This window comes from Ruegeria sp. SAZA006 (assembly GCF_059613465.1).
Window position 1 is genome coordinate 1 of sequence record NZ_JBXWSO010000002.1, and the last position, 107,212, is coordinate 107,212.

The 107,212-nt window shown below is 62.2% G+C and carries 130 protein-coding genes and 1 tRNA gene (1 of these 131 cut by a window edge); 60 read left to right on the top strand and 71 right to left on the bottom strand.

Annotated features, from left to right (window positions below):
* Positions 1-193 precede the first annotated feature (193 nt).
* Both AC2FNZ_RS00140 and AC2FNZ_RS00145 read right to left on the bottom strand, forming a co-directional pair.
* Positions 194-784 carry a hypothetical protein gene (locus AC2FNZ_RS00140; protein WP_093965311.1) on the bottom strand — a complete coding sequence of 197 codons (591 nt, stop codon included), beginning with the start codon at positions 782-784 and terminating at the stop codon, positions 194-196.
* Between the two features lie 97 nt (positions 785-881).
* The gene (locus AC2FNZ_RS00145) at positions 882-3,230 is read right to left on the bottom strand and encodes a DNA topoisomerase IV subunit A (RefSeq protein ID WP_093965309.1); all 2,349 of its coding nucleotides are present in this window, start codon (positions 3,228-3,230) and stop codon (positions 882-884) included.
* A 199-nt stretch (positions 3,231-3,429) separates the two neighbouring features.
* On the opposite strand from AC2FNZ_RS00145, the gene AC2FNZ_RS00150 reads away from it, so the two are divergent.
* The 6 genes from AC2FNZ_RS00150 (at position 3,430) to AC2FNZ_RS00175 (ending at position 7,800) form a co-directional block, all read left to right on the top strand.
* Positions 3,430-4,053, top strand: coding sequence for an SH3 domain-containing protein (locus AC2FNZ_RS00150; protein ID WP_496839159.1), 624 nt, complete (start codon positions 3,430-3,432; stop codon positions 4,051-4,053).
* A 68-nt stretch (positions 4,054-4,121) separates the two neighbouring features.
* On the top strand, positions 4,122-4,949 hold the full coding sequence (locus AC2FNZ_RS00155) for an SDR family NAD(P)-dependent oxidoreductase (protein ID WP_496839160.1): 828 nt from the start codon (positions 4,122-4,124) through the stop codon (positions 4,947-4,949).
* Between the two features lie 80 nt (positions 4,950-5,029).
* Positions 5,030-5,233, top strand: coding sequence for a twin transmembrane helix small protein (locus AC2FNZ_RS00160; RefSeq protein ID WP_093965306.1), 204 nt, complete (start codon positions 5,030-5,032; stop codon positions 5,231-5,233).
* Complete coding sequence (locus AC2FNZ_RS00165) at positions 5,234-5,806, top strand: cob(I)yrinic acid a,c-diamide adenosyltransferase (RefSeq protein WP_093965304.1); 573 nt, start codon at positions 5,234-5,236, stop codon at positions 5,804-5,806.
* Positions 5,807-6,112: 306 nt separating this feature from the next.
* Positions 6,113-6,871, top strand: a complete 759-nt coding sequence (locus tag AC2FNZ_RS00170; protein WP_496839161.1) for an electron transfer flavoprotein subunit beta/FixA family protein — start codon at positions 6,113-6,115, stop codon at positions 6,869-6,871.
* Positions 6,871-7,800 carry an electron transfer flavoprotein subunit alpha/FixB family protein gene (locus AC2FNZ_RS00175; RefSeq protein ID WP_222458482.1) on the top strand — a complete coding sequence of 310 codons (930 nt, stop codon included), beginning with the start codon at positions 6,871-6,873 and terminating at the stop codon, positions 7,798-7,800. The genes AC2FNZ_RS00170 and AC2FNZ_RS00175 overlap by 1 nt, the downstream gene beginning before the upstream one ends.
* A gap of 49 nt (positions 7,801-7,849) precedes the next feature.
* Here the strand turns inward: AC2FNZ_RS00175 and AC2FNZ_RS00180 are convergent, their stop codons facing one another.
* Entirely contained in the window at positions 7,850-8,677 is an 828-nt protein-coding gene (locus AC2FNZ_RS00180; RefSeq protein ID WP_496839162.1) for a DUF6473 family protein, read from the bottom strand.
* A 165-nt stretch (positions 8,678-8,842) separates the two neighbouring features.
* Between AC2FNZ_RS00180 and AC2FNZ_RS00185 the strand changes: the two genes are divergently transcribed.
* On the top strand, positions 8,843-9,718 hold the full coding sequence (locus tag AC2FNZ_RS00185; protein ID WP_496839163.1) for a 3-hydroxybutyryl-CoA dehydrogenase: 876 nt from the start codon (positions 8,843-8,845) through the stop codon (positions 9,716-9,718).
* Between the two features lie 56 nt (positions 9,719-9,774).
* Here the strand turns inward: AC2FNZ_RS00185 and AC2FNZ_RS00190 are convergent, their stop codons facing one another.
* Genes AC2FNZ_RS00190 through AC2FNZ_RS00220 form a run of 7 tightly spaced genes read right to left on the bottom strand, consistent with a single transcriptional unit; the run spans position 9,775 to position 15,196 of the window.
* Complete coding sequence (locus AC2FNZ_RS00190) at positions 9,775-10,674, bottom strand: lysophospholipid acyltransferase family protein (RefSeq protein ID WP_170342633.1); 900 nt, start codon at positions 10,672-10,674, stop codon at positions 9,775-9,777.
* 41 nt (positions 10,675-10,715) lie between these two features.
* Positions 10,716-10,985, bottom strand: coding sequence for an HPr family phosphocarrier protein (locus AC2FNZ_RS00195; RefSeq protein ID WP_093965295.1), 270 nt, complete (start codon positions 10,983-10,985; stop codon positions 10,716-10,718).
* Positions 10,986-11,002: 17 nt separating this feature from the next.
* Positions 11,003-11,395 carry a PTS sugar transporter subunit IIA gene (locus tag AC2FNZ_RS00200; RefSeq protein ID WP_496839164.1) on the bottom strand — a complete coding sequence of 131 codons (393 nt, stop codon included), beginning with the start codon at positions 11,393-11,395 and terminating at the stop codon, positions 11,003-11,005.
* On the bottom strand, positions 11,392-12,273 hold the full coding sequence (gene rapZ, locus AC2FNZ_RS00205; RefSeq protein WP_170342634.1) for an RNase adapter RapZ: 882 nt from the start codon (positions 12,271-12,273) through the stop codon (positions 11,392-11,394). The genes AC2FNZ_RS00200 and rapZ overlap by 4 nt, the downstream gene beginning before the upstream one ends.
* Positions 12,270-12,740 carry an HPr kinase/phosphorylase gene (locus AC2FNZ_RS00210; RefSeq protein WP_496839165.1) on the bottom strand — a complete coding sequence of 157 codons (471 nt, stop codon included), beginning with the start codon at positions 12,738-12,740 and terminating at the stop codon, positions 12,270-12,272. Before AC2FNZ_RS00210 ends, rapZ begins: the two co-directional genes overlap by 4 nt.
* 3 nt (positions 12,741-12,743) lie before the next feature.
* On the bottom strand, positions 12,744-14,456 hold the full coding sequence (locus tag AC2FNZ_RS00215; protein WP_496839166.1) for a sensor histidine kinase: 1,713 nt from the start codon (positions 14,454-14,456) through the stop codon (positions 12,744-12,746).
* Between the two features lie 35 nt (positions 14,457-14,491).
* Entirely contained in the window at positions 14,492-15,196 is a 705-nt protein-coding gene (locus AC2FNZ_RS00220) for a response regulator transcription factor (protein ID WP_093965290.1), read from the bottom strand.
* A gap of 346 nt (positions 15,197-15,542) precedes the next feature.
* On the opposite strand from AC2FNZ_RS00220, the gene AC2FNZ_RS00225 reads away from it, so the two are divergent.
* The 3 genes from AC2FNZ_RS00225 (at position 15,543) to AC2FNZ_RS00235 (ending at position 18,382) form a co-directional block, all read left to right on the top strand.
* The gene (locus AC2FNZ_RS00225; protein WP_496839167.1) at positions 15,543-17,141 is read left to right on the top strand and encodes a phosphoenolpyruvate carboxykinase; all 1,599 of its coding nucleotides are present in this window, start codon (positions 15,543-15,545) and stop codon (positions 17,139-17,141) included.
* A 348-nt stretch (positions 17,142-17,489) separates the two neighbouring features.
* A complete protein-coding gene (locus tag AC2FNZ_RS00230) occupies positions 17,490-17,807 on the top strand; it encodes a hypothetical protein (protein ID WP_254920234.1) in 318 nt (105 codons plus the stop codon).
* A 32-nt stretch (positions 17,808-17,839) separates the two neighbouring features.
* Positions 17,840-18,382: a hypothetical protein gene (locus tag AC2FNZ_RS00235; protein ID WP_254920233.1), complete on the top strand. Its 543-nt coding sequence runs from the start codon at positions 17,840-17,842 to the stop codon at positions 18,380-18,382.
* 4 nt (positions 18,383-18,386) lie between these two features.
* On the opposite strand, the gene AC2FNZ_RS00240 is transcribed toward AC2FNZ_RS00235, so the two are convergent.
* On the bottom strand, positions 18,387-19,151 hold the full coding sequence (locus AC2FNZ_RS00240) for a sulfite exporter TauE/SafE family protein (RefSeq protein ID WP_093965287.1): 765 nt from the start codon (positions 19,149-19,151) through the stop codon (positions 18,387-18,389).
* A 144-nt stretch (positions 19,152-19,295) separates the two neighbouring features.
* On the opposite strand from AC2FNZ_RS00240, the gene AC2FNZ_RS00245 reads away from it, so the two are divergent.
* The 3 genes from AC2FNZ_RS00245 to AC2FNZ_RS00255 all read left to right on the top strand — a co-directional run bounded on the left by AC2FNZ_RS00245 (position 19,296) and on the right by AC2FNZ_RS00255 (position 22,179).
* Complete coding sequence (locus AC2FNZ_RS00245; protein ID WP_496839168.1) at positions 19,296-20,987, top strand: acyl-CoA dehydrogenase family protein; 1,692 nt, start codon at positions 19,296-19,298, stop codon at positions 20,985-20,987.
* Positions 20,988-21,233: 246 nt separating this feature from the next.
* On the top strand, positions 21,234-21,761 hold the full coding sequence (locus tag AC2FNZ_RS00250; RefSeq protein ID WP_496839169.1) for a hypothetical protein: 528 nt from the start codon (positions 21,234-21,236) through the stop codon (positions 21,759-21,761).
* Between the two features lie 25 nt (positions 21,762-21,786).
* Positions 21,787-22,179, top strand: a complete 393-nt coding sequence (locus AC2FNZ_RS00255; RefSeq protein WP_496839170.1) for an META domain-containing protein — start codon at positions 21,787-21,789, stop codon at positions 22,177-22,179.
* On the opposite strand, the gene recO is transcribed toward AC2FNZ_RS00255, so the two are convergent.
* Positions 22,163-22,888 (bottom strand): DNA repair protein RecO, encoded by a 726-nt coding sequence (gene recO, locus AC2FNZ_RS00260; protein WP_496839171.1) that lies wholly within the window; start codon positions 22,886-22,888, stop codon positions 22,163-22,165. The genes AC2FNZ_RS00255 and recO overlap by 17 nt on opposite strands.
* A 159-nt stretch (positions 22,889-23,047) precedes the next feature.
* Here recO and trhA point away from each other — a divergent pair, with 159 nt between their 5' ends.
* Positions 23,048-23,695: a PAQR family membrane homeostasis protein TrhA gene (gene trhA, locus AC2FNZ_RS00265; protein WP_093965280.1), complete on the top strand. Its 648-nt coding sequence runs from the start codon at positions 23,048-23,050 to the stop codon at positions 23,693-23,695.
* A gap of 7 nt (positions 23,696-23,702) precedes the next feature.
* On the opposite strand, the gene AC2FNZ_RS00270 is transcribed toward trhA, so the two are convergent.
* Positions 23,703-24,032, bottom strand: coding sequence for a DUF1491 family protein (locus AC2FNZ_RS00270; RefSeq protein ID WP_093965279.1), 330 nt, complete (start codon positions 24,030-24,032; stop codon positions 23,703-23,705).
* Positions 24,029-24,937 (bottom strand): GTPase Era, encoded by a 909-nt coding sequence (era, locus tag AC2FNZ_RS00275; protein ID WP_170441975.1) that lies wholly within the window; start codon positions 24,935-24,937, stop codon positions 24,029-24,031. Before era ends, AC2FNZ_RS00270 begins: the two co-directional genes overlap by 4 nt.
* A gap of 200 nt (positions 24,938-25,137) precedes the next feature.
* On the opposite strand from era, the gene AC2FNZ_RS00280 reads away from it, so the two are divergent.
* On the top strand, positions 25,138-26,481 hold the full coding sequence (locus AC2FNZ_RS00280; RefSeq protein WP_496839222.1) for a multicopper oxidase family protein: 1,344 nt from the start codon (positions 25,138-25,140) through the stop codon (positions 26,479-26,481).
* A 102-nt stretch (positions 26,482-26,583) separates the two neighbouring features.
* Here the strand turns inward: AC2FNZ_RS00280 and rnc are convergent, their stop codons facing one another.
* From rnc to folK, 9 genes are all read right to left on the bottom strand, one after another.
* Positions 26,584-27,264, bottom strand: a complete 681-nt coding sequence (gene rnc, locus AC2FNZ_RS00285) for a ribonuclease III (RefSeq protein WP_496839172.1) — start codon at positions 27,262-27,264, stop codon at positions 26,584-26,586.
* Positions 27,261-28,097, bottom strand: coding sequence for a signal peptidase I (lepB, locus tag AC2FNZ_RS00290; protein ID WP_170342658.1), 837 nt, complete (start codon positions 28,095-28,097; stop codon positions 27,261-27,263). The genes rnc and lepB overlap by 4 nt, the downstream gene beginning before the upstream one ends.
* Positions 28,098-28,129: 32 nt before the next feature.
* A complete protein-coding gene (gene acpS, locus AC2FNZ_RS00295; protein WP_093965271.1) occupies positions 28,130-28,576 on the bottom strand; it encodes a holo-ACP synthase in 447 nt (148 codons plus the stop codon).
* Entirely contained in the window at positions 28,573-29,019 is a 447-nt protein-coding gene (locus AC2FNZ_RS00300; protein WP_093965269.1) for an ABZJ_00895 family protein, read from the bottom strand. The genes acpS and AC2FNZ_RS00300 overlap by 4 nt, the downstream gene beginning before the upstream one ends.
* 37 nt (positions 29,020-29,056) lie before the next feature.
* The gene (locus AC2FNZ_RS00305) at positions 29,057-29,803 is read right to left on the bottom strand and encodes a pyridoxine 5'-phosphate synthase (protein WP_093965268.1); all 747 of its coding nucleotides are present in this window, start codon (positions 29,801-29,803) and stop codon (positions 29,057-29,059) included.
* Positions 29,796-30,494, bottom strand: coding sequence for a DUF2062 domain-containing protein (locus AC2FNZ_RS00310; protein ID WP_496839173.1), 699 nt, complete (start codon positions 30,492-30,494; stop codon positions 29,796-29,798). The genes AC2FNZ_RS00305 and AC2FNZ_RS00310 overlap by 8 nt, the downstream gene beginning before the upstream one ends.
* A gap of 16 nt (positions 30,495-30,510) precedes the next feature.
* The gene (locus tag AC2FNZ_RS00315) at positions 30,511-32,643 is read right to left on the bottom strand and encodes a RelA/SpoT family protein (RefSeq protein WP_093965265.1); all 2,133 of its coding nucleotides are present in this window, start codon (positions 32,641-32,643) and stop codon (positions 30,511-30,513) included.
* 26 nt (positions 32,644-32,669) lie between these two features.
* A complete protein-coding gene (gene rpoZ, locus AC2FNZ_RS00320; RefSeq protein WP_093965263.1) occupies positions 32,670-33,023 on the bottom strand; it encodes a DNA-directed RNA polymerase subunit omega in 354 nt (117 codons plus the stop codon).
* A gap of 94 nt (positions 33,024-33,117) precedes the next feature.
* On the bottom strand, positions 33,118-33,687 hold the full coding sequence (gene folK / locus AC2FNZ_RS00325; protein ID WP_496839174.1) for a 2-amino-4-hydroxy-6-hydroxymethyldihydropteridine diphosphokinase: 570 nt from the start codon (positions 33,685-33,687) through the stop codon (positions 33,118-33,120).
* Between the two features lie 135 nt (positions 33,688-33,822).
* Between folK and AC2FNZ_RS00330 the strand changes: the two genes are divergently transcribed.
* The 6 genes from AC2FNZ_RS00330 to AC2FNZ_RS00355 all read left to right on the top strand — a co-directional run bounded on the left by AC2FNZ_RS00330 (position 33,823) and on the right by AC2FNZ_RS00355 (position 37,656).
* Positions 33,823-34,395 (top strand): LabA-like NYN domain-containing protein, encoded by a 573-nt coding sequence (locus tag AC2FNZ_RS00330; RefSeq protein ID WP_093965260.1) that lies wholly within the window; start codon positions 33,823-33,825, stop codon positions 34,393-34,395.
* Between the two features lie 200 nt (positions 34,396-34,595).
* A complete protein-coding gene (ispH, locus tag AC2FNZ_RS00335; RefSeq protein ID WP_496839175.1) occupies positions 34,596-35,546 on the top strand; it encodes a 4-hydroxy-3-methylbut-2-enyl diphosphate reductase in 951 nt (316 codons plus the stop codon).
* Positions 35,543-35,995, top strand: coding sequence for a DUF3429 domain-containing protein (locus AC2FNZ_RS00340; RefSeq protein ID WP_496839176.1), 453 nt, complete (start codon positions 35,543-35,545; stop codon positions 35,993-35,995). The genes ispH and AC2FNZ_RS00340 overlap by 4 nt, the downstream gene beginning before the upstream one ends.
* Positions 35,992-36,576: a class I SAM-dependent methyltransferase gene (locus tag AC2FNZ_RS00345; RefSeq protein WP_496831636.1), complete on the top strand. Its 585-nt coding sequence runs from the start codon at positions 35,992-35,994 to the stop codon at positions 36,574-36,576. Before AC2FNZ_RS00340 ends, AC2FNZ_RS00345 begins: the two co-directional genes overlap by 4 nt.
* Positions 36,569-37,036: a ribonuclease HI gene (rnhA, locus tag AC2FNZ_RS00350; RefSeq protein ID WP_496839177.1), complete on the top strand. Its 468-nt coding sequence runs from the start codon at positions 36,569-36,571 to the stop codon at positions 37,034-37,036. The genes AC2FNZ_RS00345 and rnhA overlap by 8 nt, the downstream gene beginning before the upstream one ends.
* A complete protein-coding gene (locus AC2FNZ_RS00355) occupies positions 37,033-37,656 on the top strand; it encodes a trimeric intracellular cation channel family protein (RefSeq protein WP_093965252.1) in 624 nt (207 codons plus the stop codon). Before rnhA ends, AC2FNZ_RS00355 begins: the two co-directional genes overlap by 4 nt.
* On the opposite strand, the gene AC2FNZ_RS00360 is transcribed toward AC2FNZ_RS00355, so the two are convergent.
* The 6 genes from AC2FNZ_RS00360 to def (AC2FNZ_RS00385) are packed head-to-tail and all read right to left on the bottom strand — an operon-like array spanning position 37,653 to position 40,681.
* On the bottom strand, positions 37,653-38,213 hold the full coding sequence (locus AC2FNZ_RS00360; RefSeq protein WP_496839178.1) for a DinB family protein: 561 nt from the start codon (positions 38,211-38,213) through the stop codon (positions 37,653-37,655). The two genes, AC2FNZ_RS00355 and AC2FNZ_RS00360, sit on opposite strands and share 4 nt — an antisense overlap.
* A 57-nt stretch (positions 38,214-38,270) precedes the next feature.
* Entirely contained in the window at positions 38,271-38,507 is a 237-nt protein-coding gene (locus AC2FNZ_RS00365; RefSeq protein ID WP_496839179.1) for a GlsB/YeaQ/YmgE family stress response membrane protein, read from the bottom strand.
* A 1-nt stretch (position 38,508) separates the two neighbouring features.
* The gene (locus AC2FNZ_RS00370) at positions 38,509-38,745 is read right to left on the bottom strand and encodes a hypothetical protein (protein ID WP_005981317.1); all 237 of its coding nucleotides are present in this window, start codon (positions 38,743-38,745) and stop codon (positions 38,509-38,511) included.
* Positions 38,745-39,665 (bottom strand): methionyl-tRNA formyltransferase, encoded by a 921-nt coding sequence (gene fmt, locus AC2FNZ_RS00375; protein WP_496839180.1) that lies wholly within the window; start codon positions 39,663-39,665, stop codon positions 38,745-38,747. Before fmt ends, AC2FNZ_RS00370 begins: the two co-directional genes overlap by 1 nt.
* A 6-nt stretch (positions 39,666-39,671) precedes the next feature.
* Positions 39,672-40,166, bottom strand: coding sequence for a peptide deformylase (def, locus tag AC2FNZ_RS00380; RefSeq protein WP_170454026.1), 495 nt, complete (start codon positions 40,164-40,166; stop codon positions 39,672-39,674).
* Complete coding sequence (gene def / locus AC2FNZ_RS00385) at positions 40,163-40,681, bottom strand: peptide deformylase (protein ID WP_496831644.1); 519 nt, start codon at positions 40,679-40,681, stop codon at positions 40,163-40,165. Before def (AC2FNZ_RS00385) ends, def (AC2FNZ_RS00380) begins: the two co-directional genes overlap by 4 nt.
* A 94-nt stretch (positions 40,682-40,775) precedes the next feature.
* Here def (AC2FNZ_RS00385) and AC2FNZ_RS00390 point away from each other — a divergent pair, with 94 nt between their 5' ends.
* Entirely contained in the window at positions 40,776-41,948 is a 1,173-nt protein-coding gene (locus tag AC2FNZ_RS00390; RefSeq protein ID WP_496839181.1) for a MalY/PatB family protein, read from the top strand.
* A gap of 20 nt (positions 41,949-41,968) precedes the next feature.
* On the opposite strand, the gene AC2FNZ_RS00395 is transcribed toward AC2FNZ_RS00390, so the two are convergent.
* Positions 41,969-42,322: a hypothetical protein gene (locus AC2FNZ_RS00395; protein WP_093965240.1), complete on the bottom strand. Its 354-nt coding sequence runs from the start codon at positions 42,320-42,322 to the stop codon at positions 41,969-41,971.
* A gap of 214 nt (positions 42,323-42,536) precedes the next feature.
* Here AC2FNZ_RS00395 and AC2FNZ_RS00400 point away from each other — a divergent pair, with 214 nt between their 5' ends.
* Positions 42,537-43,526 (top strand): glutathione S-transferase family protein, encoded by a 990-nt coding sequence (locus AC2FNZ_RS00400; RefSeq protein ID WP_496839182.1) that lies wholly within the window; start codon positions 42,537-42,539, stop codon positions 43,524-43,526.
* Here AC2FNZ_RS00400 and AC2FNZ_RS00405 read toward each other — a convergent pair.
* Complete coding sequence (locus AC2FNZ_RS00405; protein WP_093965237.1) at positions 43,508-43,870, bottom strand: response regulator transcription factor; 363 nt, start codon at positions 43,868-43,870, stop codon at positions 43,508-43,510. The genes AC2FNZ_RS00400 and AC2FNZ_RS00405 overlap by 19 nt on opposite strands.
* A 182-nt stretch (positions 43,871-44,052) precedes the next feature.
* On the opposite strand from AC2FNZ_RS00405, the gene cobD reads away from it, so the two are divergent.
* The 3 genes from cobD to AC2FNZ_RS00420 are packed head-to-tail and all read left to right on the top strand — an operon-like array spanning position 44,053 to position 47,113.
* The gene (gene cobD, locus AC2FNZ_RS00410; RefSeq protein ID WP_496839183.1) at positions 44,053-45,018 is read left to right on the top strand and encodes a threonine-phosphate decarboxylase CobD; all 966 of its coding nucleotides are present in this window, start codon (positions 44,053-44,055) and stop codon (positions 45,016-45,018) included.
* Positions 45,015-45,935 (top strand): adenosylcobinamide-phosphate synthase CbiB, encoded by a 921-nt coding sequence (cbiB, locus tag AC2FNZ_RS00415; protein WP_093965234.1) that lies wholly within the window; start codon positions 45,015-45,017, stop codon positions 45,933-45,935. Before cobD ends, cbiB begins: the two co-directional genes overlap by 4 nt.
* Positions 45,936-45,949: 14 nt before the next feature.
* Positions 45,950-47,113, top strand: coding sequence for a lytic murein transglycosylase (locus AC2FNZ_RS00420; RefSeq protein ID WP_496831655.1), 1,164 nt, complete (start codon positions 45,950-45,952; stop codon positions 47,111-47,113).
* Positions 47,114-47,117: 4 nt separating this feature from the next.
* On the opposite strand, the gene AC2FNZ_RS00425 is transcribed toward AC2FNZ_RS00420, so the two are convergent.
* From AC2FNZ_RS00425 to AC2FNZ_RS00445, 5 genes are all read right to left on the bottom strand, one after another.
* Positions 47,118-47,615, bottom strand: a complete 498-nt coding sequence (locus AC2FNZ_RS00425) for a P-loop nucleotide/nucleoside kinase family protein (RefSeq protein WP_496831657.1) — start codon at positions 47,613-47,615, stop codon at positions 47,118-47,120.
* 45 nt (positions 47,616-47,660) lie between these two features.
* The gene (locus tag AC2FNZ_RS00430) at positions 47,661-48,023 is read right to left on the bottom strand and encodes a hypothetical protein (protein WP_496831659.1); all 363 of its coding nucleotides are present in this window, start codon (positions 48,021-48,023) and stop codon (positions 47,661-47,663) included.
* 54 nt (positions 48,024-48,077) lie between these two features.
* On the bottom strand, positions 48,078-51,533 hold the full coding sequence (locus tag AC2FNZ_RS00435) for a chromosome segregation SMC family protein (protein ID WP_496839184.1): 3,456 nt from the start codon (positions 51,531-51,533) through the stop codon (positions 48,078-48,080).
* Positions 51,534-51,670: 137 nt separating this feature from the next.
* On the bottom strand, positions 51,671-52,075 hold the full coding sequence (locus AC2FNZ_RS00440; protein WP_093965228.1) for a hypothetical protein: 405 nt from the start codon (positions 52,073-52,075) through the stop codon (positions 51,671-51,673).
* Positions 52,076-52,119: 44 nt separating this feature from the next.
* A complete protein-coding gene (locus tag AC2FNZ_RS00445) occupies positions 52,120-53,313 on the bottom strand; it encodes an aminotransferase-like domain-containing protein (RefSeq protein WP_496839186.1) in 1,194 nt (397 codons plus the stop codon).
* 159 nt (positions 53,314-53,472) lie between these two features.
* Between AC2FNZ_RS00445 and AC2FNZ_RS00450 the strand changes: the two genes are divergently transcribed.
* On the top strand, positions 53,473-54,249 hold the full coding sequence (locus AC2FNZ_RS00450; RefSeq protein WP_093965224.1) for an FCD domain-containing protein: 777 nt from the start codon (positions 53,473-53,475) through the stop codon (positions 54,247-54,249).
* Positions 54,250-54,262: 13 nt separating this feature from the next.
* Here the strand turns inward: AC2FNZ_RS00450 and AC2FNZ_RS00455 are convergent, their stop codons facing one another.
* The 8 genes from AC2FNZ_RS00455 to AC2FNZ_RS00490 all read right to left on the bottom strand — a co-directional run bounded on the left by AC2FNZ_RS00455 (position 54,263) and on the right by AC2FNZ_RS00490 (position 60,065).
* Positions 54,263-55,501 carry a glycosyltransferase gene (locus AC2FNZ_RS00455; protein ID WP_496839187.1) on the bottom strand — a complete coding sequence of 413 codons (1,239 nt, stop codon included), beginning with the start codon at positions 55,499-55,501 and terminating at the stop codon, positions 54,263-54,265.
* Positions 55,502-55,603: 102 nt separating this feature from the next.
* Complete coding sequence (locus tag AC2FNZ_RS00460) at positions 55,604-56,404, bottom strand: FkbM family methyltransferase (protein WP_093965221.1); 801 nt, start codon at positions 56,402-56,404, stop codon at positions 55,604-55,606.
* Complete coding sequence (locus tag AC2FNZ_RS00465; RefSeq protein WP_496839188.1) at positions 56,401-57,348, bottom strand: glycosyltransferase family protein; 948 nt, start codon at positions 57,346-57,348, stop codon at positions 56,401-56,403. Before AC2FNZ_RS00465 ends, AC2FNZ_RS00460 begins: the two co-directional genes overlap by 4 nt.
* Positions 57,349-57,476: 128 nt before the next feature.
* A complete protein-coding gene (locus AC2FNZ_RS00470) occupies positions 57,477-58,037 on the bottom strand; it encodes a F0F1 ATP synthase subunit B (protein WP_093965218.1) in 561 nt (186 codons plus the stop codon).
* A gap of 5 nt (positions 58,038-58,042) precedes the next feature.
* Complete coding sequence (locus tag AC2FNZ_RS00475; RefSeq protein ID WP_093965216.1) at positions 58,043-58,594, bottom strand: F0F1 ATP synthase subunit B'; 552 nt, start codon at positions 58,592-58,594, stop codon at positions 58,043-58,045.
* Positions 58,595-58,680: 86 nt separating this feature from the next.
* Positions 58,681-58,905 carry a F0F1 ATP synthase subunit C gene (locus AC2FNZ_RS00480; protein WP_005981269.1) on the bottom strand — a complete coding sequence of 75 codons (225 nt, stop codon included), beginning with the start codon at positions 58,903-58,905 and terminating at the stop codon, positions 58,681-58,683.
* A gap of 69 nt (positions 58,906-58,974) precedes the next feature.
* The gene (locus tag AC2FNZ_RS00485) at positions 58,975-59,730 is read right to left on the bottom strand and encodes a F0F1 ATP synthase subunit A (RefSeq protein WP_093965215.1); all 756 of its coding nucleotides are present in this window, start codon (positions 59,728-59,730) and stop codon (positions 58,975-58,977) included.
* Positions 59,731-59,732: 2 nt separating this feature from the next.
* Positions 59,733-60,065 carry an AtpZ/AtpI family protein gene (locus AC2FNZ_RS00490; RefSeq protein WP_093965213.1) on the bottom strand — a complete coding sequence of 111 codons (333 nt, stop codon included), beginning with the start codon at positions 60,063-60,065 and terminating at the stop codon, positions 59,733-59,735.
* Between the two features lie 231 nt (positions 60,066-60,296).
* Between AC2FNZ_RS00490 and AC2FNZ_RS00495 the strand changes: the two genes are divergently transcribed.
* On the top strand, positions 60,297-60,632 hold the full coding sequence (locus AC2FNZ_RS00495) for an ArsR/SmtB family transcription factor (RefSeq protein WP_480697469.1): 336 nt from the start codon (positions 60,297-60,299) through the stop codon (positions 60,630-60,632).
* Here AC2FNZ_RS00495 and AC2FNZ_RS00500 read toward each other — a convergent pair.
* The 4 genes from AC2FNZ_RS00500 to AC2FNZ_RS00515 form a co-directional block, all read right to left on the bottom strand.
* Positions 60,629-61,042, bottom strand: a complete 414-nt coding sequence (locus tag AC2FNZ_RS00500) for a universal stress protein (protein WP_496839189.1) — start codon at positions 61,040-61,042, stop codon at positions 60,629-60,631. The two genes, AC2FNZ_RS00495 and AC2FNZ_RS00500, sit on opposite strands and share 4 nt — an antisense overlap.
* 74 nt (positions 61,043-61,116) lie before the next feature.
* Complete coding sequence (locus tag AC2FNZ_RS00505; protein WP_170407922.1) at positions 61,117-61,386, bottom strand: hypothetical protein; 270 nt, start codon at positions 61,384-61,386, stop codon at positions 61,117-61,119.
* 58 nt (positions 61,387-61,444) lie between these two features.
* A complete protein-coding gene (locus AC2FNZ_RS00510; protein ID WP_496839190.1) occupies positions 61,445-62,359 on the bottom strand; it encodes a DMT family transporter in 915 nt (304 codons plus the stop codon).
* Entirely contained in the window at positions 62,356-63,234 is an 879-nt protein-coding gene (locus tag AC2FNZ_RS00515; protein ID WP_170342724.1) for a LysR family transcriptional regulator, read from the bottom strand. Before AC2FNZ_RS00515 ends, AC2FNZ_RS00510 begins: the two co-directional genes overlap by 4 nt.
* Positions 63,235-63,355: 121 nt before the next feature.
* On the opposite strand from AC2FNZ_RS00515, the gene AC2FNZ_RS00520 reads away from it, so the two are divergent.
* On the top strand, positions 63,356-63,937 hold the full coding sequence (locus AC2FNZ_RS00520) for an FMN-dependent NADH-azoreductase (protein WP_170366227.1): 582 nt from the start codon (positions 63,356-63,358) through the stop codon (positions 63,935-63,937).
* A gap of 73 nt (positions 63,938-64,010) precedes the next feature.
* Positions 64,011-64,751, top strand: coding sequence for an aspartate/glutamate racemase family protein (locus AC2FNZ_RS00525; protein ID WP_496839191.1), 741 nt, complete (start codon positions 64,011-64,013; stop codon positions 64,749-64,751).
* Here the strand turns inward: AC2FNZ_RS00525 and AC2FNZ_RS00530 are convergent, their stop codons facing one another.
* A complete protein-coding gene (locus AC2FNZ_RS00530; RefSeq protein WP_093965201.1) occupies positions 64,752-65,282 on the bottom strand; it encodes a prolyl-tRNA synthetase associated domain-containing protein in 531 nt (176 codons plus the stop codon). It abuts the gene before it with no gap.
* 258 nt (positions 65,283-65,540) lie between these two features.
* Here AC2FNZ_RS00530 and ffh point away from each other — a divergent pair, with 258 nt between their 5' ends.
* Genes ffh through trmD form a run of 10 tightly spaced genes read left to right on the top strand, consistent with a single transcriptional unit; the run spans position 65,541 to position 71,857 of the window.
* Positions 65,541-67,049: a signal recognition particle protein gene (gene ffh, locus AC2FNZ_RS00535; protein ID WP_496839192.1), complete on the top strand. Its 1,509-nt coding sequence runs from the start codon at positions 65,541-65,543 to the stop codon at positions 67,047-67,049.
* Positions 67,050-67,658, top strand: coding sequence for a GNAT family N-acetyltransferase (locus tag AC2FNZ_RS00540; protein ID WP_170342732.1), 609 nt, complete (start codon positions 67,050-67,052; stop codon positions 67,656-67,658).
* A complete protein-coding gene (locus tag AC2FNZ_RS00545; RefSeq protein WP_170342733.1) occupies positions 67,655-68,206 on the top strand; it encodes a GNAT family N-acetyltransferase in 552 nt (183 codons plus the stop codon). Before AC2FNZ_RS00540 ends, AC2FNZ_RS00545 begins: the two co-directional genes overlap by 4 nt.
* On the top strand, positions 68,203-68,499 hold the full coding sequence (locus AC2FNZ_RS00550) for a chorismate mutase (protein WP_093965195.1): 297 nt from the start codon (positions 68,203-68,205) through the stop codon (positions 68,497-68,499). The genes AC2FNZ_RS00545 and AC2FNZ_RS00550 overlap by 4 nt, the downstream gene beginning before the upstream one ends.
* 41 nt (positions 68,500-68,540) lie before the next feature.
* Positions 68,541-68,936 carry a 30S ribosomal protein S16 gene (gene rpsP, locus AC2FNZ_RS00555; RefSeq protein WP_093965193.1) on the top strand — a complete coding sequence of 132 codons (396 nt, stop codon included), beginning with the start codon at positions 68,541-68,543 and terminating at the stop codon, positions 68,934-68,936.
* Between the two features lie 12 nt (positions 68,937-68,948).
* The gene (gene bluB, locus AC2FNZ_RS00560; RefSeq protein ID WP_496839193.1) at positions 68,949-69,584 is read left to right on the top strand and encodes a 5,6-dimethylbenzimidazole synthase; all 636 of its coding nucleotides are present in this window, start codon (positions 68,949-68,951) and stop codon (positions 69,582-69,584) included.
* 6 nt (positions 69,585-69,590) lie between these two features.
* Positions 69,591-69,740, top strand: a complete 150-nt coding sequence (locus AC2FNZ_RS00565; protein ID WP_170342739.1) for a hypothetical protein — start codon at positions 69,591-69,593, stop codon at positions 69,738-69,740.
* Positions 69,733-70,236: a ribosome maturation factor RimM gene (gene rimM / locus AC2FNZ_RS00570; RefSeq protein WP_093965189.1), complete on the top strand. Its 504-nt coding sequence runs from the start codon at positions 69,733-69,735 to the stop codon at positions 70,234-70,236. The genes AC2FNZ_RS00565 and rimM overlap by 8 nt, the downstream gene beginning before the upstream one ends.
* Positions 70,233-71,051: a hypothetical protein gene (locus AC2FNZ_RS00575; protein ID WP_496839194.1), complete on the top strand. Its 819-nt coding sequence runs from the start codon at positions 70,233-70,235 to the stop codon at positions 71,049-71,051. Before rimM ends, AC2FNZ_RS00575 begins: the two co-directional genes overlap by 4 nt.
* Positions 71,048-71,857 carry a tRNA (guanosine(37)-N1)-methyltransferase TrmD gene (gene trmD, locus AC2FNZ_RS00580; protein WP_170343378.1) on the top strand — a complete coding sequence of 270 codons (810 nt, stop codon included), beginning with the start codon at positions 71,048-71,050 and terminating at the stop codon, positions 71,855-71,857. The genes AC2FNZ_RS00575 and trmD overlap by 4 nt, the downstream gene beginning before the upstream one ends.
* On the opposite strand, the gene AC2FNZ_RS00585 is transcribed toward trmD, so the two are convergent.
* Positions 71,854-72,657, bottom strand: a complete 804-nt coding sequence (locus AC2FNZ_RS00585) for a glycoside hydrolase family 25 protein (RefSeq protein ID WP_170584850.1) — start codon at positions 72,655-72,657, stop codon at positions 71,854-71,856. The two genes, trmD and AC2FNZ_RS00585, sit on opposite strands and share 4 nt — an antisense overlap.
* A 395-nt stretch (positions 72,658-73,052) precedes the next feature.
* On the opposite strand from AC2FNZ_RS00585, the gene rplS reads away from it, so the two are divergent.
* Both rplS and rpmE read left to right on the top strand, forming a co-directional pair.
* Positions 73,053-73,436 (top strand): 50S ribosomal protein L19, encoded by a 384-nt coding sequence (gene rplS / locus AC2FNZ_RS00590; protein ID WP_093965183.1) that lies wholly within the window; start codon positions 73,053-73,055, stop codon positions 73,434-73,436.
* Positions 73,437-73,447: 11 nt separating this feature from the next.
* Positions 73,448-73,669, top strand: a complete 222-nt coding sequence (gene rpmE, locus AC2FNZ_RS00595) for a 50S ribosomal protein L31 (protein ID WP_093965180.1) — start codon at positions 73,448-73,450, stop codon at positions 73,667-73,669.
* A 64-nt stretch (positions 73,670-73,733) separates the two neighbouring features.
* Here rpmE and AC2FNZ_RS00600 read toward each other — a convergent pair whose 3' ends face one another.
* Both AC2FNZ_RS00600 and AC2FNZ_RS00605 read right to left on the bottom strand, forming a co-directional pair.
* Positions 73,734-74,054, bottom strand: a complete 321-nt coding sequence (locus AC2FNZ_RS00600) for a Dabb family protein (protein ID WP_496839195.1) — start codon at positions 74,052-74,054, stop codon at positions 73,734-73,736.
* Positions 74,055-74,079: 25 nt separating this feature from the next.
* Positions 74,080-74,967, bottom strand: a complete 888-nt coding sequence (locus AC2FNZ_RS00605; RefSeq protein ID WP_496839196.1) for an AEC family transporter — start codon at positions 74,965-74,967, stop codon at positions 74,080-74,082.
* Positions 74,968-75,185: 218 nt separating this feature from the next.
* On the opposite strand from AC2FNZ_RS00605, the gene AC2FNZ_RS00610 reads away from it, so the two are divergent.
* On the top strand, positions 75,186-75,995 hold the full coding sequence (locus tag AC2FNZ_RS00610) for a division plane positioning ATPase MipZ (protein ID WP_093965175.1): 810 nt from the start codon (positions 75,186-75,188) through the stop codon (positions 75,993-75,995).
* Here the strand turns inward: AC2FNZ_RS00610 and AC2FNZ_RS00615 are convergent.
* Entirely contained in the window at positions 75,992-77,224 is a 1,233-nt protein-coding gene (locus AC2FNZ_RS00615; protein WP_496839197.1) for an adenylate/guanylate cyclase domain-containing protein, read from the bottom strand. The genes AC2FNZ_RS00610 and AC2FNZ_RS00615 overlap by 4 nt on opposite strands.
* Before the next feature lie 59 nt (positions 77,225-77,283).
* Positions 77,284-77,736, bottom strand: a complete 453-nt coding sequence (locus tag AC2FNZ_RS00620; protein ID WP_093965172.1) for a MarR family winged helix-turn-helix transcriptional regulator — start codon at positions 77,734-77,736, stop codon at positions 77,284-77,286.
* Between the two features lie 56 nt (positions 77,737-77,792).
* Here AC2FNZ_RS00620 and hmgA point away from each other — a divergent pair, with 56 nt between their 5' ends.
* The 7 genes from hmgA to AC2FNZ_RS00655 all read left to right on the top strand — a co-directional run bounded on the left by hmgA (position 77,793) and on the right by AC2FNZ_RS00655 (position 84,416).
* Positions 77,793-79,148, top strand: a complete 1,356-nt coding sequence (hmgA, locus tag AC2FNZ_RS00625) for a homogentisate 1,2-dioxygenase (protein WP_170342752.1) — start codon at positions 77,793-77,795, stop codon at positions 79,146-79,148.
* Between the two features lie 41 nt (positions 79,149-79,189).
* Positions 79,190-80,446, top strand: coding sequence for a fumarylacetoacetase (gene fahA / locus AC2FNZ_RS00630; RefSeq protein WP_496839198.1), 1,257 nt, complete (start codon positions 79,190-79,192; stop codon positions 80,444-80,446).
* A 10-nt stretch (positions 80,447-80,456) separates the two neighbouring features.
* Positions 80,457-81,407: an MBL fold metallo-hydrolase gene (locus AC2FNZ_RS00635; RefSeq protein ID WP_496839199.1), complete on the top strand. Its 951-nt coding sequence runs from the start codon at positions 80,457-80,459 to the stop codon at positions 81,405-81,407.
* A 134-nt stretch (positions 81,408-81,541) separates the two neighbouring features.
* On the top strand, positions 81,542-83,152 hold the full coding sequence (locus tag AC2FNZ_RS00640; RefSeq protein ID WP_496839200.1) for an FAD-dependent oxidoreductase: 1,611 nt from the start codon (positions 81,542-81,544) through the stop codon (positions 83,150-83,152).
* A gap of 5 nt (positions 83,153-83,157) precedes the next feature.
* A complete protein-coding gene (locus AC2FNZ_RS00645) occupies positions 83,158-83,349 on the top strand; it encodes a DUF2783 domain-containing protein (RefSeq protein WP_005981201.1) in 192 nt (63 codons plus the stop codon).
* Positions 83,346-83,984 (top strand): maleylacetoacetate isomerase, encoded by a 639-nt coding sequence (gene maiA, locus AC2FNZ_RS00650; protein ID WP_496839201.1) that lies wholly within the window; start codon positions 83,346-83,348, stop codon positions 83,982-83,984. Before AC2FNZ_RS00645 ends, maiA begins: the two co-directional genes overlap by 4 nt.
* Before the next feature lie 90 nt (positions 83,985-84,074).
* Complete coding sequence (locus AC2FNZ_RS00655) at positions 84,075-84,416, top strand: DOPA 4,5-dioxygenase family protein (protein ID WP_093965161.1); 342 nt, start codon at positions 84,075-84,077, stop codon at positions 84,414-84,416.
* Here the strand turns inward: AC2FNZ_RS00655 and AC2FNZ_RS00660 are convergent.
* The gene (locus AC2FNZ_RS00660; RefSeq protein ID WP_496839203.1) at positions 84,413-86,041 is read right to left on the bottom strand and encodes an acyl-CoA synthetase; all 1,629 of its coding nucleotides are present in this window, start codon (positions 86,039-86,041) and stop codon (positions 84,413-84,415) included. The two genes, AC2FNZ_RS00655 and AC2FNZ_RS00660, sit on opposite strands and share 4 nt — an antisense overlap.
* Before the next feature lie 222 nt (positions 86,042-86,263).
* On the opposite strand from AC2FNZ_RS00660, the gene AC2FNZ_RS00665 reads away from it, so the two are divergent.
* Positions 86,264-87,655: an aminotransferase family protein gene (locus AC2FNZ_RS00665; RefSeq protein WP_170366190.1), complete on the top strand. Its 1,392-nt coding sequence runs from the start codon at positions 86,264-86,266 to the stop codon at positions 87,653-87,655.
* 120 nt (positions 87,656-87,775) lie between these two features.
* On the opposite strand, the gene AC2FNZ_RS00670 is transcribed toward AC2FNZ_RS00665, so the two are convergent.
* From AC2FNZ_RS00670 to AC2FNZ_RS00695, 6 genes are all read right to left on the bottom strand, one after another.
* Positions 87,776-88,579: a methyltransferase domain-containing protein gene (locus tag AC2FNZ_RS00670; RefSeq protein WP_496839205.1), complete on the bottom strand. Its 804-nt coding sequence runs from the start codon at positions 88,577-88,579 to the stop codon at positions 87,776-87,778.
* A 204-nt stretch (positions 88,580-88,783) separates the two neighbouring features.
* On the bottom strand, positions 88,784-89,377 hold the full coding sequence (locus AC2FNZ_RS00675; protein ID WP_496839206.1) for a LamG domain-containing protein: 594 nt from the start codon (positions 89,375-89,377) through the stop codon (positions 88,784-88,786).
* A gap of 279 nt (positions 89,378-89,656) precedes the next feature.
* Positions 89,657-90,022 carry a 50S ribosomal protein L20 gene (gene rplT / locus AC2FNZ_RS00680; protein WP_093965154.1) on the bottom strand — a complete coding sequence of 122 codons (366 nt, stop codon included), beginning with the start codon at positions 90,020-90,022 and terminating at the stop codon, positions 89,657-89,659.
* Between the two features lie 14 nt (positions 90,023-90,036).
* Positions 90,037-90,237 (bottom strand): 50S ribosomal protein L35, encoded by a 201-nt coding sequence (rpmI, locus tag AC2FNZ_RS00685; RefSeq protein ID WP_005981143.1) that lies wholly within the window; start codon positions 90,235-90,237, stop codon positions 90,037-90,039.
* Positions 90,238-90,418: 181 nt separating this feature from the next.
* Positions 90,419-91,972 (bottom strand): alanine/glycine:cation symporter family protein, encoded by a 1,554-nt coding sequence (locus tag AC2FNZ_RS00690; protein ID WP_496839207.1) that lies wholly within the window; start codon positions 91,970-91,972, stop codon positions 90,419-90,421.
* A 14-nt stretch (positions 91,973-91,986) separates the two neighbouring features.
* A complete protein-coding gene (locus AC2FNZ_RS00695) occupies positions 91,987-92,424 on the bottom strand; it encodes a universal stress protein (protein ID WP_093965150.1) in 438 nt (145 codons plus the stop codon).
* A 189-nt stretch (positions 92,425-92,613) separates the two neighbouring features.
* Here AC2FNZ_RS00695 and AC2FNZ_RS00700 point away from each other — a divergent pair, with 189 nt between their 5' ends.
* On the top strand, positions 92,614-93,099 hold the full coding sequence (locus AC2FNZ_RS00700; RefSeq protein WP_093965149.1) for an Lrp/AsnC family transcriptional regulator: 486 nt from the start codon (positions 92,614-92,616) through the stop codon (positions 93,097-93,099).
* A 2-nt stretch (positions 93,100-93,101) separates the two neighbouring features.
* On the opposite strand, the gene pyk is transcribed toward AC2FNZ_RS00700, so the two are convergent.
* Entirely contained in the window at positions 93,102-94,547 is a 1,446-nt protein-coding gene (gene pyk, locus AC2FNZ_RS00705) for a pyruvate kinase (protein ID WP_496839208.1), read from the bottom strand.
* 117 nt (positions 94,548-94,664) lie between these two features.
* On the opposite strand from pyk, the gene AC2FNZ_RS00710 reads away from it, so the two are divergent.
* The 3 genes from AC2FNZ_RS00710 (at position 94,665) to AC2FNZ_RS00720 (ending at position 96,115) form a co-directional block, all read left to right on the top strand.
* Positions 94,665-95,402: an N-formylglutamate amidohydrolase gene (locus AC2FNZ_RS00710; RefSeq protein ID WP_170342771.1), complete on the top strand. Its 738-nt coding sequence runs from the start codon at positions 94,665-94,667 to the stop codon at positions 95,400-95,402.
* 87 nt (positions 95,403-95,489) lie between these two features.
* The gene (locus tag AC2FNZ_RS00715) at positions 95,490-95,729 is read left to right on the top strand and encodes a DUF6868 family protein (RefSeq protein ID WP_093965143.1); all 240 of its coding nucleotides are present in this window, start codon (positions 95,490-95,492) and stop codon (positions 95,727-95,729) included.
* A gap of 71 nt (positions 95,730-95,800) precedes the next feature.
* A complete protein-coding gene (locus tag AC2FNZ_RS00720) occupies positions 95,801-96,115 on the top strand; it encodes a DUF1244 domain-containing protein (protein WP_496839209.1) in 315 nt (104 codons plus the stop codon).
* A 42-nt stretch (positions 96,116-96,157) separates the two neighbouring features.
* Here AC2FNZ_RS00720 and AC2FNZ_RS00725 read toward each other — a convergent pair whose 3' ends face one another.
* The 3 genes from AC2FNZ_RS00725 to dgcN all read right to left on the bottom strand — a co-directional run bounded on the left by AC2FNZ_RS00725 (position 96,158) and on the right by dgcN (position 99,069).
* The gene (locus AC2FNZ_RS00725; RefSeq protein ID WP_496839210.1) at positions 96,158-97,018 is read right to left on the bottom strand and encodes a D-amino-acid transaminase; all 861 of its coding nucleotides are present in this window, start codon (positions 97,016-97,018) and stop codon (positions 96,158-96,160) included.
* Positions 97,019-97,029: 11 nt separating this feature from the next.
* Positions 97,030-97,995 (bottom strand): N-acetyl-D-Glu racemase DgcA, encoded by a 966-nt coding sequence (gene dgcA, locus AC2FNZ_RS00730; protein ID WP_496839211.1) that lies wholly within the window; start codon positions 97,993-97,995, stop codon positions 97,030-97,032.
* 72 nt (positions 97,996-98,067) lie between these two features.
* Positions 98,068-99,069 (bottom strand): N-acetyltransferase DgcN, encoded by a 1,002-nt coding sequence (gene dgcN, locus AC2FNZ_RS00735; protein WP_093965138.1) that lies wholly within the window; start codon positions 99,067-99,069, stop codon positions 98,068-98,070.
* Positions 99,070-99,362: 293 nt separating this feature from the next.
* On the opposite strand from dgcN, the gene AC2FNZ_RS00740 reads away from it, so the two are divergent.
* Positions 99,363-100,325 (top strand): L-malyl-CoA/beta-methylmalyl-CoA lyase, encoded by a 963-nt coding sequence (locus AC2FNZ_RS00740; RefSeq protein ID WP_093965136.1) that lies wholly within the window; start codon positions 99,363-99,365, stop codon positions 100,323-100,325.
* Between the two features lie 56 nt (positions 100,326-100,381).
* Here AC2FNZ_RS00740 and AC2FNZ_RS00745 read toward each other — a convergent pair whose 3' ends face one another.
* Both AC2FNZ_RS00745 and AC2FNZ_RS00750 read right to left on the bottom strand, forming a co-directional pair.
* Positions 100,382-100,957, bottom strand: coding sequence for a PA14 domain-containing protein (locus tag AC2FNZ_RS00745; RefSeq protein WP_093965135.1), 576 nt, complete (start codon positions 100,955-100,957; stop codon positions 100,382-100,384).
* A gap of 119 nt (positions 100,958-101,076) precedes the next feature.
* Positions 101,077-101,529 (bottom strand): Lrp/AsnC family transcriptional regulator, encoded by a 453-nt coding sequence (locus AC2FNZ_RS00750; protein WP_093965133.1) that lies wholly within the window; start codon positions 101,527-101,529, stop codon positions 101,077-101,079.
* Positions 101,530-101,601: 72 nt separating this feature from the next.
* On the opposite strand from AC2FNZ_RS00750, the gene AC2FNZ_RS00755 reads away from it, so the two are divergent.
* Together AC2FNZ_RS00755 and AC2FNZ_RS00760 are read left to right on the top strand one after the other, a co-directional pair.
* Positions 101,602-102,198, top strand: coding sequence for a LysE family translocator (locus AC2FNZ_RS00755; protein WP_093965131.1), 597 nt, complete (start codon positions 101,602-101,604; stop codon positions 102,196-102,198).
* Positions 102,199-102,318: 120 nt separating this feature from the next.
* On the top strand, positions 102,319-103,281 hold the full coding sequence (locus AC2FNZ_RS00760) for an acetyl-CoA carboxylase carboxyltransferase subunit alpha (RefSeq protein WP_093965129.1): 963 nt from the start codon (positions 102,319-102,321) through the stop codon (positions 103,279-103,281).
* 4 nt (positions 103,282-103,285) lie between these two features.
* Here AC2FNZ_RS00760 and AC2FNZ_RS00765 read toward each other — a convergent pair whose 3' ends face one another.
* From AC2FNZ_RS00765 to AC2FNZ_RS00775, 3 genes are all read right to left on the bottom strand, one after another.
* On the bottom strand, positions 103,286-104,425 hold the full coding sequence (locus tag AC2FNZ_RS00765; protein WP_093965323.1) for a lytic murein transglycosylase: 1,140 nt from the start codon (positions 104,423-104,425) through the stop codon (positions 103,286-103,288).
* A gap of 112 nt (positions 104,426-104,537) precedes the next feature.
* Positions 104,538-105,185, bottom strand: coding sequence for a GntR family transcriptional regulator (locus tag AC2FNZ_RS00770; protein WP_093965127.1), 648 nt, complete (start codon positions 105,183-105,185; stop codon positions 104,538-104,540).
* Between the two features lie 30 nt (positions 105,186-105,215).
* Complete coding sequence (locus AC2FNZ_RS00775; RefSeq protein WP_254432995.1) at positions 105,216-105,911, bottom strand: M48 family metallopeptidase; 696 nt, start codon at positions 105,909-105,911, stop codon at positions 105,216-105,218.
* Positions 105,912-106,011: 100 nt separating this feature from the next.
* Here AC2FNZ_RS00775 and AC2FNZ_RS00780 point away from each other — a divergent pair, with 100 nt between their 5' ends.
* Together AC2FNZ_RS00780 and AC2FNZ_RS00785 are read left to right on the top strand one after the other, a co-directional pair.
* Positions 106,012-106,332, top strand: coding sequence for a TIGR02300 family protein (locus AC2FNZ_RS00780; RefSeq protein ID WP_093965124.1), 321 nt, complete (start codon positions 106,012-106,014; stop codon positions 106,330-106,332).
* Between the two features lie 144 nt (positions 106,333-106,476).
* A tRNA-Ala gene (locus tag AC2FNZ_RS00785) sits at positions 106,477-106,552 on the top strand.
* A 38-nt stretch (positions 106,553-106,590) separates the two neighbouring features.
* Here the strand turns inward: AC2FNZ_RS00785 and AC2FNZ_RS00790 are convergent.
* Positions 106,591-107,212 carry the 3' portion of a nuclear transport factor 2 family protein gene (locus AC2FNZ_RS00790; protein WP_093965322.1) on the bottom strand. 386 nt of this gene lie beyond the right edge of the window, so the window shows 622 of its 1,008 coding nt (coding positions 387-1,008); its start codon lies beyond the right edge, outside the window; it ends in the stop codon at positions 106,591-106,593.

The window sequence follows — 107,212 nt, forward strand, 5'->3', positions numbered from 1 at the left end:
GTCTTGCCGTGGTCAACGTGGCCAATCGTGCCAATGTTGACGTGCGGTTTTGTACGCTCAAACTTTTCCTTTGCCATTCCTCAGGCGCCCTTTTGCGATTTGGGGGACCCTTGGTCCCGTGGTTACATCTGCGCGCGCGAGATATTTGGTTCAAAGCGGAAAATCAAGCACATCCTGAGGGAAATCCTCAAAACTATGCCGGGTTTTGTATCGCCTGTCCGGATTCAATCGGTTGGATCAGGCCAGGGCGCAGGTCGAACCAACCGTTTTCCTTGTGCTCTTCAGCCAGCCATTCCTCGACGCGGTCCGCCACTTTCAGTGCCAAACCGCTCATCTGCTCTTCCTTGGTGCGTTCGTTGCCCGAGCCCTTCAGAGCGCTGCCACCGGTCGTATCTTCGAGGACCTGGAACTGCTTGCCCTTGGCCAGAAACTGTTTCTTGCCGACATCGTAAACGTTGACCAGGACGATCGCTGTGCTTTTGGGGTTGTAGATCACCGGAATGCCGGGAGGCGCCAGCATATAGCCTTCGAGGCTGATCCCGATGTCATACTCCTGCGAGCCCTGATAGCGACCAAGGCGGATATCGACGGCCTTCTGGATCGCTTCGGTCCATTCCTGGGGCGTCGCGTCCCGAGACACCGGCCCCTGGACGGCCTTGTCGGCAAACGCATAGTTCACGCGCAACTTGAATTCGCCCAGATCTTCCGGCTCTTCATAGAGTTGCGTCTGCGTGCAGGCGCCCACCAGGGCCAGTCCGGTAATCAGGGTCAAAATGCGCAGCATTGTCTCGTCTCGATAGGCCTGTTTTTCTTTGATCTAGCGCACCGATGCAGCTTGTGCCAAGCCGTATCGGCAGATTTCCACCGTGGTCGGCGCAAGATCACGAGAACTTGTAATCGCGCGGGAACCCATAGGGCGGTTTTTTTCCGACGCTTGCGCGCTTTGCCAGCCATTGAGACATATCTGCCTCATGCCGCGTCTTGTCGCCGCCCATTGACCATTTCAGACCGTCCTCCCAGTTGAACGTCGTCAGGTCGGACAGGCCACCATCCAGCTCCAGCGTGCCCTGGCGCCCGCGCGCCATGTTGTATTTCTGCAGACGCACGCCCTTGCCACGCGTCATCTCGGGCAGTTCGGAGACCGGGAACACCAGAAACTTGCCGTTCTGTGATACCACAGCGACGTGATCGCCCTCGATCGGCTTGCAGATCACCGCGCGCTCGTCATCCTTGACGTTCAGCACCTGTTTACCGTTGCGGGTCTGGGCCAACACCTCGTCTTCGGGCACCATGAACCCGTTGCCAGCATCCGAAGCAACCAGAAGTTTGCGCCCCGGTTTGTGGATCAGGATGTCGACGATCTGTGCCTCGTTGGGCAGATCGACCATCAGGCGCAGCGGCTCACCCATTCCCCGGCCACCGGGAAGGTTCGCGGCGCTGACCGTATAGACCCGCCCGTTCGATGCGAAGACCAGCAGCCGGTCGGTGGTTTCCGCGTGGAAGATAAACCGCGGCCCGTCGCCGTCCTTGAACTTCAGCTCGCGGTTAAGATCGATATGGCCGGTCATGGCGCGGATCCAGCCCATCTGCGAGCAGACGACCGTAATCGGCTCTTTGTCGATCATCGCCTCAAGCGGCACGTCCTCGACCTCGCCTGCTTCGGCAAAGCGGGTGCGACGCGCGCCGCCCTCATACTCCTTGCCGAAGGTCTTCTTGGTCTCTTTCAGCTGTTCAGCGATCTTGGCCCATTGCAGACCCTCATCCGCCAGCAGATCCTCAAGTTCTGCGCGCTCTTCCATCAGCGCGTCACGCTCGCGCACCAGTTCCATCTCTTCGAGACGACGCAGGCTGCGCAGGCGCATGTTCAGGATCGCGTCGACTTGAACTTCGGACAGTTCGCCCTCGCCCGGTTTGGGCGAGACATAGTCGGCCTCGCTGGTGGCGCGGACATGGTCGATGCCCCAATTCTCGCGCATCAGCGCGGCCTTGGGGTCGTCGTCATAGCGGATGATATCAATCACGCGGTCCAGATTCAGGAAGGCAACAATGAAGCCCTCCAATACCTCAAGCCGGTGGTCGATCTTGGCCATCCGGTGACGCGAGCGGCGCAGCAGCACCTCTTGCCGGTGGTCTAGGAAGGCGCGCAGCACTTCCTTCATCGAACAGACCTTGGGCGTCACCCCGTCGATCAGAACGTTCATGTTCAGGCTGAACCGCACCTCGAGATCCGAGTTGCGATACAGCATGTTCATCAACACCTCGGGGTCCACGTTTTTCGAACGCGGTTCGAGGATCAGGCGGATGTCGTCGGCGGATTCGTCGCGCACATCGCCCAGGATCGGGATCTTCTTGGTCTGGATCAGCTCGGCGATCTTTTCGATCAGCTTGGATTTCTGAACCTGATACGGGATCTCGGTGACCACGATCTGCCACTGGCCGCGGCCCAGATCCTCGACCTCGTATTTGCAGCGCAACCGGAACGATCCACGCCCGGTGCGATAGGCCTGCGCGATATTCTCGGCCGGTTCGACGATGACGCCGCCCGTCGGGAAATCGGGCCCCGGCACATAGTTCAGCAGCGTGTCGTCACGCGCGTCGGGCGTCTTGATCAGATGCAGGCAGGCGTCGCACAGCTCGGCAATGTTGTGCGGCGGGATGTTGGTCGCCATGCCCACGGCAATGCCCGAGGCGCCATTGGCCAGAAGGTTCGGGAACTGTGCCGGCAAGACGACCGGTTCGGTCAGCGTGCCGTCATAGTTGTCGCGGAAATCGACGGCGTCCTCGTTCAGCCCCTCCAGCAACGCCTCGGCAACGATGGTCATCCGGGCCTCTGTGTAGCGCGAGGCCGCAGGGTTGTCGCCGTCGATATTGCCGAAGTTGCCTTGCCCGTCGACCAGCGGGTAGCGGACGTTGAAATCCTGCGCCAGACGCGCCATCGCGTCATAGATCGCGGCGTCCCCGTGCGGGTGATAATTACCCATCACGTCACCCGAGATCTTGGCCGACTTACGGAACCCGCCCGAGGAGCTGAGTCGCAGCTCGCGCATGGCGTAGAGGATTCGCCGGTGAACCGGCTTCAGCCCGTCGCGCGCATCCGGCAGCGCGCGGTGCATGATGGTGGACAGCGCATAGGTCAGATAACGCTCGCCAATTGCCCGGCGCAGCGGTTCGGCCACCTCGCCCCCGGCGTCGGGGGCCTCCATGTTGGGGTCGTCGATCGTGTCGTTCATAGATGATGTGATACGACGCCCGGCGCGCGTGGTAAAGCAACCAAGGCATATTTTGCTGGGGACAAGTCGCGGTTTTTGCAACAGGGGGAGCCAACCCGGCGATTTCCCCCGATTTTCGACTCAGGACCCGAACTATGGTAGGATCCCAACAATTGAATGCTGCCTTTTTCTTGTTGTTATGATTACCGGGGGATGCGCCATGACGCGCCTTATGCTTGTTACTTTTGCCATGCTCGGCTGGTTCTTCTACGTCATGAGCGGTGGATCCGAATTCGAACCGCGCGGCACGCGCGCCGAGGCACCACCCGTCGTTGCGGTGGCTGAGAAACCCGAGCCCAGGCCACTGGTCCCCTCCCCGGCAACCGAGCTTGTGACGAAAGTGGCCCTGCGCCCCGCCAAGCCGTCCGAACCCAAGCCGGAACCGATCCCAGCAGCCGATGCCGTCGATACCGAGGCGTTGCTGGCGCAGATCGCCGCCGGTCTGAATTCTGATCTGTCCAGTTTCGACAATACCGGCGGCACCTTCTCGCTGGCGTCGCTGGATGAGAACGCGGCCGTGCAAGTTCTGGACACCGAGTCCGAACCGGAAGCAGCAGCCCCTGCACCGGCAGAGCCGCCGAAAGACATTCGCATCGTGTCTGGCACTCGCGTGAACATGCGCGACGGCCCCGGCACGATCTATCCGATCATCGGCAAAGCGCGGATGGGTCAGCAGGTCGAAGTTCTGAGCGAGTCCGGAACCGGTTGGCTGCGCCTGCGCGTGTTGCCCGAGCAACAGGTTGGTTGGATTTCCTCCTCGTTGATCCGAAAAAGCACAAATTGACGTGATGCCGTCATTGCCGGAGGCCGATCCTCGCAATAGTTTTTGCCGAGGACGACTTTGGGGCAGACATGCAGAAATCCATCCTCATCACCGGATGCTCATCCGGCATTGGTCTGGACGCGGCACACGGAATGCGTGCGCGCGGCTGGCGTGTGTTTGCCGCCTGCAGACATCAGCGCGATTGCGACAGGCTGAGGGCTCAGGGCTTTGACAGCCCAAGAATCGACTATACCGATGCCGAAACGATCACTTCGGGATTGGCCAGTGTTCTCGAGGCAACGGGCGGCACGTTGGACGCGCTGTTCAACAACGGCGCCCATGGCCTGCCCGGCGCGATCGAAGATGTGCCCACCGACGGGTTGCGCCATATCTTCGAGACCAATGTTTTTGGCTGGCACGAACTGACCCGCCAAGTGATACCCGTCATGCGTGCACAGGGCCACGGCCGCATCGTGCAGAACTCGTCGGTACTGGGTCTGGTCGCCTTTCCCTGGCGCGGCGCCTACGTCGCCACGAAATACGCCATCGAAGGCCTGACCGACACGATGAGGCTGGAGCTGCGCGGCACCGGCATCAAAGTGGTGCTGATTGAACCCGGCCCCATCACCTCTAAGCTGCGCGAGAAGGCCATACCGATTTTTGAACGGTTCATAGATTGGGAAAGCTCGGCCCTGCGCGACAAGTATGAGGAGTCGCTGCTCAAACGTCTGTACGAAGACTCGGGCCCCGACCGGTTCGAGCTGCCGGCGTCTGCGGTAACCGACAAACTTGCCCGCGCGCTCGAGGCAAAGTCGCCCAAGGCTCGATACTACGTGACCACACCGACCTATATCGCGGGTTATTTGCGCCGCATTCTGCCAACGGGCGCTATTGACCGCATCCTTTCAGGTATCTGAGACGAAATTACCCGTTCGCTTTCGCCGGTCACCCCGCTAGATGGAGCGGCAAGGATACAACAAATGCGGACGGTGAGTTCATGGACCTTCTAATGGGCGTACTTCTTTTGGCCATGGCGGCGGTCGTCGTTGTTCTGGCCATCGGCATATCCAATTTCGGCAAGGGCGGCATGGCGGCTGCCAAGAAAAGTAACAAGATGATGCGGCTGCGCATCCTGTTTCAATTCATTGCCGTGGTGCTGATCGTGCTCTACGTCTATCTGCGTGGACAGGGAGTGCAGTAGATGGTCGTTCTGAACAAGATTTACACCCGCACCGGCGACGACGGCAAAACCGCGCTTGGCAATGGCGAACGGGTTGCGAAGTATTCGGGCCGCGTGGCGGCCTATGGCACGGTGGACGAACTGAACGCCTTTGTCGGCGTGGCCCGCACCGAGGCCGAGGGCGAGGTCGACGCGGCGCTCGCACGCATCCAGAACGATCTGTTCGACCTGGGCGCTGACCTTTGCCGCCCCGACATGGAAAAAGATGCCGAGGCCGACTACCCACCCCTGCGGATCGCCCCGGCCCAGATCGATCGTCTGGAATCGGAAATCGACGCGATGAATGCGGACCTCGAGCCGTTGCGCAGCTTCATCTTGCCGGGCGGATCAAAGCTGGCGGCGCATCTGCATGTCTGCCGCACGGTCTCGCGGCGCGCCGAGCGACTGTCTGTCGAACTGACCAACATGGAACCGGTGAACGAGGCCGCGGTGAAATACCTCAACCGCCTCAGCGACTGGTTCTTCGTGGCAGCCCGTTGCGCCAACAATGGCGGCCGCGATGACGTCTTGTGGGTTCCGGGCGCGAACCGCTGAAAGCGCCACAACGTCCAGTGTGTGGCGACCGGAAGGGCGAAGCCCCGGCCCGAAGGGCGGCCGCAAACCGCTGAAACCCGAGCCTCTTGAGAGCGATTTCGCACCATCCGGCGCGGCAAAACCGCCCATCGGCCGGGTAACAATCTTTCGTTCCTTCACGTCAAAAAGCGTGAAACGCGACGTCCCCACGACATGACGTGACGATTTTGCCCTGTCCCGACGCCCCGCAAGGCGCTATCTAGGCCGACGAGAGCATTGGTGGAGTCGCATTGCGGCTTGCCGTTTTTGTAAGGAGCGTACGCAAAAATGAAGGTACTTGTGCCTGTCAAACGCGTGATCGACTACAACGTGAAAGTTCGCGTCAAAGCGGACGGCAGCGGTGTTGATCTCGCCAATGTCAAAATGTCGATGAACCCGTTCGACGAGATTGCCGTCGAAGAGGCGATCCGCCTGAAAGAAGCCGGCAAAGCCGAAGAGGTCGTGGCCGTTTCGATCGGCGTAAAGCAGGCGCAGGAAACGCTGCGCACCGCGCTGGCGATGGGTGCAGACCGCGCCATTCTGGTGGTCGCGGCGGATGACGTCCACCAGGACATCGAGCCGCTGGCCGTCGCCAAGATCCTGGCCAAGGTGGTCGAGGAAGAGCAGCCCGGACTGGTTCTGTGCGGCAAGCAGGCGATCGACAACGACATGAACGCCACTGGCCAGATGCTGTCGGCTCTGCTGGGCTGGAGCCAGGGCACCTTCGCGTCCGAGCTGGACATCGAAGGCGACACCGCCAAGGTCACGCGTGAAGTTGACGGCGGCCTGCAGACCATCAGCGTCAAGATGCCGGCCATCATCACCGTCGACCTGCGCCTGAACGAGCCGCGCTATGCGTCGCTGCCGAACATCATGAAGGCCAAGAAAAAGCCGCTGGATGAAAAAACCGCCGTCGATTACGGCGTCGACGTCACGCCGCGCCTCGAAGTCGTCAAGACCGAAGAGCCGCCGGCACGCGCCGCGGGTATCATCGTGGGCTCGGTCGACGAGCTGGTCGGGAAACTCAAAGAAGCGGGGGCTGTGTAATGGCTGTACTTCTGCTTGCCGAAGTCAACAATGGCGAACTGGCGATGGACGCAACCGCCAAGGCGGTCACCGCTGCCAAACAGCTGGGTGACGTGACCGTTCTGGCCGCGGGCGGCTCGGCCGCCGCTGCCGGCGAAGCCGCCGCCAAGATCGACGGCGTGTCCAAGGTTCTGGTCGCTGAAGACCCGTCGCTGGGTCACCGTCTGGCCGAGTCGACCGCCGCGCTGATCGTCAGCCTGGCCGACGGCTATGAGCATATCGTGGCGCCCGCCACCACCGACGCCAAGAACGTCATGCCGCGCGTGGCCGCGCTGCTGGACGTGATGGTGATCTCGGACGCGTCTGGCGTCGTTGACGGCTCGACCTTCGAGCGCCCGATCTACGCGGGCAACGCGATCCAGACCGTCAAGTCGAACGATCCCAAGAAGGTCATCACCTTCCGTACGGCCAGCTTTGATGCGGCCGGCGAAGGCGGATCGGCCCCGGTCGAGACCGTATCGGTCGGTGAAAACCCCGGCCTGTCGGAGTGGGTCGAGGACAAGGTCGCCGAAAGCGACCGTCCAGAACTGACCTCGGCCGGCGTCGTTGTCTCGGGCGGCCGTGGTGTTGGCTCTGAAGAAGACTTCAAACTGATCGAAGCCCTGGCCGACAAGCTGGGCGCGGCGGTTGGTGCCAGCCGTGCGGCAGTCGACTCGGGCTATGCCCCCAACGACTGGCAGGTGGGTCAGACCGGCAAGGTCGTGGCACCGGATCTGTACATTGCGGTTGGCATTTCGGGTGCGATCCAGCACTTGGCCGGCATGAAGGATTCGAAGATCATCGTCGCGATCAACAAAGACGAAGAAGCTCCGATCTTCCAGGTCGCCGATTACGGACTGGTCGCGGACCTGTTCCAGGCCGTGCCGGAGCTTACCGAAAAGCTGGGCTGACGGTCCTTCTTTTCGAGAACTCAAGGCCCGCCAAATTGGCGGGCCTTGGTCATTCGAGGTCTCGGATCGCAGTCAGTAAACGTTCGGCAATGGCCCGGTGCGTGGCTGGCCCGATCATATATTCCGCCATCGGTTGCTGCATCGTGCCGAACAGCATGTCCTCAAGATCATCCGAAGCACCTGAAGGGCGCACCGTCATCTTCACGGTTGCCACCCCTCCATCCGACACCCCATCAATCATGGCCTGTGTAATTGGCACCGGATCAGATACCCCGCGCGCATCCAGCCCGACTGCCGGGCTGTGATCCCAGTCCAGCCACAGCAGCAGAATCCGGCTGGTGACGTTGTCCAACAGGGTGCGAAGCGCCTCTGCCCAAGCCCGCCGCAACTCGGCGGCCACCACTTCGAACCGTGCATCCGAAAAGGCCGACAACCTGGACATAAGGTGCCGCACAAAATGAACGTCGGCGAAGTCAACTTCGGGGTACAAGGCGGAAAGGTCCGAGGTCGCCTCGAGCACCCGATCATTGCGTCGGAGATGAACACGGTAGAACCGGTTGGACTGGTTCAGCGCCGATGGCAGTTGCAGAACGCAAACCTCGGCGCCATTCATCAGGCTCAGAATTTCCGGATCCCGCGCCAACCCCTCGGCACCCGTGAACAGACTGCCCAGATTCAGACACTGCATTTCCAGCCGCTGCTCCAACACGGCAGGAAAGGGACAATCGACGAACCGACCGAATGTCTCGGTGCCGCCGACGCAGGCCACATAGGGCACCCGAAACACTCGCTTTGGCCCGCGAAACCACAGTTTTGACGTCCCATACCGGCAGACGGATTCCTCGACACCGGTCGCGCCCGACTCATGATAACTCATGTCAGCCACCCATTTTCTTCACCCAATCGCCATTCTGCGGCCTTAGGTGTTTAGAAAACTCTAATGTGCGCATTTGAAGCGAATTGGACCGGTCCCAACCCCTTGCCGCGCAACCCGGACTGCCGATAATGTCCCCCTGAACCTTGATGCGGAAGGCAGTTCAATATGGACGTGAAATCAGTCGGAGTAATCGGCGCGGGCCAGATGGGCAACGGAATCGCCCATGTGATGGCGTTGGCAGGGTATAACGTTCTGCTGAACGACATCAGCCAGGATGCGCTGGATGCTGCCATTGAAACGATCAAGGGCAACCTGGCTCGTCAGGTGTCACGCGGCAAGATCGGTGACGACGAGATGCAGGCCGCACTGCAGCGGATCAAGACCACGCTGAACCTTCCGGAGATCGGCCAGACGGACCTCGTGATCGAAGCCGCGACCGAGCGTGAGGCCATCAAGCATGCGATTTTCGAGGATCTGCAGCCGCATTTGCAGGCTCACACGATCCTGACGTCGAACACCTCGTCCATTTCGATCACAAGGCTTGCCAGCCGGACGGATCGGCCGGAGCGGTTCATGGGGTTCCACTTCATGAACCCGGTTCCTGTCATGCAATTGGTCGAGTTGATTCGCGGTATCGCCACCGACGAAGAAACCTTTGCTACCTGCAAGGCCGTGGTGGATCGGTTGGGCAAAACCGCCGCCAGCGCCGAGGATTTTCCGGCCTTCATCGTGAACCGCATCCTGATGCCGATGATCAACGAGGCCGTCTATACTCTGTATGAAGGGGTCGGCAGCGTTCAGTCGATCGACCAATCCATGAAGCTGGGCGCCAATCATCCCATGGGCCCGCTGGAACTGGCCGATTTCATCGGGCTGGACACCTGCCTGGCCATCATGAACGTCCTCCATGAAGGGTTGGCGGATACAAAGTACCGCCCCTGCCCTTTGCTGACGAAATATGTCGAGGCCGGCTGGCTGGGCCGCAAGACCGATCGCGGGTTTTATGACTACCGTGGCGAGGTTCCGGTCCCGACGCGCTAAGCCGTCAAGGGACCGACCCGCTCGCCCGCGATATTTTCGCGCCAATGAACGGTGGATCAGGCTTGCGGTGACTGCCCCAAGGCCAGCGTGTGTTTTCTGAGCCAGGCCATGAATCCGCGCGGGTCGCGTTCGAGCAGTTTCATGTCCTCGTCCGAAATCGGCTCTCCGATTACCGGGCCGATCGGTTTGTTGCAGGACCGGACGATCTCATGCAGCAGAAGTCCCTGACGCAGAATTGCCGATAGTTTGTTGGCAATCTGGTACCAGCGCGAGTTGCTGCCGGGGAAGTAGATGGGCAGGACCTTAGCACCGGATCGCCGGATCATCTTAGCTGTGAACACGTTCCATTCGCGTTCCTGAGCGGGGCCGAACCAGGTGTCGGAAGACATCACCACCCCGGATGGGAACAGCGCGACGACACCACCGTTCTTGAGGTGCTCCATCGCTTTGCCCCGCATCTCGAGCATCTTGCTTTGGGCTTCGGGGTCATGTGGAAACGGGACCGGGATCATGAACGAGGTCGCGGCCTCATCCAGCCCGGTCAGAACCGAGCGGGTCAGGATACGGTAGTCCTGGCGCACCCGTCCGATCAACTCGGCCAGGATCATGCCGTCCACCATCCCATGCGGGTGATTGGCTACCACCACAACGGGCCCCTCTTTCGGAATGCGCGCAATCTGGTGTTCGGGCGTGGTCAGGTCGATTCCCATGATACCAAGGGCACCACCCCAGAATTTCTGGCCGCGATACTTTTCATTCTGCTTTTCGAACTTGTTGACCATGCGCAGAATGGTCAGCTTGCCTGTGCACCATTCGATCGCCTTGATGGCCGTCGAGGTCCAGGCGTCGTCAAACGAATTTGCGTAGGTCAGCGTGCGGCGGTCGTAGATTTCGCCCGCTTCCGCGGTCTCGGCCACCACCGTGTTGGTCTTGGTATCGTGCGTGGTTTCCGCCAATTCCTGGTCTTCCCGTTCTTGTTTCGTGGCAGTGCCCTGCGTCAGAAACCTTCGCCGAACTTGTCGTTCACCAATGCTTCCAGCGCGACTGCCAGCGCCTCAGCATCCGGCCCGGACGTTTCGACGTCAATAGTCGTTCCACGCGAAGCCGCCAACATCAAAAGGCCCATAATGCTGTCACCCGACGCGGACATTCCGTCTTTGGACACTTCGGCGCGGGCGTCAAACCCTTCGACCACCTCGACCAGTTTGGCTGAAGCGCGCGCGTGCAAGCCCTTTTCGTTGATTATTTTCAAGCTTTTGGTGGCCATATTCAATCGATCCGATGTCAGTCCAATGTCACATTTTGCGCATTGATGTACTTTCGTCCAGCCTCCATGGCCCTACGGACGGCGTCCCCGACCGGAAGTTGGCGGCTTTTGGCCAGTTTGATCAGCATCGGAAGGTTGGCGCCGTAAAGAATTCTGCGGTCCTGCGGCGCACAGGCGCGCAGACTGAGATTCGAGGGGCTGCCCCCGAACAGATCGGTCACGACAACAACGCCGTCGCCGACATCCACAGCATCCGCGGCCCGACAGATTTCGGCCTGCTTTTCCTCGCGATCATGATCGGCGTCGATCGAAACTGCCACAAGGCCGGGTTGCTTGCCCACGACGTGCTGCATGGCCGCCAGGTATTCCCGGGCCAATCCGCCATGCGCCACGATTACAATTCCGATCAATCCGGCCTCACATTCAACGATCGACGTTCCATCTCGCGGTGTCTAATTGCCACCGGCTGCCCCTGCTCTGCAAGGGCTTTTGCGACCGCTTCGGCCATCGCGACCGAGCGGTGTTGACCCCCGGTACAGCCAAAGGCGACCGACAGGTGCGTTTTGCCCTCGGCCTTGAAGGCGGGCAGCAGAGACAGCAACAGTTCCACCACCCGTTCGAAAAAGGCGGCATAGTTTGTGTCAGCCTGAACATAGGACGCAACGTCCGGATTGCGACCATCAGCCTCGCGCAGTTCCGGACGCCAATAGGGATTGGCCAGAAATCGGCAATCGAACACCATGTCCAGACCCAGCGGCAGCCCCCGTTTGTAGGAGAAGGACTCGATTGAAACGGCCAGATGCCGGCCCCCTTCCGGCGCGAACCAGCGTTCGACCTCGGATCGCAGCTGGTGCACGTTGAGCACGCTGGTATCGATCAGAGTGTCGGCGATCTCGCGGATCGGCTCCAACAATTCCTTCTCCTGACGGATACCGGTTTCGGGGCTGGCATCGGTTGCAACCGGATGACGGCGCCGGGTTTCCGAAAATCGGCGCAACAGCACTTCGTCGCTGCAATCCAGATAAAGCGTGGATAGGTCCACCTGGCTCATCCGACCCAGTTTGGCGACCAATTCGATAAAACCGATGGTCGAGAAATCACGATTGCGGGCATCGATCCCCAACGCCATCGGCCGGGAAGGATCCGCGCCCTCCATCAAGCGCAGCAACATGCCCATCGGCAAGTTATCGATGGCCTCATAACCCAGATCCTCGAGCACATGAATCGCCGTCGACCGGCCCGCGCCCGACGGACCTGTCACCAGAACGATGCGCGTTTGTGCTGTCATGTGCTTGGCCATTGCGGATCGACGCGCCCCATTTTCATCAGTTGAACAAGTGCTGATGCCAAGTTGGGGACGCCTGCGGCTCGAAGCAAGGGAACAGGATGTCCCAGCACAAAAACCTGTCGCGGTTCCGGCAGTCGCTGGGATTCCACCTGATCCAGATCCACGATCCATTCCAACGGAACGGGGCCGCAGGCCGTGGCGCGCAGCAGGCCGACGCCGCGGGCCTCGACCAATCCACGGATCTGAGGGACCGCATCCGCCATCACCCGGTCGCCCGACAGGGTTAAATTCACACGATCATCGGCGACTAGGTCCGCGCCGAAACCCATCATCTGCAATGCAAGTGCCGATTTTCCGGCCCCGGACGGCCCCGAAATCAGGGCGCCGCGGCCAGCAACGGCAACGCATGTAGCGTGCACGCTGACCGGATCATCGCTGGGCATCTCGGGAAGGCGCACAGCGCACATCGCCTAGAGGGGAAGACCCACGACAAACCGCGCACCTTGCGGGTCCGACGTGATGTCCGCCTCGGTCGGACGGATGTTCTCGGCCCAGATGACGCCGCCGTGGGCCTCGACAATCTGTTTCGAGATCGCCAGTCCAAGGCCCGAGTTGTTGCCGAAATGCTCGGCCGGGCGCTGCGAGTAGAAGCGCTTGAAAACCTTGGTCAGGGCCTGGTCCGGAATACCGGGGCCGGTGTCTTCGACAACAACCAGAACCCGGTTTTCGCGTTGGCGCACCCAAACGCGGATCGCGTCGCTTTCCTCGCAGAAGGAAATGGCATTTGTAATCAGGTTCACGAATACCTGCGCCAGACGGGCCTCGAGGCCGTTTATGACGATGGGCTTGGACGGCAAATCCGTGATGTAGTCGATCCCCTGCGACCGGGCATCTTCGCCCAGGTACTGACTGATATTGCCAATCAGCTTCAGAAGATCGAAGGGCTGCTCCTGCTCTTTGACCAGTTCAGCATCCAGGCGGGACGCATTCGAGATGTCGCTGACAAGGCGGTCCAACCGGCGGACATCGTGCTCGATGACGCCCAACAGTTTCTCACGTTGATCGTCGCGCTTGACCATTCGCAGCGTACCGACGGCCGATTGCAGACTGGCCAAGGGGTTCTTGATTTCATGCGCGACGTCAGCGGCGAACTGTTCGTTGGCATCTATCCGGTTGTAGAGCGCCGTCACCATTCCCCGCAGCGCCCGGCTAAGCCGACCAATCTCGTCTGGTCGGGCGCTCAGGTCGGGGATGCGGATTCGTCCGGGATTGACCCCGGTACCACGGTCCTTGCCCATTTCGGCCGCAGCGGCCAGATCCGCCAGCGGGTTCGCGATGGTCGAGGCCAGCACAAGGCTGAGACCCACCGAGACCAGCAGGGCAACGACAAACATCTGCAGAATGCGCTCCTGCTCTTTCCGAGCCAGTGCGTCGATTTCTCCGGCGGGGCCGGCCATTGCGACAGCCCCCACAGGGGCGCCATCCAGAACGATCGGCGACGCCGCCACAATCACGGTGTCTCCGGCCGCGTCAGACACGGCGTGAACCTGCATGTGGCCGTCCAGCGCGTTTGGTATGATGTCCTGAACCCGCTGTGCCAGCGTCGGCGCCTCGGTTTCAGATCCGGTGGTGAAAACCGAATACAGACCATTCCAGACGGCGGTCAGGGCATCAGAGATCAATGTGCTGCCAGTCGGAACATCCGCTTCGGCCTGAATCAGGCCCGGCAATTCCGCCACGGTCGAGGAACCGCGAGTCCAGCCGATCAACGTGCCGGTGCTGTCATAGACGAATACTTCGCCGCCTTCGGGGATGCTCAGCCCGGCAAGGGTCGCCTTGACGTTAAGGTCAGAAGCGTCCCGCGATCCGGCAACCTGGCGTAGCTGGGCCTCGAAGACGTTGCTGACCAGTTGCGCATCGCCGATCAGGTCCCGCGCCGTTTGCTGGACCCTCTCTTTTCGGGTGTCGTCCAGGTACAGTAGCCCCGCGACCAGGATCACCAAAGCAATCAGGTTGAACGTGATGATCTTGCGCGCCAGCGGCGAGTTGCGCAGCGTGAACAGAGTACGCCGCGATCGCCGCGCGCGCAGCTCGGCCGACTCGGGGTCTTGCGGGATGACCCAATCATCACCCAGAACGACGTCACCGTCGCGCAACTCGCTGGATTGCTCGGTGTCACGCACGAAACAAATTCACCTTTGCAGAAAGCCGGCCCGGCTTATTCCTCGTTGTAACGGTACCCGATACCGTACAGCGTTTCGATAGCCGAAAACTCGGGATCAGCCGCACGCATCTTCTTGCGCAGACGCTTGATGTGGCTGTCGATGGTCCGGTCGTCGACATAGACCTGATCATCATATGCGACATCCATCAGCTGATCGCGGCTTTTTACGAAGCCGGGGCGCTGCGCCAAGGCCTGCAGCAGCAGGAATTCCGTGACCGTCAGGGAAACATCGGCTCCCTTCCAGCTGACCGCATGACGCAGCGGGTCCATGCGCAGGTCGCCGCGCTCCATCACCTTTGCGTCCCCGGTGGTTGCAGCCGACGCATCCCCGTCGGTCGCTTCCTGACGGCGCAGCAGCGCACGGATGCGTTCAACCAGAAGGCGTTGAGAGAACGGCTTCTTCACGTAGTCATCCGCGCCCATGCGCAGGCCCAGAACCTCGTCGATCTCATCGTCTTTCGAGGTGAGGAAAATCACCGGCATCTGGGTTTTCTGCCGCAGCCGCTGCAGCAGATCCATGCCGTCCATGCGGGGCATCTTGATGTCCAGAACCGCCATATCCGGCAGTTTCTTGTTGAACGCATCAAGGGCTGCCTGCCCGTCATTGTAGGTTTCGACCTCGAACCCTTCGGCCTCGAGCGTCATGGATACAGACGTCAGAATGTTCCGATCGTCATCCACCAGTGCAATCTTAGACATCGGGCTGCCCCTTTACCTGCTCACTCACGATATATTTTTGCTTTTTGTAGGGCATTCTTGGCTTTTTTAAGGCCGCGAATCAATCCGGATGTACGAATCGCGCCACATTGTTCACGATCCTGCGACAAAAAGGTCGTCCTGCGCTTCCGAAAGTGCCCGGGTTTTCCGACCGGAAAATCTTGGTTGCGCTAAACCCGGCCTTGGTTGCGCTAACTGTGCCAAACCGTCCTGTTCATGCCCTAAACGGCCGTGATATGAGGCCCTTATTCGTCGGACTAACCGGCACTACGCCTCATGAGCGCAGACGGCCCCAACCGCCGCAGCGCCGCCACAGGAGAAGACACGAATGACATTTGGACGGGTAAACCCGCAGTTCCGCCTCGAAGATCAAGGCATCGAGGGGCTGGGCAATGTCTATTACAACTTGATGGAGCCGGCGCTGATTCAGAAAGCGCTCAAGCGGAATGAAGGCACGCTGGGCAATGGCGGAGCGTTTCTGGTGTCCACCGGCAAGTTCACGGGCCGGTCCCCCAAGGACAAGCACGTCGTCCGGACCGAAAGCGTGGCGGAAAGCATCTGGTGGGAAAACAACGCGGAAATGAGCCCCGATGGCTTTGACGCGCTGTACGCCGACATGCTGGCCCATATGAAAGGCAAGGACTATTTCGTTCAGGATCTGGTTGGCGGCGCGGATCATGCCTATGCGATCAATGTGCGCATGGTTACGGAACTGGCCTGGCACAACCTTTTCATCCGGCACCTGCTGCGTCGCCCGGACCGCGAGGACCTGGACGAATTCATCGCAGACTACACCATCATCAACTGCCCCAGTTTTCAGGCGGACCCGAAAAAGCACGATTGCCGCAGCGAAACGGTGATCGCGCTGAACTTTGACCGCAAACTGATTCTCATCGGCGGCACAGAGTATGCGGGCGAGAACAAGAAATCCGTGTTCACGCTTCTGAACTACCTGCTGCCGGAAAAAGGCGTGATGCCGATGCACTGCTCGGCCAACCATGCGGTGGGCAACCCAGTCGACACCGCCGTGTTCTTCGGCCTGTCCGGCACCGGAAAGACCACGCTTTCGGCTGATCCGGCGCGTGTTCTGATCGGCGACGACGAGCACGGCTGGTCGGATCGCGGGACCTTCAACTTCGAAGGCGGATGCTATGCCAAGACCATAAATCTGAGCGCCGAAGCAGAACCCGAGATCTACGCGACCACGTCGAAGTTCGGCACGGTGATCGAGAACATGGTCTTCAATCCCGAGACCCTGGAACTGGATTTCAACGATGACAGCCTGACCGCGAACATGCGGTGCGCCTACCCGCTGGAATACATCTCGAACGCCTCCAAGACGGCGCTGGGCGGGCACCCGAAAAACATCATTATGCTGACCTGTGATGCCTTTGGCGTCCTGCCTCCGATCGCCCGGCTGACCCCGGCGCAGGCGATGTACCACTTCCTGTCGGGCTTCACCTCGAAGGTTGCCGGAACCGAACGCGGCGTGACCGAGCCGCAGCCGACCTTCTCGACCTGCTTCGGCGCCCCGTTCATGCCGCGCCGCCCCGAGGAATACGGCAAGCTGCTGCGCAACAAGATCGCCCAGCACGGCGCGACATGCTGGCTGGTCAATACCGGCTGGACCGGCGGCGCATACGGCGTTGGCAGCCGGATGCCGATCAAGGCCACGCGTGCCCTGCTGACCGCCGCATTGGACGGGTCGCTGGCCGATGCCGAGTATCGCAAGGACGCCAATTTCGGCTTCGACGTTCCGGTGACGGTCCCTGGTGTGCCCGAAGTTCTGCTGGATCCGCGCCGCACATGGGACGATCAGGCCGCATTCGACCGGCAAGCCGAAAAGCTGGTACAGATGTTCGCCGAGAACTTTGAACAGTACCTGCCCTTCATCGACGAAGACATCAAAGCGGTCGCAATCGGTTGAACCGACATGCAGGGGCGCGGTTGCGGGCCCCTGCGCGCACAATAACGGGTCCTTGCAGTTATTTGTTCTTCCTGCAGTTGTAATGTGACATTGGCATGAACAAATTCGTTGCCCGCCTAAAAATCATGCAGTAAATCAAGGACCCATTACAAGGAAATAGCCCGGCGCAAAATGCACCGGGCCGAGACTGAAAAAACCTTTGGGCAGCTCGCGCGCGGACACTCACACTCGCAAGATGAGCAGCCTAATCAAGGCGGTAGTGTATTATCAAGGGGATGGGTGTCAACATGAGATATGCCGCGCGATAGGCGACTATCATGGGTCATTTGACCAAGCGGATATCAATTCGTGGCACTGGTAAAATCAGGAATGGAAATGACCGAGATCTCGAAACTGGCGGAACTGCGCAAGTTGATGCAGAGCATGGAACGCACGTTGGGGCTCGAAGAGCTTTCTCCGGTAGAGCGTGACATTTATTACGCGGCCGAAGAGCTGTCGAAAGACACGCGCGAAGTCCGGACCTATGGCCTGATCGAGCACACACTGGTGCAAAGCGTTTCGCGCCCGACCTTCTTCCGCGCCCTCAAGTCGCTGGTACAGAAGGGCTACTTGTCCCAAAGCGGAAACGCCAACCGGGGACGGTATGTCGTCAACGCCCCGCGTTGACCGCTGAGCAGACCTAAAAGAAGCATGGCATTATGCGATCGTGGGCCTCTGACACGTTTTTTGCTTCGTTGGCCTATATCGGCGCATCGTTTCTGACCTTTTGGGTTCTGATGCCCATGCAGAACGTGTTCTTTCCAGAGTACCCCAGCCGCGCCAGCCTGTTATTTCTTCCGCACGGCGTGCGGGTCCTTGCGGCGTGGCTCTTGGGGTGGCGTGCGATACTTGCCATGCTGCCCGGTGTCTTTCTGGTTTTCGCGACACTCGGTGGCTCGGACGTTTTCCTGACAAGCCGCCTGCTGGCCATCTTGATCGCGGTCACGACGGCCCCGGCCATATTCTATTTGTTGAAATGGCTGGGGTGGGATCTGTTTCCCGCCGCTGATCGGGCGCCCTGCTGGGCCTGCATCATGGGGGTCGGGGTCATCACGTCAATCCTGGTGTCCGGCCTGACCAACCTGGCTTTTGGCAGCGCGACGGCCGAGTACTTTGCCTTTTTGATCGGCGATCTGTCGGGGCTGCTGTTCTTGATGTTCGGACTGTTTTTTGCCTTCCGCTATTTTGAGCCCAAGGGTTGAGCTTTCAACCGAACACCCCCCTGCGCAGCAAGTTCGCACCTGCGATCATCAGAACCAACAAAGTCGCCTTGCGGAACGTGGCCTGATCAATCCGATCATGCATCCGCAACCCCAGCCACATGCCGGCCAAAGCCGGAAGGGTCAGTGCAGCCGAGAACGGCACGGTTTCAGCCCGCAACACGCCTGATCCAATATGCGCCACGACCAGAGCCAAAGCTCCCAAGCCATAGATCACGCCCTGAATGCGCAATTGTTCGGATTTGGGGGTATTCAGCGCAGTCAGATAGGCAACGGTCGGAGGTCCCCAAACGGCTGATATGCCGCCAATGAACCCGGTAACCGCACCGACCGCGGCCTCGATCTTTGGCGATTGCTCAGACAGGCTCAGTTTCACGCCCAGCAGTTGGATCGTGGCAAAGAACGTGACGGGAATTCCGATCATCAGAAGGAAAGCCTGCGATGGAACCAAGCTGATCAGCTGAGCGCTCCCCAGCAGAAAGACCAGCCCGACGGAAAGAAAGACCCGGAACTGCCGGATCGAAGACATCGCTGCCGCGCGTCCTTCTCTCAAGGCCTGGATCCCGTTCGTCACAACCGTTGGCAGGATCAGCCCGGCCAGCGCAAGCTGGGGCGGCAGCATCATGCTGAGCCCTGAAATCAGGACCATCGGCATGGCGAAACCGACCATGCCTTTCACCGCTCCGGCCAGAAAGGCGACCGCGAACGCAAGGCAGAGTTCGGGCAGGGACATCAAAGAAAACAGATCCATTTCCCCTACATATCACCGCAGAATTTCTCTGCACCGCAAAATTCGTTACGTAATTTTTGGACTTTTTCGACGCTATTTGTGTATTTTTGTTGCGCTGCACGTGCAGCATGATATGACCAGACGACCCAGCAAAGGACGTGATTCATGGCCCATGACGGACAAGATATGACGAACATGACTTCTCAGCCGGTTCTGCCTGATCTTCTGACCCGGACGGGGGCCGCGCTGCCAGCGGTTCAGTCCGTCTTTGACCGGGCGCGCGATGCGGTGCGCGAGATGGTCTCGGCCGAGGGTCGCGTCTCGGGCGCTTTGGTCGAGGCGAACCAGACCGCCGCGCATGGGCTGGCCTGGCTGGCCACATACAACCAGTCGCTGCAGCAGATGCAGAAATGGGCCGAGGCGCTGGACGCCCAGGGCAAGTTCGGCGAGATGGAGCAGTTGCTGCACCAGATCGCCTTTGGCGAATATCTGCACCAGGTCGCCGGCGGCATCCCGATGAACCAGGGCGAGGTCGTGCGCCTGCAGGATCTGGGGCTGGGTTGGGATGCGCTGTCGGGCTTCCAATGCGCCGAGGTGCAAACTCTGATGGCAAAGGCCAACAGCCAGGCCGCGCGCAGCCGACTGGTTCAGCTGATGCAAGACCAATCCGGGGCCACCATGTTCGGCGCCTCGGGCCTTGATGAAGAGCTTGAGATGATCCGCGAGCAGTTCCGCCGCTATGCGCTGGATCGGGTCGAGCCAAACGCCCATGAATGGCACCTGAAGGACGAGCTGATCCCGATGGAAATCATCGAGGAACTGGCCGAGATGGGCGTATTCGGCCTGACCATCCCCGAGGAATATGGCGGGTTCGGCCTGTCCAAGGCGTCGATGTGCGTCGTCTCCGAAGAACTGTCGCGCGGTTACATCGGCGTCGGCAGCCTGGGCACCCGGTCTGAGATCGCGGCCGAGCTGATCATCGCGGGCGGCACCGACGACCAAAAGGCCCAATGGCTGCCCAAGATCGCCAGCGCCGAGATCCTGCCCACCGCCGTGTTCACCGAACCCAACACCGGCTCGGACCTTGGCAGCCTGCGCACCCGCGCGGTCAAGGACGAGAACGGCGACTACAAGATCACCGGCAACAAGACCTGGATCACACATGCCGCACGCACCCATGTGATGACGTTGTTGGCACGCACCGATCCCAAAACCACCGATCATCGCGGGTTGTCGATGTTCCTGGCCGAAAAGACGCCCGGCACCGACGACAACCCCTTCCCGACCCCCGGCATGACCGGCGGCGAGATCGAGGTGCTGGGCTACCGCGGCATGAAGGAATACGAGCTGGCCTTCGACGGCTTCCACGTCAAGGGCGAGAACCTGCTGGGCGGCGAGGAAGGCAAGGGCTTCAAGCAGCTCATGGAAACCTTCGAATCCGCGCGTATCCAGACCGCCGCCCGCGCCATCGGCGTGGCCCAAAGCGCGCTGGACATCGCCATGCAATACGCGCAGGAACGCAAACAGTTCGGCAAGGCCCTGATCAACTTCCCGCGCGTGTCGGGCAAGCTGGCGATGATGGCGGTCGAGATCATGATCGCGCGCCAACTGACCTATTTCAGCGCCTGGGAGAAGGACAACGGCCATCGTTGCGACCTCGAGGCCGGGATGGCCAAGCTGCTGGGCGCGCGCGTCGCCTGGGCCGCGGCCGACAACGGGTTGCAGATCCACGGCGGCAACGGCTTTGCGCTGGAATACAAGATCAGCCGGGTGCTGTGTGACGCCCGCATCCTGAACATCTTTGAAGGCGCCGCCGAGATTCAGGCGCAAGTCATCGCGCGGCGTCTGCTGGCCTGAGCGCCCGCCCGTCGCGGTTTCCCCAACTTGACCCGGCCCAGCGCCGGGTCTTTTCTTTTCTGGCAAGCCAAAAGCGCCGAGTGACCAGATCTGCCCTGATTATTTCACCCAACCGGACCCGCCGGACACATTGGCCGGGAAAATTCCCCCTTGGGTCCCGGCACAGGTTTCGGCTAAGTAGCGGTCGAACCGCATCATGCTGCGCCGCGGCTACGCAGATGCCGAACCGATCTTTGCGGAGTGACCATGGCGCGCCTTCTGATCCTTGTTCTTGGCCTGTTGTTTGCAGGATGCAGCACGCCGTCCGGCACACCCTCGGGCGATGTTGCCGGTCTGACCCGCGCCATTCAGAACCTCGGCCCCGATGTCGATCCGCAGGAAGCCGCCCGCGCGGCACAAATCGCCCATGACTATGCGCTGCAGCTGAGGGCCGAGTACCGGGTCACCGACCCGGCGATCATCCACAACGCCAAGGTCATCAACGGCTTTCGCGAACGCGGGCTGTGCAATGACTGGGCCGAGGACATGCTCAAGCGGCTGCGGCAAGAGAATTTCCGCACGCTGGACCTGCACTGGATCACCTCGCCGCCAACCCCGTTCCGCATCATCCACCACTCCGCCGCGATCAGTGCCAAGGGTGACGGGCCCTATGACGCGATCGTGCTGGACGGCTGGCGCAACGGGGGTGATCTGTTCTGGGCGCCGGTGCGCGAGGACACGCGCTACAACTGGCGCCCCCGGATGGAGGTGCGCGCCGAACTGCTGGCGCAATGACGCCAAGTCGCGATAGAAAGCCCTCATGCTGCGTCTGAGCCTGATCCTGCCCGCCCTTGCCCTGTTGCAATGCGACCGCGACGAAAGCGTCGCCGCCTACGGCGCGGCCGACCGCACCTGGGTGCTGCAGGAAGTCAACGGCCAGCCCTATGAGGCCAGCGCCCTGCTGCGCTTTCCCGAAGACGGCAAGATTGCCGGAAACGCACCCTGCAACAGCTACTCGGGCACATTGACCGCGCCCTATCCGTGGTTCGAAATCACCGACCTGACCGCCACCCGCGCCGCCTGCGCCGGGCTTGAGGCCGAAGGATTCTATTTCGCCGCGCTGCTGGCGATGACGCAGTCCGAGGTGTCGGGCGACGTGCTGATCCTGCGCAACGAGGACGGGTACGAGATGGTTTTCAAAGCCGCCGAGTGAACTGATCTACAAAGCGGGAGCGGACCTCCGGCAGCGGCGTGTGACCCAGCGATGGCGCCACGCGATGCGCCAGGAAATAGCCGGTCGTGCGCAGCCCGGCGGCGATCTCGTCATCCGGGGCGGCCCCCTGCCCGCGCAGCACCGGCGGCAGAGGCAGCAGGCGGTCGGCCCAATCCCCGGCGCCTTCGGCACTGACCGCCCGGCCGGTCTTGGGCGAGACATAGGCCAGCCCCTCGGTGGTTCCGGTCACGGCGCATCGGGTCAGGTCCAGCCCAAAGCCCAATTCTTCAAGCAGCGCCAACTCCCAGCGCAGGTAAGCCAGCGGCCAGATCTCGTCCTGGCCCAGCAGATCCATCAGCTGTTCGGTCTGTCGATAGATGCCGGGGTGCGGTTCGCGTTCGGGCAAACAGAAGGACAGCAGCGCCACGACCGCGTTCAGCCCCGACAGGGCCAGCCGCCCCGAAAACGCCGCCGCCGCGCGCGAGCGCAACGGCTCGACCTGGAAGGTGCCGATATGTTCCTGCAACCGCGCCCGCCACAGCACGTCCAACTGCGCGCCGGGTTGCAGGATGGGCGCGATCTTGCGGCTGGCACCACCGCGCACCACGCCCGCATGTCGGCCATGGGTTTCGGTGAACACCTCGATGATGGCCGCGGTTTCGCCGTGGCGGCGGGCGGTTAGAAGAATGCCATGGTCGCGCCAGTCCATGCGGGGCCCTTGGGTTGCCTTGAGATCGCGTCGGACCGCGACGGTACGGCGCGGCGCGGAAAGAAGCAAATTCAATCGGAAGACGCCGGCTGACGTGCCGGAATTGTGGACTTGGACCCAGGGCGATATTACCCAGAACAGGCAGCCACGAGACCAGACATGACCGACGCGACCTTTCCCAGTTTCAACCCTGCCTTCCGCCGCGCGGACATGACGGTGCATTCAGTGGGCCTGGCGTTGATCTTGATTGCGGGCGGCTTGCTGGTGGCTAAGGCGGCAACCCATCTGCAAGCCGCGCTGGTGGCCGCCGTCGTGGTTTACGTCCTGTGTGCGCTGGCGTCGAACCTGGCGTCCTGGGCCTATCACTTTCTACCGCTGCACGAGCAGCGAACACTGCTGCGGCGCATCGACCACGCCGCGATCTATCCCAGCATTACGGGCACCTTCACGCCATTCTTCGTTCTGGCTGGCACGCCCTGGACCCTGGGTCTGCTGGTGGTGTGCTGGGCGCTGACGGCGGTGGCGGTCTGGAACAAGATCACCAACGAGACGGTGAAATCTCGCTGGTCAACCGCATCCTATCTGGGGTTGGGCGCGCTGGGGCTGCTGGCCCTGCCCGACCTACGGGGCGTACCGGTGGCGACGTTGTGGTGCATTCTGGCCGGGTCCGGCTGCTATGTGATCGGAACCGCGTTCTACGCCCGCAAGACGCTGCCCTACCGCTACGCGATCTGGCATATCTGGGTGAACCTGGGCGGGATCGCCATGTTCGCGGGCGTCTGGCTGGCGCTGTCGCCTTTGTGGTAAGGCAGCCCTAGTCCAGCCCCTCTTCGTTCAACAGATGCCGGCCTTGCCGGTCTTCGACCTCGATCACCCAGAGGTCGGGGTCAAAGCTGCGCTGACGGGCGATGGCCTCGTCCACCTCGGCCTCGGGACCTTTGGCCAGCTCGATCCATTTGCGCGCGCCGCTGAGCAGGTCGAAGCTGCGCTGAAAGGCGGTGGCATTTCCGTCGAGCGTGTTGAGCTTGACCAGAACCGCGCCGGCAGTGTCGTCGCCATGGCTTACGACGTAGGCGGGGATCTCGTGCAGGCGCAGCCGGGCCAGGTAGGCGTGGACCCAGAACTCGGCCGTCAGCCGGGTCATGCGTTGCCGTCTTTGAAATCCAGCCCCATTTCCGAGTAGCGCTCGGCCTCTTCCAGCCAGTTGGGCCGGACCTTCACCTGCAGGAACAGGTGGACCTTGCGATCAAGGAATTCCTCCAACTCGGCCCGGGCGGCCTGGCTGACGGCCTTGATCGTCTCGCCGCGCTTGCCCAGCACGATGCCCTTGTGGCCGTCGCGCATGACATAGATGATCTGGTCGATCTTGGCCGAGCCATCCTTGCGCTCTTCCCAGTTCTCGGTCTCGACCGTCAGCTGATAGGGCAGTTCCTGATGCAGGCGCAGGGTCAGCTTCTCGCGCGTGATCTCGGCCGCGATCATGCGCAGCGGCAGATCGGCGATCTGGTCTTCGGGATAGAGCCAGGGGCCTTCGGGCAATTGCTGCGCCAGCCATTTGCGCAGGTCATCAACGCCGTGGCCCTTTTCGGCCGATATCATGAAGGTTTCGGCAAAAGGAAAACGGTCATTCAGGTCGCGGGTCAGTGACAGCAGCGCCGGGGCCTCGACCCGGTCGATCTTGTTGATCGCCAGCGCCACCTTGCGGCCCTGCGCGATCTCGGACAGGCCATCCAGGATGCGCTCGACGCCTTCGGTGATACCGCGATGCGCTTCGACCATCAGCACGATGATGTCGGCATCGGCCGCGCCGCCCCAGGCCGCCGCGACCATCGCGCGGTCAAGCCGGCGGCGAGGTTTGAACAGGCCCGGCGTATCGACGAAGACCAGTTGCGCATCACCCTCCATGGCGACGCCGCGGATCCGGGTGCGCGTTGTCTGCACCTTGTGCGTCACGATCGAGACCTTGGCCCCGACCATGCGGTTCAGAAGGGTGGATTTGCCTGCGTTGGGCTCTCCGATCAGGGCGATGAATCCGGCGCGTGTCGTCATTGTGTGGTGATCCTGTTTTCAAGTGCGCATCCCTATCGCAGAAAGGCACAGCGGGCCAGAGGCATTTGTCGCATTGCCGGGCCGGTACGGGAGTGGCAGGACAGGCGCACAGGCCAAGCCGATCCCAGCCAGGCCGCAGACCCGCATCTTGAGGATCAGGCATGAGACGACGGGAGTTTCTTTTATCGGGCGGCGCCGCAATGGGGGCCGCGGGCTTGGGTGGACTTGCATTCGCGTCCGATAGCTCCGATCAGGAACTGGTGGTTCAAAGCGCCAGCTACATATTTCGGGACCAGCCTACGCAAGGAATGGTCAGCCTGAGCCCCGACGCTCCTCCGCCCGTCCTTTTTGGACGTCAGGGTGAAGCGATGAGACTGACGGTCAAAAACACTCTGTCCGACTATACCTCGATGCACTGGCACGGGATGCGCATCCGCAATGATATGGATGGCGTGCCTTATCTGACCCAGATGCCCCTGGGACAGAACGAAAGCTTCACCTACGAGTTCACACCCCCAGACGCCGGAACCTACTGGTATCACCCGCACTGCATGACGATGGAGCAGATGGCGCACGGTCTGACCGGAGTGATGGTCATCGCTGAGCCTGAAAACGTCGGGTTCGACAGCGAGCAAGTGATCAACCTGCGGGACTTTCGCCTGGACGAGAGGGGGGCATTTCTGCCCGCCTACACCCAGCGGGGCGCGGCCAGAGCCGGAACTTTCGGCAATGTGCAGACCGCGAACTGGCACCAGCATCCAGTCTATGACCACGCCGCCGGCAGCCTCGTGCGGTTGCGACTGCTCAATTCGGATACGACCCGGATCTACAAGTTGCACCTGACGGACGGAAACGCGCAGGTCACCGCGTGGGACGGTCACCCGGTCACCGCCGAACTACCGATGCCGAGTGCCGACGATCCTCTGCTTTTGGGCCCCGGTCAGCGTGTGGATTATGCCGTTGCGATGCCGGACGGCGAAGGGGCACAGGTCGACCTTGTGGCCAAACTGCCCGGTCAGCCCTTGAGAACGATGGCCAGCCTGCGATCGGTCGGGCAATCCGCGGGTCGAGACCTGAGAGAACTGAAGCCTTTGCCGAAGAACCCGGTCGCCCTGCCCGATCTCAGCAACGCTCAGGTGCACGAATTCGTCTTCGGATGGACGCCAGAAGGTGAACTGCCGGACACTGGGTTCTGCGGGTCTCTTGGATACAATTTCTGGTCCATCAACCGGGTTCCCTGGTCCGGAGATGCTTCCTCGGATGTCGGGCCATTGGCGACGCTGGAACTGGGCAAAAGCTATGTCTTGAGGCTGCGCAATGAATCTCCGAACCTGCATCCGATCCATCTGCACGGGCTGGTCTTTGTGCCGTTGCGATCAAACCTGCGAGAGTTGCCGCCGCTGGTGACGGACACCATGCTGTTGTTGAAGGACGAGGTCGTTGAAATCGGGCTGGTCGCAGACAATCCGGGTGACTGGGCCTTTCACTGCCATGTGATCGAACACCAGAAGACCGGGCTGACCGGGTTCCTGCGGGTCGTTTGAGCCGCAAGGTCTAGCCGTTGCAGACGCGGTTCGTGATAGGTGGCCAGCCATCGCGGACATTCCCGGACAGATGAAGAGCAGGTAACGCCGCGATCGAAGAGATCAGCTTGTCAGACGATCCAGCAGAGCCTGCGCGGCCGCCTGTTCCGCCTGACGTTTGGAACCGGCCGTTGCTTGGGCCTCGGATCCGTCATGCAGCCGGGCCGCGATGGTGAAAACGGGGGCGTGATCCGGACCGCTTCGTGAAATCTCGACATAGGCGGGCGGTTTCTGCCCGCGCGCCTGCGCCCATTCCTGAAGCGAAGTCTTGGCATCGCGCGCATCCGCTTCGACCGTGTGGATCCGGTCCCCCCACAGCGACAGGATCACTTTCTGCGCCGCCTCAAAACCGGCATCGCGATAGACCGCGGCGATAACTGCCTCCATCGCGTCGCCCAAAAGCGCCTGCTTGCGGCGCCCGCCCGACAGCATCTCTGACCTACCCAGTTTTAGAACCGCGCCGATATCGATCTGGCGGGCAACATCGGCACAGGTTTCCTTGCGCACCAGTGCGTTGAAACGGGGGGCCAGTTGGCCTTCAGTGGCCTTCTGGTCCGCTTCGAGCAATGCGGTGGCCATCACAAGGCCCAGCACACGGTCACCCAGAAACTCGAGCCGCTGGTTGTCTGGACGTGTCGAAGATGAGACCGAACCATGGGTCAATGCCCGAACCAGTAGTTCAGGGTTGGCGAACCTGTGTCCAAGGCGTTTTTCGAACGCCTTCATGTCGGTCGACAGCTTCAATTGACCGCCTTGAAGAACCGGTCACCGCGCCAGGTCCAGAAAAACAGCATCGAACGCCCGGCGGACGAGAACATGATGCGGTCGGCTCGACCGATCAGGTTTTCATAAGGAACGTAGCCGACGCCGCCTGCGACCTGTGGCACGCGGCTGTCACTGGAATTGTCACGGTTGTCGCCCATGAAGAAGTAGTGCCCTTCCGGCACGGTGTAGACACCCGTGTTGTCGGTACTCTGATTGCCGATATTCAGGATTTCATGCGACACGCCGCCCGGCAGCGTTTCGATCATCCGGGTCTTTTCACAGGTACCGCCGACGCCGACCGGGCCATTTTCACAGCGCGGCCGAAGGCGCTGAGGCCCTTGCGGCTCGGCGATTTCGGTAAAAGTGCCATCCGGGGTCTGCTTGGCTTCGGTGCCGTTGATGTAGACCACGCCATCCTTGATCTGAATTTTGTCTCCGGGCAGGCCGATCAGGCGCTTGATGTAGTCGCGCCCCGAAACCGGATGGCGGAACACGATGACGTCGCCACGCTCGGGCTCGCCGCCCAGCAGTCGGGTATTGTCGCCCCCCATCCAACCGCAGATGTCCTCGGCATCGACATCGAGCCCGACGCTGGGGATGATCAGACTGGGGCAGGACGCGTAGGAATAGCCGTAGGCCATCTTGTTGACGAAAAGGAAATCACCGATCAGCAGCGTGGGTTTCATCGACCCCGACGGAATCCAGAACGGCTGAAAGAACAGAGTGCGGAAAACACCCGCGATCAGCAGGGCATAGACGATGGTCTTGATCGTCTCCCAGATGGCGTTTCCGGATTTGGCTTGCTCGGCCATACTGATCTCCAGTCCTTGCTCGGCTCGGGGGGTTACATGCGGCGCGGTCGCGGGGGTGTCAAGGCCGCCGCGTCGGGATCACCAAGCGGGCGCGCTTCGATCACCACGAAGGCCTGCGCCCATGGATGATCGTCGGTCAAGGTGACGTGGATGATCGCCTCGTGTCCTTCGGGCGTCATTTCCTTCAACCGTTCCGCGGCCCAGCCGGTCACATGCATGACGGGCTGACCGGTGCGCAGATTGGTGACAGCCATGTCCTTCCAAGCGATGCCCATACGCAGCCCCGTGCCCAGCGCCTTGGAGCACGCCTCTTTTGCGGCCCAGCGCTTGGCGTAGGTTCCGGCCGTATCCCGCCGGCGCTCGGCCTTGCGCTGCTCGGTCTCGGTGAAGACACGGTTGCGGAACCGGTCACCGAACCGATCGAGCGTGCCCTGAATGCGCTCGATATTCGCAAGATCCGTACCGATGCCGAGTATCATGAGTTCGATTCTTTCTTTGCCCTTTCAAGAGCCTTGAACGCCGACCGGGCGCCCACCCACAGGAATAGCCGCGAAATGAGAAACGCCACGACAAAGGTGATCGTGAAACCGATCACCAAAAAGTTCACCGGGATACCGGCCAATCCCTCGGACATGCCCGGAACGACAAGAAAGAACAGCCCAGCCATGACAAGGTTGGTCAACATGCCGACGATGCCCATCCATAGTGCGGCGCTCCACATGTCGCCGCTGCCCGGCATGGTCTGGTGCGTCTGAACCTGTCGGTGTCCTTCGAATGTCGCAGCGGCCAAAAAGGGGATGAACGGCAGGAAACTGCTGGACAAGTCGATTCCGAACACCGCCGAAACGCCAAACAAAACAGCCGGGACCGCAATCGATGTGATTACGAAGACGACAAGAAACCTGGGAATGTTCAAGCGCATCGGGAGATCCAGAAGAAGGAGGCTTCAAGGCAGCGGATCATTGGCGCGCCTCATCCATCAGGCGGCGCATTTCCTGAATGGCTGGGGTGAGACCCCGGAAGATGGACTCGCCGATCAGGAAATGGCCAATGTTCAACTCGCGCACTTCGGGGAAGGCGGCAACGGGCTGGACCGTGTCATAGGACAGGCCATGGCCGGCATGCACTTCGAGGCCCAGCGAATGGGCAAAGGCAGACATCTTGCGCAGCGCCTCCAGTTCGCGTTGCGCGTCGTCCACCCGACCCTCGGCATGGGCGTCGCAATAGGCACCAGTGTGCAGCTCGATCACTTCGGCGCCGATGCGGTGGGCGGCCTCGATCTGCTTGGGGTCTGCGGCGATGAAGATCGACACCCGGCAACCGACGTCACGAAGGGGCGCGATGAAATGCGCCAGACGGTTTTCCTCGCGCGCGACTTCCAGGCCACCTTCGGTGGTACGTTCCTCGCGCTTTTCGGGGACGATGCAGACCGCGTGCGGCTTGTGGCGCAGAGCGATCTTCTGCATCTCATCCGTAGCCGCCATTTCAAAGTTCAGCGGAACCGACAGAACCTCCATCAGCCCGTCAATATCGGCATCCGAGATATGCCGCCTGTCTTCGCGCAGGTGCGCGGTGATGCCGTCGGCCCCGGCCTCTTCGGCAAGCTTTGCGGCGCGAAGCGGGTCGGGATAGGCGCCGCCACGGGCGTTGCGCACGGTGGCGACATGGTCGATATTCACGCCCAGGCGCAGAGGGGTGTCAGACATCCTTCGAATCCTTTTTGTTCGCGTCGCCCGAGCCTATCGGGTTTGGTCGGGGAACGGCAGAGCTTGCTTCGGCCAAGCGTTTGATTTCTTCGAACTTCGCCTTGATCTTTGCGCGGCGCCGCATCTGATAGGTTCGGATCACCGGCAGGCTGATATAGGTGCAGATCACTCCGGCCACGATGCCGGGAATGATGCCGCCAATCATGTAGGGAAAGAACACGTCGTCATAAAATTGGGACAGCCCGTGCCAATCAGCGACCCGATCGGAAAACATCGCCAGGAAGTTATCCTTGAGGTCCCCCATCGCGCTGGCAAATTTGCCCATCAGTCCCTTGGTGTCACCCTCTTCGTATTCGGTGCCCAGCAGGAAATGCCCAGTTTGCAGGCAGACCACGCCGATCGGAACATAGGTCAAGGGGTTGCCGAAGAACGTTCCGCTCAACGCGGCAAGGATGTTGCCGTTCAGCAGCCGGGCCAAGACCGCGGCAACCAGAAAATGAAGGCCGTAGAATGGGGTGAAGGACGCGAACACCCCGGCCCCGACCCCACGGGCAATGCGCTCGGGCGAGTCCGGGAGACGACGGACACGGTGTTTGACATAGTGGAAGGCACGGGCCCAACCGCCGCGAGGATAGACCAACTCGGACAGGACCTGGAGTACCGAGCGGCGATCACGGCGCTTGAAAACCACTCCTGATCACCCCTTCTCAGCCAGCTGCGACCGCAGCGCTTGTCATGTCCCGGTACCGTTCGACTGCAGCCACGTCACTTTCCGCCTCGAGCATCAGCATCAGCGAATGCAGCTGTTCAAGATCCCGCACCTCGATACTGATCAGCAGACGATAGAAATCAGGCTTCCGGTCCACGAATTCCAGGTTCGAGATATTGGCCTTTTTCTCGCCGATCAATGTGCAAATACGTCCCAGCACGCCGGCGTCATTACCGATGGTCAGTTCCAACGTGGCGCCGTAAGCGGCCGGATGCGTGCCGGTATGCCAGTGAAGATTCACCCACCGTTGCGGCTGATCCTCGAATTCGGCAAGGCGATCGCAATCGATGGAATGCACCACCACGCCCTTGCCCCGAGACGTGATGCCCACGATGCGTTCGCCCGGCAAAGGCTGGCAGCACGGCGCGCGTTCAAACCCCTGCCCCGGCTCAAGCCCGATCACAGCGCGACGCAAGGGGATTGCTTCGCCCTCGTCGCGGGTCAGGTCGGGATAGACCGCGGCCACCACATCATGGGCGGTCAGTTCGGCACTGCCGACGCGGGCCAGCAACTCATCGCTGTTCTTGATGCGCAGGTGTTTGGCGGCGGTTTCCAATGCCTTGTCGGTCGCCTTGCGGCCGACATGCTCGAACCCCGCGCGGACCAGTTCGCGCCCCAGTTTGATGAACCGTTCACGGTCAACCTCGCGCAGGGCGCGGCGGATGGCGGTGCGGGCCTTGCCAGTCACCGCAATCTCGAGCCACGTAACCTGCGGGGTCTGGCCGTCGGCGGTGATGATGTCGACCGATTGGCCATTCTTGAGCCGCGTCCACAGCGGAACGCGAATACCGTCCACCTTGGCCCCGACACAGGCATGGCCGATGCGCGTATGGATCGCGTAGGCGAAATCGATCGGGGTCGCACCACGCGGCAGTTTCACCACATCGCCTTTGGGGGTGAAGCAGAAGACCTGGTCCGAATACATCTCGAGCTTGACCGCCTCGAGGAAATCTTCGTGGTCTTCCTCGGTATCGAACTGCTCGGTCAGGTTGGCGATCCACTTGGCCGGATCGACCGCAAAGGGGTTTTCCGTCCGCACACCGTCACGATAGGACCAGTGCGCGGCAACACCGGTCTCGGCGACGTCATGCATCTGACGGGTACGGATCTGCACCTCGACCCGCTTGCCGTCACGGCCCGAGACCGTTGTATGGATCGACCGGTAGCCGTTCGATTTCGGCTGGCTGATATAGTCCTTGAACCGTCCCGGCACCGCGCGCCAGCGCTGGTGGATGGCCCCAAGGGTGCGATAGCAGTCTTCTTCGGTCTGGGTGATGATGCGGAAGCCATAGATGTCGGACAAGCGAGAGAAGCCCTGATCCTTCTCCTGCATCTTGCGCCAGATCGAATAGGGTTTCTTGGCGCGACCAAAGACTTCGGCCTCGATCCCCGCTTTCTCAAGCTCGTGCCGCATGTCGCCGGTGATCCGGTGAATCACGTCACCGGTTTCGCGCTGCAGCGTGATGAAGCGGCGGATGATCGACTGGCGGCCTTCGGGATTGAGGACGCGGAACGCCAGGTCCTCAAGCTCTTCGCGCATCCACTGCATGCCCATCCGGCCGGCCAGCGGCGCGTAGATGTCCATCGTTTCGCGCGCTTTCTGCACCTGCTTTTCGGGGCGCATCGCCTTGATCGTGCGCATGTTGTGCAGCCGGTCGGCCAGCTTGACCAGGATCACCCGCAAGTCCTTGGACATGGCCATGAACAGTTTGCGGAAGTTTTCCGCCTGCTTGGTTTCGCGACTGGAGAGCTGCAGGTTGGTCAGCTTGGTGACGCCGTCCACAAGCATCGCCACCTCGTCACCGAACAGCTCGGCGATCTTCGAGTAGCTGGCCTTGGTGTCCTCGATCGTGTCGTGCAGCAGCGCGGTGATGATCGTGGCATCGTCCAGACGCTGTTCGGTCAGAATGGCGGCGACTGCGACGGGATGCGAAAAATAGGGCTCGCCCGAATGCCGGAATTGCCCTTCATGCATCTGCAGTCCGAACTCATAGGCCCGGGCGATGCGATCTGCATTTGTCTTGGGGTTGTAGTTGCGGACCAGCGCAATCAGGTCTTCAACAGAAATCATCCGGTCCGCACCTTCGCTTGCAGGGCTTACCCCTGCCCCTGGGCCTCCATCAGGGCACGCAGGAGTTTCTCTTCGGACATGTCGTCATCTGCCGGCTTGTCCGACTCTGCACCCATCAACAGCGCCATCTGATCTTCTTCGGGCTCGTCGACCTCGATCTGGGTCTGGTTGGCCTCGATCAGACGTTCACGCAGCTCGTCCGCCGTCTGGGTTTCTTCTGCAATCTCGCGCAGAGACACGACGGGGTTCTTGTCGTTGTCGCGGTCAACGGTGATCGATCCGCCAGTGGAAATCTCGCGCGCACGATGGGCGGCAAGCATCACCAGTTCGAACCGGTTCGGTACCTTGTCTACGCAGTCTTCGACCGTCACGCGGGCCATGAGGCGCTCTCCACAAATGAATCCGTGTCAGGAAGGGGTTTATCTAAGCGCGAATCTCTGCCTTGACAAGCGGGAAATGCCCAGCATTGGCGGCTCAGAGAGGGGTTACGGCGGCAACCTCGTCCGCAGGCAGCTGTCCGATCATTTCCCGGACGGTCAAATCCAGCACCGGATGGCGCCAATCGGGCGCGACATCAGCCATCGGAACCAGCACGAATGCCCGGTCCTGCAGGCGCGGGTGCGGCACGATCAGTTGTTCGGGCGCGGATTGCACCTGCTGCTCCATCGGCAAATCCAGCCAGCGGCGGTATCCGTCCAGGTCCGGCAGAACGCGGTCGTCCCAGCAGACAAGATCAAGATCAAGTGTGCGCATACCCCAACGCTGAACCCTGGCGCGGCCGAACTCGGCTTCGACCTCGTGAAGCAGGTCCAGAACACCGCGCGGCTCCAATTTCGTCTCGATCAGAGCGGCTGCATTCACATAGTCCGGGCCTGCGCCCGCAGGGAAGCAGGGGGTCGAAAACAGCCGGCTTTTGGCCCGAATCACCAACCCATTGGCCTCCATGACCTCGAGAGCCTGTGCGAGTGTCACCTTGGGCCCGTTTCCTCTCAAGGTGAGATTTGCCCCCAAAGCCACGACCACTTTTGACATGGATTTGACCACTTTTATCCCCGCATTCCGTTCAGAGAATACTTGCGATACAGGTCAAATAGCCTATTTTAAAGGGATCAATGCGCGAATTTATTTTTTCACTCACAGACACCTCCGCGCGTTGAGCGATACCGGAAGGACAAATTAATGTTTTACAAGGACGAACGGCTTGCGCTGTTCATCGACGGCTCGAATCTGTACGCCGCCGCAAAAGCACTGGGGTTTGACATCGATTACAAGTTGCTTCGCCAGGAATTCATGCGTCGAGGCAAGCTTCTCAGAGCCTTCTACTACACAGCGCTGCTAGAAAACGACGAATACTCACCGATCCGTCCGCTTGTCGATTGGCTGCACTACAACGGCTTCACCATGGTGACCAAGCCGGCCAAGGAATACACCGACAGCATGGGGCGCCGTAAGGTCAAGGGGAACATGGACATCGAACTGACCGTCGATGCCATGGAGCTTGCGCCGCGCGTGGATCATATCGTGCTGTTTTCGGGCGATGGGGATTTTCGCCCGCTGATTGCCAGCCTGCAACGTCAGGGCGTGCGCGTTTCGGTGGTTTCGACCATCCGCAGCCAGCCGCCGATGATTTCGGACGAGCTGCGTCGTCAGGCCGACAATTTCATCGAGCTTGACGATTTGCGCGACGTGATCGGACGCCCTCCGCGGGACGTGTCCGATGAACCGCGCACCGTAGCCGTCGCAGGGAAATAAGAACTCCGCCATCCACCACTCACATATGTGGAGCAATCGCGCGGCCAGGACTTCGTGTCCTGGCCGCGCTTCTTTAATCAAGAACCCGTGCTCAAACGGGTATTGGCTAACAGGACTTCATGTCAGCATGATGACAAGGCTGTCCTGACTGGACCAACAGGTGGAAAAGCCTTACCTGTCCCTTTCAAGGAGACAGACGCATGACCAAGCCCCCCCTAACCCTGTATCTGGCCGCCCCGCGCGGGTTCTGCGCCGGCGTGGACCGCGCGATCAAGATCGTGGAAATGGCCCTGCAGAAATGGGGCGCCCCGGTCTATGTGCGGCACGAGATCGTGCACAACAAATTCGTCGTGGACGGGCTGCGCGCCAAGGGAGCCGTCTTTGTCGAAGAGCTGGACGAATGCCCCGATGACCGACCGGTGATCTTTTCCGCCCACGGAGTGCCCAAATCGGTGCCCGCCGCCGCAGCCGCGCGCGAGATGATCTATGTCGACGCCACCTGTCCGCTGGTGTCCAAGGTCCATATCGAGGCCCAGCGCCACGCCGAGGCCGGGTTGCAGATGATCATGATCGGGCACAAGGGCCACCCTGAAACCGTCGGGACCATGGGCCAGCTGCCCGAGGGCGAAGTTCTGCTGGTGGAGACGGTTGACGATGTGGCCGGGGTGCAGGTCCGCGACCCCGAAAAACTGGCCTTTGTCACCCAGACCACCTTGTCGGTGGACGATACGCGCGACATCGTGGCCGCGCTGCAGGACCGGTTCCCGGCCATCGTCGGCCCGCACAAGGAAGACATCTGCTATGCCACCACCAACCGCCAGGAGGCGGTGAAAACCGTCGCACCCAAGTCAGATGCGCTGCTGGTGGTGGGCGCGCCCAACTCCTCGAATTCGCGCCGCCTGGTCGAGGTGGCGTCCAAGGCGGGCTGCACCTATGCCCAGCTGGTGCAGCGGGCCTCCGACATCGACTGGCGCGCGCTCGACGGGATTTCCAGCATCGCCCTCACCGCCGGGGCTTCGGCGCCCGAGGTCCTGGTGAACGAGGTGATCGACGCCTTCCGCGACCGCTATGACGTGACCGTCGAAACCGTCGAGACCGCCACCGAGAATGTCGAGTTCAAGGTGCCCCGCATTCTGCGCGTGCCCGCATGAGCGGCATCCCCCGCGCACCATTGGTTCTGGGCCTGGCCGGTCTGATCCCCTTTGTCTGGGGCGCGCTGACCTACCTGAGCGGAGACCTGAACGACTGGGGCAGCCGCGCGCTGGGTCCCCGGTTCGTGGGGCCCTATGTGCAGCTGTTTTATGGCGCGGTAATCCTCAGCTTCATGTCCGGCGTTCTATGGGGTTTTTCCACCAAGACCGCGGGCAGCCGGGCGGCTCTGTGTTATGGGCTGTCGGTCCTGCCAGCGCTGTGGGCGTTCTTCACCACCGGCGGCGGGCCGGTCGACGCGGGTACCAACCTGATGATCGGCTTTGCCGGGCTGCTGGTGCTGGACGCGCTGTTCTGGTCTTGGGGCCTGACCCCGCGCTGGTGGATGAAACTGCGGCTGCTGCTGAGCGCCGTTGTACTCGCCTGCCTGGCCGTTGGAGTATTCCTGTGAGCGACAAACGAACCATCGACGCCTACACAACCCGTGTGGACGACTATCTGAAAGTGCCGCTGCCGCCCGAACAGATCGAGGCGCGCGCAGCATTCGCGCAGGCGGTCGGCGACGGGCTGGTGCTGGATCTGGGGTCGGGTCCGGGTTCGGACAGCGGTTTCTTTCTGCGCCAGGGGCTGCGGGTTCGGGCGCTGGACGCCACACCGGCCTTTGTCGAACACGCCCGCGCAAATGGCGTGGACGCGCATCTGGGCACGTTCGACGACGTGACCGAAACGGCCGAATACGATGGGGTCTATGCCAGCTTTTCCCTGCTGCACGCCCCGCGCGCCGATTTCCCGCGACACCTGGCCGCCATCCACCGGGCCCTTAAGCCGGGCGGCGTGTTCTTTCTGGGCCTCAAACTGGGCACCGGAGAGCATCGCGACGAACTGGACCGCTACTACACCTATTTCTCGCGCCCCGAGATCGAGACCGCGTTGATCGAGGCCGGGTTCGTCATTGACCGTGTCACCACCGGTATGGGAAAGGGGCTGGCCGGATCGTATGACGGTTTCATTCTGGTGCTGGCCCATGCCTGATCTGTTTGCCTATACCGATGGCGCCTGTTCCGGCAATCCCGGCCCCGGAGGCTGGGGCGTGCTGCTGCGGGCGATGGATGGAGAAACCGTCCTGAAAGAGCGCGAGTTGAACGGCGGCGAAGCCGAGACCACCAACAACCGGATGGAGCTGCTGGCCGCGATCAGCGCGCTCGAGACACTGGAGCGGCCCTCGAAAATTACCATTGTAACCGATAGCGCCTACGTGAAAAACGGGGTGACCGGCTGGATTCACGGGTGGAAGCGCAACGGCTGGAAGACCGCAAGCAGGAAACCCGTCAAGAACGTGGACCTGTGGCAGCGGCTGGACGAAGCCCAACAGCGCCATGACGTGACCTGGGAATGGGTCAAGGGCCATGCTGGCCACCCCGAAAACGAACGCGCAGATGAGTTGGCGCGCGCAGGCATGGGCCCGTTCAAGCCGAAAAAGGTCCGCACATGAGCGGGCTGGCCCTGCTGGACTATGCCTCGGTTCTGGTCTTTGCGCTGACCGGGGCGCTGGTGGCCAGCCGGGCACAGCTGGATCTTGTGGGGTTTGCCTTCATCGCCTGTCTGACGGCGGTGGGCGGTGGCACGGTGCGTGATCTGCTGCTGGATCGGCACCCCGTCTTCTGGGTGGGCCAACCTGACTATATCCTGATCGCGGTGGCGGCGGCGGTGGTCGTGTTCTTCACCGCGCATCTTGTCGAAAGCCGCTACAACTGGTTGGTCTGGCTGGACAGTTTCGCGCTGTCGATCGCCGTGGCCGCGGGAACGGGCGCGGCGCTGGCGCTGGGTCAGTCGGGCGTGATCGTGGTGTTGATGGGTGTGACCACCGGCTGCCTTGGCGGGCTGATGCGCGACGTGGTCTGCAACGAGGTGCCGCTGGTGCTCAAACAGGGCGAGCTTTATGTCTCGTGCGCTTTCACCGGTGCGCTGGTGGCCGTGGTGGCCACCCGTCTGGGGCTGGAGACGCTTCTGGCGCTGGGCCTGTGCGCGCTGTCCTGCTGGGCGCTGAGGGCCGGATCGCTACTGTTCGGCTGGCAGTTGCCGGTCTACAAGGCGCGCCCGCCGCGGAGCTAGAGGCCCTGCCAGACCTCTTCCTCGGTCAGGTTCAGAGATGCGAAATCTTCGGCCCGCAGCGATCTGTCAGCCTCCCACTCCATGAAGAACTCATCCAGTTGCGGCGGAGCGATCATCGTGCCCGAAAGCATCGAATGGACTTGTCCCCGATGATGAATCTGGTGCTGCAGCAAGTGCAGGATCGTGCGGTCGTACCGCTCGACTTGGACCACGTCCCCACGTGGAATCCTGACGCGTGCAGTTTCATCCAAAACCTTCTCATCGCGGCAAACATCCACAAAACGTTGGTCGATGGCGCGCTGGTGCGCCGAAAGCTCGGGCAATTCGGGATAGGGAGTTTCCGGGTCGAAGGCGTTCAATCCCATTGGCCGGCCTTCCAGTGCGGTGACGTAGAAAAGATCAACCGTGTAGATGTGATTGAGAGTCTCGATGATGGACGGGAAGAAACCAGTACGGGGCTTCGCCAGTTCCTCGGGGGGCAATTGCGCGCAAGCCTCCAGAATTCGATGATTGGCCCATGCGTTGTTATAAGCTTGTGGCAAGAAATAGTTTTTCATTGCCGATGCCTAGTTGATTGCCAAAGCACTGTCTAGCGTGGCCTGCGACCTGCCGCATTAACGCCGGAAATAGGTCTTCCAGAGCCAGATCAGCAGCAGCGCGCCCAGCACCGCGCCTACGAATCCGGGCATCCAGCCCATGACCGTCAGCAAGGCGCGCATGATCAGCCCGCCCACGACGGCCCCTGCGACGCCGATCAGCAGGGTGGTGGGGATGTCCGCCTCGATCCGCATCAGGCGGGTGGCCAGAAATCCGGCCGCGGCGCCGATGACGATCAAGGCAAGGACGGGCATCTCATTTCCTCCAATGCGTGGGCACGATGATCAAGGCCCCCACCGACGAGATCACCGCATCCAGCCCCGGCGGTCCAAAGCTGATACCGAACATGATGCGGATGAAATAGAACAGGAACGCCCCACCCACGCAGATGATGATGGATTGCAGATAACCGTTGTGGGTAAAGCCCGTCACCTCGGACAGATAGCCGACGATGCCGGCAATCACTACGGTGCCCATCATCACCATGAACATCAGGACGTCTCCGAGTCGAGGCGGGTTCCGGCCGGGATCGGCCAGCCCCGCAGAAAAGTTTCCCTATCCTGCGCCGCCTTGCCCGCCCGTTGCAAGCGCAGCAGCTCGACCGCGCCGGTGCCGCAGGCCACGCGCAGCGCGTCGTCCAGCACCTCGCCCGGCACACCCTGCCCGTCCGACAGGCGCGAGGCGAGCAGCTTGACGCGCTCGCCCTCGATCTGAGTCCAGGCGCCGGGAAAGGGCGACAGGCCACGAATCTGGCGATCGACATCGACGGCGGGGCGCGACCAGTCCACGCGGGCCTCGGCCTTGTCGATCTTGGCGGCATAGGTCACGCCGACCTCGGGCTGCGGTTCGGGGGTCAGCTCGGGCAGGCGGTCCAGTACCTGCACGATCAGATCGGCGCCCCTCGCCGACAGACTGTCATGCAGCTGTGCGGTGGTTTCCTCGGGTCCGATCGGGGTGGCCTGACGCAGCAGGACGGGGCCGGTGTCCAGACCGGCCTCCATCTGCATGATGCAGATGCCGGTCTCGGCATCGCCCGCCATGATCGCCCGGTGGATCGGCGCGGCCCCGCGCCAGCGCGGCAGCAGGCTGGCGTGGATGTTCAGGCAGCCATGCCGGGGCGCGTCCAGAATCGGCTGCGGCAGGATCAGCCCATAGGCCACGACCACGGCCACATCAGCTTTCAGCTTGGCAAAGGCTTCCTGTTCTTCGGGCGATTTCAGCGAGTTGGGATGGCGCACCGGCAGGCCCAGCGCCTCGGCGCGGGCGTGCACCGGCGTGGGCCGGTCCTTCTTGCCGCGACCGGCCGGGCGCGGGGGCTGGCAATAGACGGCGGCGATCTCGTGCCCGGACTGCACCAGCGCATCCAGCACCGGTACCGAGAACTCGGGTGTTCCCATGAAGATGACACGCATGCCGCCCTACCCCGCCTTTTTCGCCTTGCGCAGCAGCATGTCGCGTTTGACCTTGCTGAGACGGTCGAAATACATCCGGCCGTTCAGATGGTCGATCTGGTGCTGCACGCTGGTGGCTTCGATGCCGACGAAATCGCGCCGGTCGATCTCGCCTTTTTCATTGAGAAATCGGACCGTCACCGCACGCGGACGTTTGATCTTGGCTGACACGCCCGGCAGGTTAGGGCTGGCCTCGTCATGCTCGCGCAACTCGATCGAGCTGTGCAGGATTTCGGGGTTGGCCAAGCGCACCGCGCGGCCACGCTCGGTCGAGCCGTCCACGACCGCCAGCCGCAGCATCACACCGATCTGGGGCGCCGCCAGGCCGACGCCGGGCATCGCCTCCATCGTGTCGATCATGTCGTCCCAGATGGCGCGGATCTCGTCGGTGATCTCGGTCACCGGCTCGGCCTTGGTGCGCAGGCGCTTGTCGGGCCACGGCAGGCAGGGACGGACGGTCATGCGCGGGCCAGCTCACGCTTGAGCTTGACCATCTTGCGCGTGATCATCTGCCGTTTCAGCGGCTTGAGATAGTCGATGAACAGCTTTCCGTTCAGGTGGTCGATCTCGTGCTGCACGCAGGTGGCCCAGAGACCGTCGAAGGTTTCGCGCTGCGCGTTGCCGTTCTGGTCCATCCAGGCGACCTCGACCTCGGCCGGGCGGGTGACCTCGGCGAACTGATCGGGGATCGACAGGCAGCCTTCCTCGTAGACACTGGTCTCATCCGAGGCCGAGATGATCTCGGGGTTGAACATCACCAGCGGGCGGGGAGTGGCGCCTTCCTCCTTGACGCAATCCAGCACGATCAGCCGTTCCAGCACGCCGATCTGGGGCGCGGCCAGCCCGATGCCCGGCGCCTCATACATGGTTTCCAGCATGTCGTCGGCCAGCGCGCGCAGCTCGTCTGACAGGTCGTCCACGGGCGCACAGACCTTTTTCAGGCGGGGATCAGGATGGATCAGGATGTTGCGTTTCATGGGGCTGATTTAGGTCATCGCGCGCGTGGCCGCAACGCCCCCCTTGCGCCGGGCGAATTTCCCGATAGCTTTCGGGCCAACGAATGGAGCAGACATGACTTTCAACGACCTGATCGACCGCCGGGGCACCTTCAGCTCGAAATGGGACAAGATGGAGAAACTCTATGGTGTCTCGCCCGAGGACGGGCTCGCCATGTGGACCGCCGATTCCGACTATGCCACCGCGCCCTGCGTGATTGAGGCGGTGCGCCGCGCGGCGGATCACGGGGTGTTCGGCTATTCCTGGCAGCACCCGGCCTATCTGCAGGCGGTGCAGTGGTGGATGCAGAACCGCCACGACTGGGCGATCGACACCGATTGGATTCTGACAACACAGGGTCTGGGCAACGCCATCGCGCTGAGCCTCGACGTGTGGAGCGAACCGGGAGACGGGGTGGTGATCTTCACACCAGTCTATCACGAGTTTGCGCACAAGGTGAACAAGACCGGCCGCCGGGTGGTGGAATGCCCGCTGGTGCGGGCCCGCGATACCTATGAGATAGACTTGGATGACGCGCAGTCGCGGCTGGACGGGTCGGAAAAGCTGTTGCTGTGGTGCTCACCACAGAACCCGTCGGGGCGGGTCTGGACACCGGACGAGCTGCGCGCGGTGGCGGCCTTTGCCGAACGCAACGGGCTGATCCTGATCTCGGACGAAGTGCATCATGATCTGGTCTATCCCGGGCATACATTCGTGCCGATGGACGTTGCCGCGCCGGATGCACGGCCCTGGACGGTGACGCTGACCGCACCGTCCAAGACCTTCAACATCGCCGGCCAGCGCACGGGCAACATGATCATTCCCGACGACAAGCTGCGGGCGCAAATGCGCCACCGGCTGAACACGCTGGACTACGACCCCAGCGCATTGGGCGTGGCGATAATCACCGCAGCCTACTCACCCGAGGGCGCCAAATGGGTGGATGCCCAGATCGACCACCTGAACGGCAATCGCGCGCTGTTCGATGCCGCGATTTCCGAGATCCCCGGCCTGTGGTCGATGCCCCTGCAGGCGACCTACTTGGCCTGGGTCGATTTCTCGGGCACCGGAATGGACCACGCCGAATTCGTGCGCCGTCTGCGCGATGATGCGCGGATCGCAACGTCATCCGGTCCGGGGTTTGGAACGGGAGGCGAGACCTTCGAACGGTTCAATCTCGCCACTCAGCGGGCGCGGGTCGAGGACGCGTGCGCCCGTTTGAAACTTGCTTTTTCTGACCTTCAATAAGGCCGCGCGAACGGTCTGCCCTAGTCGTCTTTGCCGAGAAGGGCGATTGGGGCATCCGGCGCGCGATAGAAATCCAGTGGCGCCTTGTCCGCCGCGACGGTGCTGCGCTTGAACTCATATCGCATCTGGCCGCCGTCTTCCTCGTCAGCGACGATCAGGCATTGATACAGGTGGTTGGCGCCATCAAAAATATCGACCAGTCCACGTAGACGCGGTGTTGTCTCGGCCTCGACGGCGAAACCATCCTTCCACAATTTGAGGATTCTGTAGGTATTGTCGCCCATCTCCACCCGCAGGCGACTGGACTTCTTGAGCGATGCGATTCGGGCCGCATCCAATTCGGCGCTAATTTCCTTGGAAACATAAGTACTCATCAAAATTCCCCCCAAGCTATGCCATCTATTGTGGGGGTATCTTCGTAAAAATCCAGTGAAGCCCGACCGTTGACGCGGATCTGTGGGCGATTTGTTGCACAGACATCCCGGGTGGCACTGTGCGACTGCGCAGAGATGCTGCGCGCCTTCGGCGATGTGAACTGCGGCGCTGTCGCACTAAGCTTTGTCCGGAGACGGAAACGGAGGATCCAAGATGGGCCTGTTGGTCGACGGCACCTGGCACGACACCTGGTATGACACGAAATCCACCGGCGGAGCGTTCAAACGTTCGGCTGCCCAGTTTCGAAACTGGATAACGGCCGATGGCAATGCAGGTCCCTCGGGCAAGGACGGTTTCAAGGCCGAAGCCGGGCGATATCACCTGTATGTCAGCCTGGCCTGCCCTTGGGCACACCGGACGTTGATCTTCCGCCAGATCAAGGAACTTCAGGACCTGATCACCGTCTCGGTGGTTCATCCGGACATGCTGGACCGCGGTTGGACTTTCCAGACCGACGATCACGGCGCCACCGGCGATGCTTTGTATGGGCTGGACTATGCCTATCAGGTCTACACACGCGCCGACCCGAACTACTCGGGCCGGGTGACGGTGCCCATCCTGTGGGACAAGGTGCAAGAGACCATCGTGTCGAACGAAAGCTCGGAAATCATCCGCATGTTCAATTCGGCCTTCGACGAAATCACCGGCAACACCGACGACCACTGGCCCGCCGAGATGCGCGACGCGATCGAAGAGGTCAATGCGCGGGTCTATTCAAACGTGAACAACGGCGTCTACAAATCCGGCTTTGCCACCACGCAGGAGGCCTATGACGCGGCCGTGCACCCCCTGTTCGATACGCTGGACTGGCTGGAGGATCGGCTGTCCACGAACCGATACCTGATGGGGGATCGCCTGACCGAGGCCGACTGGCGCCTGTTCACGACCCTGATCCGGTTCGACCCGGTCTATCACCTGCATTTCAAATGCAACCGCAGGCGGCTGATCGACTATCCCAACCTGTGGGCCTACACGCGCGAACTGTATCAATGGCCGGGCGTGGCGGGCACGGTGAACCTGCACCATATCGTGCGGCACTATCACTACAGTCACGACAGCATCAATCCGCACCGGATCATCCCGATCAACCCCATCCTGGACTATTGGGAGCCGCACGGACGCGATCAGCGCCCCGCAGCGTAATGCTCGACCATCGCCGCCAGATCCTCGGGCGGCGTTCCGCTCTGGACATAGGCGCAGGCGTTGGGGCTGTGCGCAAAGATCGACCCGTCGGAAAAGAACGTGGTGTTGGTGACGAAGATCACCCGGGCATCCGGGCGGCGATAGCTGGCGAAATCCGCGACAGCCAACGCGCTGCCTGAATCCAGAACCAAGTCCAGGATTATGATGTCGAAGGGTGTGCCATAAAGAGCAAGGATCGCTGCCTCCTGGCTTTCGACCAGAGTAACCTCGGCCCCCTGCCGTTCCAGGTGCCGCTGCCAGACCCGACCCAGATCGGGGTTACTCTCAACAATCAGAACTTTCATTTGCAACAACCTCGGCACTTGATAAGGTGAGTGGTGCCGACCCCCATAAGCTGTGATCACGTTATTTCGTTAACAAAGGGTTAACGGCCGCTCCAGCCCTCCTCTATGAACCGGATTTGCTTGTAAAAACGGCGTAAATCCGCTTGAAGCGGGGTAAATTCGGCGTTTTGGACGATTCCGGCATGACTGACCGCACTGACGACTTGAACCCACGCGGCAAGCGTGACCACGGCGGTGGGTTGGACGACGCCATTGCTCGCCACGGCGGCGCGCGAGCGGAATGGATCGACCTGTCGACCGGGATCAACCCGCACCCCTACCCGGTGGCGGACCTCACGTCCGAAGACTGGACCGCCCTGCCCGACCACGGGGCCTTTGCCCGGCTGAGCGATGCGGCCCGCCGGCTCTGGGGTGTGCCGGACGGCGCGGCGATTCTTCCTGCGCCGGGCGCTTCGGCCCTGATCGCGCGGATCCCGGCGCTGGCCCCCGTTGGTGCAGTCCAGATCACCATGCCAACCTACAACGAACATGCCGCCGCCTTTGCCGCGCAGGGCTGGACGGTGCAGCCCGGCGGCCCGACGCAGGCGCGGGTGTTCGTGCATCCCAACAATCCCGACGGCCGGATCTGGCAGGCCGAGGACGCCGATGCGCCGCTGACCGTGATCGACGAAAGCTTTTGCGACGTGACGCCCCAAGCATCTCTGATCCGTCTGTCCGAGCGCCCCGGCGTGATCGTCCTGAAAAGCTTTGGCAAGTTCTGGGGTCTTGCGGGCCTGCGGCTGGGCTTTGCCATCGGGCATCCCGACCTGATCGCGCGACTGAACGATCTGACCGGCCCATGGGCGGTGTCCGGCCCGGCCCTGCGCATCGGCACGCAGGCCTTGAATGACACGGCCTGGGCCGAGGCCACACGCGCCCGACTGGCCCGCGATACGGAACGGCTGGATACGCTGATGACCGGCAAGGGCGCGCATTTGGTCGGCGGAACCACGCTGTTCCGCCTGTATGACGTGGACGATGCCGCCGCCTGGCAGGACCGGCTGGCACAGGCCCATATCTGGAGCCGCATCTTCCCCTTTTCCGATCGGTTCCTGCGGCTGGGCCTGCCGCCCGAGCATGGCTGGTCGCGGCTCGAGGCGGCGCTGTGAGCACCGCGCTGACGCTGGCCCTGGCGATGCTGCTGGACGCCGCATTGGGCGAGCCCGATTGGCTGTGGTCGCGTCTGCGGCACCCGGCGGTGCTGATGGGCAACGCCATCGGCTGGTTGGACCGCCGCCTGAATCACGGCACGCATCGACGGGCCAAGGGCGTGTTGGTCGCCCTTCTTCTGGTCTTGGGCGGCTGGGTGGTCGGTGCGGCGCTGGCGTCGCTTGGTTGGGCGGTCGAGGTCGTAGTCTGCGCGATCCTGTTGGCACAGAACTCTCTAGTGGCGCATGTCCGCGCCGTGGGCGTCGCGCTGCGGCAGTCCCTGCCCGAGGGCCGCGCAGCGGTGGCAATGATCGTGTCGCGCGACACCTCGCAGATGACCGAGGCACAGGTGGCGCGCTCGGCCATCGAGAGCGCCGCCGAGAACCTCAGCGACGGGGTGATCGCCCCGGCTTTCTGGTTCCTGCTGGGCGGCCTACCGGGGTTGCTGGTCTACAAGGCGGTGAACACCGCCGACAGCATGATCGGGTACCGCAACGACACGTACCGAGACTTCGGGTGGGCCGCCGCCCGGCTGGACGATCTGCTGAACCTGATCCCGGCGCGGCTGACTTGCCTGATGATCATGGCCCTGTCGGGACAGTGGCGCCAATGGCGGGCCATCGTCGCGGACGCGCAGCGCCACATTTCGCCCAATGCCGGCTGGCCCGAGGCCGCCATGGCCCGCGCGTTGGACGTGGCACTGGCCGGGCCGCGCAGCTATGACGGGCAGATGCGCGATCTGGCTTGGGTCAACGGCGAAGCCCGGCGCACGATCGGCGCAACGGAGGTTTTCCGCGCATGCGGGATCCTTTGGCAGGTTTGGGGGCTTGCGTTGGCCGGACTGACGGTGTGGGTTGTTCTGAACACGGTTTTCTGAGGATGGTTTTCGTCATGCGCTTTGTCTCGGGCCTTATGGCCGCTTGCCTGTTCGCCGCCCCGGCCCTTGCCCAATGCGGCGGCGGCTTCAACGCCTTCGTTCGCGGACTGAAGGCCGAAGCGGCACAGCAGGGGTTCGACACGGCCACGGTCGATGCGTTCTTCAACGGTGTGCAGCAGGACCCCAAGGTGCTGAAGGCCGACCGGGCGCAGGGCGTGTTCCAGAAACCGTTCATCGAGTTCTCGCGCCGCCTGATCTCGCAGGATCGGATCAGGCGCGGCCAGGCGATGGCGCAGAAATACGATGCCGTTTTCGACCGGATTGAGGCCGAATACGGTGTGTCGCGCGGGGTCCTGCTGGCCTTCTGGGCGTTCGAGACGGATTACGGCGCGTTTCAGGGCGATTTCAACACCCGCAATGCGCTGGTGACGCTGGCCCATGATTGCCGCCGCCCCGAACTGTTCCGGCCGCAGATCTTCGCCGCGATCGAGCTGTTCCGGAACGGAGACTTCGACCCGAACCGCACCACGGGCGCCTGGGCGGGCGAGATCGGCATGGTGCAGATGCTGCCCCATGACATTCTGGAAAACGGCGTGGACGGTGATGGCGACGGGCATGTTCGGTTGAAAACGTCGGCCCCCGACGCGCTGATGTCTGGGGGCAAGATGCTGTCGCATCTGGGCTGGCAGCCAGGTCAGCCCTGGCTGCAGGAGGTCACCGTGCCCGCACAGATGGACTGGTCGCTGAGCGGGCCGGGCAAACCGCGCCCGGTCTCGGACTGGCAGGCGATGGGCGTGCAGGCGCGCAGCGGGTCGCTGGCCGACCTGCCGGCCTCGCTGATCCTGCCGCAGGGGCGCAAGGGTCCGGCCTTTCTGGCCTATCCGAATTTCGATGTCTATTTCGAGTGGAACCAAAGCTTTGTCTATGTCCTGACCGCGGCCTATTTCGCCACCAGGCTCGAAGGCGCGCAAGTCTATGCCGCGGGCAACCCCGATCCGGGCCTGACCGGCGCCCAGATGAAACAACTGCAGGCGAGACTGCAGGCGCGCGGGCATGACGTGGGCAAGATCGACGGCATCTTGGGGGCCGGTACGCGCGCTGCAGTACAGGCTGAGCAGGCCCGGCTGGGACTGCCCGCAGATGCCTGGCCGACAGTTGATTTGCTAAACCGACTTTAGACGCTCAATCCGTTGGGTCGTGGAATACCAGCGTGAATCCTTCCTCAGGCGTGGGTTCCGCGTAATGCTTGGAAAACCGGCGGAACTGCTCTTCGGTCGCGGCAAAGGCGTGGTCGCCCGCTGCGTTTCGTGCTTGCAGTCGGGCCAGACAAACGGTGTCGGGCGTGGTCAGCACATGCATCTGATGCGCCGTATCGGTCTGATCCAGAATTTCGCGCATCCAGGCGCGGGTTTCGACCGTGTTGGCCGGGAAATCCAGAACAACCGACATGCCCGCTTCAAGCAGAGTGGTGACATGCGGACCCATCGCCGCCCGCAGACGCGTGGAACAGCGCAGATAGTCGGCACCTGTCACCATCTGATCGGCAAAAAGCGGCTTCAGCCAGGCGTCCTCGGAAATCAGAACTGTGCCGGGCTTCCTCGCGAGCTGGGCGGCAAGCGTCGATTTTCCTGCGGCGATCTTTCCGCAAAGCATGTGCAGGGTCGGAGCGTGTCGGGTCATCGGTCGATTCCTGGTTAGGCACGGCGGGTGAAAGGCAGGCCCCGATCACTCGGGTCGCACCGGGTAACGTTCACCTTTTTCGGTGATCAGGATCAACCGACCATTGTTCCGCACGTACAGATCGCAGCGGTCGAACCCGTTGCGGTACTGCACACAGATGCTGCCATCAGCGGCGATCGAGTAGGTTCCGAAGGCCGTTCCGCCGCCATTGACCGCCGAATAAGTATAGGAATAGGCCCCACCGGCCGAGTATTTCGACTGCCCGTCGTCATAGAAAGTCAGCGTCTGCCCAGCCAACGCGTCCAGTTCAGCGGGGCTCAGGGGGATATCACCGGGGCGTATGGCCCATTCGGCAGCCCAAAGCGGCGAGGCGGCGCAGGCCGCGGCGATCAGCAACAGGTGTTTCATGCAGCCAGCCTAGCCCGGCCCGGCCCGTTCGCGGAATAACGTTGCGGTGAGCGGTCAGGCGACCATCTGCTCGGCCTTCTTCAAATCGACCGAGACCAGTTGGCTGACGCCCTGTTCTTGCATGGTCACGCCGAACAGACGGTCCATCCGGGCCATGGTCACCGCGTGGTGGGTGATGATCAGGAACCGCGTGTCGGTCTGGCGGCACATCTCGTCCAGCAGATCGCAGAACCGGGTCACGTTGGCATCGTCCAGAGGTGCGTCGACCTCGTCCAGAACGCAGATCGGCGCCGGGTTGGCCAGGAACACGCCGAAGATCAGCGCGGTGGCGGTCAGGGTCTGTTCCCCGCCCGACAACAGGCTGAGGGTCGACAGCTTCTTGCCCGGCGGCTGGCACATGATCTCGAGCCCCGCATCCAGCGGGTCGTCGCTCTCGACCATCACCAGATTGGCCTCGCCGCCGCCGAACAGATGCTTGAACAGCATGGCGAAATTGGCGTTGACCTGTTCAAAGGCAGTCAGCAGGCGCTCGCGGCCCTCGCGGTTGAGGCTGGCGATGCCGCTGCGCAGCGCCTTGATTGCCTCTTCCAGATCGGATTTCTCGCTGTTGAGCGTGTCGAACTCCTCCTGAACCTCCTTGGCGTCCTCCTCAGCGCGCAGGTTCACCGCACCCATGGCATCACGCTGACGCTTGTGGCGGTTCACCTCAGCTTCCAGGGCATCGGCGGCGGGCATGTCGTCGGGGTTCACGTCCAGCTGGTTCAACAACTGGTTCGGGGTCAGTTGCTGATCCTCGGCGATGCGCTCGGCGGCGGCGGCGACACTTTCCTTGGCCGCCTCGAACCGCGCCTCCGCCGCGGCGCGGGCTTCGCGCGCCTCCGAGGCCTTGCGCTCGGCCTCGCGCTCGGCCAGCACGGCCTCGCGTTGCAGCGCTTCGGCCTGGGCCAGCTTGTCTGCGGCCTCAGCGCGGCGGGCCTCGGCGGCCTCGATCATCTCGTTCAACTCTTCGCGCGCCTCGGCGATCTCGGCGGGCGCGGCCATCGCCTCGGTCAGTTCTTCTTCCGAGCTGGCTTTGCGTTCGGCCAGCTCGGCGATGCGCTTCTCGGCGGTTTCCAGGCGGTGTTTCCAGCCGCTCAGGTCCTTGGTAACCTCCTGCGCGCGGCGGGTGCGGGCCTCGCCTTCGCGGCGCAGCTCGTCATGGGTCGAGCGGTGCGTCAGCATGGTGATCCGCGCGGCCTCGACCGTCTGCTTGATGTCCTCGACCCGTGCGCGGGCAGTGTCCAGATCGCCCAGCTCGGCCAGGGCGGCCTCGGCCTCGCGCAGCTGGGCACGGGCCGCCATCGCATCCTGCTTGTGGCGGTCGACCGCAAGCGTCAGGTTCTCCAGCTTGCCCTGCGCCAAATTGCGGTCGGCCTCGGCCCGGCTGAGCGCGCGGGCGGCTTCGGCCATGCGCTGATCCGCGGCGCGGCGGGCCTCGCGGGCGCGGCGGTCGGCCTCGGTCACCTCGGTCAGTTGCCGCGACAGAGCCTCATGCGCAGCGCGGGCGCCGTCGGCCTGCGCCTCGACCTGCGCCAGCTGCTGTTTCAGCGCCTCAAGCTTGTTGAGCTGCTCGAGCCGCAGCGCCGCAGCGCTGGGGGCATCCTCGGCCCACGCGCGGAACCCGTCCCAGCGCCACAGATCGCCCGAGCGCGACACCAACCGTTGGCCGGGTTTCAGCAAGGGTTGCAGCCGCGCACCCTGATCCGCGTCGATCAGGCCGATCTGCGCGATGCGACGGCTGAGGCGGTCCGGCCCCGAGACGTGCAGCGCCAGCGGCTCGGCCCCGTCCGGCAACGGCTGATCCGCGTCATAGCCCGGCACCTGCACCCAGCCCGACGGGCCATCGCCTTCGACCAGCGGGGCGCGGAGGTCATCCGCCAGCGCGGCCCCCAGCGCCTTTTCAAAGCCCGGCTCGACCCGCAGCAGGTCCAGCACCTGCCCGCCCTCGGCGGTGTCGCGCTCGACCAGCTTGGCCAGCGCGGTGGTCTCGGCCCGGATCGCGCCCAACTCGCCCTCAGCCTCGGAGCGTTGGGCGCGGGCCTCGGCCTCGCGCGCCTGCGTTTCACCGCGCAGCTCGTCGGCGGCGGCCAGCGCTTCTTCGGCGGCTTCGGCGGCCTCGCGCGCCTCTTCCTCGGCGGCTTGCGCGGCCTCGAACGCTTCGTCGGCGCGGGTCAGCGCGGCGCGGGCCTCGGCGACGGCCGCACGGGCCTTTTCCTCTTCGGCCTCGGACCTTGCGAGCGTCTTGCGGCTGTCCTCGACCAGGCGCTGCGCCGATTGATGACGCGCGACCAGACGGGCGGTGTCCTCGGTCTCCTGCGCCAGCAGATCCTCGCGCTCCTGCAGAACCGCGGCGGCTTCGCGGGCGATTTCGGCGGCTTCGGCCAGCTTGTCGTCATGGCCTTCGGCGGCCTTGGCCAGTTCGCGGGCTTCCCATTCCAGCCGCTCGATCATCTCGCCGGCGTCGCGGTTCAAACCGGTTTCACGCTCGATGTCTCGGCCCAGTTGCTGGATGCGGGCGGTCAGGGTTTCGATGGTCTGGCGCGCGCGGGTTTCCTGATCGGACAGCTGATCGCGCTGCACCTGCTGGCGCTGCAGGACGGCGGCGGCGATGGCCTCCTCCTCGCGCAGCGGCGGCAGGGTTTCTTCGATCTCGGCGCGTTTCGCGCTTGCGGCGCGGGCCTCGGCCTCGGCGCGCGCGGCTTCGGTGGTGCGGTCGCGCAGACGCTCTTCGGCCTGCTGGCGGGCCATGTCGGCCTCTTTCCAGCGGCGATACAGCAACATGCCCTCGGCCTGGCGCAATTGCTCGCCGATCTCACGATACCGCGCGGCCTGACGGGCCTGGCGCGCCAGCTGCGCCAACTGCGTGCCCAACTGTTCCAGCACGTCATCGACGCGGGTCAGGTTGGCCTCGGTGCCCTTGAGCTTCAGTTCGGCTTCATGCCGCCTCTGGTACAGACCCGAGATGCCGGCGGCCTCTTCCAGAATGCGGCGGCGGGCGCGGGGTTTGGCGTTGATCAGCTCGGCGATCCGGTTCTGCCCCACCAGCGCAGGCGAATGCGCGCCGGTCGAGGCGTCGGCGAACAGCATCTGCACGTCGCGGGCGCGCACGTCCTTGCCGTTGGCCTTGTAGGCGCTGCCCACGTCGCGGGTGATGCGGCGCACGATCTCGATCTGGTCGCTGTCATTGAACCCGGCCGGGGCCAGACGTTCCGAGTTGTCCATGGTCAGGACGACCTCGGCGAAGTTGCGCGCCGGACGGGTGGCGGCACCGGCAAAGATCACGTCCTCCATCGCACCGCCGCGCATCGATTTGGGGCGGTTCTCGCCCATCACCCAGCGCAACGCTTCGAGCAGGTTGGACTTGCCGCAGCCGTTGGGCCCCACCACACCGGTCAACCCGTCCGCGATGATCAGATCGGTCGGATCGACGAAGCTTTTGAAGCCGGTGAGTTTGAGTTTGGTAAAGCGCAAAGGCCGATTTCCATGATTCCCGTTCCTTGAAAGTCTGGACAAGGGAATGCCCGCGAGTCAACGAAGTTGCGCAGGATATGGGATATTGGGCCGAGTTATCCACAATATCTTGCTGATTTGGGCGGAATTGCGCGGAGTCAATAAGGCGAACACTCGAACACCTGGTATCCGGTGTCCGACCCGCTGTCATAGGTTCCGAAGTCGATGCATTCATAGTTGGTCGGCGTGACCGCAGCCAGCAACAGCCGGTCCGACGCCCTGCGGTCGCAGGCGAGGATGCCCACGGTCACCGCCGCGTCGCCCAATACATCGGCGACCGGACAGCCCGAGACCTGCGCCATGGCCAATGCGGCCCGATCTCGGACCGGCCCCAGCCGCGGGGCATATTGGCTGTTGACGCGGACCGCCTCGGCCAGGTCACCGCGCAGGCGCACGTCGAACACGCTGCCGTTCACGGCCACGCGGGTCGCGGGCACGTCGCGGAAATGGGGCGTGCCGGCCGAGCAACCGGCCAGCAACAGCAAGGCGAGGAACCGGATCATGCCGCAGCTTTGCGGCAAAATGGTTAACGAAAGCTTTCCCGCGCTCAGCCGCGCAGGACCGTGCCCAGCCGGGCAATACCCTCGGCAATCGTGGCCTCGTCCGAGTTGGAGAAACTCAGCCGGATCGTGTTGGCGCCGCTGCCATCGGGGTGAAAGGCTTGGCCGGGCACAAAGGCGACCTTGACCGTCTCAAGCGCGCGGGCCAGCAGCTGCGCGCCATCTGATCCGGGCGGCAGGGTCAGCCAGATGAACATGCCGCCCTCGGGCCGGGTCCATTGCACGCCTTCGGGCATGTGCCGATCCAGCGCCGCCAGCATCGCGTCGCGGCGCGCACCGTAGGTTGCGCGCACTTTCGGGATGTGGCTGTCGAAACAGGTTTGGGCCACTTGGTGCACGGCCATCTGGTTGATGGTGGCCGAATGCAGGTCGGCGGCCTGTTTCATTAGCACAAGCTGCGCGATGACTGGCCGCGCCGCCACGACCCAACCCACCCGCAATCCGGGCGACAGGGTCTTGGAAAAACTGCCGCAATAGATGGTCCGGCAAGCTTGGAGATCGCCTTTCCGCTCCAGTTCCAGCGCGAGGATCGGCGGTATCGCTTGCCCGTCATAACGCAGGGCCTGATAAGCGCCGTCCTCGATCAGGGCGCAGTCCAACTCCTCGGCCAGATCCAGAAGGGCCTCGCGCCCCTGCCGATCGACGGTCTCACCGGTCGGGTTTGCAAAATCGGGAGACAGATAGGCGTATTTGACCGTCCCCGGCCCCGCCGCGGCCCGGTATTGCGCCGCGCCCGCATTGCCGCCTTCGCGCAACCGGTCAAAGCGTGGTTCATAGGCGTTGAAGGCCGCCAAGGCGCCCAGGTAGGTCGGCCATCCGACCAGCGCCGTGTCGCCGGGCGACAGAAACAGTTTACCCAGATAGTCGAGCGCCTGCTGCGAGCCCGAGGTGATCAGAACGTCGTCGGGGCCGCAGTCGATGCCGATCTGGCGCATGTGGCCGGCGATCCATTCCCGCAGCGGCATGTAACCTTCGGACACGGAATACTGCAATGCCTGAGCCCGGCTGTCAGCGCCAAGCGCCTGTTGAAATGCCTGAGAAAACGCCTCGGCCGGAAACAGCGCCGGGTCCGGGATGCCGCCGGCAAAGGAAATGATGCCGGGTTGATCCAGCAGTTTCAGCAATTCGCGGATTTCAGACGCCTTCATTCGCGCGGCGCGCGTTGCAAATAACTGGTGCATGGGCCGAGCCTCCTCCGCTGGGTTGGAGTGACGCTATGACCTCTGCGCTTAAAGTCAATAATACTGACCTAGTGTTTCAGCCAATGTGATCGCGGCCCGTTCTTGCGCGGGCCGGGCATGTGTGGTCATATGATTTGACCAATTTTCAGCGATGATCCGATGCCCTTTCAGAAAGTCCAGACCGAGAAACTGTCCCTGGCCGTCGTCAAACAGATCGAACTGCTGATCCTGCGCGGGATCCTGCGCCCCGGTGAGCGCCTGCCGTCCGAGCGCGAGCTGGCCGACCGGCTGGGTGTGTCGCGCCCGTCGCTGCGCGAGGCGATCTCGCAACTGCAGGAACAGGGCCTGCTGACTGCCAAGGCCGGTTCGGGCATCTATGTGGCCGAGGTTCTGGGCTCGGCCTTTTCGCCCGCACTGATCCGTCTTTTCAGCAGCCATGACGAGGCCGTATTCGATTACCTGTCGTTCCGGCGCGACATGGAAGGGCTGGCGGCCGAACGCGCCGCGCGTCTGGGCTCGGACAGCGACCTGAAGGTGATCCAGGCGATTTTCGACAAGATGGAGGCCGCCCATGCCCGCAACGCGGCCGATGACGAGGCCCATCTGGACGCGCAGTTCCACATGGCCATCATCGAGGCCAGCCACAACGTGGTAATGCTGCACATGATGCGGTCGATGTTCGATCTGCTGCGGCAGGGCGTGTTCTACAACCGCCAGATCATGTTCCACCAGCGCACCACACGCGACGCTATCCTGAACCAGCACAGGGCAATCAACGCAGCCCTTCAGGCCCGCGACCCCGAAGCCGCCCGGCAGGCAGTGGAACAGCATCTGAGCTTTGTCGAACGCTGCATGGAAGACCAGCAGAAGGCCCGGCGCAACGAACTGATCGCCCGCCAGCGGCTGGAACATGAGGTTGGCAACTTGGGCGGTTGAGGCCCTCCGCCTCTCACTGCGCCTTCAACCCCAGCGTTTCATAAAGGCGCCTGTATTGCTCGGCCACGATTGGCATCGCATAGCTCTGCAGGGCATGTTTGCGCGCAGCATTCCCGTCGCGCTTCTGCCCTTGAGCCTCGCAGGAACGCTGATCATCAATCACCCCCTTTAGGCAATCCGCCAAGTCCCGCGCATCAAACGGCTTGGCCAGCCGCCCGCACCCGGGGTTCGGGACCAGATCGGGCAATCCACCGATCTTGAACCCGACGATCGGAATACCGCAAGAAAGCGCCTCGACGCCGGTGTTGGGCAGGTTGTCTTGTCGGGACGGCAACGCAAAAACGTCCGCGCACGCGTAAACAGACCGCAGTTCCTCGGGCACTGAATGTTGTCCAGTGAAATGAGCCGGAAAGGGCAGATCGACCTCATGCGCATCCGCGCCGAATATCAGAACCCGGATATCAGATCTTTCCTGTTTCAGGATCGACAGAGCTTCCTTGAGGTGCCGAAATCCTTTGCGCGGATCGCTGTCGCCCCCCATGGCCCCAAAACCGATGACAGCAGAATCGCGTGGCAGACCCAATCGATCTCTTGCCGCGTCTCGGTCGGTGGGGCGCCAGACATCGGTGTCGATTGCGTTGGGAATGACTGAAACGGGCCAGTCCTGCGTCAAGGTGCTTTGCCGGGCGCAATCCGCCAGCCAGCGGCTGGGTGCAACAAGATGGAACGGCCGCGTCCAAAACCGCTGTTTTCTCTTCCAGACACGGCGGTTCAGCCTGCTCGCTCGGCTATCCTGCTCGGTCGCGTAACCGTTTTTCCAGGCATCGCCCTCAGAGTAGTGCTCCACCCCACAGAACGGCCACATGTCATGCATGGTCCATACAACCGGATGACACAGGTTTCCGATCTCGCGGATCGACATCAGATCCGAGTTGACCCAGTGCAGGTTCAGAATTTGCGAGGACTGTTGGTTCAGGTACTGCGCCAAGCCCGAACGGACCTGACCCAGCGAGATCAAACCCGAGAAATCCGCTTCATGCCTGCGCCGGATACCGCGCGCCATTTCCCGTTGAATCATTCGTCCCAGACCCTTGGCTGGCTTGAACGTGGTGATGCCTGGCCCTTCCTGACCTCGCGCAACGGTCATGGTTGAGTTCACGCCGCTGGCGTTTAGGGCCATATGCAGCCGGTGCGCCGCAATCGCCGCGCCCCCCTCGGAACTACTGAAACTGATGTGGTTTACCTTGAGCACCGCGACTCCATTTGTCCGGCGTAGAATCTGGTCGCGAGCCCCAGAGTCACGACGCTTTGTTCCGCCCGTTTTCTAGCGCATGAAATACTCGAAAGAAGCACGTCAGGGCTGTTTCTCGTGCAGGTACAAATAGTCGGTACTGCCATTTCCATAGACGCAGACATACCCTGCCGCCCTCAGTGCCTTGTCTGCGGCATCAACCCGCTGAAAGGCTTTCTTTCCGGGCCGGTTGAGTTCGTCGTATTCGACGCAGATCTGCCGGGGCCGCAGCCCGTCTGCCAGAATCTGCTCAAGAACTTCGACTTCCGCACCTTCTATGTCGAGCTTCAACAGCTGGACTTCCTCGATTGGAATTGCGTGATCGTCCAGTATTTCCCGCAATGTATCGGCCTGAACCATCAGGTGATCGGTATCCTGACGATAATCGTTCTGGAAATTCACGATCGAGTGCGACACATGCTCGGGGTTCTTGGGAAGAAAAAAACGCAGTGTCTCGTTGCGGCACCAAAGGGCGCGATCGACCATTATCAGGTTGTCTTCACTGCAGGTGCTCAGGTCGTAGGCTTCAACGGGCTGTGAACCACCTGAAACGTAGCCCGTTTCACCCACTTGGCCGAAACGCTTTTTCATCGCGCCAAAATGGGCCACGGCCCGAGGTGTCGGATCGATGATCACGACCCTTGCGCTGTAGCGGTTCGCAAACTCGACGTCGAAGGACGCGTCCTCTCCAAGACCAGCGCTGACGATCGTGCAACCCTGCAGACTCTCGTCCTCGAGGAAAGTCCAGCCACCATAGTCAGAGCCGAGTGTGACCAGGCGCAAACCGTGCCTGGCCCGAACCGTTTGCAGCCTGTGGCGCTTGTAGCGCTTTTCGCGAAGCCAGTTTCCTATGCGCTCTATCATCTTTCCCTCTTGGACATGAGCCTGCCGACAAACCTGTTGAGCTTGCGCCTGATCTTTTGCAGTTTGCCGGGTTTGGTCAGGTAATACAGTTTCACCTGCTCCACCGCATCGGTATTTTCCGAGATCTGGTCAGGTAAGCCCGGCGAAAGGTTGGAGTTCAGGCGGCTGCGCGTGTAGGATTTGTTCACCACACCATGACTGCCGGATCCATCAAAACCGATGTTCTCGACATAGGAAAAATATGGGGACAGGCACAATCCGCGATTCCGGAAAATGGTCGCGTACCAGAAAACCGCCCATGTCTTCAACTCGCCGGTCTGGTTCGCCAGAACCTGCGACCAATAGTCCTGTGCCCCGTCGAGGTTGAAGCGGACGATGTCTGCGTCTGAAAACTCATCCACCAGCGCGTCAGGGTCGCGGCTGTAATGCGCCCAACGGTCCGCCCAGGTTGCCCATCCCCAGCAGCTCATGAAACGCCACAGATACGCGCCCTGCGCTCGGCGAAAGGCAGGCACGTCCTCATTGTACCCGGCTATATGCCAGACATCCGGAGTATCCCTGTAGCGCTCCAGGGCAAGGTTCATATAATGCAGAAAGGCTGGCGACGTGAGGATATCATCTTCGAGAATGATCGCGCGGCCATGCTCGGCCATCATCTGCGAAACACCCTCTTCGATCGAGACGGCCAGCCCTGCATTCTGGTCACGTCGGCGCAGCTCGATACTGGCGAAACCCTGCTGCGTTTCGGCGACCTGCGCAACAGCGTCAACAATCGGTTTCTCGGCATCATTGCGGGGGCCGTCGATGAATACGGTCAAGGATGTCGACGCGGCCAAGGGCGATTGGGCCAGGGCATCCAACGTCCGCCGCGTATGTTCGGGTCGGTTGAACGCGAACACGCAAACAGGTGCGGGATCAACAATCTTGGTATGTCCGGATGTCATCGTACCTCACCGAAACGCCACAAGCTGACTGCCCTGAATCAACAGACTATGACGCGGGCTACAAGCAAAAAACCCGAAAGCAGGCAGCTTTCGGGTTTTAGAAATTGCGATTGCTCGCGCCGAACAGCTCAGTGCAGCTTATCACCGACCTCGGAGATCGCCGAGTCAATCAGCTTGTTGGCTTGCGCCGCAGTCATCTGCTTGGCCAACACGGACTTGGCAGCCGCAACGGCCGCAGTAACAGCCTGGTCGCGCACTTCCTTCACCGCCGAAGCCTCGGCCGATGCGATTTGATCCTGTGCGGCAGCCAAACGACGCGCGATGGATTTCTCCAAGTCCGCCTTTGCCTGTTCGGCAGCCAGAACCGAATCTTCCTTCGCCGCGGCCACGATGGCTTCGGCCTGAGTCTGCACTTCGCGCTGCTTGCGTTCGTATGAGGCCAGCAGGCTGCGCGCTTCTTCATGCAGGGCACGGGCCTCGTCCAGCTCGGCCTTAATGCCTTCGGCGCGGTTGTCCAGCGCCCCGCCAATCATCGAGGGAACCTTGAAATAGAACAGGACCGCGATAAAGACGATGAAGCCCAGCGTCACGACGAAATCGGTGTTCGCCAGCGAGAAGAACGGACCGCTTGCGGCCAGCGCCGGGCTGGCGAAGCCTGCGGTCAGGATAAGAGCAAGTGTATTCCGCATGTCACTTATCCTTTCATCTGCGCGCTGATGGCACTGCTGATGGCTTTGGCATCCGCCTCGCCGCCCAGCGCAGTCACCAGTTCGGCCGCCGTATCGTTGGCAACCTGTTGAATGCTTTCCAGCGCTCCGGCACGGATTTCGGCAATTGCCTTCTCCGATTCTGCCGCCTTGGCCGCGATTTCCGCGTCTGCCTTGGCAATCGCGTCATCCAGGTCCGCCTGGATTTCGGCGCGCGCTTCGGCTGCGATCCGCTGAGCCTCGGCACGGGCATCGGCCAGCGCCTTGTTATAGGCCTCTTCGGCCTCGACCGCCTTGGCCTTCAGATCTTCGGCCGCAGCCAGGTCATTTGTAATGGTCCCCTGACGCTCGGCCAGGATCGCCGCGATGCGCGGCAGGGCCACGCGGGACAGGACCAGAAAGATGACGACCAGCGTAATGACCAGCCAGAAGATCTGGTTGGGGAACCAATCGAAGCAGAGCTGCGGCATCCCGATGGCCGAGCCATGGGAATCGACGCATTTGCCGACTGCTTCTGCAGCTATGGGTTCTGTCGCCATGATGTCCTCCGTCGGAACGTTGTCTTTACAACAGGTGGGCCGCTATGGCTTGGGCCCACCTGCGCGTAAGGATCAGGTTCCGCAGATTAAACGGCGAACATCAGCAGCAGCGAGACCAGGAATGCGAAGATCCCCAGGGCTTCTGCGAATGCGATACCAATGAACAGAGTTGCGGTCTGCGAAGCAGCCGCCGAAGGGTTGCGCAGAGCGCCGGCCAGGAAGTTGCCGGCCACGTTGCCCACCCCGATTGCGGCCGCGCCGGAACCGATTGCTGCCAGGCCTGCGCCGATGTGTGCGAGATCGCCTTCCATGATGTATCTCCTTACGAATTGGAAGTTTCGATTTTGGGTTATCGTTCCTGTGCTCAGGGTCGCCCCTGATCAGTGATGCGGATGCAGAGCGTCCTTCAGATAAACACAGGTCAGAATGGTGAATACGTAGGCCTGGATGAAGGCCACCAGGACCTCGAGGCCGTACATTGCGGTGATCGCCAGAACCGATACGGGCGAGATCACGGCGACCGCGGCGAAGCCGGCGAAAACCTTGATCACGGCGTGGCCGGCCATGACGTTACCCGCAAGACGAATGGAGTGGCTGACCGGGCGCACGAAGTACGAGATCAGCTCGATGATCGCCAGGATCGGGCGCAGCGCCAGCGGCGCGCTGGACACCCAGAACAGGCTCAGGAAGCCGGCGCCGTTCTTGACAAAGCCCAGAACGGTCACGGTCAGGAACACGGCCAGCGCCAGCGGAATTGTGACCGCGAAATGCGATGTCGTGGTAAACGAGGTCGGGATCAGGCCGAGGAAGTTCGCTGTGACGATGAACATGAACAGGGTCATGACATACGGGAAGTACTTGACGCCTTCCTTGCCACAGATGTCTTCCAGCATCTTGTAGATGAAGCCGTAGGCCAGCTCGGCGATCGACTGCATGCGGGTAGGGACGATGGCGCGCTTCGAGGTACTCAGCACCAGCAGGCCGATGATGGCCAGAACCGCGAAGAACAGCCACAGGGTCACGTTGGTGGGCGTGTACCAAGCCATCTCACCGCCGAAAAGCGGCTTGACGATGAACTGGTCCATCGGATGGAAAACCAGGCTGCTGCCTTCTGCTGCGGTGGTCTCGGTCGCCACGTTCAGTCCCTCTCGTCCTTCTCGGCCTGTGTCGAGGCCGCCTGTTTCTCTTGAGCTTCTTGCGCGCTGCGGAGCATGACCTTCACGCCCGCGACAAGGCCCAGCAATGTGAACAGCACCAGGAAGATCGGGATCGTCCCGAACAGGCTGTCCAGCCCGTACCCGATGCCAAATCCGATCCCCAGACCGGAAACCATCTCGATGACCATCCGCCAGGCCAGCTCGCCCCCGGATATGTCAGCGTCCGCACGAGGTTTCGGCGCTTTGGCCTTTTTTGCCGCGTCGATCTTGGCCTCAAGCTGCGTCAGGCGCTGCTTTGGGTCGTCATCGGTCACGGGCGTTTCCCTCGCACAGTCTTGGCGCAGTTGCTAAGCGGCCTCGCGCGCAGAGTCAACGCTGTTGATGGCCCCAATTGACGCAGCTTAGGTCTATGTTTTCAAATGAATTTTATGGACACGCTCTGACTGACGATCGGGCCGCGAACAAACCATGCCGCTGGAAACATCGGATTCCGCATATTCAACCAAATGGTTGACCAAACTTTCCCGCTGTGGTTCAGCGGGATCATGTCCGATGACCTCGATACCGTCTTTGCGGCCCTGGCCGACCCCACGCGGCGCGCGATACTGGCGATGCTGCTCGAGGATGACATGGCCGTCACCGACGTGGCCCAGCCGTTCGAGATGTCGCTGGCGGCGATCTCGAAGCACCTTACGATCCTGACCCGAGCCGGGCTGATCAGTCAGGAAAAGCGTGGCCGGGTGAAATGGTGCAAACTGGAACCCGACGCCCTGCGCGCGGCCTCGGTCTGGATGCAGGGGTTCGGGCAGTTCGAACCCGTGAATCTGGATGCGTTCGAGCTGTTCCTAGAAAACCAGCTTTCCGCGGGTGATGAGGCCTAGCGCACCACGAAGACCGACATGCTGGCATGTTTGGCCAGGTATCCGGCATGGCTGGACAGGATGAAGTCGGTAATCCGCGGCGCATGGGTGCCCACCACGATCAGGTCGGCACCGATCTCTTCAGCGGTGCGGGCCAGGTCACCATCCACTTCGACCGCCACATCCACCGAATGAATGTTGCGGAAATCAACTTGCGCTCCGCTGGCCTGGGACAACTCATCCGCCAGGTCCGACAGGTGGTCCTTGATCGCGGATTCGGTTTGCGTGGGGTCGCCGGGTTGATTGCTTGTCACGCTGACGATGGTTATCTGCGCGCCCTGCCACCGGGCGACCTGTGCCGCAACTTCGGCCGCCTTGCGCACTTCAGGTGGCAGATGCAGATCGACGGGAAACATTATGTGTTTGAACATCAGTCGCTCCTTTCGCGCCGACAGCTTAGCGGGTTTGACATAACCGGCCCTTGATGTGGCTCAATCCAAGAGGATCAGCCTTGCTGGCTGTACTCGACCCCTGTGACCACGCCGCTGGGATCGGCGCGGCACAGCCATGGGGCCTGAGCGCCAGCCACTATGACTTGTGTGACGGTCCCCGCCGGCTCGGCAGTTGTCGACAGAGCCTGGACATCCGCGGGGCTTCGGTTCGCCTCAGCAGCCACCAACGCCTCGCAGCTGGCTTGAAGGGTTGAATTGTCGGCGGTGTCCTGCGTACACCCAAAAACCAGCATTAGCGTGGCCGAGGCAATCAATCTGTGCATGTTCCGGTCCTTTCGGAGTTTGCCCCCACCCTGCCACGAACGGGCGCTTTGGCAAAGGTCAGTCCGGCGCGGTTTGTTGCCGAGCCATCCCCAAGTCATCCCCTTTCAGCAACAGCAGCAGGGCAAGGATCGTCAGCCCTATTCCCACCAGGACCAGAAGGCCCGGCGCCGGCTGGCCCAGCGCGATCTGCCAGATGATCACCCAACTGGGCGTCAGGTAGGTATAGGCCATGACCTTGGCCGATGGCAGCAGTAGCGTGGCGTATTGCAACAGAACGAAGGTGGCCGCGCTGGCGCAAATGGCGACGTAGAACAGGCCGATCCAGACGATCGCCGGCAGGTTGGCCCAGTCGGTCGCGCGGATGTCGGACCAGCCGAACACCGTCAGCACCGCGCATCCGGCCACCAGCGTGCCGAAGGTGAACACGACCGGCTGCTCGCCCCGGTTCAGCTTGCGCACCATGGGCGTATAGATCGCATGGGCCACGCAGCCCCAGAAATAGATGATCTCGCCCTGCCCGATCTCGAAAGCGCGAAAGGCCAGCCAATCGGCGCGGAACACCACCCACAGCGCGCCAACCGCGCCCACGCTCAATGCAAGGGCCATGTGCGGGGTGGTGATCTGGCGCAGCAGGACCCAACCCGCCACCGCCGACAGGATCGGCGTCAGAGTAAACACCGCCGCCGCGCTGACCGGCGGCGCGGTCTTCAGCCCGTAGAACATCAACACGAAATAGGCCGAGAACAGCCCTCCCAAAACCAGATACCGCCACGGCGCGCGCGCCGCGCTGCGCGGCAGGCCAGTCGTCATCAGCGCCGCTATGCCGATCACCACGCCGGCAATTGCGAACCGCGCGGCGTTCAACGCCGCCGGCGCGATCTCGTTGGCAATCATCGAACCCAGCGAGAAACTGCCTGCCACCAGCGCCGAGAATACCAGCATGGCCAGGTGGCCACGCGCCTGCGGGCTCATGGCAGCCAGTCCTTGGCCTGCTCCTTGAGGAATTTCAGGAAGGTCTGAACCTTGTTGGTTCGGTGCAGGTCCACATGGGTCACCAGCCACAGGTTGCCGGCCCATTCCGGCAGAGGCTCCATCACCTCCTGCAACTGCGGATGGCGGGCGGCTTCCCACCGGGCCATGAAGCCGATCCCTGCCCCGGCCAGAACCGCTTCGGCCACGGTGAAGTTATTGGAGCAGCGGAAGGTGATCGCCTCGGCCGGGACATTGGCGCGCAGCCAGCGCGAAAAAGGCGCGCGGCTGTTTTCGTCATCTGCCCCGACGAAGGCGTGGTTGGGGAAATTCTCGACGCCCGCGGGCAGGCCGCGCCGCGCGATATAGTCCTGACTGGCATAAAGCCCCACTTCTTGCGTCATGAAGGGCTGCACCACGTTGTCCGGCTGATCTGGGGCCGCACCGGCACGGATGGCCACATGCGCCTCGCCATATTCCAGGCGGAACAGGCGGTCGCCGGTCAGATAGCGCACGATCAGATCGGGATGGTCCTGCTGGAACGCGGTCAGCGTGGGCACCACCAGCGGTGCCAGCGAGGCCAGCGAAGTCACCACCAGCTCGCCCGAGACATCGTCTCCGCGCCCCTTCAGCCGCCCGACCAGCTGGTTGAACTGATCCTCGGTGGCCTGGGCCACGCGCAGCAGATCCTCGCCCGCCTCGGTCGGGGTGTAGCCGCGCGCGTGGCGCTGGAACAGCTTGACCTTCAGCCGGGCCTCGATCGCATCGATATGGCGGATCACCGTGGCGTGGTGCACCCCCAGAACCTCGGCCGCGCCGCTGACCGTGCCCATACGCGCTACCTGATAGGCGGTGCGGACCTCGTCCCAATTGTCCATGACAAAACCAATTCTGTGCAATTTCCAACAATGCCTGTTGATTTATCCCAGTTTCGTTCGCTCACGCAATACTCATATTGGGCTCAGACGCAAAATCCGAACCCTGAGAAGGACCCACGCCATGACAAAGACCATCCTGCATATCGACGCCTCGGCCCGCCGCACCGGCTCGGCCACCCGCGACCTGTCGGCCCGCATCGTCCAGCACCTGGGCGCCAGCCGCATCATCCGCCGCGACCTGGCCACCCCCCTGCCCTTGCTGACCGAGGACTGGATCACCGCCAACTTCACCCCCGCCGATCAACGCGACGCCACCCAGCGCGACCTGCTGGCCCTGTCGGACGAGTTGGTCAAGGAGCTGCAGCAGGCCGATACGGTGGTGATCGGGTTGCCGATCTACAATTTCTCGGTGCCGGCCGCCTTCAAGGCCTGGATCGACCTGGTCGCCCGTGCGGGCCTGACGTTCTCATATACCGAGAATGGCCCCAAGGGCCTGCTGGAGGGCAAACGCGCCATCCTCGCCATCGCTTCGGGCGGTACCGCAGTGGGGTCCGAGATCGACTTTGCGACCGGATACGCCCGCCATGTTCTGGGCTTCATCGGCATCCATGACGTGGATGTGGTGGCCGCTGACCGCATGGCGCTGGACCCGGAAGCAACTCTGAGCAACGCGCAGAAAGCCGTGGCCGAACTGGCCGCCTGATCCAGCCACTGGCCATCCTTGGTCAAACCGTCCAATCTGCACCCGAACAGGATCGGCAGATTGGACGGTTGTCATGAAGAAGATCGGAATTCTGGGCGGGGTCGGCTGGGCGTCGACAATAGACTATTACCGCGCCATCGCCGAGGGCGCCGGGCGCCATTTTGCAGACCGTGGGCACGGATCGCCGCTTCCTGTTCCTCCGATGACCATAGAATCCGTCACCCAGGCTAAAACCCGCGCATTGCGCGGAACCGCCGACGACGAAGCAAGCTGGTCCGCGTTCGATGCCGTCTTCCGCGAAGCACTGCTGACGCTTGAAAAGGCGGGATGTGATTTCGGCATCATCGCCTCGAACACACCCCACGCCCGTTTGCATTCGATCCGGCAGGGCGTGACCATGCCGATCCTGAGTATCTTTGATGCAACCGCCGTGGCCACCAAAACGACAGGCGCAAAAAGCGCGCTGGTTCTGGGAACCTCGGTCACGATGCAAGCGCGCCACTATGCGGAACGGCTGGCGGCTGAAGGCATCACAGCCAATGACCGACTTCCAGAGGACCAGATCGCGGAAATGCAGGCCATGATCGACACCGAATTCTATGGCGGTGCCTCGGCAAACGCCCGCCACCGTCTGCTGGCATTCTGCAACCGGCACGCCGCCCCCGGAACCGCGATCCTGCTGGCCTGCACGGAATTGCCGCTGGCCTTCCCCCAACATCTTGATGAATCGGTTTTCGAGGCCGACGGGCACCTGTTCGTCAATCCCTCGGCCGCCCATGTCGCCGCCGCGTTGAAAGAGGCACTGAGCGATTGATCAGGGATGCCAGGTAACCTCGCACCCGATCCGGTCGAAGAAGGCCATCAGGTCGTCGCGCGCCATGGCCACCGTCCGGTCGTTGACAAGCGGATGCATATAAATCACGTCCGCATGCTGCGCCGCGTCGTCCATGAAGAACCGTACACCGTTGCCGACGCCGTTGATCATCGCCAGAGGGCTGACCGCGCCGGGACGGATGCCGAGGTTCTGCATCAGCCGATCCGCCGACCCGAAGGACAGGTTGCCCACCCCCAGTTCGGCGCCCAGCGCCTTGAGGTCTATCTCGCGACTCTGTTCCAGCGTCACCAGGTAGTTCCGCTTTTTCTTGTCGCGCAGATACAGGTTCTTGAGCCGCAACGCGTTTTCGCCCGGCACCATGAACTGATCCTCGACCGCCTTCGACTCTTCGACCGTCCGCAGCGGGACGTGGCTGTGCAGGCGATAGGGCAGCCCCCAATCGTCCAGCTGCGCCAGCAGTGCATCGGAACTAAGCGGCAACGTGTCCTGAAAGGCAGATGAGGCGTCCATGGTCTTCTCCCGAATAGCGCAGCAGTCATGGCCGACGAGGCAAGACGATGCAACCCGGCAAGCGCGGATGGTTGACTCGGGTGGCCAATGGGCCTAAACGCCATCGCAACATCCGGAAGCGTCTGTTCTTCCGGTCCCTTGAGTCGTTCAGGGATCGCCCCCCACCAGCGAGTTTCGCCCGTGGGGGCGTTTGTGCATTGACCCGTCTGCCCCTATCTATGGGGCGCCAACCGACAACCGGCGAAGGAGGCCGAAGGCATGTTTGAAAATCTATCCGAACGCCTCTCTGGCGTCTTTGACCGGCTGACCAAACAGGGCGCCCTGTCCGAGGAAGACGTCAAGACCGCCCTGCGCGAAGTACGCGTGGCGCTGCTTGAGGCTGATGTGTCGCTGCCGGTGGCGCGTGCGTTCGTCAAGAAGGTGCAGGAACAGGCGACCGGCCAGGCGGTGACCAAGTCGATCACGCCGGGCCAGCAGGTCGTCAAGATCGTGCACGACGCGTTGGTCGATACCCTGCGCGGCGAGGAAGACCCCGGCAAGCTGAAAATCGACAATCCGCCCGCGCCGATCCTGATGGTCGGCTTGCAGGGCTCGGGCAAGACGACGACCACCGGCAAGCTGGCGAAACGCCTGAAAGAAAAAGAGGGCAAGAAGGTCCTGATGGCCTCGCTGGACGTCTACCGCCCGGCGGCAATGGACCAGTTGGCGGTTCTGGGCACCCAGATCGGGGTGGACACCCTGCCGATCGTGCCGGGCCAGAAACCGGTGGACATCGCCAAGCGCGCCAAGCAGCAGGCCACGCTGGGCGGCTATGACGTCTACATGCTGGATACCGCGGGCCGTCTGCATATCGACGAAGTGCTGATGGACGAGGTCGAGCAGGTCCGCAACGTGGTCGACCCGCGCGAGACCCTGCTGGTGGTCGACGGCCTGACCGGTCAGGTCGCCGTCGAGGTGGCCGAGGAGTTCGACGCCAAGGTCGGCATCTCGGGCGTGGTCCTGACTCGGATGGACGGCGACGGGCGCGGCGGCGCGGCCCTGTCGATGCGCGCGGTCACCGGCAAGCCCATCCGCTTCGTGGGTCTGGGCGAGAAGATGGATGCGCTGGAAACCTTTGAGCCCGACCGCATCGCGGGCCGAATCCTGGGTATGGGCGACATCGTGGCCCTGGTCGAAAAGGCCCAGGAGACCATGGAGCTCGAGCAGACCGAGCGCATGATGAAGCGCATGATGAAGGGTCAGTTCAACATGAACGACCTGAAGATGCAGCTGGAGCAGATGATCCAGATGGGCGGCATGCAGGGCATGATGGGCATGATGCCGGGCATGGGCAAGATGGCCAAGCAGATGGATCAGGCCGGGCTGGACGACCGGATCCTGCGCCAGCAGATCGCCATGATCCAGTCGATGACCAAGAAAGAACGCGCGAACCCCGCGCTTCTGCAGGCCAGCCGCAAGAAACGCATCGCGGCCGGTTCGGGCATGGAAGTCAGCGACATCAACAAGCTGCTCAAGATGCACCGGCAGATGTCGGACATGATGAAGAAGATGGGCAAGATGGGCAAAGGCAAGATGCTGAAACAGGCCATGAAAGGCATGTTCGGCAAAGGCGGGCCCAGCCCCGAGGACATGGCCGCGGGCATGGACCCCAAGGCGCTGGAAGCCGCGGCCAAGGCAATGGGCGGCAAGATGCCCGGCGGCATGCCCGGCATGGGCGGCGGCATGGCCCTGCCCCCCGGCCTGAGCGGATTCGGAAAGAAGAAGTAAGTGACCGCGCCCGTCGCATATCCCTGGGAGGCTCCGGCCACCGGCCCCGCTGCAGCCCTGTCGGCGCGGCTGGCTGCGGATTTGCCGCGGCTGGAGACCGCACGGCTGGTGCTGCGCGCGCCGCGGATCGGGGATTTCGACACCTATGCCGACATCCTGATGTCGGACCGCGCCAAACACATGGACGGCCCGTTTGACCGGCAGGCGGCTTGGCTAGATTTCTCGCAATACGTCGCGGGCTGGCTGCTGCGCGGCGCGGGAATGTGGGCCATCGAGGACCGCTCGGGCGGTCAGGTTCTGGGGTTCGTGTCGGTCGGCATGGAATTCGGCGACCGCGAACACGAGCTGGGCTATCTGCTGACCGAAGCCGCCGAGGGGCGTGGCTTTGCAACCGAGGCGGCCGAAGCCGCCCGCGACTTTGCGCTGGGTCCGCAGGCCCTGCCGTCACTGGTCAGCTATGTAGACCTCGACAACGCGGCCTCGGTCCGCGTGGCCGAGCGCCTGGGCGCCCAGCGCGACCTACAGGCCGAGGCCGGGTTCGACGAGCCGGTTCTGGTCTATCGCCACCTGCCCGGCGACGAAGATGGCGGGATGGAGGCCTACGCATGACGACCTTCGCCATCCCGACCCTTGAGACCGAGCGCCTGATCCTGCGGGCGCCGCATCTGGACGATCTGCCGGCGATGACAGCCTTCTACGCGACCGAGCGCAGCCACATGGTGGGCGGGCCAAGGGATGCGGCGGGCTGCTGGAACGGACTGGCGAACCGGCTTGGCCACTGGGCGCTGCGTGGCTATGGCCTGTGGCACCTGACCGAAAAGTCCAGCGGTTCTTTCGTGGGCTGGACCGGCATGATCTATGTGCCGGGCTGGGACGAACCCGAGCTGGGCTGGACCCTGATGGAACAGGCCGAGGGCAAGGGCCTGGGCTTCGAGGCCGCGCAGGCCGCCCGCGACCACGCGGCGCGCCATCAAGGGCTGAACGGCGTCATCAGCTATATCGCCCACGCCAATGACCGCTCGCGCGCTCTGGCGGAGCGCCTCGGTGCGACCTACGAGCGCGAGGGCGAAGTGCTGGGCAAATCCGCACAGATCTGGCGGCACCCGAAACTCGACACGTCAACGACCGATCTGACCACCGAAAGGACCGGCCAATGAACAATCCCGTGACGCGGGCCGCGGCCTTGCTGAAAGACCACCGCGACAGCATCGACCGGTTGGACGCGATCCTGGTCTATACGCTGGCCGAGCGGTTCAAGCACACGCAGGCCGTTGGCAAGCTCAAGGCCGAACACGAACTTCCCCCGTCCGATCCCTCGCGCGAGGCCGCGCAGATCGCACGGCTTGAAGACCTGGCGAAAGAGGCGGATCTGGACCCCGATTTTGCCAAGGCTTTCCTGAATTTCATCATTCAGGAAGTCATCCGACACCACAAGAAACACCAGAAATAGCCGGAGCTTTCCGGCCAACGCCATCCAAAGGAGATACCACAATGGCAATGAAAATTCGTCTGGCCCGTGGCGGCTCGAAAAAGCGCCCCTTCTACCGCATCGTTGCAGCGGACAGCCGCATGCCGCGTGACGGCCGCTTCATCGAGAAGCTGGGCACCTACAACCCGCTGCTGCCGAAAGACAGCGAAGAGCGCGTGAAGATGAACATGGAGCGCATCCAGTACTGGCTGGACCAGGGCGCGCAGCCGACCGACCGGATCGCCCGCATGCTGGAAGCTGCCGGCGCCAAGGAAAAAGCCGAGCGCAACAACCCTCAGAAGGGCACCCCGGGCAAGAAAGCCCAGGAGCGCGCCGAAGAGAAAGCCGCCAAGGCTGCTGAAGCCGCAGAGGCTGCTGCCGCTCCGGCCGAAGAAGAAGCTGCTGCTGCAGAAGAGTAAACAGGCGGGCGCGTGCAGGATCAGGCTTTCACCGAAGACTTCCGCACGCAGTTCGATCTGTTGATGCGGCTCCGGCGCGATGTACGCCGGTTCCACACCGACGCGGTGGACGAGGCAGTGCTGACGCGCTGCCTCGACGCGTTTCAGCTGGCCCCTTCGGTGGGGCTGAGCGAACCGTGGCGCGTGATCCGCGTCGAAGGCCCAGCGGCCCGGACCGCGGCGCTGGAGAATTTCAAGGCGGCCAATGACGCCGCGCTGGCGGGTTATTCCGGTGACCGGGCGCAGCTGTACAGCCAGCTGAAACTGTCGGGCATGCAGGAGGCGCCGGTGCAGCTAGCGGTGTTCTGCGATGACGCCACCGACAAGGGCCAGGGGCTGGGCGCAGGCACCATGCCCGAGATGCGCCGCTATTCGGTGGTCTCGGCCGTCACTTTGTTCTGGCTGGCGCTGCGCGCGCATGGCCTGGGGCTGGGCTGGGTCTCGATCCTCGATCCCGACCGGCTAGCCCGCGACCTGTCAGTGCCCGAAGGCTGGCGGCTGATCGGTTATTTCTGCGTGGGCTGGCCCGAGGACTGCTCGGACACGCCCGAACTGGAAACCCATGGCTGGGAGTGCCGCCGCGGCAGCCTGCCGGTGGAAACGCGGTAGGGTGGCATGTTTGGATTGATACGCCTTCCCATCCTGCTGCTGATCGCCTTTATTGTGGGCGTGTTCTTTGAACGCAACAATCAACGCGAAGCCTGCGGCGAAATCGGTGTCTGGGAAAGTGGAATATGCGTGACAACGGAAATGCCCAATGACTGATCTGATCTGTGTCGGCAGCATCGCCGGGTCCTTTGGCGTACGCGGCGAGGTCCGCCTGAAAAGCTATTGTGCGGTACCCGAGGATATCGAGACCTACTCCCCCCTGACCGACGAGAGTGGCGCCCAGCGCTATCCGCTGATCATCACACGCGCGATCAAGAACGGATTTGCCGCGCGTCTGGGCGGGGTCGAAACCAAGGAACAGGCGGACGCCCTGAAGGGGCTGCGCCTTTATGCCCGGCGCGAGCAGTTGCCATCGCTGCCGGATGACGAATTCTATCACGCCGACCTTTTGGGGCTTGAGGTTTATGACACCGGCGGAACCCTGTTGGGGCGGGTCAAATCGGTGCAAAACCACGGCGCCGACGACCTGCTCGAACTGCACGGGCCGGGGCTGAAATCGACTGTATTCCTGCCATTCACCAAGGCCGCCGTTCCCACGGTTGACCTTGAAGCCGGGCGTATCGTCGCCGACCCTCCCGAGGGCCTGCTGTGACGCGGCGCATCTTGCTGCATCTGGGCCTTCACAAGACCGGCACGACTGCCGCGCAATCCTTTCTGTTCGAGAACCGAGCGCTTATCTGGCCGCGCCACGCATTGGTTCTGCCATATGTCACCCGCAAATCCGGGTTATCCGAAGCCGCCACGCGCCATTCCCTGTATGGGACATTCGGTACGCTGTCCGAATTCGGCAATCGCTGGCGCGAACTCTTGGCGGCTCTGGATTTCGGGGAAAAGCGCGGCCTGATCCTGAGCGAGGAGAACTTCTCGGGGCTTCGCCCCAGCCGCAATTTGGTTGTGGGATACGCCGAAGCCCCTGATCTGGCCGCCTGCGTGGTCGATACGCTGCGCAACCGGCTTGTCGGGTCGGAACTGGACATCACCGTCTATCTCTCGTTGCGCCAGCGCGGCAGTTGGATCCGCAGCCTCTGGGCCCATGATCTTCAGCGCACGCGGCTTGTGCAGGATTTCGACACCTTCCGCGAGAGGCTCGAAGAGCTCCCTTCACTGCAGCAGACTGTAGACGCCGTTCGTGATCGGCTGCCCTCTGTTCGAGTGCAGACCGAATGGCTGGAAGACCTGTGTGAGCGCAGCTTTGGCCCCGGAACACCTTTTGCCGAGTTCCTAGATCTGCCGCCCGAGAAAGCCGCCCTGCTGGTCAAGCCCACTCGGTCAAACCCGGCATTGCCGCGAGAAGCGCTATCCGAAATGCTCGAGTTGAACCGATCGGGGCTGGACGAGGCGGCTCTGGTCCGACAGAAAGCCCATATCGTCGAACGCGCCCAAAACAGCCTGACCACGAACACATGACGGACAAACCTGCAAAGTCATATGGCCGTAAGGCTATTCGCCCCACGCTGAAACCGCGTGAGCTGCTGACGCCCACGCCGGACCTGCATGGCGTGTGGAAGGCCAAGGTGATCACGCTGTTCCCATCTGCCTTTCCCGGCGTATTGGGCGAAAGCCTGACCGGCAAGTCGCTGCAAGACGGGCTATGGCAACTGGAAACGGTCGATCTGCGGCAGTTCGGTGTCGGCAAGCATCGCAATGTCGACGACACGCCCGCAGGTGGGGGTGCAGGCATGGTGTTGCGGCCGGATGTACTGGGGGCCGCCATTGATCACACTATGGATGGGGTACAGGGCAACTGGCCGCTGATCTACCTCAGCCCGCGCGGACGCCGGATGGATCAGCGCATGATGCAGAACTTGGCCCGGTGCGATGGCATGACCCTGTTGTGTGGCCGCTTTGAAGGCGTTGATGAACGGGTTTTGGAGCATTACGGCATCCAGGAAGTCTCGCTGGGCGATTTCGTCATGACCGGAGGCGAGATTGCCGCGCAGGCGCTGATCGACGCCACCGTGCGACTGCTGCCCGGGGTTCTGGGCAATCAGGCCTCGACCGAGGAAGAGAGCTTTTCGTCCGGCTTGCTGGAACATCCACAATACACTCGGCCAGCCGAGTGGAACGGGCGCGAGATCCCTCCGATCCTGATGTCCGGACATCATGGTCGCATCGCCGAATGGCGTCACCAGATGGCGGAAGAGATTACCCGTGCGCGCCGCCCGGACCTGTGGGATGCCTACCTGAAGGCGCGCGGGGAAGCCGACGACTAGGGTGCACCCGCCTTCCATCGCGCCCAGATATCAGGCGAGCCATTGAAGGCGTTGATGTCCACCCGCCCCTGCACGCCGGGAACCAAACCGGTGCCGGTATACTGCCAGAACCGCCAGACTGCCTTAGGGTAGACATTGCGCGGATGCCCCGCGACCGAGCGCAGCCAGAACTCGGTCTTTGGCAGCCGTCCGATCCCTGTGTCCTCGTAGAAATCGACCGTGGTGTAGACGATCGGCCGGCGGCCGTAGTGTCGCTCCAGTATGTCGAGGAACCTTTCCGCCTCGGCCCGCACCGTCTTGCCATCGGGGCGCAGGGTGCAGGTTTTGGAATGGGGGGTCCATTCCATGTCCAGCACATGCGGCAGGTCGGCCCCACGTGGAACGTTTCGAATGAACCAGCGGGCCTGCTCGGCCGCGGGGCGGCAGAAGTAGTAATAGTGATATGCCCCCCACGGAACCCCTGCCGCACGAGCGCCCTGACTGTGATCCTGGAACATCGGATCGGCCACGTCGCCCCCTTCGGTCGCCTTAATGAACACGAAACTGACCCCCGAGGCCTTGGCCTGACGCCAGTCGATCGGTCCCTGCCAGCGCGAGACGTCGAGCCCATGCACGGGATAGTGCTCGGGCCGCCGCCGCTCCCAGTCATGCGGGTCGGCATCCGCAAAGGCTGGGTACAAAACCGAAGGTCCGGAAAGTCCCGCGACCACAGGTTGGTCTACGATTTGGGGCGCCGGCGCACGACGCCCGCAAGACATCAGTGCCAGCGCAAGAACCACGCATAAAATCGTTTTGCTCATCCTGTTGCTCTGCCTCTAAACCTGCCCTCAAATTATGACCCAGAATGCCCGATCCCCGGCACAAGGCAACGTCGCGGTACAGGTGACGGCGGATTCCCACCAAATCCACCGCGATTTGGCCTGAAAACCGGCGATTTGGGCTTGATATACACGTCCGACTTCCCTAAACGGGCGCAATCCGGTGCCGCCTTTGGGGCGACTCCGGTGTTTTGGGTTGATCGCAGGAACGCACCTGCCCTTCTTCGGATCAGGGAAGCTGTGGAATAACCCGGACCAAAAGGAACATTCGACCTGACCTCTGGCGGGCTGCAGATCGCGGGACCCGGAGAAGACCAAGAGCTCTCAGATCGTGCCCAACTTCGTGGACCAACCACGAGCAGATAGGAGTAACTGCGATGGACCTGATCGCACAGCTTGAGGCGGAACAGATTGCCGCCCTGGGGAAAGACATCCCCGACTTCAAAGCCGGTGACACCATCCGTGTCGGCTACAAGGTGACCGAAGGCTCGCGCACCCGTGTGCAGAACTACGAAGGCGTCTGCATCGCGCGCAAAAACGGCGACGGCATCGCCGGATCGTTCACCGTTCGCAAGATCTCGTTTGGCGAAGGCGTGGAGCGTGTGTTCCCGCTGTATTCGACCAACATCGACAGCATCACCGTTGTCCGTCGTGGCCGCGTCCGTCGCGCCAAACTGTACTATCTGCGTACCCGTCGCGGTAAATCCGCTCGTATCGCAGAAGTCACCAACTACAAGCCCAAGGCTGGCGCCGAGGCGTAAGGAGCGGAAAGATGAAAAAAGACATCCATCCCGACTACCACATGATCGACGTCAAACTGACCGACGGCACCGTGATCCAGATGAAATCGACCTGGGGCGCCGAAGGCGATCAGCTGGCCCTGGAAATCGACCCCTCCTCGCACCCCGCGTGGACCGGTGGCTCGTCGCGTCTGATGGACGCCGGCGGTCGCGTGTCGAAGTTCAAGAAGAAATACGAAGGCCTGGGTTTCTGAACCCACGCCTTTTCGGAATTTCCAAGGCCGTCCCCATGGGGGCGGCCTTTTTCGTTGGCCGCTTCTATTGCGCGTCCGGCACGTCGAGATCAAAGACGATGATCCCGTCAGCACCATTCTGACACAGATCACACAGCTGGCCGCCCAACCGGCGGTGTGTCGGGTGTTCGGCATAAGCCTGCACAGCGGGTCGATCTGCAAAGCGGATCACGAACCCATCGCGATAGTCCTGCGACTTTCCTTCGAAATCGAGATTGGGGCCGCTTTCAAAGGCCAAGACCCCCTCCAGGTCGGCGCATAGCTCGGCCAAGCCGGTCAGAACGGCGCGGCGCGCGTCCTGCGGTGCATCTGATCGGAAAGTGAAGAACACGCAGTGCAATATCATGATTTCGGTTCCTGGTTAGCCAAAGTCAGATCCAGTAGGCCAAGGCGAGTGGCAGCACCAGGATCGTCGTCAGGGTTGAGACCATGATGAATCCGGCCACTTCCGGGCCATATTCTGGAACATGCTGGTCGATGAACAGGTATGTCGCAACCGAAGACGGCATCAGGCAGCACAGGATCAACGCTCCGCGTTCGACCCCGGTAACGCCGAACAGCCAGACAAGCGTGGTGGCGATCCCGGCGGCCAAAACGAGATGCAGACCTGTCAGAACGACCGCCCGGCCAAGGCTGCCCGTCCGAAGCGTGGCCAGTGTGTGACCCAGTGTCAGCAACATCAGTGGGATCGACAGCCCGCCCAGAATGTCAAAGGATTTGGCGATCGGTTGCGGCAGGGCAAAACCCGTAGCCAAAAGCGTCAACGCGATGATAACCGCATAGATGATCGGAGATGTTGCAAGCTTGCGCGCCGAGAACTCTCCGGCCGGGATCCACATGCCGACCGTGAAAATGCTCACCAACACCACGACGACAAAAGCCATCGTATAGGCCATGCCCGCATCGCCCAGTGCCAGCAAAGTGATCGGCAACCCGATATTGCCCACATTGCCATGCATCAGCGGGGTCAGAAACGCCCGCACCGGCCAGCGCAACAGCCGCAACGCCAGAAACCCGAGCACGCCGAACGCCGCAATGGCGAGGGCAGCAGCCGCCATCATGTCCAGAAACGTGGCAATCTGGATCTTGGTGGCGGACAGATGGGAGATGATCAGTGTCGGATATCCCACCTTCGAGACAATCCCGCCGATCACCTTGTTGTCGAACGGTGCGCGCGCGACCGCCAGACCGTACCCCACGCCGGCACAGATCAGCACCGGCAGAACGATGTTCAATACGTTCAGGAATACGTGCTCCAAGCCGGGTCCTTGCGTCCAAGTCAGTTTACAGACTGTGGCGACGGACGCCCCGTTTGGCAACATCCAAGCGTCAAGCGGCGGGTATCGCGAAAAAATCCAATTTGGACACTGATATTGTCCCGCAGACCCTACAGGACAGCTTTTCTTCGCGGATCACACAACATATAGTGGGTTCAAACAACGTGTAGGCAAACACGGCGCGACTTGGGAATACAGGTATGGCACATATCATCGTTGTGGGGAACGAAAAGGGCGGCGCAGGCAAGTCGACGGTTTCCATGCATGTTGCAACCGCGCTGGCGCGTTTGGGAAACAAGGTCAGCACCCTGGATCTGGACCTGCGGCAGCGCAGCCTGGGCCGCTACTTCGAGAACCGCCGCAATTTCCTGTCCACGGAAAAGCTGGAGCTACCCAGCCCGCGCCACCATGACCTGCCCGAGATCGACGCAAGCAAGCTCAAACCCGGCGAGAACATCTATGACCACCGCCTGTCCGCCGCCGTGGCCGAGTTGGAGAGCGACAGCGATTTCATCCTGATCGACTGCCCCGGCTCGCACACAAGGCTGAGCCAGGTGGCCCATTCGCTGGCCGACACGCTGATCACGCCGCTGAACGACAGTTTCATCGATTTCGACCTGCTGGCCCGGATCGACTCGAAGGGCGAAAAGATTCTCGGCCCCTCGGTCTATTCCGAGATGGTCTGGAACGCGCGGCAATTGCGGGCGCAGGCCGGGCTGAAACCGATCGACTGGGTCGTGGTGCGCAACCGCGTGGGCACCCAACGCATGGTCAACAAGGAAAAGATGCAGCGCGCCATCGAGATGCTGTCGCAGCGCATCGGCTTCCGCGTTGCCTCGGGCTTTTCCGAGCGTGTGATCTTTCGCGAACTGTTCCCGCGCGGGCTGACTCTGCTGGACCTCAAGGATATCGGGGTGAAACAGCTCAACATTTCGAACATCGCCGCGCGGCAGGAGCTGCGCGACATGATGCGTGAACTGAACCTGCCCGGGGTCGAGATCGACTTCTAAGCCGTCGGCGCGAAGATCGTGAACAGCTCTTTGGGTTCGGGTACGCCGCGCAGCATGTAGCGCCCGACCGAGATCAGTTCCTGTTCGCAGGGCTGAGCGGCGCGGGCCACGTCATCCGAGATCAAGATACGTCGATCCAGCGATCGGTGCATGCCTGCAATACGCGCAGCCTGGTTCACCGCCGGTCCGATCACGGTGAAATCCAGCCGGCTTTCAGCACCGATATTGCCGTAAAGGATTTCGCCCGAATGCAGAGCAAGGGTGAAATTGGCGACCGGCAAGCCGGCGGCAGCCCGTTCCGCATTGAGCTCGGCAATGCGCTCTTGCAGAACAGTCACAGCGGCCAGCGCGGCGCGGGCGTCCTCGTCGATCTCGCCCACGTCGAACATGGCCATCAGGCCGTCGCCCATGAATTTCAGGATATTGCCGCCACAACCCTGAACGACCTCGACCGCCACGGCCAGATAGTCGTTCAGCATCGCGATGATGTCCGACCCGGGAAGCCGTTCGGCCAGGCCGGTAAAGCCCTCGAGGTCGAAATTCCAGATCACAGCGTCGATCTGCTGTAGCGACCCGCGCCGGATTTCACCCGACAGTACACGGTGGCCAGCATCCCCGCCCAGATAGACACGCAACAGATCCTGCGCCATCTTCCGGTTCGCGGCCGATTTCAAGGCGAGGCCCAGATGCGGCAGGGCATATCGGATAAGATCCAGATGCGTTTCGTCGAACCCCTCGGCGTGATCCGTCGCCCAAGACATCAGAACCCCCTCGGGCATCTGGTCCAGCGCGATCCGGCGCTCGGGTTCGACCTTCTGCAAAACCAGCCCGGATGCGAAATAGTCGGTGGCGCCCCTCTGGTGCAGTTCGTTGAGAAACGGAAACCGGCTGGGTTCGTTCTGGTCCTTCAACCTCTCGCGCAGTTCCTTCGCGCCGGTCTGCAGCATCTCGTAAAGCGGGCTGTTCACCCATTGTGCGGGCGGTACCTCGGTGTGTTCGTAATTCTCGACGCTGCCCCCTTCGTCACGGTACCAGTTGAAGCCGGTACCGCCATAAGTAGGGTGATAGGCGCTCTGGGCGGCGTGAAACCGCATCAGGGGAACGCCCGCATCCACAAGCCGCAGGCAATAGCCTTCCAGTATTTCCGACTGTTCGGCCCCCTCCAGCCCCCGGTCCAGCAACCATCCGATCAGGTTTTCGGCGTAGGCTTTGGAGTCGGTGGATGGCATCTTGGGGCTCCGTCTGGTCTGCACCCCACTTGGGGGTTGCGGGGCCAGATTACCAGAGGTCAGTCCATCCCGGCCAGCCGCCGCAGCATCATCCGCAACAGGGCCGCCTCGCCTGTGGTGAACATGCCCGCCAGCCGGGCGTCATAGTCGCGGGCGATGTCGCGCAATTCGCGGTACACCGTCAGACCGGCGGGGGTCAGGGTCAGCCGCTCCATCCGGCGGTCGTTTTCGTCGCGGGTGCGCCGCAGGTATCGGCGCTGTTCCAGCTTGTGCACCGCGCGGCTGATCTTGGTCTTGTGCATCTTGGCACGTTCCCCGATCTGCTTGGCGGTCATCTCTCCGTAATTGCCCAGGTGGAACAACACGCGCCATTCGGTGCGCAGCATCCCATAGCGGTTCTTGTAGACCTTTTGAAAATCCAACGAGCTTTCCTCGGCTGCCTGGTTGAGCAGGAAGGGCAGGAAATTTCGCAGGTCGAAGTCATCTTTTTCGGCGGAATCTGGCTGTGTCATGGTTGTTAGTTACAAAATCAACTATTATTCGACAAGCAGCAAACGGAGGAACCCCGATGAATCGTCCGACTGACCCGCACGCTCTGACCCAAGCCAGCACGCCCGTTGGCACCCACGCAGGCTATATGCCCGGCTTTGGAAATGACTTCGAAACCGAGGCGCTGCCCGGCGCTCTGCCGCAGGGCATGAACAGCCCGCAGAAATGCAACTATGGCCTTTACGGCGAACAGCTCAGCGGCACCGCCTTCACCGCCAACCCGCCCGAGCGCACCTGGTGCTATCGCATCCGGCCGTCGGTCAAGCATTCCCACCGCTATGAAAAGATCGACCTGCCCTATTGGAAAAGCGCCCCGAATGTCGATCCAGACGTGATCAGCCTGGGCCAGTACCGCTGGGACGCGGTGCCTCATTCCGACCAGCCGCTGACCTGGCTGACCGGCATGCGCACCATGACCACCGCCGGCGACGTGAACACCCAGGTCGGCATGGCCAGCCACATCTATCTGGTCACTGAATCGATGGTCGACGACTATTTCTTCTCGGCCGATTCCGAGCTGCTGGTGGTGCCGCAGGAAGGCCGCCTGCGCTTTGCGACCGAGCTGGGCATCATCGACCTGGAACCCAAGGAAATCGCCATCATCCCGCGCGGCCTGGTTTACCGTGTCGAGGTGCTGGAAGGCCCGTGCCGCGGCTTCGTCTGCGAGAACTACGGCCAGAAATTCGAACTGCCGGGCCGCGGCCCGATCGGCGCCAATTGCATGGCCAACCCGCGTGACTTCAAGGCGCCTGTCGCGGCGTTCGAAGATCGCGAGGTGGCCTCGACCGTGACGATCAAGTGGTGCGGCCAGTTCCACACCACCAAGATCGGCCACAGCCCGCTGGACGTGGTGGCCTGGCATGGCAACTACGCGCCCTACAAATACGACCTGCGCACCTACTGCCCGGTCGGGGCCATCCTGTTCGACCACCCCGATCCGTCGATCTTTACCGTGCTGACCGCGCCTTCGGGCGTGCCGGGCACGGCGAATATCGATTTCGTCCTATTCCGCGAACGCTGGATGGTGATGGAGGACACGTTCCGCCCGCCGTGGTACCACAAGAACATCATGTCCGAGCTGATGGGCAATATCTACGGCCAGTATGACGCCAAACCGCAGGGCTTCGTGCCGGGCGGCATGAGCCTGCACAACATGATGATCCCGCATGGCCCCGACAAGGAAGCCTTTGAAAAGGCATCCAACGCCAATCTGGGTCCGGACAAGTTGGACAACACCATGTCCTTCATGTTCGAGACCCGCTTCCCGCAGCACCTGACCGCCTTTGCCGCGAACGAGGCGCCGCTGCAGGATGACTACATCGATTGCTGGACGGATCTGGAAAAGAAATTCGACGGCACGCCCGGCAAGAAATGACACCGGTGGCCCACGGCCACCGCACTGCACAAGGAAACGCAATGCCATTGATGAAATCCTGGGTGGCCTCGGCCAATGACGCGAACCACCCGTTTCCGCTGAACAACCTGCCCTATGGCGTCTTTTCGACTGCAGGTTCCGAGCCGCGCTGCGGCGTGGCCATCGGGGACATGATCCTCGACGTGTCCGCCGCCGAGGCCGAAGGGCTGATCACGATGGGCGACGAGCCGCTGTTCGACCTGCCCTTCTGGAACCCGCTTATGGAACAGGGACCGGCCGTCTGGGCCGCGCTGCGCGAGCGGCTGACCGCCCTGCTGGCGAAAGGGTCGAAAGAACAGGACAAGGTCGAACCGCTGCTGGTTCCGCAGGCCGAGGCCCAGCTGCACATGCCCTTTGCCGTCAGCGAATACACCGATTTCTACGCGGGCAAGCACCACGCCACCAATGTGGGCACCATGTTCCGCGGCCCGGAAAACGCGCTGCCGCCCAACTGGTTGCACATCCCCATTGGCTACAACGGACGGGCCTCGTCCGTGGTGGTTTCGGGCACCGATATCCGCCGCCCGTGGGGGCAACTGAAATCGCCCGACCATGACCGCCCCGCCTTCCTGCCCAGCCGCCGTTTCGACATCGAGCTGGAGATGGGCGCCATCGTCGGCACCCCGTCCGACGGCCCGATCACCGTGCAGGAGGCCGACGATCATATCTTTGGCTATGTCCTGCTGAACGACTGGTCTGCGCGCGACATCCAGGCCTGGGAATACCAGCCGCTGGGCCCGTTCCAGGCCAAGGCCACCGCCACCTCGATTTCGCCGTGGATCGTGACCAAGGCCGCGCTGGACCCCTTCCGCTGCGACACGCCCCCGCGTGAGGTCGAACTGCTGGACCACCTCAAGGATTGTGGCCCGATGCTCTATGACATCGAGCTTGAGGTGACGATGGCGCCCGAGGGCAAACCGGCGTCCACCATCGCCCGCACCAATTACAAGGAAATGTATTATTCCTCGGCCCAGCAACTGGCGCATCACACCACCTCGGGCTGCCCGATGAACGTGGGCGATCTGCTCGGCTCGGGCACGATCTCGGGGCCGACGAAGGACAGCCGCGGCTCGCTTCTGGAACTCAGCTGGGGCGGCAAGGAACCGATCACGCTGGACACCGGCGAAACCCGCAGCTTCATCGAGGACAGCGACACGCTGACCCTCAAAGGCGCCGCCCGGGGCGACGGCTACACGATCGGTTTCGGCGACTGCACCGGCACGGTGCTGCCCGCCCTTGAAGACCCATACGCACGATAAGGAGCGCCACATGGCCAAGGCATTCGCGTCCCAGGGGGACATGACCGAAAAGAAGATCTCGTTCACCGAGGTGGGCGAAGGACTCTATGCCTTCACCGCCGAGGGCGACCCGAACTCGGGCGTGATCATCGGCGATGACAGCGTGATGGTGGTCGAGGCCCAGGCCACGCCGCGCCTGGCGCAAAAGGTGATCGACTGCATCCGGTCCGTGACCGACAAGCCGATCACTCATGTGGCGCTGACCCATTACCACGCGGTCCGCGTGCTGGGCGCCAGCGCCTTCGGCGCGCAGCAGATCATCATGTCGGACATGGCCCGCGCCATGGTCGTTGAACGCGGGAAAGAGGACTGGGACAGCGAGTTCCAGCGTTTCCCGCGCCTGTTCGAAGGCCACGAAAGCATCCCCGGCCTGACCTGGCCCACCACCACCTTCAACGAAACGATGACGGTCTATCTGGGCAACCGCCGGGTCGATCTGATGCATCTGGGCCGGGCCCATACCGCCGGTGACATCGTCATCCACGTGCCCGACCAGAACGTGATGTTCACCGGCGACATCGTCGAATACCACTCGGCCTGCTATTGCGGCGACGGGCATTTCAGCGACTGGGGCGACACACTGGATCAGATCCAGTGGTTCGACGTCGATGCCATCGCCCCGGGGCGCGGCGATGCGCTGGTCGGCAAGGAAATGGTGAACGCCGCCATCGAGAACACCCGCGATTTCGTCGAAAGCACTTATCGCCCGGCGGCCAAGGTGGCGGCGCGCGGCGGCAGCCTGAAAGAGGCCTGGGACGCAGTGCGTGCGGAATGCGATCCGAAATTCTCGGACTATGCCATCTATGAACACTGTCTGCCCTTCAACGTGGCCCGTGCCTATGATGAGGCGCGCGGCATCGACACCCCGCGCATCTGGACCGCCCAGCGCGATCTCGAGATGTGGGAGGCCCTGCAAGGCTGAGAAATGGCCCGGCGACTTGATCCAGATCGTGTTGCCGGCCTGAAAACGATGCGACCATGGAGGAGAGCCATCGGCGCCCCGCGCCGGTGGGCAGGGATTGTGCGCTGCGCGCACAGAACTTGGGGAGAGAGCCCATGAACAAGATTTTTGAACAGCCACTCTATGCCTATGCCCGCAGCCCCGATCAGGATGCCCCCGCCCCGGTGCGGCATCAGGTGATCGTGATTGGCGCGGGTCCGGTCGGGCTGGCCGCCGCCATCGACCTGGCCCAGCAGGGCGTCGAGGTGGTGGTGCTGGACGACAACGACAAGGTCAGTTTCGGCAGCCGCGCCATCTGTTTCGCCCAGCGCACGCTGGAAATCGCCGACCGGCTGGGTTGCGCCCGGCCGATGGTGGACAAGGGCGTGCTGTGGAACACCGGCAAGGTGTTTTTCGACGACCGAAAGGTCTATGAATTCAACCTGCAGCCCGATGAGGGGTACGCCCATCCGGCCTTCATCAACCTGCAGCAATACTACTTTGAGCAGTTCATGGTCGAACGGGTCCGCGCGTTGCAGGCCCAGGGCGCACCGCTCGAGATCCGTGGCCGCAACAAGGTCGAGGCGATCGGCACCCATGACGACCACGTCAAGCTCGAGGTGGAAACGCCCGAGGGGTCGTACACCGTCGAGGCCGACTGGCTGATCGCCTGCGACGGGGCCAACTCGCCCACCCGCCGGATGCTGGGACTGGATTTCGTGGGCCGCGTGTTCGAGGACAACTTCCTGATCGCCGACGTGATCATGGAGGCCGATTTCCCGACCGAGCGCTGGTTCTGGTTCGACCCGCCCTTCAACCGTGGCCAGTCGGCGCTGTTGCACAAACAGCCCGACAATGTCTGGCGCATCGACCTGCAACTGGGCTGGGACATCGACAAGGAACGGGAAAAGCGCCCCGAAAACGTGATCCCGCGCCTCAAGGCGATGCTGGGCGAGGATGTCCAGTTCGAGTTGGAATGGGTCAGCATCTATACCTTCCAGTGCCGCCGGATGGAGAAGTTCCGCCACGGCCGCGTCCTGTTTGCCGGCGACAGCGCGCATCAGGTCAGCCCCTTCGGCGCGCGCGGGGCCAATTCGGGCCTGCAGGACACCGACAACCTGTGCTGGAAACTGAAGATGGTCCTTGACGGCACCGCCCCCGACAGCCTGCTGGACAGCTATGATGTCGAGCGCATCCACGGCGCGGACGAAAACATCCTGAACTCCACCCGCTCGACTGATTTCATCACGCCGAAATCGGAAATGTCACGCATCCTGCGCGACGCGGTGCTGGACCTGAGCGAACATTATGAGTTCGCCCGCCCGCTGGTGAATTCCGGGCGGTTGAGCGTGCCCTGCACCTATGACGGCTCGCTGCTGAATTCGGCCGATGCGCTGAATGGTCCGGCCGAAACGCGCCCCGGCTCGCCCTGCCCCGATGCGCCGCTGGGGGATGCGTTCCTGTTGCCCAAGCTGGCGGGCAAGTTCACCCTGCTGACCATCGACGCCGACGCCCCAGACAGGATCGAGGAAGAGGGTGTGACGGTCGAGCGGCTGGCGCTGTCGGTCAAGGACGACCGGACGCTGGCGCTAAAGCGGCGGTATCTGGGCGACGCGGAAGGTGCGGTCTATCTGATCCGGCCCGACCAGCATGTGGCGGCGCGGCGCGACAGCTATGAAGACAACGCGTTCCGGCATGCGATCCGCCGGGCCATCGGCAAGGAGTAGGCACAATGGATGAACTGATCCTCACCCCGAATATCGACGGCGCGGATGATTTCTATGCCGATCTGCTGGCCGCGCACGACGGTCTGGACAAGGCCGAAAGCGATGCGCTGAATGCGCGGCTGGTGCTGGTGCTGGCCAACCATATCGGCGACCGGGCCATCCTGAAACAGGCGATCGACGCGGCCAAAGCCCGATGAGCGACGTCTTCCTGTATGACTACTGGCGGTCCTCGGCCAGCTACCGGGTGCGCATCGCGCTGAACCTGGCCGGGATCGCCTATCGCGCGCAGACCGTCGATCTGGTCAAGGGCGAGCAGACCGCGCCCGCGCATCTGGCGCGCAACCCGCAGGGCTTTGTGCCGGTGCTCGAGATCGACGGCGTGCAACTGACCCAGTCGCTGGCCATTCTGGACTATCTCGACCGGACGCGGGGCCTGAACCTGGTGCCGGACGAGCCGGTTGCGCGGGCCAGGGCGCAGGCGCTGGCCCATGCCATCGCGGTCGATCTGCACCCGGTCTGCAACCTGAAGGTCGCCCGCCACGCCACGCAGCTGAGCGGCAGACGGGGCGACATGCCCGGCGACTGGATGCGCCATTTCATCCGCCCCGGTCTGCTGGCCTTCGAGGCGATGCTGGAAGGGTTCGAACAAGCCCCCTATTGCACGGGATCAACGCCCGGGCTGGCCGATCTGTGCCTGATCCCGCAGATGTACAACGCCCGGCGCTGGCAGGTCGATCTGTCGGACATACCGCGCATTCTGGCGGTCGAGGCGGCCTGTGCCGACCACCCCGCCTTTGCAGCGGCCCACCCGGACGCCCACGCGCCGGGCTGAGCCGCGCACAGGGTCTGTGTGCCGATGCGTCTGTGCACCGGCGCCGATCGGGCCTAGCCTTGTCTCGGAAATCACCGCACGAGGCCCCCGATGCCACAGATCACCGGCTATCACGCCCATGTCTATTTCGACGCCGAAACGCAGGACACCGCCCGCCGTGTCTGCGAGGAGGCTGCCCGCCTGTTCCCCGTCCAGATGGGCCACATGCACAGCCGCAATGTCGGCCCTCACCCGCGCTGGAGCTGCCAGCTGAGCTTTGCCGCCGATGCCTTCGACAAGGTGATCCCGTGGCTGATGCTGAACCGGCAGGGGCTGACCGTGTTCACCCACCCCGAAACCGGCGAGCACCTGTCCGACCACCGCGACCGGGCGATCTGGATGGGCGAGATGCTGGACCTGGACCTGTCGATCTTTGACCGGCTGGGCGCCTAGCCCAGCGCCCGCGCCTGTTCCCTGAGCTTGAATTTCTGGATCTTGCCCGTCGATGTCTTGGGCAGCGGCCCGAACACCACCGTCTTGGGTGCCTTGAAATGGGCCATCTGGTCGCGGCAGAACGCGATCAAATCGGCCTCGGTCGCTTCGGCGCCCGGCTTCAGCTCGACAAAGGCGCAAGGCGTCTCGCCCCATTTCTCGTCCGGTTTGGCGACCACGGCGGCCTCCATCACGGCGGGGTGCTTGTAGAGGATATCCTCGACCTCGACCGACGAGATGTTCTCGCCCCCCGAAATGATGATGTCCTTTGACCGGTCCTTCAGCGCGATATAGCCGTCGGGATGCATCACCCCCAGATCGCCCGAGGCAAACCAGCCGCCGCGGAACGCTTTCCGCGTGGCCTCGGGGTTCTTGAGATACCCTTTCATCACGATGTTGCCCTGCATGAAGATCTCGCCCATGGTCTCGCCATCGGCCGGCACCGGTTCGAGCGTTTCGGGATCAGCCACCATCAGCCCCGACAGGGCAACGTATTTCACCCCCTGCCGCACCTTGAGCGCGGCGCGCTCCTCGGCGGGCTTGTCGTTCCATTCGTCCTTCCAGGCGCACACGACCGACGGCCCGTAGGTCTCGGTCAGGCCATAGACATGAGTGACTTCGATGCCCATCCCCTCCATCGCCGCGATCACCGCGGCGGGCGGCGGGGCACCTGCGGTCATCACCTTGATCTCATGATCGAAATCCTTGAGATGATCGGGCGCGTTGGCCAGCATGTTCAGAACGATGGGCGCGCCGCAGAAATGGGTCACGCGCTCGTCGCTGAAGGCGCGGTAGATCGGCTCGTCCCGCACCGCGCGCAGGCAGACGGACGTGCCCGCGTTCGCGGCCATGGTCCAGGGGAAACACCAGCCGTTGCAGTGGAACATCGGCAGCGTCCACAGATAGACCGAATGCTGCGGCATGCCCCAGGTCAGGATGTTCGACGTGGCATTCAGCGCCGCGCCACGGTGGTGATAGACGACACCCTTGGGGTTGCCCGTGGTGCCAGAGGTGTAGTTCAGCGTGATCGCGTCCCATTCATCGGCGGGCAAAGACCAGTCGAATTCCGGGTCGCCCTCGGCCAGCAGATCGTCATAAGTCAGCGCGCCAAGCTTCTCACCGCCATCGAAACTCGGATCCTCGATGTCGATCACCAGAATGCCGTGATCTACCTGCTCCAGCGCCTGCTTCACCTCGCCCGAGAATTCGGGATCGACCAGCAGCACCTTGGATTCGGCGTGGTTCAGGATAAAGGCGATGATCGGGGCATCGAGCCTTGTGTTGATCGTGTTCAACACCGCGCCTGCCATGGGCACGCCAAAATGCGCCTCGTACATCTCGGGGATGTTGGCGGCGATGATCGATACCGTGTCGCCCGCGCCCACCCCACGCGCGGCAAGCGCACTGGCCAACTGGCGGCAGCGCGCATAGGTCTGCGCCCAGCTATGGCGCCGGTCACCATAGACCACGGCGGGATAGTCAGGGTAAACGGCCGCGGTCCTCTCGATATAGCTGAGCGGGGACAGGGCCGTAAAATTTGCCGGGCCTTTGTCCAGATCGCGCTGATAAATGCTGTGGGTCGCCATCCGCCTCTCCTCCCCAAGTCGTCGGATTTTTCGTATTGAGCACAAAGGTTGCCGCAAAACAAACCCGTAAAAATACGCGAGGCGAATATACTGGAGCTACGTGATCGGGTAATCTGGCCCTACTGCGTACCGGGCTTTCGGGCTGATCTGCGGTATCTGGTTCATCCGCGCCCGCCGGGCATCGTGATTCCCGCGCGTCGCGTCTTACTGAAAGGACATGTCATGGACGGCACGTTCAACGAAAACGATCTTTCCCGCGTGGTCGAGGCCGACCGCGCCCATATCTGGCACCATCTGATCCAGCACAAGCCGTTTGAGACGAACGATCCGCGCATCATCGTCGAAGGCAAGGGCATGCGCGTCTGGGATCAAAAGGGCAAGGAACACCTGGATGCCGTCTCGGGCGGCGTATGGACGGTAAACGTGGGCTATGGCCGCGAATCCATCTGCAAGGCCGTCTACGACCAGCTGATGAAGCTGTGCTACTTTGCGAACTCGGCGGGCTCGATCCCCGGGGCGCTGTTTGCCGAGAAGCTGATCGAGAAGATGCCGGGCATGAGCCGGGTCTACTACACCAACTCGGGAAGCGAGGCGAACGAGAAGGCGTTCAAGATGGTCCGCCAGATCGCCCACAAGAAATACGGCGGCAAGAAGACCAAGATCCTGTATCGCGACCGCGATTATCACGGCTCGACCCTGGCGGCGATGTCGGCGGGCGGTCAGGACGAGCGCAACGCGCAATACGGCCCCTTTGCGCCGGATTTCGTGCGCGTTCCGCACTGCATGGAATACCGCAAGCACGAATTGGACGGCGCACCCGAAGAGAACTTTGGCGAATGGGCCGCCGATCAGATCGAAGCCGTGATCCTGCGCGAAGGCCCCGACACCGTAGGCGCGCTGTGCCTTGAGCCGGTGACCGCCGGCGGCGGCGTGATCGAAGCGCCCGAGGGCTATTGGCAGCGCGTGCAGGAGATCTGCAAGAAGTACGACATCCTGCTGCATATCGACGAGGTCGTCTGCGGCGTGGGTCGCACCGGCACCTGGTTCGGGTACCAGCAATACGGGGTGAAACCCGATTTCGTGACCATGGCCAAAGGCGTGGCCTCGGGCTATGCCGCGATTGCCTGCATGGTGACCACCGAGGAAGTCTTTGACATGTTCAAAGACGATGCCGCGGACCCGATGAACTATTTCCGCGACATCTCGACCTTTGGCGGCTGCACCGCCGGGCCGGCGGCGGCGATCGAGAACATGCGCATCATCGAAGACGAGAACCTGCTGGGCAATTGCGCCGCGATGGGGGATCGCATGATGGGCAACCTGCAGGCACTGATGGACAAGCACAAGGTCATCGGCGACGTGCGCGGCAAGGGCCTGTTCCTGGGGGCCGAACTGGTCGCGGATCGCGCGTCCAAAGAACCGGTGGACGAAAAGCTGGCCCAAGCGGTCGTGGCCGATTGCATGGCGCAAGGGGTAATCATCGGCGTGACCAACCGGTCGGTCCCCGGGCGCAACAATACGCTGTGCTTCTCGCCCGCTTTGATTGCCACGGCGGACGACATCGACCAAATCACCGACGCGGTCGATGGCGCGCTGGGGCGTGTGTTCGGATAAACCCAGCGCAGGATAAAAGACCAAGTGAAACCGGCGTTCTTCGCGCCGGTTTCTTTTTCGATCTCCATTCGCTCAGGCAATAGCCTTTGTTTGATTCAATCAGCGCATCCAGACCAAAGTCTAGGATTTGCGCCCGCTGATGACAAAATGGGTTAGCGAAAAGAAAAACCGGCCCTTCGCGGCCAATGATCTCTGCTCATCCGCCCACGCTTTGGCTTCCTGATCCGAGACGAGCTTGTTGGACTCGGCGAACCTTTTCATCAGTGTGATCATCATATTGGCCAGCCCATCTGGCCGGAGTTCGTTATCGCAAATCGTGATCGGCGTAACGCTTTCCACAGTGAAACCCACGTCTCTCAAAATCGGTGGCAGTAGAGCGGGCACGTCTCTTCCGACAAAGTGCTTGTCCCAGGCTTTTATCATCCGATCCATTCTTGCCGGATCATCACCGTACCAAACCAGACTGTCGAAATGGATGTCGCCCACGACAAGCAGACCACCCGTTCTGAGACAGCGATGGGCCTCCGCCACCGCGGCGGCAATGTCATTTAAATACTCGTAAACCTGAACCGATACCGCCTTGTCGAGTGAGGCGTCCTTGGCCGGAAGCTGGCCTGCCTCACCCTCCATGATCTGGACCCAGTCATATTCATGGCAGCGGTTTTTGGCGGAACTCCGCATCGCCTCACTTGGGTCGATGCCCAAAACACGCCCGGTCGGACCAACCGCCCGTGCGAGCTCTGCTGTCAAAAGACCGTTTCCGCATCCAACGTCCGCAATGGTATCACCCGGGGCTGGTCGCAACGCGTCAAAAGACCCTCGCCGCCGTCGGGTGACATCGGCACCTTGATACACGCTATCGAGTAGGCGCGTTGTTGCTGCATCAAATTCAAGCATGGCAATCGCAAAACCAATGTTGGTCAATTCAGCACGTGCAAGCCTAGCGGTTTTTGGCCCGGATGTCTGCCTGCGCAAAAAGCCGGCACTCAGGCACCAAAAAAGCCGTCCCTAGTCGGGCGGCCTTTCTCTCACTGTTTAGCGAATGAGGATCAGGAGGCCAGAGGGGCAAGTACCCTCGCGAGGACACCACCGAACGGTTCCAGTTCGCGCGACCTGCGTTTTTGGGCGTCAGTTGGCTCTTTTGATCTCAACTTCATCAAATTCGAAACGACCAGTTCCAAAGGCTGCCAGGCCTATCCCTGCCCGAGCGCCCTGGCCGGGGTTCGAGGACGTTCGCTTTGAAAACAGCGTTTGAACGACCTTGGTTCCGTTGGCATAGAAAACCACGTGCGCCCCTCGGACCTGGAAGGTCAGCTTGTTCGGGGCGCCGACGCGTATCGCGTCATGTCTGTCTGCGTGTACCAGCCTCAATTGGCGGCCGTCCTTTTGCAGTACGTGATAGCGCCCTTTGTCGTCCACAGTGAACGCCACGTATTTCCCGGACTTTCCGCTGCCAACCAGAATGCCCACACCGCTTTTGCCGCTGAACTCTCCGTCCACCACGGCAGAGATTACCATGTCCTGCGTGCTCTCCAACGAAGCCGAGCCGGGAAACTTCATCCACGCCACGTCGTTGAACTGAAGGCTGCGCGCATCCTGTCTGTTCTCCATGACGAATTTTCCATCGGCCATATAGACGACCCAGGGCGGCTTGGCCGATTGAAAGTCGATCTGCCCACCCAGTATGAGCGTCGTGTCGTCGCCATCAAAGGTTTCAACCAATACGTCAGGGAGGTCAGGTTCGGTGATCGTGCCACTGTCGGGTGGCAGATCACCACTGCAGTCAAGACAAGAAGGGCTTGGGTAAGTCTTTGGCAAATAGGCATTTCAGTACTCCGCATTCAATTCATCATTGAAACTTAGAAGATGATTACATCAAATGCGTGTAGCGGCCATAACGGAATCCCATACTTGGTTTACGCGAAATCCAATCTGGTCGATCCAAAGAAAAAAGCCGCCCCGAACGGGACGGCCTTTCTTTCACTGTCTCTCGAAAGAGGATCAGGCAGCTAGAGCGGCCTGTGCCTTGGCGACGATCGCGCCGAACGCTTCCGGCTCGTGCACGGCCAGGTCGGCCAGGACTTTGCGGTCCACTTCGATGCCGGCCAGGTTCAGGCCGTTGATGAAGCGGGAATAGGTCAGAGCTTCGTCATGCGAACGAACAGCGGCGTTGATGCGCTGGATCCACAGAGCACGGAAGTTGCGCTTGCGGTTCTTGCGGTCGCGGGTTGCGTACTGGTTAGCCTTGTCGACGGCCTGACGGGCAACCTTGAAGGTGTTCTTGCGGCGGCCATAGTAACCTTTGGCGGCCTTGATGACCTTCTTGTGACGGGCGTGAGTTACGGTTCCACCTTTAACGCGGGACATATCGGTATCTCCTCTTAGCGGTCGTAGGGCATGTAGCCCTTGACGATCTTGGCGTCGGGGGCGGACAGGGTGGTGGTGCCACGGGCGTCGCGGATGAACTTCTTGGTCCGCTTGATCATGCCGTGCCGTTTGCCGGCCTGACCGGCCATGACCTTGCCGGTCGCAGTCACCTTGAAGCGCTTCTTGGCGCTCGATTTGGTCTTCATCTTGGGCATTTCCGTCTCCTTTCAGGGTTCGGTCCGAAACGCGACTCGGCATGCCACATCGGCCGGTCGCGCGATCAGATGCGCCGTTTACGCAAGTTCGGTCATGCTGGCAAGGGGTTTTTGACCCGTTCGGGTGCTTTTTGCACCGGGGTCGGGAACCGGGGCAGCAGGGCCGCCCCGGTTGGTGTCATCAGTCGGCGAACTTGCGGATTTCGCCGCTTTTCAGTCGCGCGCTGTACGAGGCCAGCTCCTGACGCACCACTTTCATCAGGAAGTAGAGCGCAAAGACGTTGACCACGGCCATGGCAAAGATCGCCGCGTCCGAGAAGTCGATGACCGGACCCAGGTTGGCCGCAGCCCCGATCACCACGAAGACGCAGAAGATGATCTTGAACACCAGTTCCTTGGTGTGGCCCTCGCCGAACAGATAGGTCCAGGCCTTGAGGCCGTAATAGGACCAGCTGATCATGGTCGAGAAGGCGAACAGGATCACCGCGATGGCCAGGATGTAGGGGAACCAGCTGAAGGCGCTGCCGAAGGCGGCCGAAGTCAGGCTGACACCGGTGTTGCCATCGACGGTTGCGATCGCGGTGCCCGCTTCGTTCAGCACGTACAGGCCGGTTGCCGGGTCGATCACCAGCTGCTGGGTGATGATGATCACCAGCGCGGTCATGGTGCAGATCACCACGGTGTCGATGAACGGCTCGAGCAGCGAAACGAAGCCCTCGGTGATCGGCTCTTTGGTGCGGACGGCCGAGTGTGCAATGGCCGCCGAACCCACGCCTGCCTCGTTCGAGAAGGCGGCGCGTTTGAAGCCCTGGATTAGAGCACCGACCATGCCGCCGGCCACGCCCAGACCGGTGAAGGCACCAGCGAAGATCTGACCGAAGGCCCAGCCGATCATGTCAGCGTTCATGATGATGATGACCAGCGCAGTGGCGACGTACAGGATGCCCATGAACGGCACGACCTTCTCGGTCACGCGGGCGATCGACTTCAGGCCGCCCACGATGACCATGAACACCACGGCCGCGAAGACCAGGCCGGTAATCCAACCGGGATAGTCACCAACGATACCCGCGATCTGCTGGTGCGCCTGGTTGGCCTGGAACATGTTGCCCCCGCCCAGCGCGCCAAGGATACAGAAGATCGAGAACAGGACCGCCAGGATCTTGCCGCCGGGCAGACCCAGCTCGGCAAAGCCCTTGGACATGTAGTACATCGGACCGCCCGAAACGGTGCCGTCTTCGTACTCGTTGCGGTACTTCACACCCAGCGTACATTCGGTGAATTTCGACGCCATGCCCAGAAGGCCGGCGAGGATCATCCAGAAGGTCGCACCGGGTCCGCCGATGCCGACCGCCACCGCGACGCCCGCGATGTTGCCCAGGCCGACCGTGCCGGACAGCGCCGTTGCCAGCGCCTGGAAGTGACTGACCTCGCCCGCATCGTTGGGGTCGGAATAGTCACCTTTCACCAAGCTGATCGCATGGCTGAAAAACCGCATCTGCACAAAGGCGAAATACAGCGTGAACACCGTTGCGGCCACGACCAGCCACATCACGATCCAGGGAAAGCTCGTTCCCGGAAAAGGTGCGAAGATGAAGCTGACGAAGGGACCCGTCAGATCTGCGAAGGTCTGGTTGATCTTTTCATCCAGACCGGGGGCCTCCTGCGCAAGTGCGGGGTTGGCCAGCAGGGCCGCGGCCGCACCGGACAGACCCAGGGTTTTGATCGATTTCATGTCTGCTCCTCCCGTCAGTTCACGACTGTGACCGGAACGTCGGCGTGCATGACCAGATTCTGGGTCGAACTGCCGAAGATTCGCTTTTTGATGCCGTCAGCCGAGGATCGTCCCACGACGATCTGCGATCCGCCGTTTTCGACCGTGATCGCGTTCAGCGTTTCGGCCACATCGCCATGGCGGACAATACCGCGGGCGCTGAAGCCTGCGGCCTTCAGGGCCTCGACAGCGGGTTCCACCACGCGGCTGGTGGCAAGCGCGATCTCCTCCTCGCGCCGCTTGTGCCGCAGGGCGTTTTCCTCGGGAGTTTGGAAAGTATAGGGCGACCATTCGATGACATAGGCAACCAGCAGTTCACACGATCCAATCCGACTTGCCAGATCCTTGGCAAAGCCGACCGCGCGATCTCCGGTCTCTGTCCCGTCCAGTCCTATGACAATTTTCGTTGTCATCTCGTTCCTCCGTTTTTGTTGATTTGGCCGGGGCCCGTGCCCCCGGCAGGGCAGCCGGAACCTGGAACTCGTTTTACAAGACTGCCCTTCGGTCAAGTATCAGGAAAAATCACTAGGAAAAGGAGATTTTTTCGGTCTATTTTCAGGAAAATATGCCGCCAGACCTCAAAAACGCAGGGAAATTGCCTGATGGACAGGGATTTGGATAAGATCGATCAACGGATATTGGCCGAGCTTGAGGCCAATGGACGCCTGCCAATAGTCGAACTGGCGGCCCGAGTAAACCTGACCAACACGCCGTGTTCCGAGCGGGTGAAACGGCTGGAAAAGAGCGGGTACATCACCGGCTACAGCGCGGTGATCGACAAAGAGAGGCTGGGGCTGGGGCACTTGACGGTGGTGCAGGTTTCGCTGACGGCCACAGCCGAACACTCGCTGGACCGTTTCAACGAAGCCGTGCGACGGGTACCTGAAATCGAAACCTGCCTGATGGTCGCCGGATCATTCGACTACATGCTGACCGTTCGGACACGCGACATCGCGCATTTCCGAACGGTGTTGGGCGACAAGATCAACAAGCTTCCGGGGATACACCAGACAAGCTCGTTCACGGTGATGGAGACCGTAAAAGAGCCTGTCGGCGCCAAAGCAAGACCCGGCGGACCGGGTGGCTGATCCTATTCGGGATCCGTCGAGTAGATCAGTCGCTCGTCGCAGGGTGCGACGCGCAGGATGTTGGTCGAGCCTGGCACGTTGAACGGGACACCGGCGGTCACCACGATCTGATCCGAGGCGCCGGCAAACCCGCTGGCTCGCGCCGCGCGCGCCGCATTGACCACGGCGCTTTTGAACCGCTCGAGCTCGGGCGTCATCACGCAGTGACAGCCCCAGCTGAGACACAGACGCCGCGCGGTGCCCCGCAGCGAAGTCATGGCGATGATCGGGACACCGGGACGCTCGCGGGCGGTGAGCAGTGCGGTGGTGCCGCTTTGGGTAAAGCAGCAGATCGCCTTGATGTCGGTCTTTTCGGCGATTTCACGGGCCGCGGCCACGATGCCGTCGGCAACGGTCGTTCCCTTGGTCTGGCGCGAGGCGTCGATGATCTGTTTGTAGGTTGGGTCGGCTTCGACCTCGATCGCGACCTTGTTCATGGTCTGAACGGCCTCGATCGGATACGAGCCCGCGGCCGACTCGGCGCTCAGCATGATGGCGTCGGTTCCCTCATATATGGCGGTGGCGACGTCCGACACTTCGGCGCGGGTGGGCATCGGGCTTTCGATCATGCTTTCCAGCATCTGGGTGGCAACGATAACCGGCTTGGCGGCAGTGCGGCACTTTCGGACCAGTCGCTTTTGAATCGGAGGCACGGCCGAGACCGGGAGTTCGACGCCCAGATCGCCACGGGCGACCATGATGCCGTCCGATGCGTCGAGGATTTCGTCGAACGCCTCGACCGCCGCGGGTTTTTCAATCTTGGACAGGATGGCGGCGCGGCCGTCAGCCAGGGCGCGCGCTTCGTACACGTCCTTGGCCCGCTGCACGAAGCTCAGCGCAAGCCAGTCGACACCCAGCTGGCAAACGAACTCCAGATCGTCCCGGTCCTTCTCCGACAGGGCCGCCAGCGGCAGCACCACGTCGGGCACATTCACACCCTTGCGGTTCGAGATGGTTCCGCCGATTTCAACTTTGCAATCCGCGAAATCGGGGCCGCATTTCTCAACCACAAGCCGGATCTTGCCGTCGTTGACCAGCAGATGCGCCCCCGCTTCCAACGCCTGAAAAATCTCGGGGTGCGGCAGGCAGACCCGGCTGACATCGCCCGGAGTTTCGTCCAGATCCAGGCGGAACGCGGCACCTTCGACCAAGTCCTCTGCATCATTCGCAAACACACCGACCCGCAGTTTCGGGCCCTGAAGGTCCGCCAGAATGGCGATCGGGCTGTCGAGGTCCTTTTCGATCTGACGGATGATCCGGTGGCGTTCACGGATTTCGTCGTGGCTGCCATGGCTCATGTTCAGGCGGAAAACATCGGCGCCGGCCTCGTGCAGAGCACGGATCATATCATAGTCGTTGGACGCCGGGCCCAGCGTCGCCACGATTTTCACATTTCTCAGGCGTCGCATCGATCTTGCTCTCCTTGATGGTCGAATGTTACCGCAAACAATAGTCGGTTTGCTTATTGCGCAATTCCCTTTCCGAGGCAACTGTCCTACACCTGCGGCAAACAAGATGACAGGCTCATGACATACACTCCGTTTTACGTGCACGGGGCGGATCGCCCGTCCCGCTGGCTGATCACGTGCGACCATGCCACCAACATCGTACCGCCGCAGATCAACGGCGGCGACCTCGGCCTTCCGCGTGAGGACATGGAGCGCCACATCGCCTATGACGTGGGCGCCTACGAGGTATCGAAACATCTGGGCGAGATCCTGAACGCGCCGGTGATTGCCGCCAATTTCTCTCGGCTGGTGATCGACCCGAACCGGGGCGAGGACGACCCGACCCTGTTGATGAAGCTGTATGACGGGTCGATCATTCCGGCCAACCGTCACGCCGACGCCGCCGAGCGCGAACGGCGCCTGAACCTGTGCTATCGCCCCTATCACGAAGCGCTGGCCAAGATGGCCGCCCTGCCCCACGCCGTAATCGTGTCGATGCATTCCTTCACGCGCCAGCTGCGGGGCCGCCCGCCGCGCCCCTGGCATGTCGGCATCCTGCACACCGAGGACGAACGGTTTTCGGCCCCGCTGATCGAGCGCCTGCGGGCCGAGGAGGATCTGTGCGTCGGCGTCAACGAACCCTATACCGGCGTGCTGCCCGGGGATGCGATCGACCGGCACGCCACCGCCTTTGGCCGCCCCAACGCACTGATCGAGCTGCGCAACGACCTGATCGCCGACCATGCCGGGCAGCGCGCCTGGGCCGAGCGGCTGGCGCCGATCCTGCAGGACGCGCTGGCCGCAAGCGGGCTGTAACGCTGGAAAAATCCGCGACCAAACGACGCCCGTTCCCTTGCGCGGCGCGCGGGCGGCCCCCATTTTCTGGGGTGAAAGGAGGCCGTCATGACACCTGAAACCCTGACAGCCTTTTTCGGCTGGATGACTGTTCTGAACTTTGCGGTCCTGCTGCTGTCGACCCTGATGGTGGTGGCCCTGCAGGACCGCATCGCCGCCATTCACGGCCGCATGTTCCAGATGGACAAGGCCGAGGTCAGAAAGGCCTATTTCAAGTATCTTGCGAACTACAAGATCCTGACCCTGATCTTCTGCCTGATGCCCTGGATTGCCCTCAAGCTGGTCTGAACCGGCGCGCGTTGTGCAATGGCCTCGGGCTTGCTAGGTCTGGATCAAATCCCACGAACCGGAGCCCGACCATGGACCCCCAGACCGAGATCGAACTTCAGGCCGCCGCTTTCCGCCGTCTGCAGAAACACCTGATGCAGGACCGCACCGACGTTCAGAACATCGACATGATGAATCTGGCCGGGTTCTGCCGAAACTGCCTGGCGCGGTGGTTTCAGGAAGCCGCCAATGAAAAAGGCATCGAAATGGGCAAGGACGAAGCCCGCGAGATTTTCTATGGCATGACCATGGATGAGTGGAAATCCAAATACCAGACCGAGGCCAGCCCCGACAAACAGGCCGCCTTCAAGGTCGCGTTCGAGGAAAACGTCGGCAAAAAAGACTGACGCATTAACGAAAAGGCCCGCCAGATCGGCGGGCCGTGGGGTTCAGATCGCCTCCTTGCGGCTTTCGTCCAGATAGATCTCGCGCAGCCGCTTGGCGATCGGGCCCGGCGTGCCGTCGCCCAGCGCCACGCCGTCGATCTCGACCACCGGCATCACGAAAGCACTGGCCGAGGTGGTAAAAGCCTCGTCGGCCTCTTTTGCTTCGTCGATGGTGAACAGGCGCTCCTCGATTTCCATCTGCGCCTCGGCCGCCATGCGCAGCACGGCCTTGCGGGTGATCCCGTGCAGGATGTCATTCGACAGCGGGCGGGTGATGATCTTGCCGTTCTTGACGATATAGGCGTTGTTGCTGGTGCCTTCGGTGACATACCCGTCTTCGATCATCCAGGCATCGTCGCACCCGGCGGCCTTGGCCATCATCTTGCCCATGGACGGGTACAGCAGTTGCACCGTCTTGATGTCGCGGCGACCCCAGCGGATATCCTCGATCGAGATGATCTTGGCCCCTTTCTTCGCCGCCGGATTGTCAGCCAGCCCGGGCTTGTTCTGGGTGAAGAGAACCAGTGTCGGCTTGGTGTCGGCCGAGGGGAAGACGAAATCGCGGTCGCCGTCGCTGCCGCGGGTGACCTGCAGATAGACCAGCCCCTCGGTGATGCCGTTCAGCACGACCAACTTGCGGTGGATTTCGAGCAGCTCGCCCTTGCTGCAGGGTTCGGCCATCTGCAATTCGTCCAGCGACCGCTTCAGGCGCACCGCGTGACCCTCGAAATCGATCAGCTTGCCGTCCAGCACGCTTGTCACCTCATAGACGGCATCCGCCATCAGAAAGCCTCGATCGAAGATCGAGACCTTGGCTTCGGTCTCGGGCAGGTATTCGCCGTTCACGTAAACGGTACGGGTCATGTTCGTCTCCATCAGCCCCAGAGTTCCACCTCGGGCGGGTGTACTCCGGCATCGTCAAAAATCAGCGGGGTGTCGCGGTCTTCGGCCAACAGAAGCGGGCCGTCAAGGTCCGTCACCAGCGCACCCTGCGCCACCAGTGTCGCAGGCGCCATCGCCAGAGAGCTGCCGACCATGCAGCCCACCATGATGCCATAGCCCTCGGCCTGCGCCGCGCGGCGCAGCTCCAGCGCCTCGGTCAGACCGCCGGTCTTGTCCAGCTTGATGTTGATCACGTCATATTTGCCCCTCAACCCGGGCAGGCTGGCGCGATCGTGGCAGCTCTCGTCGGCGCAGACCGGCACCGGACGATCGAGTCCGATCAGCGCCTCGTCATCTCCGGCGGGCAGCGGCTGTTCGACCAGCGCGACGCCCAACCGCACCAGATGCGGCGCCAGATCCGCATAGACCTCAGCCGACCAACCCTCGTTGGCATCCACGATGATCTTCGCATCCGGCGCCCCGGCCCGCACGGCCTCGAGCCGCGGCATGTCGTCGGGCGTGCCCAGCTTGATCTTCAACAGCGGACGATGCGCGTTCTTCGCCGCCTGCGCCCGCATGGCGTCGGGCGTGTCCAGCGACAGGGTATAGGCGGTGATCTCGGGCTTGGGCGCGGGCAGGCCGGCCAGTTCCCAGGCGCGCTTGCCCGCCCGCTTGGCTTCAAGGTCCCACAGGGCGCAATCCACCGCATTGCGCGCGGCCCCGGCCGGCAGCAGATCCATCAGCGACTGGCGCGTGAACGTGTTGGGCAAACCGCGGATCTCGGCCTCGACCGAGTCCAGCGTTTCGTCATACCGGGCATAAGGCACACATTCGCCCCAGCCCTGATGCGCCTCATCCGTCAGGCGCACCGTCAGTACCTTGGCCTCGGTCCGCGACCCGCGCGAGATGGTGAACACCTGCGCCAACCGGAACACATCACGAGAGACGTCGATTTGCACGCGCCCACTCCTTTGTCATTGCAATTTCCAGCGCCGGTGGCAGGTATCCCTGCCATCGGTGCCCTGGTTGGATCACATCGCGGCCAGCGCGTCCACCAGCTTGCCCGCGCCGAACCGGTACGGATCCGTGGTCGGCAGGCCCATCTCCGCCTCGACTTTGGCGATGTAGGCTTTCGCGTCCTCCTCGCTCAGATGCTGTGTGTTGATCGACACACCCGCGACCTGGCAGGCAGGGTTGGCGACGCGCGCCAAAGGCAGGGCCGTGTCGCGCAGCTGTTCCAGCGTCGGCAGGGAATATTCCGGCAGACCGCGCATATGGGTGCGGGTCGGCTCGTGGCACAGGATCAGAGCATCCGGCTGACCGCCATGGATCAGCGCCATGGTCACGCCGGAATACGAGACATGGAACAGCGACCCCTGCCCCTCGATGTGATCCCAGTGATCGGGATCGTTCTCGGGCGTCAGGTATTCGACGGAACCGGCCATGAAATCGGCCACCACGGCGTCAAGCGGAACGCCCTGCCCGGTGATCAAAATGCCGGTCTGACCGGTGGCGCGGAAGGTCGATTTCATGCCGCGCTTGCGCATCTCGGCATCCATCGACATGGCCGTGTACATCTTGCCCACCGAACAATCGGTACCCACCGCCAGACAGCGCTTGCCACTGCGTTTGCGCCCGTTGGCAATCGGATAGCCCACCGTGGGCACGCGAACGTCATGCAGGGTGCATCCATGGGTCTGGGCCGCGGCCACCAGATCGCCTTCGTCGCGCAGCAGGTTGTGCAGGCCCGAGGCCAGGTCATAGCCCATTTCCAGCGCGGCGATCAGGACCTCTTTCCAGGCTTGGCTGATAACGCCACCGCGGTTCGCGACACCGATCACCAGCGTCTTGGCGCCGGCGGCCTTGCCTTCGGCCAGGGTCATGTCGGTCAGTCCCAGATCGGCCTTGCAGCCCTCCATCCGCAGCTGACCCACGGCGTTTTCCGGGCGCCAGTCCCGAATGCCGATCGCGACCTTGGCGGCCAGTTGGTCGGGGGCATCTCCCAAAAACAGCAAATACGGTGTCTCGATCATCGCGCGCTCTCCTTTTCTTGCGCCCCAACCTATTGAAGGCCGTCAACGAGCGTTTCTCGTTTTCCTCCAACCTCCCGCACGTCGACCGGAGAATTTTGCAAGATTCCCCCGAATGGCGCAAAAAGCTTCGAAATTTTCAAAATGATGAAACTTTGACCGCCGCGTTCCGGGGGTTGCGCACAGCTTTCTGCAACAGCATTGCCGCAACTGCACAATCAGGCTTGCGCAGGGTCGCGCAATTTAATACCCAATTGCCAACTGAAATCGCAATTTCATTACTCAGCGAGGTGCCGATGAGCTTTCGTATCCAACCCGCCGCCCCGGCGCGACCAAACCGCTGTCAGCTGTTCGGCCCCGGATCCAACACCAAGCTGTTCCCCAAGATGGCCGCCTCGGCCGCGGACGTGATCAACCTCGACCTCGAAGATTCGGTGGCCCCGTCCGACAAGGACACCGCCCGCGCCAACGTGATCGAGGCGCTGAACACCGTGGATTGGGGCAACAAGTACATGTCGGTGCGCATCAACGGGCTGGATACGCCCTATTGGTACCGCGACGTGGTGGACCTGCTGGAACAGGCCAGCGACCGGCTGGATCAGATCATGATCCCCAAGGTGGGCTGCGCCGAGGATGTCTATGCGGTTGACGCTCTGGTCACTGCGATCGAACGCGCCAAGGGCCGCACCAAGCCCATCAGCTTCGAGGTCATCATCGAATCCGCCGCCGGCATCGCCCATGTCGAGGAAATCGCGGCCTCCTCCCCGCGCCTTCAGGCCATGAGCCTGGGCGCGGCCGATTTCGCCGCCTCGATGGGAATGCAGACCACGGGAATCGGCGGCACGCAGGAAAACTATTACATGCTGCGCGAGGGCCAGAAATACTGGTCGGACCCGTGGCATTGGGCACAGGCTGCCATCGTGGCCGCCTGCCGCACCCACGGGGTGCTGCCGGTCGACGGGCCGTTCGGCGACTTCTCGGACGACGAAGGCTATATCGCGCAGGCGCGCCGTTCGGCGACGCTGGGCATGGTCGGCAAATGGGCGATCCACCCCAAGCAGATCGCGCTGGCCAATCAGGTTTTCACCCCGTCGGACGAGGCGGTGACCGAAGCGCGCGAGATCCTGGCTGCGATGGAGCAAGCCAAGGCCAATGGCGAAGGCGCCACGGTCTACAAAGGACGGCTGGTGGACATCGCCTCGATCAAGCAGGCCGAGGTGATCGTGGCGCAGGCCGAGCTGATCGCCGCAAACGGCTGATGGGGACTTAAAAAAAGGCGCTCGTTCCGAGCGCCTTTTCCTGACTTCGGTTGGCCTCAGCGGCCGAACACGTTGTTTGGTGTCCAGGTAAACTTCTCACCCTGTTTGCCGGATTTCATCATCAGGCAGGACGTTCCCAGCTTCTGAAAATAGATGATCTTCAGAGGGTACCAGCCCGCCTTTGGAACTTCGACCTCGGTGCGCTGGTTGGCTTCACACCCCTGAATCCCGGTGACACGGCCGATCTGCTGACCACCGACATAGGCCTCGAGCCCGTCATTGGACCAGGTTTCGAGTTCGTAAATGCCTGGAGAATCAAAGCGCATGTACCCGGTGATTTCAGCGGCAACGTTGTATGGGTCCGTGAACGTCAGAACCGGCTCGCCCTTGTTGGTGTCGGCATAGTCCAGCCCGCGCAGTGGCTTGCCCGGCTTGGCCTTGGACAATACGCTTTTGGCCTGGCTCAGATCGCGGATCTTTCTCTGAGTACCCTGCCCCACATATTTCACGTTCAACCCCGCCTTGGGATTGGGCTGCGGGTTGGCGGGCTGCAATTTCAAAGGCGCGGCAAATGCGGCACCGGCGACAATCGCCACCACGGCCGCCAATACGCCTGTCCGAACAAAACTCATGATCGTGTCTCCCTGACATCGCGCCCTGTTCGATCTGATGCCGACTTTCTGGCGCTTTCAGGCCGACGATATTCCGGGATACACATGCCTGCAAGGCCCTAGCGGCAGTGGGCTCAAGCTCAGGCCCGCAGGTCTTTCGGGGATCCCATGACCACGTAGGACGTGATCGAGGTGACATGGGGCAACGTGCCCAATACGTCGGTATGGAAGGTCTTGTAGGTCGACAGGTCAGCGCACTCCACCCGCAGCAAGTATTCGATCGTACCGGTGATGTTGTGGCATTCGACCACTTCGGGCGCCAATTGCACCGCTTTTTCAAAACCTTCCTGAGCGGCCTTTGTATGCTCACCCAGTCCGACGCCGATATAGGCGACAAAACCGACGCCCATCGCCGCAGGGTTCAAAACGGCGCGATACCCGCTGATGACGCCGGACCGCTCAAGCTCTTGCACCCGGCGTAGACAGGCTGACGGCGAAAGCCCTACGCGGTCCGCCAGTTCAAGGTTGCTGATCCGGCCATTTCGGGCCAGCTCTTGCAATATTTGCTGATTCCTGAGGTCAATATTCGCCATTTGTTGCAAGCTTTATGTAATCGAGAACGAAATCGCAATTTCATTTGACCAAACCTGGGCGATCTTTGCGCCATGACTTACGACATCCTACTTGCGCTGGTCGCGTTTGCCTTTGTCTCGTCCATCACGCCAGGGCCGAACAATCTGATGCTCATGGCCTCAGGGGCGAATTTCGGGTTCCGGCGGACAATCCCCCATATGCTGGGTATCGGCCTGGGCTTTATGCTGATGGTTTTGTTGGTCGGCGCAGGATTGGTGCAGGTGTTCGAGGCCTATCCCATCAGCCACGTGATCCTCAAAATCGCGTCGGTGGCCTATCTGCTATTCCTCGCGTGGCGAATTGCCAATGCGGCTCCTGCCAAGGGCCCGGGGCACGTCGGACGGCCCATGACGTTTCTGCAGGCGGCAGCGTTTCAATGGGTGAACCCCAAAGCCTGGGCCATGGCGCTGACGGCAACGACGGCCTATGCCCCGGGCCAGACCCTGCAAGCCATTGCGCTGGTTGCCCTTGTATTCGGCTGCGTGAACTTGCCATCTGTCAGCACTTGGACGGTTCTGGGCCAGCAGATGGCACGCGTGCTGACCAGCCGGCGACGTCTGACCGTGTTCAACTGGTCGATGGCGGCTCTTCTGGTGATTTCGTTGTACCCGGTGCTGTGGCCGGGCTGAAGTCGCCGGCCCGCGTACCTTGTCGCCCCGCGCGGGAAACGCACCCCGACATGCGGTGCCGAGTTGCATCCGGGGCGACCTCGGGTCATATAGCGGAGAACTTTCGCGTTGAGAGGCGTCATGACCCAGTATCTGGATTTCGAAAAACCGCTGGCCGAGATTGAAGGCAAAGCTGAAGAGCTGCGCGCCCTGGCCCGCGCCAACGAAGAGATGGACGTAGCGGACGAAGCCGCCGCGCTGGACGCCAAGGCGGCCAAGCTGCTGGACGAGTTGTACAAGGACCTGACGCCCTGGCGAAAATGCCAGGTGGCCCGCCATCCCCAACGTCCGCACTGCAAGGATTATGTCGAGGCCCTGTTCACCGAATTCACCCCGCTGGCTGGCGACCGCAATTTTGCCGACGATCTGGCGGTCATCGGCGGCCTAGCACGGTTCAACGACCAGCCGGTGATGGTGATCGGCCATGAAAAAGGCTCGGACACCAAATCGCGGATCGAGCGCAACTTCGGCATGGCCCGCCCCGAAGGCTATCGCAAAGCCGTGCGCCTTATGGAAATGGCTGGTCGGTTTGGTCTGCCGGTGATCACCTTGGTGGATACCGCCGGCGCGTATCCGGGTAAGGGCGCCGAAGAGCGCGGGCAATCCGAAGCGATCGCCCGTTCAACCGAGATGTGTCTGAAAATCGGTGTGCCGCTGGTGTCTGTCATCATCGGCGAAGGCGGCTCGGGCGGCGCGGTGGCCTTTGCCACGGCCAACCGGGTGGCGATGCTGGAGCACTCGATCTATTCGGTGATTTCGCCCGAGGGCTGCGCGTCGATCCTGTGGAAAGATGCCGAAAAAATGCGCGAGGCCGCCGAGGCGCTGCGCCTGACCGCGCAGGACCTTCAAAAGTTGGGCGTCTGCGACCTGATCATCCCCGAACCCAAAGGTGGCGCGCATCGCGACCGCCCGGCCACGATCGAATCCGTGGGCAGGGCGATCGCCAAGATGCTGAAGGATCTGAACGGCAAGGATGCCGCCGCGCTGATCAAGGACCGGCGTCAGAAATTCCTGGACCTGGGGTCCAAGGGACTGGCGGCCTGATCCGTCAACCACCCAAAGAGCGCAACAAGCTGACCGAGGGCACGCCCGTAACGGGCAGGCCCTTGGCTTGCTGATACGCGGTGATGGCCGCGGTTGTGTTCTTGCCGATCACCCCATCAGCGCCTTGCGTGTCATACCCGGCAGCAGTCAGACGCCGCTGCAACTCTTTGCGATCTTCCAGCGTCAGGCCGGTTTCGTCGGGCCCGAAAGACGCCTGAAAGGGTGCGCCACCGGCGATCCGATCGGACAGGTGCCCGACCCCGATCGCGTAGCTGTCCGAGTTGTTGTAGCGTTTGATCACCTGGAAATTGCGAAACACCGCTATGCGCGGCCCGGGTTTCTGCGGCTGCAGAATTGCAACCGGTGTGCCCGAATTTGCCGCTGCAGATCCGACTTCACCTCCCCAAGGCTGGCCCCGCACCCAACCCGCCCGCGACAGGTAGGCAGCCGTCGAAGCCAGCGAGTCCGTCGGATCGTCGGACCAGATGTCGCGTCGGCCGTCTCCGGTGAAATCCACTGCGTAGGCCAGATACGAGGTCGGGATGAATTGCGTATGCCCCATAGCACCGGCCCAGCTGCCGGTCATGTTCGCCGGCGACGTGTCACCGTTCTGAAGGATCTTCAACGCCGCAATCAGCTGGCTTTCGAAGAACGCCCCGCGACGCCCGTCATAGGCCAGCGTGGAAAGGGCCGAAATAACGGGCACATCGCCCCGCCGCTGCCCATAGCGGCTTTCCAGCCCCCAGACCGCCACCACGACCTCTTTGTCGACGCCATAGCGCGACTCGATCTGCGTGAGGGTGGCGTTGTGGCGTTGCAGCATCTGCTTGCCGGTACTGATCCGCTCGTCTGACGCGGCGATGGCCAGATAGTCTTCGAGCGAGCGCTTGAACTCGACCTGGTTGCGGTCGCGTTCGATCACATCTGGTAGGTAACCGGCACCCTGAAACGCCCGGTCGATAGTCGCTTGCGAAATACCCTGCCCGGCCGCGCGCGCCTTGAAACTTGCAACCCAAGAATCCCAGCCGGCATTGGGCACTGCCCGCATTCGCGACGCGGATGTTCCGGTTGGCGCGGACCCGCCCGCGCAGGCGCTCAGGAAACCTGCACCGAGACCCAGTGAGAATGTCCGTCGATTGATCATGGCTGAAATCTGCTCTTGTTTGTTGTTGGCAGCAGCGTAGCGCAGCAAATGCCTTGAGGCCAGCTTCGCAACCGCCGCCCGTTTGGATTTCACACTTTGAGCAAAGGCCCGCTCAGCTGACCAGCAGGCGCAGACCCTGGGTCACATCCGATCGCACCGCCAACCGCAAACCCGGCTCGTCCCCAGCCTTCAGAGCGGCGATGATCAGCTTGTGATAATGCGGCGGTTCGGTCCGTCGCAGGCGGCCATAAAGAGCCCGCATGGTCGGGCCAAGCTGTAGCCAGACGGTTTCGGCCATCGCAAGCATGGCCGGAGCCTGCGCACGCAGATAAAGCGTGCGGTGAAACTCGAGGTTCGTTCGAATGTAGCCGACCGCATCACGCTTGGTCACCATTTCGGCCACGGTCATGTTGATGCTTTGCAATCGGTCGATCAGAGCCATATGCGCCCGAGGCAGCGCACGGCTGGCCAGCTCGACCTCCAGCAAAGCCCGCAGCGCGGCCAATTCTTCGATCCGGTCGTTGCTGAGTTCGGGCGTGGAGACCCGCCCCGAGTTGGACAGAAAGAGCGCCCCTTCGGCGGCCAGACGGCGCACGGCTTCGCGCGCCGGCGTCATGGACACACCGAACTCCTTGCCGATGCCGCGCAGCGTCAGCGCCTGACCGGGTGGAATTTCTCCATGCATGATTCGAGACCGCAGGGCGCGGTATACCTGATCATGGGTCGCGATCTGAGAGTCGGAGCTACGGGTGGTCAACATGCCCTCATGTGATCACAAATCCCCGTGAGGTCAACCGGCGGGCGCATCGAACCTGTAACGGTGCAGTTCGGCCCCATTGTCGCGCAGCCAGTGCCGGGCCGCTTTGTGCGGGCCGAACAGGCGCTCGACCTGCGCCCAGAACGCCGCCGAATGGTTCATCTCGGCCAGATGCGCGACCTCATGAGCGGCGACATAGTGCAGGATTTCGGGGGGCGCCAGGATCAGCCGCCACGAAAACATCAACCCTCCCGCTGCACTGCACGACCCCCACCGCGACCGTGTATCGCGCAACGTCAGGCTGGAGTACTCCCGCCCCAGCATGGCTGCATAGTCGTCGCAGGCTTCGATCAAGCGATCACGCGCCAGCTCTTTCAAAAAGCGCGCGAGGCGCCGCGCCTCGGCCCCTTCGGGCACCGCAACCTGATCGGCGTGTAAACTGACCCGGCGCCCCTCCGCCGGTACGATTCGCCTTGGCACACCTTCGACCGGCAGGGTTTCCCCGAAGCCGACTGACGCCGGAACGGGCCGCGCGCCCAGATGCTGGCGGATCCAGTCCTCCTTTGACTGCGCAAAGCCGATCGCCTCGGATTCGGACACACCCTTCGGATAAGTCAACGTAACCCGGCCATCCAACTGGGAAATACGCAAGCTTATGCGGCGTGCCCGCGCCGATTTGCGCAAGGTCAGCGCAACGGGAGGCTGTCCGGGCAATGAATGTCGCCCCATGGTGCGATCTCCTTGGCGCAAAGGCTTTGACAGTACCCGCCGCATGTGGCAGGTGACCTGAATCGTTGATACGACTCACCTGATATCAAGGGGAATTGACATGCCCAAGGAAGAATGGGGCGTAAAGCGCGTTTGCCCGACCACTGGCAAGCGGTTTTATGACCTGAACAAGGACCCGATCATCAGCCCCTATACCGGCGAGATCGTGGAATTGGAAACCGGCAAAAGCCGGATGATCGCAGCCGACGCCGAAGATGCAGCGTCGGTCAAGGCGCGCGAAGCCACGTCCAATGACGAACTGCTGGACGATGATGACGCGGTCGACGTCGATCTGGACGACGATCTGCTTGAGGACGACGACGAGGACAACGTCTCGTTGGACGACATCACCGACGTCGCGTCTGAAGACGAAGACTCGTGATCCGGCCGGGGCGGCGCAGGCTGCCCCGCGCCCCGATGCACCCCGTGCGCCGCGCATCTTTTTTCACCGAATCCGATTTTTTGGTCTTGCACTCGCGCACGTCGTTTCATAAACGTCCGTCCACCGCACAGGCGGTACCGGAAAGGGGCCTTAGCTCAGTTGGGAGAGCGCTTGCATGGCATGCAAGAGGTCAGGGGTTCGACTCCCCTAGGCTCCACCAAATCCCCTCCCATTGCATCCAGTCCGCCCCCCCCCGGGCTACACCTGCGCCGATCCGATGCCAGTGGTTCTTTCCAGTATGTCCACGCCCTGCTGTTTCCAGAAATGCAGAAGGTCGATGAAGATCCAGTTCTCGGCCAGCTTGCCGCCCGCGCGGCGATAGATGTCGATCACTCGAAACTCACCGGGCGTTTGGGTCGCGGGCATGCCCATGAACCCTCCGGTAGGAATAGCCGTGAAGTTCGGCCAGCCAAAAAACCCGCCGTAGTGACCTTCGGCCAGCCGGCAGACATGTTTGGTCTTTGACCGCTCGGCGAATGCCGCGCGGAAGGGACCGGCATGTTGCTTGCCATACCGATCAATCGTGTAGGTGGCGCCAATTCCCTCGGGCCCCCACCAGATCATGTCGTCATGCCAGGTACGGCTCAGCTCTTCGCTCAGGGTCAGGCCACTTTTCCACTGGCCCAGGTCAGAAATCATGGCGTTGATCAGCGCCAGAGTCTGCTCCCCTTCCTCGACCGGTTGATCCGTGCTTAGGATACCGTCGTGAGTCAGGGGCCCGGGCTGTACAAGATGGGCTGCGGCCTGGGGCGGAAACGGGTTCTGACCAGCCTGCACCATCAGATGCGGGATATCGAAATACATCGCGGTCTCGACGATC

Bases quoted from the DNA above. Each gene is read 5' to 3' on its own strand.
- AC2FNZ_RS00510 (WP_496839190.1), bottom strand. From the start codon at position 62,359: ATGAGCCCGCAGGCGCGTGGCCACCTGGCCATGCTGGTATTCTCGGCG.
- AC2FNZ_RS00395 (WP_093965240.1), bottom strand. From the start codon at position 42,322: ATGAGTACTTATGTTTCCAAGGAAATTAGCGCCGAATTGGATGCGGCC.
- AC2FNZ_RS00505 (WP_170407922.1), bottom strand. From the start codon at position 61,386: ATGCACAGATTGATTGCCTCGGCCACGCTAATGCTGGTTTTTGGGTGT.
- AC2FNZ_RS00140 (WP_093965311.1), bottom strand. From the start codon at position 784: ATGCTGCGCATTTTGACCCTGATTACCGGACTGGCCCTGGTGGGCGCC.
- AC2FNZ_RS00300 (WP_093965269.1), bottom strand. From the start codon at position 29,019: ATGCGCTTGAACATTCCCAGGTTTCTTGTCGTCTTCGTAATCACATCG.
- AC2FNZ_RS00365 (WP_496839179.1), bottom strand. From the start codon at position 38,507: ATGCCCGTCCTTGCCTTGATCGTCATCGGCGCCGCGGCCGGATTTCTG.
- AC2FNZ_RS00450 (WP_093965224.1), top strand. From the start codon at position 53,473: ATGCCCTTTCAGAAAGTCCAGACCGAGAAACTGTCCCTGGCCGTCGTC.
- AC2FNZ_RS00515 (WP_170342724.1), bottom strand. From the start codon at position 63,234: ATGGACAATTGGGACGAGGTCCGCACCGCCTATCAGGTAGCGCGTATG.
- recO (WP_496839171.1), bottom strand. From the start codon at position 22,888: ATGGACTGGCGCGACCATGGCATTCTTCTAACCGCCCGCCGCCACGGC.
- acpS (WP_093965271.1), bottom strand. From the start codon at position 28,576: ATGATACTCGGCATCGGTACGGATCTTGCGAATATCGAGCGCATTCAG.
- AC2FNZ_RS00725 (WP_496839210.1), bottom strand. From the start codon at position 97,018: ATGACCCGTACCGTTTACGTGAACGGCGAATACCTGCCCGAGACCGAA.
- AC2FNZ_RS00520 (WP_170366227.1), top strand. From the start codon at position 63,356: ATGACAAAGACCATCCTGCATATCGACGCCTCGGCCCGCCGCACCGGC.
- AC2FNZ_RS00255 (WP_496839170.1), top strand. From the start codon at position 21,787: ATGCTGCGTCTGAGCCTGATCCTGCCCGCCCTTGCCCTGTTGCAATGC.
- rplT (WP_093965154.1), bottom strand. From the start codon at position 90,022: ATGTCCCGCGTTAAAGGTGGAACCGTAACTCACGCCCGTCACAAGAAG.
- ffh (WP_496839192.1), top strand. From the start codon at position 65,541: ATGTTTGAAAATCTATCCGAACGCCTCTCTGGCGTCTTTGACCGGCTG.
- ispH (WP_496839175.1), top strand. From the start codon at position 34,596: ATGACCAAGCCCCCCCTAACCCTGTATCTGGCCGCCCCGCGCGGGTTC.
- trmD (WP_170343378.1), top strand. From the start codon at position 71,048: ATGACGGACAAACCTGCAAAGTCATATGGCCGTAAGGCTATTCGCCCC.
- AC2FNZ_RS00250 (WP_496839169.1), top strand. From the start codon at position 21,234: ATGGCGCGCCTTCTGATCCTTGTTCTTGGCCTGTTGTTTGCAGGATGC.
- AC2FNZ_RS00170 (WP_496839161.1), top strand. From the start codon at position 6,113: ATGAAGGTACTTGTGCCTGTCAAACGCGTGATCGACTACAACGTGAAA.
- AC2FNZ_RS00195 (WP_093965295.1), bottom strand. From the start codon at position 10,985: ATGGCCACCAAAAGCTTGAAAATAATCAACGAAAAGGGCTTGCACGCG.
- fahA (WP_496839198.1), top strand. From the start codon at position 79,190: ATGCCATTGATGAAATCCTGGGTGGCCTCGGCCAATGACGCGAACCAC.
- AC2FNZ_RS00210 (WP_496839165.1), bottom strand. From the start codon at position 12,740: ATGTGCGCTGTGCGCCTTCCCGAGATGCCCAGCGATGATCCGGTCAGC.
- AC2FNZ_RS00600 (WP_496839195.1), bottom strand. From the start codon at position 74,054: ATGATATTGCACTGCGTGTTCTTCACTTTCCGATCAGATGCACCGCAG.
- AC2FNZ_RS00690 (WP_496839207.1), bottom strand. From the start codon at position 91,972: ATGAAATCGATCAAAACCCTGGGTCTGTCCGGTGCGGCCGCGGCCCTG.
- AC2FNZ_RS00445 (WP_496839186.1), bottom strand. From the start codon at position 53,313: ATGCACCAGTTATTTGCAACGCGCGCCGCGCGAATGAAGGCGTCTGAA.
- rpoZ (WP_093965263.1), bottom strand. From the start codon at position 33,023: ATGGCCCGCGTGACGGTCGAAGACTGCGTAGACAAGGTACCGAACCGG.
- AC2FNZ_RS00635 (WP_496839199.1), top strand. From the start codon at position 80,457: ATGGCCAAGGCATTCGCGTCCCAGGGGGACATGACCGAAAAGAAGATC.
- AC2FNZ_RS00440 (WP_093965228.1), bottom strand. From the start codon at position 52,075: ATGATCCGGTTCCTCGCCTTGCTGTTGCTGGCCGGTTGCTCGGCCGGC.
- rplS (WP_093965183.1), top strand. From the start codon at position 73,053: ATGGACCTGATCGCACAGCTTGAGGCGGAACAGATTGCCGCCCTGGGG.
- AC2FNZ_RS00615 (WP_496839197.1), bottom strand. From the start codon at position 77,224: ATGCCATCCACCGACTCCAAAGCCTACGCCGAAAACCTGATCGGATGG.
- AC2FNZ_RS00155 (WP_496839160.1), top strand. From the start codon at position 4,122: ATGCAGAAATCCATCCTCATCACCGGATGCTCATCCGGCATTGGTCTG.
- AC2FNZ_RS00545 (WP_170342733.1), top strand. From the start codon at position 67,655: ATGACGACCTTCGCCATCCCGACCCTTGAGACCGAGCGCCTGATCCTG.
- AC2FNZ_RS00175 (WP_222458482.1), top strand. From the start codon at position 6,871: ATGGCTGTACTTCTGCTTGCCGAAGTCAACAATGGCGAACTGGCGATG.
- AC2FNZ_RS00720 (WP_496839209.1), top strand. From the start codon at position 95,801: ATGGACCCCCAGACCGAGATCGAACTTCAGGCCGCCGCTTTCCGCCGT.
- AC2FNZ_RS00525 (WP_496839191.1), top strand. From the start codon at position 64,011: ATGAAGAAGATCGGAATTCTGGGCGGGGTCGGCTGGGCGTCGACAATA.
- AC2FNZ_RS00425 (WP_496831657.1), bottom strand. From the start codon at position 47,615: ATGACCCGACACGCTCCGACCCTGCACATGCTTTGCGGAAAGATCGCC.
- AC2FNZ_RS00280 (WP_496839222.1), top strand. From the start codon at position 25,138: ATGGGGGCCGCGGGCTTGGGTGGACTTGCATTCGCGTCCGATAGCTCC.
- dgcN (WP_093965138.1), bottom strand. From the start codon at position 99,069: ATGATCGAGACACCGTATTTGCTGTTTTTGGGAGATGCCCCCGACCAA.
- AC2FNZ_RS00225 (WP_496839167.1), top strand. From the start codon at position 15,543: ATGACATTTGGACGGGTAAACCCGCAGTTCCGCCTCGAAGATCAAGGC.
- AC2FNZ_RS00315 (WP_093965265.1), bottom strand. From the start codon at position 32,643: ATGATTTCTGTTGAAGACCTGATTGCGCTGGTCCGCAACTACAACCCC.
- AC2FNZ_RS00405 (WP_093965237.1), bottom strand. From the start codon at position 43,870: ATGAAAGTTCTGATTGTTGAGAGTAACCCCGATCTGGGTCGGGTCTGG.
- AC2FNZ_RS00620 (WP_093965172.1), bottom strand. From the start codon at position 77,736: ATGACACAGCCAGATTCCGCCGAAAAAGATGACTTCGACCTGCGAAAT.
- AC2FNZ_RS00610 (WP_093965175.1), top strand. From the start codon at position 75,186: ATGGCACATATCATCGTTGTGGGGAACGAAAAGGGCGGCGCAGGCAAG.
- rpmI (WP_005981143.1), bottom strand. From the start codon at position 90,237: ATGCCCAAGATGAAGACCAAATCGAGCGCCAAGAAGCGCTTCAAGGTG.
- AC2FNZ_RS00430 (WP_496831659.1), bottom strand. From the start codon at position 48,023: ATGAAACACCTGTTGCTGATCGCCGCGGCCTGCGCCGCCTCGCCGCTT.
- AC2FNZ_RS00645 (WP_005981201.1), top strand. From the start codon at position 83,158: ATGGATGAACTGATCCTCACCCCGAATATCGACGGCGCGGATGATTTC.
- AC2FNZ_RS00755 (WP_093965131.1), top strand. From the start codon at position 101,602: ATGACTTACGACATCCTACTTGCGCTGGTCGCGTTTGCCTTTGTCTCG.
- AC2FNZ_RS00765 (WP_093965323.1), bottom strand. From the start codon at position 104,425: ATGATCAATCGACGGACATTCTCACTGGGTCTCGGTGCAGGTTTCCTG.
- AC2FNZ_RS00550 (WP_093965195.1), top strand. From the start codon at position 68,203: ATGAACAATCCCGTGACGCGGGCCGCGGCCTTGCTGAAAGACCACCGC.
- AC2FNZ_RS00340 (WP_496839176.1), top strand. From the start codon at position 35,543: ATGAGCGGCATCCCCCGCGCACCATTGGTTCTGGGCCTGGCCGGTCTG.
- rpsP (WP_093965193.1), top strand. From the start codon at position 68,541: ATGGCAATGAAAATTCGTCTGGCCCGTGGCGGCTCGAAAAAGCGCCCC.
- AC2FNZ_RS00745 (WP_093965135.1), bottom strand. From the start codon at position 100,957: ATGAGTTTTGTTCGGACAGGCGTATTGGCGGCCGTGGTGGCGATTGTC.
- AC2FNZ_RS00465 (WP_496839188.1), bottom strand. From the start codon at position 57,348: ATGACATCCGGACATACCAAGATTGTTGATCCCGCACCTGTTTGCGTG.
- AC2FNZ_RS00660 (WP_496839203.1), bottom strand. From the start codon at position 86,041: ATGGCGACCCACAGCATTTATCAGCGCGATCTGGACAAAGGCCCGGCA.
- AC2FNZ_RS00245 (WP_496839168.1), top strand. From the start codon at position 19,296: ATGGCCCATGACGGACAAGATATGACGAACATGACTTCTCAGCCGGTT.
- trhA (WP_093965280.1), top strand. From the start codon at position 23,048: ATGACCGACGCGACCTTTCCCAGTTTCAACCCTGCCTTCCGCCGCGCG.
- AC2FNZ_RS00165 (WP_093965304.1), top strand. From the start codon at position 5,234: ATGGTCGTTCTGAACAAGATTTACACCCGCACCGGCGACGACGGCAAA.
- AC2FNZ_RS00235 (WP_254920233.1), top strand. From the start codon at position 17,840: ATGCGATCGTGGGCCTCTGACACGTTTTTTGCTTCGTTGGCCTATATC.
- AC2FNZ_RS00495 (WP_480697469.1), top strand. From the start codon at position 60,297: ATGTCCGATGACCTCGATACCGTCTTTGCGGCCCTGGCCGACCCCACG.
- AC2FNZ_RS00695 (WP_093965150.1), bottom strand. From the start codon at position 92,424: ATGACAACGAAAATTGTCATAGGACTGGACGGGACAGAGACCGGAGAT.
- AC2FNZ_RS00500 (WP_496839189.1), bottom strand. From the start codon at position 61,042: ATGTTCAAACACATAATGTTTCCCGTCGATCTGCATCTGCCACCTGAA.
- rnhA (WP_496839177.1), top strand. From the start codon at position 36,569: ATGCCTGATCTGTTTGCCTATACCGATGGCGCCTGTTCCGGCAATCCC.
- AC2FNZ_RS00185 (WP_496839163.1), top strand. From the start codon at position 8,843: ATGGACGTGAAATCAGTCGGAGTAATCGGCGCGGGCCAGATGGGCAAC.
- rapZ (WP_170342634.1), bottom strand. From the start codon at position 12,273: ATGACAGCACAAACGCGCATCGTTCTGGTGACAGGTCCGTCGGGCGCG.
- AC2FNZ_RS00470 (WP_093965218.1), bottom strand. From the start codon at position 58,037: ATGCGGAATACACTTGCTCTTATCCTGACCGCAGGCTTCGCCAGCCCG.
- AC2FNZ_RS00750 (WP_093965133.1), bottom strand. From the start codon at position 101,529: ATGGCGAATATTGACCTCAGGAATCAGCAAATATTGCAAGAGCTGGCC.
- AC2FNZ_RS00330 (WP_093965260.1), top strand. From the start codon at position 33,823: ATGTTTTACAAGGACGAACGGCTTGCGCTGTTCATCGACGGCTCGAAT.
- AC2FNZ_RS00585 (WP_170584850.1), bottom strand. From the start codon at position 72,657: ATGAGCAAAACGATTTTATGCGTGGTTCTTGCGCTGGCACTGATGTCT.
- lepB (WP_170342658.1), bottom strand. From the start codon at position 28,097: ATGGCCGAGCAAGCCAAATCCGGAAACGCCATCTGGGAGACGATCAAG.
- AC2FNZ_RS00665 (WP_170366190.1), top strand. From the start codon at position 86,264: ATGGACGGCACGTTCAACGAAAACGATCTTTCCCGCGTGGTCGAGGCC.
- AC2FNZ_RS00420 (WP_496831655.1), top strand. From the start codon at position 45,950: ATGCGCTTTGTCTCGGGCCTTATGGCCGCTTGCCTGTTCGCCGCCCCG.
- AC2FNZ_RS00270 (WP_093965279.1), bottom strand. From the start codon at position 24,032: ATGACCCGGCTGACGGCCGAGTTCTGGGTCCACGCCTACCTGGCCCGG.
- AC2FNZ_RS00530 (WP_093965201.1), bottom strand. From the start codon at position 65,282: ATGGACGCCTCATCTGCCTTTCAGGACACGTTGCCGCTTAGTTCCGAT.
- AC2FNZ_RS00770 (WP_093965127.1), bottom strand. From the start codon at position 105,185: ATGTTGACCACCCGTAGCTCCGACTCTCAGATCGCGACCCATGATCAG.
- AC2FNZ_RS00370 (WP_005981317.1), bottom strand. From the start codon at position 38,745: ATGTTCATGGTGATGATGGGCACCGTAGTGATTGCCGGCATCGTCGGC.
- AC2FNZ_RS00565 (WP_170342739.1), top strand. From the start codon at position 69,591: ATGTTTGGATTGATACGCCTTCCCATCCTGCTGCTGATCGCCTTTATT.
- AC2FNZ_RS00775 (WP_254432995.1), bottom strand. From the start codon at position 105,911: ATGGGGCGACATTCATTGCCCGGACAGCCTCCCGTTGCGCTGACCTTG.
- def (WP_170454026.1), bottom strand. From the start codon at position 40,166: ATGACCGTCCGTCCCTGCCTGCCGTGGCCCGACAAGCGCCTGCGCACC.
- AC2FNZ_RS00475 (WP_093965216.1), bottom strand. From the start codon at position 58,594: ATGGCGACAGAACCCATAGCTGCAGAAGCAGTCGGCAAATGCGTCGAT.
- hmgA (WP_170342752.1), top strand. From the start codon at position 77,793: ATGAATCGTCCGACTGACCCGCACGCTCTGACCCAAGCCAGCACGCCC.
- fmt (WP_496839180.1), bottom strand. From the start codon at position 39,665: ATGCGTGTCATCTTCATGGGAACACCCGAGTTCTCGGTACCGGTGCTG.
- AC2FNZ_RS00655 (WP_093965161.1), top strand. From the start codon at position 84,075: ATGCCACAGATCACCGGCTATCACGCCCATGTCTATTTCGACGCCGAA.
- cobD (WP_496839183.1), top strand. From the start codon at position 44,053: ATGACTGACCGCACTGACGACTTGAACCCACGCGGCAAGCGTGACCAC.
- AC2FNZ_RS00640 (WP_496839200.1), top strand. From the start codon at position 81,542: ATGAACAAGATTTTTGAACAGCCACTCTATGCCTATGCCCGCAGCCCC.
- AC2FNZ_RS00700 (WP_093965149.1), top strand. From the start codon at position 92,614: ATGGACAGGGATTTGGATAAGATCGATCAACGGATATTGGCCGAGCTT.
- AC2FNZ_RS00360 (WP_496839178.1), bottom strand. From the start codon at position 38,213: ATGAAAAACTATTTCTTGCCACAAGCTTATAACAACGCATGGGCCAAT.
- pyk (WP_496839208.1), bottom strand. From the start codon at position 94,547: ATGCGACGCCTGAGAAATGTGAAAATCGTGGCGACGCTGGGCCCGGCG.
- AC2FNZ_RS00355 (WP_093965252.1), top strand. From the start codon at position 37,033: ATGAGCGGGCTGGCCCTGCTGGACTATGCCTCGGTTCTGGTCTTTGCG.
- AC2FNZ_RS00480 (WP_005981269.1), bottom strand. From the start codon at position 58,905: ATGGAAGGCGATCTCGCACACATCGGCGCAGGCCTGGCAGCAATCGGT.
- def (WP_496831644.1), bottom strand. From the start codon at position 40,681: ATGAAACGCAACATCCTGATCCATCCTGATCCCCGCCTGAAAAAGGTC.
- rimM (WP_093965189.1), top strand. From the start codon at position 69,733: ATGACTGATCTGATCTGTGTCGGCAGCATCGCCGGGTCCTTTGGCGTA.
- AC2FNZ_RS00390 (WP_496839181.1), top strand. From the start codon at position 40,776: ATGACTTTCAACGACCTGATCGACCGCCGGGGCACCTTCAGCTCGAAA.
- AC2FNZ_RS00220 (WP_093965290.1), bottom strand. From the start codon at position 15,196: ATGTCTAAGATTGCACTGGTGGATGACGATCGGAACATTCTGACGTCT.
- AC2FNZ_RS00150 (WP_496839159.1), top strand. From the start codon at position 3,430: ATGACGCGCCTTATGCTTGTTACTTTTGCCATGCTCGGCTGGTTCTTC.
- AC2FNZ_RS00305 (WP_093965268.1), bottom strand. From the start codon at position 29,803: ATGTCTGACACCCCTCTGCGCCTGGGCGTGAATATCGACCATGTCGCC.
- AC2FNZ_RS00145 (WP_093965309.1), bottom strand. From the start codon at position 3,230: ATGAACGACACGATCGACGACCCCAACATGGAGGCCCCCGACGCCGGG.
- AC2FNZ_RS00715 (WP_093965143.1), top strand. From the start codon at position 95,490: ATGACACCTGAAACCCTGACAGCCTTTTTCGGCTGGATGACTGTTCTG.
- AC2FNZ_RS00160 (WP_093965306.1), top strand. From the start codon at position 5,030: ATGGACCTTCTAATGGGCGTACTTCTTTTGGCCATGGCGGCGGTCGTC.
- AC2FNZ_RS00180 (WP_496839162.1), bottom strand. From the start codon at position 8,677: ATGAGTTATCATGAGTCGGGCGCGACCGGTGTCGAGGAATCCGTCTGC.
- AC2FNZ_RS00760 (WP_093965129.1), top strand. From the start codon at position 102,319: ATGACCCAGTATCTGGATTTCGAAAAACCGCTGGCCGAGATTGAAGGC.
- AC2FNZ_RS00780 (WP_093965124.1), top strand. From the start codon at position 106,012: ATGCCCAAGGAAGAATGGGGCGTAAAGCGCGTTTGCCCGACCACTGGC.
- maiA (WP_496839201.1), top strand. From the start codon at position 83,346: ATGAGCGACGTCTTCCTGTATGACTACTGGCGGTCCTCGGCCAGCTAC.
- AC2FNZ_RS00710 (WP_170342771.1), top strand. From the start codon at position 94,665: ATGACATACACTCCGTTTTACGTGCACGGGGCGGATCGCCCGTCCCGC.
- AC2FNZ_RS00740 (WP_093965136.1), top strand. From the start codon at position 99,363: ATGAGCTTTCGTATCCAACCCGCCGCCCCGGCGCGACCAAACCGCTGT.
- era (WP_170441975.1), bottom strand. From the start codon at position 24,937: ATGACGACACGCGCCGGATTCATCGCCCTGATCGGAGAGCCCAACGCA.
- AC2FNZ_RS00460 (WP_093965221.1), bottom strand. From the start codon at position 56,404: ATGATAGAGCGCATAGGAAACTGGCTTCGCGAAAAGCGCTACAAGCGC.
- rpmE (WP_093965180.1), top strand. From the start codon at position 73,448: ATGAAAAAAGACATCCATCCCGACTACCACATGATCGACGTCAAACTG.
- AC2FNZ_RS00400 (WP_496839182.1), top strand. From the start codon at position 42,537: ATGGGCCTGTTGGTCGACGGCACCTGGCACGACACCTGGTATGACACG.
- AC2FNZ_RS00240 (WP_093965287.1), bottom strand. From the start codon at position 19,151: ATGGATCTGTTTTCTTTGATGTCCCTGCCCGAACTCTGCCTTGCGTTC.